Here is a 115,343-nt window from a genome sequence, read left to right as displayed (position 1 = left end):
TGGCGGGCAACTCGGATGAGTTGGCTCGGCACGGTGCCCGCCTGCACGAGCACCTGGAGAGCTTCGGGCTGCTCTTCGGAGCCGACGGCGCCCCGATCCACTTCGGCCGCTCCCTGACCTACCGCTTCGCCGCGGGCGCGTCCGTGGCCCTCGGCGCGCTCACCGGCCACACGCCCCTGAGCCCCGGCGCCTCGCGCCGCCTGATCAGCGGCTCGCTGCGCTATTTCCTCGACCGCGGCTCCGTGAGCGCCGACGGACTGCTCACCCTCGGCTGGCACGGCCCGCACGACGCCAGCCTCCAGCCCTACTCAGGTCCCGCGTCGCCGTACTGGGCGTCCAAGGCCTTCGTCGGCCTCCTGGCACCTGCGAGCCACCCCCTGTGGACCGCCACGGAGGAACCCGCGCCCAGCGAGAGCCACGACACGGTCCTCGCGCTGCGCGCGCCCGGCCTCCTCGTGCAGAGCACCCGCGCCGACGGGATCGTACGGCTGCACAACCACGGCAGTGACCACGCGCGCCCGCACGAGGCCGAGTCGGCGGCCCACGAGGACCCGCTCTACGCCCGCCAGGCCTACTCCACGCGGACCGGCCCCACGGCACGCGACAACACTTCGGACAACCACATCGCGGTGGAGGTGGCGGGGATCCGCAGCGCCCGCACCCGCATCCATCCGCTGGGCGCCGGTCAGGGCGAGGGCTGGGGCTGGGCGGCGTCCCGGCACACCCCCGCCTTCGTGAGCGGCCCGCCCATGGTGCCGGGCCTGCGCGTGGAGAGCGTGACAGTGGCCAAGGGCCGCCACGAGTTGCGCGTGCACCGCGTCGTCGGCGCACCGCGCGGAGCCCGCGTCACCCACACGGGCTGGGCAACAGGCCCGGAGGAGCCCTTGCTCTCCGCGCTCCACGCCTTGCACGGCTGGACCGGCCGGGACGAACAGCGCGCACCCCAGGGCACGGCCTTCACCCGGTGGGCCCGCTTGCCGCGCCTCACGGCCGAGGCGGAGGGCACGGCCGTGTACGCGGCTCTGGCCACGCTCACCGCGGAACCGGACCCCGCGCCTTTGGCGGACGCGGCCACCGTGGTGGGCGTGACGGAGGACGCCGTGGAGGTGCGGTGGACGGATGACGGGTCCGTGACCCGGATCGCCTTCGAGCCGCTGGGGGTGGAGCACGGCTGAACAGCGCCTGGGCTACTCCACCGTCACCACCCCGCCCACCACCACGACATCGGCCCTCGTTCCCGGGATGTCCTCGGGACGCGCCCGCAGGATGTCCCGCGACAGCACGACGAAGTCGGCCAGCTTGCCCACGGTCAGCGAACCCCGGTCGTCCTCAAGGAAGTTGGCGTACGCGGAGCCCATCGTGTAGCCGTGGACGGCCGTCTCCACGTCGAGCGTCTCGTCGGGCTGCCAGGCTTCGCCGCCGCCGAGGGGGCGGCGGGTGAGGGCGGTGTAGATGCCCGCCATCGGGTCCATCTCGGCGACGTTCCAGTCGCTGGAGAGCGCGAGGACCGCCCCCGCCTCGTGCAGGCTCCGCATCGGCCAGGCCTTGTGCCACCGGTCGGCGCCGATGTTCTCGGCCCAGTCCTGGCCGGGGCCCGCGATCTCGGGGGCGCAGTGGCGCGGCTGCATGCAGGCCACGACACCGAGTTCGGCGAAGCGCGGGGTGTCGGCGGGGTCCAGGCACTCGACGTGCACGACCTGGTGGCGGGCGTCGCGCGGACCATTGAGGGCGCGGGCGTGCTCGACGGCGTCAAGGACCGTGCGGATGCCCCGGTCACCGGTGGCGTGCACGAAGCACTGGAAGCCGCGGGCGTCCAGCTTCGCGAGCAGTTCCGCGAACTCGTGCGCGGGGTAGAACGTGTCGCCCCGGTGCCGCCTGCATCCCGAGTAGGGCTCCAGGAGCGCGGCCGTGCGGGGCTCGACGACGTCGTCGATGTAGAGCTTGAGCGGCCCGACCCGCAGCCGGTCGTCCGCGAACCGCCGTGCGGCGTCCGCGAAGTCGTCCAGGTCCGCGTCGGACGTGCCGCGCGGATGGAAGAGCGCGGCGACGATGCGCGAACGCAGCCGTCCCTCCGCGCGGGCGCGGGTGAAAAGCTCCAGGTCGTCCAGGGAGTTCTGCGGCTCGACGACCGTGGTGATGCCGAAGCCGATCGCGTCGTCGAGGCTCTTGGCGAGGCGCCCGTACTGCCGGTCGGGTGAGGCCCATGGCAGGCCGAGCTCGCGCAGGGCGCGGTGCCCGTCGCGGGAGAGCCCCTTGACCGCGAAGTCCTTGATGAAGCCGGTGGGTTCGCCCGTCGCCGGGTCGGTCTCGGCGCGGCCGAACGGCAGCGACGTACGGTCGCGGTCGACGCCGAGTCGGCGCAGGGCTGCCGTGTTGAGCCAGGCGGTGTGGACGTCGTAGCTCAGGACGAAGGCCGGGGTGTCGCCGGTGACGGGATCGAGGTCGGCGGCGTTCGGCATACGGCCGCCGGGGATCGCGGAGTAGTCGAACGCCTCTGCCTCGATCCAGTCGGCGCCGGGATTCTCGGCGCGCCAGGCGCGGATGCGGTCGTGGATCTCGTCGAGGGTGCGCGCACCGGCGAGCTGTACGCAGGCGTCGTCGGAGCCGAGGCGCACGTGGTTGTGGGCGTCGATGAAGCCGGGCAGGACCAGGCGCCCGCCGCCGTCGACGACCCGTGTGCCCTCGCCGGTCCAGGAGTCCGCTTCCGTGTCGGGCCCGAGCCATGCGATGCGCCCGTCCAGGACGGCGAGCGCCTCGGCGCAGGGGAGGTCCGGGTCGACGGTGTGGATGCGGGCGTTGCGCAGGACGAGATCCGCGGGCCTGGGGGTGGTGCTGGTCATGAGAGGTGAACTCCTGGGGCGGTACGGGTAGTACGGGTGATCCGAGGGGTGAGGCGTGCCTCAAGCGGAGGCGGACGGAGAAGCGCGAACACTGCGGCGGGCCAGCGCCCAGTACGTGAGTCCGGCGACGACCGAGCCGAGGAGGGTGAGATCACCGCCGCCGAGCGGCGCGACCAGCGGCCCTGTCCACAGCTCCGAGTCGCAGGTCAGCGCGGCGAAGGCCATCCCGGTGACCAGGGCGGCCATCCCGGCGGGGTGGACCCCGGCCCGGTACCAGTAGGCCCCGTCGCGGCCGGTGGTGTGCAGGGCCTCGGTGTCGTACCGGCAGCGCCGCAGGAGCATGTCGGCGAGGAACACGCCGCCCCACGGCGCGAACACGATGATCAGGAGGGAGAGGAAGCTGAGCAGCGACTCGGTGAAGTCGGTCAGGAACAGCGCGCCGAGCGAGCCGAGTGCCGTCACGACGATGCTGATGACGATGGCCCTCGCCCGGCTCCAAGGGATGCCGAGCACCTGGAGGTTGAGGCTTGAGGAGTAGAGCGTGAGGATCGAGTTGGTGACCGAGCCGCCGAGCACCAGCAGCAGGAACACCGGCTGGAACCACCCCGGAAGCAGCTTCTCCACTCCCGCGACCGTATCCGTCATGTCGGCCTGCGTGGCGGCCGCGACGCCCGCGACACCGAGCGCCACGGAGGAGACGAGACCGCCCAGCGCGCCGCTGACGGTGATCGAGCGCAGCGAGGTGTCCCGCGGCAGATAGCGGGTGTAGTCGGCGGGCATCGGCAGATACGAGAACGGCCCCGCGAGCATCACCACGAACGCGAGGGTCCAGCCGGAGAAGCCCGCCCCACCGCCCCCGGCCGCACCGAACTCGGCGTCGGGCAGCACGAAGACGAGCAGCACCCCGAAGCCGGCGGCCAGCACGTACGCCATCCAGCGCTCGGCGAGCTGCACGGTGGCATGTCCCCACATGGCCACGGCGAAGGTCATGGCGAGGGTCACCGCGAGCGCGAGGGCGCGCGCGGCGTCCCCGCCCGACCAGCCGAGGTCGGTGAAGAGGGCTTCGAGGGCGAGCGTGCCGACCACCGTGTTGACGATGGTGTAGCCGATGGACACCACCCAGTTGAGCAGCCCGGCGGGGAAGTTCCCGAGAACCCCGAAGGCGGCGCGCGAGATGACGAGGGTCGCGGTGCCGGTGCGGATGCCGCTGAGGCCGGCCGCGCTGATGACGAAGAAGGAGAGCCCGCCGATCACGACCACGGCGGTGGCCTGCCAGAAGCTGAGGCCGAAGCTGACGGCGAGTGCGCCGTTGATGACGTAGGTGAAGGTCAGGTTGGAGCCGAACCAGAGCCAGAACAGATCCCTGGCGCTGCCGTGCCGGTCCTCGTCCGGGATCGGATCGATGCCGTGGGTCTCGACCCGGAACACCTCGTCGCTGGTGACGCCCGTGCCGATCCCGGCGGAGGTCGTTCCGGTGGTCTTCGTTCCGGCCGTCTTCGTTCCGGTGGTCTTCGTTCCGGCGGAACCCGGGGCCTCTTGCGTCATGCGGGCACCTCACTCTCCGGCACCCAGACTTTGAATGCCGTTCTATGACCTAGAACGGCATTCAAAATGCGCCACGGGCCGGGGAGCCGTCAAGACCCCGCGGGAAATCAGCCGCGGGCAGCGGGGATAAGGTCGGCGGGTGGAGCAGGACGCGGGGACCGGAACGGGAGCAGGCGTGGCACGACGGCGGGACGGGCAGGTCGCGCGGGACCGGATGCTGGAGGAGGCGATGACGGCGATCGCCGAGAACGGCCTCGCCGCCCTCACCATGTCCGCGCTCGCCGAGCGCCTCGGCACCAGCGGCGGCCACATCCTGTACTACTTCGGCAGCAAGGACCGCCTGCTCCTTGAGGCGCTGAGCTGGAGCGAGGCCGCGCTCACCGAGGAGCGGCGCGCGCTGCTCGCGGGCCGGGCGGCACCCGCACGCAAGCTCGACCGTTTCCTGCGGATGTATCTGCCCAAGGGGCCGCGCGACCCCCGCTGGATGCTCTGGATCGAGCTGTGGGCGCGCGCCGGTGCCAACGCGCCGCTCCGCACGGCCCAGGACGATCTCGACCTCGGCTGGCAGGCGGATCTGGAGACCCTGCTCACCCAGGGCGCGGCTCAGGAGGCCTTCGCGGTGGACGACGCCGCGGCCCGCGCCGGTGAACTCCTCGCACTCCTCGACGGCCTGAGCACCCGTGTCGTCCTCGGGCAGCGCGGCGCGGACCGCAAGGGGGCGCTCGCCTCCGCGCGCTCGGCGGCCGAGCGGCTCGTCGGGCGCCCCGAGGCGACCGGTACGTAGCCCGAGCGGCCGAACGGGCAGGTCGTGATGGTCATGACGGGGCCGGAGCGTGGAAGCCTCCAGACATGACCGAAAGCGCGTACCTCTATATGGCGAACCCTCGGATCACGGTCCTTGGCGTCAACCCCGGCCGGCCGCCCTTCCGCATCGTGGAGCTCGACGGCGAGGTGGTGGGCGAGGCCAGGGAGCTTGTCGACGTCCTGGAGGTGGCCGCTCAGGCGGGCGTCGTCGTGCACGACGTGGACGACCCGGATCTGGTGCGCTGGGTGGGCGGCGACAAGTTCACCTGGAAGCCGAAGGAACCGGCGGGGCCCGAGGAGCCTATGGAATCGATCGAGCCGAACTAGCCGAAGCGGGGCACGCCCGGGGATCGGGGCGGTCGGGTTCGAGGTCGTAGATCCTGTTCAGGAGCTCGGCCTCGTTGCCCGTCAGGCCCGCGCGGCGCAGCGCTTCGTCCGCCTCCGCCATGGGCCCCGCGAGCAGCGGGGCCGCCGCGGCCGGTGAGGGGCCGGACAGCGCGGCACGTGCGGTGTGCAGCAGCCGCAAGCAGGCCTGGGCGGCGGCCAGTTCCGGGGTCGGCGTGCTGGTCATGTCGAAAGCTCCTCTGCGCGTGGTCGGACGGACCGATGGCTCGCACCGGTGGACCCTCCACTCTTGCGCACGGGTCTGACAATCGAGCTCTACGCGGCGCTGGCGCGGCGGGTGAGCCGCAGCGTGAGGCCGTCCGGCATGAGCGTGAGACGCTCGACGACCCGCAGGCGGTAGCCGGGGTCGGCGTGCAGGTCGTAGCGGCGCAGGAGCAGTCCGAGCACCAAGGTCGCCTCGTGCAGCGCGAACTGACGGCCGATGCAGGCCCGCGCGCCCGTACCGAACGGCTTGAAGACGTGGGCCGGCCGCGCGCGTACCGCCGAAGGGGCGAACCGGTCGGGGTCGAACTCGTCGGGCCGCTCGCCCCACGCCGCCGGATCGCGGTGCAGCAGCGTGGCGAGGACGAGCGCCCAGGCCCCCTCGCGCATCGGGTGCACACCGCCGATCGTCGTGTCGTGCCGGGCCTGGCGCGAGAAGGCGGGCGCGGTCGGCCACAGCCGCAGCGACTCGTCCAGGACCCGCCGCAGATAGCGGAGCTTGGCGACCTGCTCGTACGCGGGCTCTTGTGCGTCGCCCCAGATCTCGTCGATCTCGGCCTGGGCGCGGGCAAGGACTTCGGGGGAGCGCGAGAGATAGTGCAGCGCGAACGACAGGGCGCCCGAGGTCGTCTCGTGCCCGGCGACCAGGAAGGTGATGACCTGACGGCGGATGTTCTCCGCGGAGAGCCGCTCGCCGGTGTCGGGGTGGGCGACCTCCAGCATCCGGTCGAGCAGATCGCCGTCGCCGGGGCCCGGTGCGGCGCGGCGGGCCGCGACCACGTCGTCGACGGTGCGGTTGAGATACGCCATGTCGGCGGCGTTGCGCCGGGTGGCGCCGCGCAGTAGCAGCGGGGCCAGGGCGGGCGGCACGACGTTGCGGCGCTGGGCGTAGGAGAGCGTGCCGACCATGGCCGACACGAAGGGGTGCGGCCGTGACCGCTCGAAGGAGCCGAAGTCGTGCCCGAATCCGGTGCGGGCGATCGTCTCCAGGGTCAGCTTCGTCATGTCGCCGGGCACGTCAACGGCCCTGCCCGTCTGCTCGCTCGCGTCCCAGCGGGCGGTCAGCTGCCGGGCGACGTCCAGCATCAGCGGGTGGTAGCCGGCCATCGCGTCCCGGCTGAAGCCCGGGGCGAGTATGTCGTGCGCCAGCTGCCAGTTGGGCTCGTGGTTGTACGCGGTGAACAGGCCGTCGCCCGCCACCGGCCGCAGGTTGGCGACACCCAGACCCACGTGCTTGGCGAAGCGCGACTCGTCGGCCAGTTCCGCGGCGAGCTCGGCGCCCCAGACGAAGACGATCTCCTTGCCGAACGCCTTGCGGCGGAAGATGGGCCCGAGCCCGCTGCCGATGCGCATCGAATCCTGCACCGGCGTACGGACGTTGGCGCCCAGGACGTCGCCGACCAGGGGCAGGCGGCGCGGGGGATGCGGGATGAGATCGAGGCGCGGCCACCCGAGCTCGGCGCTGCGAAACCCTTTGGGAGGAGCCTCCGCACCCTCCGCCACCTGCGATGTCTGTGATATCTGCGATGCCTGCGAGACCTGCGCCATGTGTGCCATCTCCCTTGTGCCGCAGACCCGTTGAGCCTGTTGTACACGAATTCAATAAGGACTTCAGTCTGGTCCCGCTGTTGAATCCACGTCAAGTAAGGTGCTCCCATGGTCGCGAACCCGCAGGAGCGCACGCGCCGCAGACTCAGCACCGAGGAGCGCAAGGAACAGCTGCTCTCGGCAGGGGCGCGGCTCTTCGCCCAGAATCCGTACGACGACGTGTGGGTCGAGCGGGTGGCGGAGATCGCAGGCGTCTCACGCGGCCTGCTGTACCACTATTTCCCGACCAAGAGCGACTTCTTCGCCGCCGTGGTGCAGCGTGAGAGCACACGCATGCTGCGCCTGACGGCGGCCGTGCCCGGAGTCCCGGTCCGCGACCAGATCGGCACGGGCCTCGACACGTTCCTCACGTACGTCGAGTCGCACGCCGAAGGTTTTCGCGCGTTCCACCGGGCGGCGGAGACGGGCGACGCCACGGTCCGCAGGATCTACCGCGAAGGCCTCGCGGCCCACGAGGACCAGATCCTCCAAGCCCTGGCCGCGGACCCCGAAACGGCGTCCACTCCCCACGACCTTCCGACCCTGCGCCTGGCCGTGCGCGGCTGGCTCGCCTTCATGGTGACCGTCTGCCTGGAGTGGCTTGAGGAGCCGGAGCTGCTGCCGCGTGCACAGGTGCGGGACCTGTGCGCGAGGGCGTTGCTGGGCGCGATCGCGCCGTGAGCTGATCACTCAGTCCCTATTGCGGCACCGCTCGGTCTCCAACTAACCTACATACATGTCTGTATGTGAGACGGGGCGGCGATGACGGCACGGCGCGAAGGTGTCCGCGAGAAGCAGGCGGACCGGCGTGCCCGCACTCGGAACGCCCTGCTGGAGTCGGCGGCCCGCGGTCTTTCCACGTACGGATACGGCAACTTGGCGCTCGAACGGGTGGCGGCCGACGCGGGCTACACACGTGGCGCCCTCTACCACCTGTTCGCCAACAAGGAAGACCTCGCACTGGCCGTGGTGAAGTGGGTCGAGGAGACCTGGGCCGCCGAAGTGGGCGGTCCTGCCGCCGAAGAGGCCGATCCCGTCGACGCGCTGCTCGTGATGGCCCGGGGCCACGCCGTGTACTGCCGCCGTGACGTGGCCGACGTAATGAGGGCTCTGTCGGTGGAGTTCTCCGGGCAGGACCACGCGGTCGGCCGCGCGCTCACCGAGGTGATCGACCGGCTCACCGCGGAATGCACCGAACGGATCGCCGCCGCCCGGGAGAGCGGCGCGATCCCTCCCGGGCCGCCTCCCCATGAGGTCGCGTCCGCCTATCTCGGCACCCTCGAAGGCCTGGTGAGCAGCGTCGCCGGGCACGCACCGCACGACGTCGAACTGATCGAAAGGGCGGTGCGGGGCCTGCTGGGCCTGCCGCCCAAGGCTTGCACGGCCGAGGCGTAGAGCGTCGGCGTGACCACGCCGACGGCGCACACCGACACGGAGGTTCAGGAATGAAACTGCCGAAGACCGCGCACACGTCACGTCCCTGGCGCATCCACGAGCTCACCCGCGACTTCCAGGTGGAGGACGTGTGGGCGCTGCCCACGCCGGGCGGCCCCGACGACCTTCCCAGGCTGGTGGAGCAGACCGTCCGTGGCGACGACTTCCCCAAGAACGCCCCGCTCGTCGTCCGTGTGGTGTGGGCGGCCCGCTGGAAGATCGGTGCGGTGCTCGGCTGGGACCGCCCGAAGACGGGCCTGGGCTCCCGGGTGGTCTCGCTGCGGGACCGGATGCCGGACGACCTGCGCGAGGCACCGAAGGGCCCGGAGTCCGACACGTTCCCGCTCACCCCGATGTACCTGCTCAAGGACGAGTGGGCCGCGGAGATGGCCAACGGCACCGTGCACACGGTCATGCACATCGGCTGGGTACCGGACGGATCCGGCGGCTACCGAGGCCAGATGGCCGTCCTGGTGAAGCCGAACGGGCGGTTCGGCGCGGCCTACATGGCGGCGATCAAGCCGTTCCGGCTCTGGATCGTGTACCCCGCGCTGATGCGGGAGATCGGACGCTCGTGGCGAGCGGGCGCCGAGGGGCAGCCGCCCGTGCGTACGTAAGGAACCGGGGCGGACCCTGCGCACGACCGTGCGCTCAGGCCGCCATCGCCATCGCCAGCGGCCTCGCTGCGGCCACCACCCTTCCGTCCGGCAGCAGTTCGCCGGTGTCGTCGAAGACGATCGTGCCGTTGCACAGCAGGCTCCAGCCCTGTTCGGGGTGGGCGGACAGGACGCGGGCCGCGAGGTGGCCGGGGCTGTCGGCGGGCGGGCACGGGGGCTGGTGGGCGCACATGGTGTACCTCCGGATGGGGGTCGCGAACCTTGCGCGCGGCCCGGTCGTTCTCGGTTTCTCCTTGCATGAGTCAAGACCTCTCGGGAGGCGTCAACTCATCGTTCGGAGAGGCTACTTGTGACCTCAGGTGGGCAGGAAACCGGCCCGGAAGTGCGCCAGGAGTGTGGTACGCGACGCCGCGTCCGCATCCGCCAGGCGTCCCGCCGCCCAGAGGAAGAAGTCGTCCGCCTCCGCGTCGATCCAGTCGTACGTCGGGTCGAAGGGGCCGGGGTCCGGTGCTGGGTAGGGGAGTTCGAGGAGGGTCGTGCCTCGCGCGTCCTCGACCGTGAAGCGGCGTGTGCCGGCTGCCGGTCCTGTGGATTGATGGACCGTCACCGCGCCGCAGTCCCAGCGGCGTCCGCCGAACTGAAGCCAGAGGGTCGGTTCCTCGTCGGCAGGGTCGGCGTACAGCGCCGCTGCCGCCTCCCCGCCCGTGTGGACGAAACCGTGGCAGCGGCCGGACGCGGGGGAGAGGAGCCCCGTGCGGGGGTCGAGGGCCCACGTCCGGCCGTGGTGGTCGTAGTCCTTGAGCAGCATGGAAGTCAGGCGCGCGGTGGGATGCCGAGTTCCTGGTCGACGGCGGCGCTGGTGCGGGTCGACGCCTCGATGACCTTGGCCCAGCTGCCGTACTTGGCGAACTGCTGGTCCGCGGTCGGGCCGAGGGGGTTGCCGTACTTCTTCATGTTCCGCTGCTCCAGGGCCTGAATCGCCTCGGGCGTCATCCCGGCGCGGGTGATGTCCTTGGCCTCGTTGCGCATGTCGACGAGGACGCGGGCGATCTCCTCGTCGGAGCGGCCCTCCTCGTGCATACGGTCCGCCACGCGCTCCATGGTGTCCAGGAGCCGGTGGTAGCGCAGCCGCACCTCACGTGCCCGCTCCCGCTCCTCCGGAGTCATCTGCCGGATCAGGCAGACCGCGGGGTCCTTGCTGGTGCATGGCTCTTCGGTCGCGGGCGGCGGGGCCTGCAGGCTGACGGCGGACGGTGTGTGCTGCGCGGGCGCGTCGGTGTGGGCGTGTGCCGGTGCGAGCAGGGTGCCGCTGAGAGTGGTGAGCAGGGGGAGGAGGAAGAGGACGACGAGGCGGGGGAGGATCCGTGGGGGGATTCGGAGGGCCGGGTGGGTGCGCACGTAAGAACTGCCCTTCGCCTGGGAGTTGGGACGAAGGGGACATTACGGCCGGACAGTGGGCGAGAGTGGCCACCCTCGCGGCGCGTCCGGGTGATGTGTCCGGCTAACCGATGGCGTGTCGCCTCACCGCGCCGCGCTCCCCTCACCCGCGGCCGGCCGCAGGCTCAGCGCGTGCAGCGCCAGCTGCATCTCGAACTGCGCCGCCGGATCGTGCAGCCGGTCGCCGAACACCTCGTCCAGCTGCCGCAGGCGGTAGCGGACCGTCTGCGGATGCACCGCGAGACGCGTGGCGACCTCGCTCGCGTTGTGCCCGCACCGCAGCCAGCACAGCAAGGTCTCGGCGAGGCGCTCCCGCTGCGGTGAGCGCACCTCCTCCAGGGGGAGCAGATGCCGTTGCGCGAGCGCGTCGACCAGGGCCTCGTCGTGGAAGAGCAGCAGCGTCGCCAAGTGGTCGGCGCAGTGCAGCAGGCCCGCGCGGGGCAGGATGCCGCGCCGGGACAGGTCCAGGGCGTCCAGCGCCCAGCGCAGCGAGCGCGCGCCCTCGTGCAGCGCGACCGTGGGCCCGATCACCGCACGCAGCCCCTGGAGCGCCGCGGCGATGGAGCGGGCCCGCCCCGGGCCCTGCGGGTCGGGCACCACGATGCAGCCGGGCTGCTCGGAGAAGCGGGCGAGGAACTCCGGCGGCACGATGGGCCTGATGGTCTCCGGGGTGAGGACGTGGTCGATGACGACGACGGCCACCTCGCGCGGGATGGGCCACTGGGCGGTCTGCGCGAGATCGGCGATGGCCTCCGCCGACGCCGGGGGATCGGCGGTCAGCAGATCGATGAGGCGCGCGCGGCGCTGCTGCAGCTCGCCCGCCGCGTGCAGCCTGGCCTCGGTGTAGCCCGCGGTCGTCGCCGCGGCCATCTCGTCCAGATGCACGAACAGCGCCTCGCCGAAGGCCGCGAGGACGGTGTGCGGCAGCAGGTCGGCGTCGACAAGGGCGTTGACCCGGCGCCACGTCACGCGCGCGCCGAGGCGCAGCGCCGACTGGAAGGAGTCGAGACTGCGGCCCTCGTCCGCCTCGCCCCTGCCGATGTTCTGGTACGTGGCCTTCACCGACTCCCAGTCGGTGTCCGGGTGGGCCATCCGGGCCAGGAACCCCTCAAGGGCCTGCTCCACGCCCCGGTTCACGACATGCATGTACGTGTCGTCGGTGGGGCGGGCGTACTCCGGTATCTCCGTGCGGATCGCCCGCACCACCTCCGCTGTGATGTCGTCGAGGAACGGCCTCACGTGATCGTGGAGGCCCGAGGGGAAGGCCTTGAACGCGGCGTACGACTCCTCCGCCGGGGTGCCCGCGGGCGCGGGGGTCGGGGGTATGCCGCCGGGCAGCGTCGAACGGTTCACCATGAGGTGCTCCCTCTGCGCGCGGGGGACAAAGGTTTGGTGAAGATACCGCCACGGGTGCGCGGCGGCCCGTCGAGTACGGACAGCCATGATGCTGCCTCCTGTCGCCCGGGTGACAAGAGGCAGCGGGTGCGAACTAGCTCACGGCAGAAGGCAGTTGCCGAACTCCGGTCTGCCTTCGAACCGGTCCCCGAGCCACTTGACCGTGTCGTCCTTCGCCAGCTGATCGGTCGTCAGGTGCTCACCCGGGTAGACCTTCCACCGGGTTGTGATGTCCGCCTCGCAGTACGCCTGGCGCGTCGCGTCCTCGGTCTCGGCGGGGATGACCTCCTCCAGCGCGCCGCGGTACTGCAGCACAGGGAAGTCGATCTCGTACGTGGCCCCTGAGTCCTTGCGGCCGATGCCGACGCCGAGCTTCTGCGCGTCGACGACCTCGCCCCACGTCCTGCCGTCCGAGCCCTTGAGCGCGTAGAGCTGGTCGAGGCTGAGACCGTCCTTGGTGTTGTCCTCGATCTTCTGGCCCGCGAGGGTCGAGATGGTGCCCACCAGGCAGTGTGACCTGGCCTTCTTGAGGGTTTCCCTGCCCTGGTCGTTCATGAGCTCCTCGAACGGCATCTGGGGGTGCGCCGAGGACAGGCCGAGCACGGCGTCGACCATGAAGCCCGCGAACGGGCCGCCGTTCAGCGCCTTGGCGACCACCTTCAGATCGCCAGGCACACCGCCGGACGCGTCGCCGACGATGTCGAGTTCAGGGGCGTACGAAGCCGAGAGCTGCGCCGCCCACAGGCTGGCCGCACCGCCTTCGGAGTAGCCCCACAGGCCGACCTTCGTCCTCGGGTCGATGCCGCTGCCGGGTATCGCGGGGGCCGTGCGCGCGATGTCGAGGAGCGCGTGCCCGGCGTCGGCCCCGGAGACGTACGGGTGGGTCTGACCGTCCAGGTAGCCCGCGCCGTCCGTCGCGGCGACGGCGTAACCGGCCTTCAGAAGTGCCGCGATTCTCGCCCTCGTACTCGTCCTGGTAGGCGCCCGCCAGCTGTTTGGAGAACGCGCACTGCGAACCGAGCCCCAGCGTCCCGGGGTTGAAGGCCACGACGGGACGGCTGCCCCGCCCTTTCCACTCTGCGTCCGGCACGGCGACGGTCCCCGAGACCGCGACCGGTCGTCCCGTGTTGTCCTTCGAGCTGTACTGGACCTTCCAGGCGCGCATCGCGATGTTGCCCGGCACGTGGGGGAGTTCGGTCGTCCGGCAGGCGATGACGCTGCCGGGGGCGCTCGGGACGGATCCCGGCACCTGGTAGATCCGCTCGTCCGGGGCGTCGCACGCTGCCGACGCGTCAGGGGCCGCGGCGGCGCCCGCCGTCAGGGTCGGTACGCCGAGACCCAGGCCCGCGAGGGCGACGGCCGCGGTCAGCGCGAGCAGTCTCTTCTTCCGTTCCGCTCTTGGCCTGCGCACGGGGTGCTCCTTCGTTTCGAGGGGGGGACAGCTGTGCACGCCGTGAAGCTACGGAGCGGTAATCGGCCGTCGATAGTCAGCGGAACCACAGCCCACCGGGCCGGAACTGTGCGTGCGGCACAAGTGGCGACAGCTATGTGACCGACCGTCCTCGGAGCTAGCGGGGCCTCGCGTCACACCCCGTCCAGGAACGCCCCCGTCCCTGACCCGCTCGCCCGCGCGATCTCCTTCGGGGTGCCCTCGGCCACGATCTCGCCGCCCGCCGCGCCGCCTTCGGGGCCCAGGTCGACGACCCAGTCCGCGGCGCGGATGACGTCCAGGTTGTGCTCGATGGTGATCACGGTGTTGCCGGCGTCGACCAGGCGTTGCAGGACGCCGAGCAGGCGCGCCGTGTCGGCGGCGTGCAGGCCGGTCGTGGGCTCGTCCAGGAGGTAGAGGGTGCGGCCAGTGGCGCGGCGCCCCAACTCCTTGGCCAGCTTGACGCGTTGGGCCTCGCCTCCGGAGAGCGTGGTCGCGGGCTGGCCGAGCTGGAGGTAGCCGAGGCCGACGTCCGACATGCGCTGGAGCCGGGTCGCCGCCCCCGGCACGGCGGCGAACACCGTCAGCGCTTCGTCGACGGTCATGTCGAGGACCTGCGCGATGTCGTGTCCGCCGTACCGTGCGGCGAGCACATCGGGCTTGAAGCGGCGGCCACGGCAGGCGGGGCAGCGCACCTCCACGTCGGGCAGGAAGTGCATCTGCACGGTCAGCACCCCCGCCCCCGTGCACCGCTCGCAGCGGCCCCCCGCCACATTGAAGGAGAAATGCCCCGCGGTGAGCCCCCGTCGACGTGCGTCGGCGCTCGCCGCGAACGCCTCACGGATCGGCGTGAACGCGTCCGAGTACGTCGCCGCGTTCGACCGGGGCACCCGGCTGATCGCCTGCTGGTCGATGGTCACGACCTTGTCGACGTGCTCCCAGCCCTCGATCCCGTCGTGGGCGCCCGGCGCGTCGCCCGCACCGTGGAAACGCTGCCGCGCGGCACGCCCCAGGATGTCGAGGACCAGCGACGACTTGCCCGAGCCCGATGGCCCGCTCACCGCGACGAGCCGCCCGAGCGGCAGCCGCGCGGTGACGTTCCTGAGGTTGTGCGCCCGCGCCCCGCGGATGACCAGCTCGGCACCCGACGCGGGCGTACGGAGCGAGGGAAGAGGCATCGCGAGGCGCCCGGAGAGATAGGCACCGGTGACCGAACCGGCGGTCGCCGCCACCTCGTCCGGCGAACCTTCGGCCACGATGTGCCCGCCGGCGCGGCCCGCGCCGGGCCCCACGTCGACGACATGGTCGGCCGCGCGCAGCACATCGAGGTCGTGCTCGATGACCAGGACCGTGTTCCCGAGGTCGCGCAGCCGGCGCAGGACGTCGACCAGGCGGGCTGTGTCCGCAGGGTGCAGCCCGATGGTCGGTTCGTCCAGGACGTACAGCACGCCGGTGAGGCCCGAGCCGAGCAGTGCGGAAAGGCGCAGGCGCTGGGTCTCGCCCGCCGAGAGGCTGGGTGTGGCCCGCTCCAGGGTCAGATAGCCGACACCGACGTCGACGAGGCGGCGCACGCGCTCCCGCAGATCGTCCACGATCGGCTCGGTGACCTGCCACGCCTCGCTGTCGGTGACGTACTCCCGCAGGCCCTCGATCCACCCGGCGAGCTTGTCGAGCGGCAGGCGCGCCGCGTCGACGATGGTCAGCCCGGCGACGGTGACCCGGCGGCTCTCCGGGCGAAGGCGGGTGCCGTCGCAGTCCGGGCAGACGTCGTTGACGAGGAGCTTCTCCGCCTTCTCGCGGTAGGCGGCGTCGTCGATGCGCTCGGCGTACCGGCGCAGCATGTTCGTGACCACGCCCTCGAAGCGGCCCCGGCTGACCGTCGCCGGTGGTGCGGCGTCCGGGAAGTGGCGGTGGAACCGCTCGCTCTCCACGCCGTGGAGCAGCAAGTCCCGCTGTTCCTCGCCGAGTTCACGTACGGGAGTCTCCGCGTCGAAGGTGAAGCCGTAGTGCTCGCCCGCGGCGCGCAGGATCGGGATGTTGCGCGCGGTCAGGGCGGGGAGCCAGCCGAGCACGGCGCCCCCGGCCACGCTCAGGCCGTCGTCGACCAGGCGGTGCACGTCGGCCCGGAAGACGGTGCCGATGCCGGTGCAGGTGACGCAGGCACCGGCGGGCTTGTTGAAGGAGAACGTGCCCATCACCATGCCCGGCACCGGCGCCTCACAGTGCGGGCAGGGCAGTGCGGGCTGGTCGTCCGGCGAACCGTCGGCGGCGGGTTCGGTCCCCGACGGTTCGTCGTCCCAGAGTTCGTCGCCGCTCACGTGGTAGGCGGGTGGGACGTCCTGCCCGCACGACGGGCACGGCCGATGGCCGATGCGCGCCCACAGCAGACGCAGATATGTGAAGACCTCGGTGACCGTGCCGACCGTCGACCGGGGACTGCGGTTGGTCAGATGCTGGTCGACGCTGATCGACGGCGAAAGGCCGGTGATCGAGTCGACCGATGGCTTGCTCGCGAAGGTGGTGACCAGGCCGAGCGACTCCAGATACTGCCGCTGGCCCTCCCGGTGCAGGGTGTCGAAGGCGATCGTGGACTTGCCGGAGCCGGAGAGGCCGGTCAGGACGACGAGCTGGTTCTTGGGGATGGTGAGCGAGACGTTCTTGAGGTTGTGAAGGCGCGCGCCCTTGATGCGGATCGCATCGGCATTGTCAGTGCTTGCGTCCATGGCAGTGCTTGCATCCATGCCTTCAAGTGTTTCATTGAAGTGCTTGTTGAGACTTTTGAGCGAGAGCGGCGGTACCTGGCAGGGTCCTGCTCGGATAACCTTCAACTCCGTGCTTCGACGCCAGTCAGGGGAGGTCCCTTCATGAGCCGAGCCGAGACGGCCCTGCGCCCGGTGGATCTGGCGCGGGCGGCCGGAGTCTCGACCCAGCAGATCCGCAACTACGCCGACGCGGGCATCCTGCCGCCGACCCCGCGCACGCCCGCCGGATACCGCAGGTTCGGCACACGCCACCGCGACGCCCTGCTCACCTATCGCGCGCTCGTCCCGGGCTACGGCATCGAAACCGCCCAGGCGATCATGCGGGCCGTCCACGGGGGAGACCTTCCGCAGGCCCTCACCCTCGTCGACGCCGGGCACGCCGACCTGCACCAGCAGCGGCTCTCGCTCCGGGCCGCGGGCGAGGCCCTGGAAGCCGTCGCGAAGGAGACCCCGGACGACACCCCCGCGCCCGCCACGCCACCACACCTGCGCATCGGCGAGGTGGCCGCCCGCCTCGGTGTGCGCACCTCCGCGCTGCGGGTGTGGGAGTCGGCGGGCCTGCTGAAGCCGCGGCGTGAACCGGGCACGCACTACCGCTGGTTCGGCCCCGCCGACGTACGCGACGCCCGCATCGTCAGCATCCTCCGGCAGGGCCACTACCCCCTGCCGCAGATCCACGCCGTGCTCGACGGTCTGCGCGAGACGGGCAGCCCCGACGCGCTCCGTGCGGCCATCGAGCAGCGCCTCGCGGGCGTCGCCGCGCGCTCGACCGCCATGCTGGCCGCCTCCGGACGGCTGCATCAGTACGTCTCAGACGATCAGTAGTGACGATCAAAGCGTCACCGACGCGCCGGGCGACTGATCAGCCTGACCCGTCGTAGCCATGTGCGGAGGCTTGTCAGTGAAGTGACAGAGGTTGTCAGACGATCTGTCAGCAACCCGTCTTACTCACGGATCACATCCGGGCGGAACCTGGTGCACCGCTCGTCCCGGCCCCGCGACGCCCGCCCCCGGTCATCGCGCCGTCCAGTTGGAGCCGCCATGCCAAGACCTCAGACCCTCAAGCCGCCCGAAGGCCCCCTGCTGACCGACCACTTGGCGCACTGGGCAGCCGACCGGCCGCACCAACGGGCCTTCACCTACGTGGAGTTCCCCGAACCGTCATCGCCCGGCCTGCACCACACCCTCGGCTGGCAGGGTCTCGACGCCCGCGCCCGCGCGGTCGCCGGACAGGTCGCGGCGATCGCGGGCCCCGGCGAGCGAGCCGCCCTGCTGCTCCCGCAGGGACTTGACTACGCGGCGGCTTTCCTGGGATGTCTCTACGCGGGGGTGATCGCGGTACCGCTGTTCAGCCCCGAACTCCCGGGGCATGAGGGGCGGTTGGCGGCCGTCCTGGCCGATTGTGAACCGGCTTGTGTGCTGGCCGACACGGGAACGGCGGTTGGGGTCGAGCGGTTCATGGCCGGGCAAGGTCTGCCGCCGGTGCCTGTGGTCCTGGTGGACCGGCCGGGCGAGACGTCCGCGGTCGCCCTTCCCGAGCGGCTCGAAGCGGACGACATCGCCTACCTCCAGTACACCTCCGGCTCCACGCGCAGCCCGGCGGGCGTCGTGATCAGCCATGCCAACGTGGTGGCCAACGCCCGCCAGGCCATCGAGGCCTTCGCGGCCGACGCGGCGAGCAACACGACGGTCGGCTGGCTGCCGCTCTTCCACGACATGGGCCTCGTCCTGAGCGTGGCCGCCCCCGTCGTCGGCGGCTTCCCTTCGGTCCTCATGGACCCCGTCGCCTTCCTGGAGCACCCGGTGCGCTGGCTGCGGCTGCTCGCCGCGTATCCCGGGACGATCAGCGCCGCCCCCAACTTCGCCTACGACTACTGCGCGAGCAGGATCGACAGGGACGAGGCCGCCGAGCTGCGCCTCGACCGGGTCAAGGTCCTCATCAACGGCAGCGAACCCGTGCGCCCCGGCACGGTCGGCCGTTTCCGTGACGCGTTCGCCGACGCGGGACTCGCGCCCGCGGCGCACTGCCCGGCGTACGGCCTCGCCGAGGCCACCGTGTTCGTGACGACCGACACGTTCGACGCACCGCCAACGGTTCTGGCGTGTGATCCGCTCGCCCTGTCCGAAGGGCGCCTCGACGTAGGGGAGTTGACTGACCAAGGTGTGACGCTCCTCGTGGCCTGCGGCACCCCGGCCGGGCAGGAGCTGCGCATCGCCGACCCGGCGACCGGGGCCGCACTGGGGACGGGCGAGGTCGGTGAGATCCTGCTGCGCGGACCCAACGTCGGCCTCTGTTACTGGAAGCGAAGTGGCCTCTCGGATGAGGTGTTCGGCTTCTGCCCGCCCGACGCCACCGGCGCGGACAACGAGGCGGGATGGCTGCGCACGGGGGATCTCGGCGCACTCCACGAGGGCCGGCTCTACGTCACGGGGCGGCTCAAGGACCTGATCATCGTGGACGGCCGGAACCACTACCCCCAGGACGTCGAGGAGACCGTGCAGTCCGCCGTCGACCTCGTGCGCCGTGACCGGCTCGCCGCGTTCTGCGTGCCCTGGACCGGCACGGAGACCGACGTCCTGGTCGTCGTCGCCGAGCACCGACGCGGCGCGGAACCCACGGAACAGGACCTGCTCGCCGCCCTGCGCACGGCCACGGCAGCCGTCTCGGCCCGGCACGGGCTGCGCATCGCGGAGCTCCTCCTCATCCCGCCGGGCTCGCTGCCAAGGACGAGCAGCGGCAAGGTCGCCAGAGCCGCGAGCCGGGCACGCTATCTGCTCGGCGCCTTCGACACCTTCGGAGAGGGTGGCAGGAGCGGCGCGGAGGGCGCGCGATGACGGAGGCGGGCCACGCGGAGATCCGGGCCGTGATCGTCGAGAGCCTGAGCGCCTGGTACGGCCTCGCCGCCGAGGAGATCACCGACGACCGACCGCTGGTGGAGCTGGGCCTCACCTCGCGCGACGCGGTCGTCCTGACGGCACGCCTCAGCGACCTCGCGGGCACCCGGCTGCCCGCGACGCTGCTGTGGGAGGCGTCGACGATCGGTGCGCTCACGGAGCGGGTGGCGCGCGGCGAACCGGAGCACGGCGGTTCGCCGTCCGAGCAGGACGGCCCCAACAGGCCTGGCGCGGAGGGTGATTCACCGGTCGCGGTCATCGGCGTCGGCTGCCGGCTGCCCGGCGCGGTCACCTCGCCCGCCGCCTTCTGGCGGCTCCTGAGCGAGGGCCGCGACACCGTGGGCACGGTCGGCGACGACCGCTGGGCGCCCTTCGTACGGGCGGGGCGGAGCCTGCCGGACGACCTCAGCAGACACGGCGGCTTCCTCGGGGACGGGGGCATCGACGCCGTGGCGGGCTTCGACGCCGAGTTCTTCGGCATCGGCGCCGACGAGGCCACCGCCATGGACCCGCAGCAGCGCATGCTCCTGGAGGTCGCCCGCGAGGCCGTCGACCACGCGGCACTGCCCGCGCCGTCCCTAGCGGGCACCCGTACCGGCGTCTTCGTGGGCATCAGCGGCAACGAATACGCCCATCTCACCACCGCGGACCCGGACTCGGTCGGGGCCTGGACCCCACCGGGCGCGGCCCTGAGCATCGCCGCGAACCGCCTCTCCTACCTCCTCGATCTACGCGGCCCGAGCATGGCGGTCGACACGGCGTGCTCCTCCTCGCTCGTCGCCGTGCACCACGCGGTACGCAGCGTCGGTGCGGGGGAGAGCGACATGGCGCTCGCCGCCGGGGTGAACCTGCTCCTTTCCCCCGCCGTGACGCTCGGCTTCCAGCGCGCGGGGGCGCTGGCCGCCGACGGGCGGTGCAAGGCGTTCGACGCGTCGGCCGACGGCATGGTGCGCGGCGAGGGGTGCGGCGTCGTCGTCCTCAAGCGCCTCGCGGACGCCGAACGTGACGGCGACCGGGTCCTCGCGGTCATCGAGTCCACGGCGGTCAACTCGGACGGCCGTTCCAACGGACTCACGGCACCGAGTGCGGGGGCCCAGCGCACGCTGCTAGAGCGGTGCCATCCCGCCGCGCCCGCCTTTGTCGACTACGTCGAGGCGCACGGCACGGGCACGGCCCTGGGCGACCCGATCGAGGCGTCCGCGCTCTCGGCCGCGCTCGGCGCGGGGCGTGGGCGGGCCGCCGACCAGCCGCTGCTCATCGGCTCGGTGAAGACGAACATCGGTCACTTGGAGGCCGCGGCGGGCATCGCCGGGTTCATCAAGACGGTCCTCGCGCTGCACCACGACGAGATCCCACCCCATCTGCACTTCATCGCTCCGGGCCCGCACGCGGACCTCGACGCCCTTGGGCTGCGCGTCGTCACGGGACCCGAGCCGTGGCCCCGCTACTCGGGCACGGCTCGGGCGGGAGTCTCGGCGTTCGGTTTCGGGGGCACGAACGCGCACGTGGTCCTCACGGAACACCGCGTGCCGCGCGGTCCACGCGCGGCCACCGGCGCGGTCGTAGCCCTGCTCGACGGCGTCACCGAGGACCGCGTACGCGCGTACGCGGGGGAGTTGGCCCAATGGCTGACAGAACCGGACAGCCGCTCCGTCCGCCCGGCGGACCTGGCCCGCACCCTGTCCGGCCGCGTGGGGCGTGGCCGCCACAGGGCGGCGGTCGTCGCCCGCGACCGGCAGGAGCTGACCACGGGGCTTGCCCGTCTGGGCGGACGGGAACCCGATGGGCGGGTCGTGGTCGGGACACCCGCGGCCGAGGGCAGCCCGGGGGCGGTGTGGGTGTTCTCCGGGTACGGGTCGCAGTGGCCCGGCATGGGAGGTGAACTCCTCGCCACGGAGCCGGAGTTCGCCGCCGCTGTCGACCGCATCGAGCCGCTGCTGCGCGAGCACGCAGGCATCTCCCTGCGGGACTGCATGGATCCCGGCGCCGATCTGACCTCGCCCGCCGTCGTCATGCCCGCCCTCTACGGCATCCAGGTCGCCCTCGCCGAGCTGTGGAGAGCCTACGGCTTCGAGCCCGAGGCCGTGCTCGGCCACTCCATGGGGGAGATCGCCGCGGCCGTCGTCTGCGGCGCCATCGACGAGGCCACCGGCGCGCGCGTCGTGGCGATCCGTTCGCGGCTCCTCGCCGGGCTCACGGGCGGCGCGATGGCCGTCGTGGACCGCCCCGGCGAGCACATCGAGGCCCTGGCCGCCGACTTCCGCACGCTCCAGGTCGCCGTGCACGCGTCCCCCGCGCAGAGCGTGGTCACCGGCTCCGCGGACGAGGTGCGCCGACTCATCGAACACGTCACCGGGGAGGGCGGTTTCGCCCGCTCCCTGCGCGTCGCCGGCGCCGGGCATTCGCCCGATGTCGACCCGCTGCTCGCCGATTTCGCCCGGGAGCTCGGCACCGTGCGCCACGCGCGGCCCGGCTGCCGTCGCTACTCCACCGTCCTGTCCGACCCGCGCGACCCGGCACCCTGCGACGCCGACTACTGGGTGGCCAATCTGCGGCGCCCCGTCCGCTTCACGCAGGCGGTACGCGCCGCCGCCGATGACGGCCACCGGCTGTTCGTCGAAGTCGCCCCGCATCCCACGCAGTTGAATCCACTGACCGAGACGCTGCGAGAGGCGGGCGCCGAAGGCTCGCTGGTCCTTCCGACCCTGCGCCGCGGCACCGACGACGCGCTCACCTTCCGTACCTCGCTGGCTTCTCTGCTCGTACGAGGCCTCGGCGCGCCCACGTCCGCCCAGGGCCCGCATCCGGGCGCGCGCGTCGTCGACGTCCCCACGCCCCGCTGGCGGCACCGCCGGTTCTGGGCGGGGCAGGCTCCGGGCCCGCACGAGCGGCCACGTCACGCGTCGGAGCCCACCGACGGCACGGGTCCGCTCGACCGTCTCCGCGGCTGCGTGGCCGACGTCATGGGCTACACCCCGGACCGCATCGAAGCGGACACGCCCCTCACCGACCTGGGGCTCGACTCGCTCACCGCGGCGCGCATCCGGACCGCGGTGGAGCGGGAGTTCGGGGTGGAGGTGGAGCCGGGGGTGCTGTTGCGGCAGGCGACGCTGAGGGGGGTCGCGGAACTGCTGCCGGAGGCCCCGCGGGGTGGGGCTCCCCGCGGGGCGAGGGAGGAACCGAAGGCAAGGCGCAGGGAGGGCCCCCTCCGCGTGCTGGCCGACTCAGGTCGCGGCACCCCCCTCTTCCTGGCCCACGCGGCGGGCGGCTCCTCCGAGGTGTACGCACGCCTCGCTGAACGCCTCTCCGGCTCCCGGCCCGTGTACGGCTTCGACCGACTGACGACCCCGGAGGACGTACGGCCCCGCGCGGCGAAGTTCGCGGAAGGCATCCGCGCGGTGGCCCCCAACGGCCCCTGGCTGATCGGTGGTTGGTCCTACGGCGGGCTTCTTGCCCAGGAGGCCGCGAGGCTCCTCGCACGACACGGCACCGTCGGGGCTCTGGTGCTCCTCGACTCCGTACTGCCCCTGCCCGTGCCTCCGGGGCTGACGCCGGTGGAGGAAGCCCGCCGCCGCTATGCCGACTTCGCCACGTACACAGCCCGCACCTACGGCGCCCAACTCGCCCTGCGGTACGAGGAACTGGCACGCCGGGACGACTACGAGCAGATCGCCCTCGTCATGAAGCTCCTTGAACAGGCCGTCGACCTCCCCCAGGCGGTCCTCGACCATCAGCGCACCTCGGCCCTCGACCTCCGCAGCGGCGAACGCCACCGGCCGGGCCCGTACGCAGGCCGGACCCTCCTCTACCGGGCGACCGAACCGGCCCCGCACACCGTGCGCGACGCCCGTTACGAACGGGACGACGAAGGCCTCGGCTGGGACGCCCACTGCACGGACCTCACGGTGACCCCGCTGCCGGGCCACCACCTCTCCCTGCTCGATCCCCCGGTCGTGGACGCCCTGGCGGAACTCCTGACCCGCGACTTGCCCGACGCCTGACCCGCGTGCCCGCCTACCCGCTTGAGAACTTGAGAACTTGAGAAGTTGAGAACTTGAGAAGGGGACCACTCCCATGCCGCACAAGCACCGCAGACCACGCAAGAAGCTGGCCGCTCTCGCCGCGGTCACCGCGCTCCTCGCCACCGGTGGGGCCCTGGGCACATCCACCGCCCTGGGGACACCCACCGCGTCGCGGACGGCAGCCCGCGCCGCCGAAGGCCCGCGCGTCGTCGGTGAGAAGTGGCTCGACTCCCGGACCGTCGACCTCACCGTGGACTCACCCGCCGTCGGCAAGCAGCTCCCCGTACGGGTCATCCTGCCGGCTCGCTTCAAGGAGCTGCCGGACCGTACGTGGCCCGTGCTCTACCTCCTCCAGGGCGCTCACGACGACTACACCTCCTGGACCCGTGAGACGGACGTCGAGGAGTTCCTGGCCGACAAGGACGTCATCACGGTGATCCCGGCCTCGGGCCCCACCGGCATCCCCACCGACTGGTGGAACCACGGCAGTCCCAACGCCCCCGATTACGAGGCCTTCCAGGTCGAGGAGTTGACGGGGCTTCTGCGTGACACCTACCGCGCGAACGGCACCCGCGCCGTCGCCGGAGTCTCCACCGGCGGCTACGGCGCCATGGCGTTCGCCGCCCGGCACCCCGGCACCTTCGGCGCCGCGGCCTCGTACAGCGGCGTCCTGGACACCACGGCCCCCGGCATGCCGACGGTGATGAACGCCATCGTCGCCCGGGAGCTTCAGCTTCCCTCCGCCCTCTGGGGAAGCCCGTTCCTGCACCGCGAGAACTGGAACCGGCACAACCCCGCCGCCCTGGCGAAGCAGTTGGCCGGGACGCGGCTGTACGTCTCCCAGGGCAGCGGCATCCCCAGCAGCGACTTCGGCAACCTGGAAGGGGCGGTTCTGGAGGGCACGTTGTGGGGCCAGGCCCACGGATTCGTCCGGCAGTTGGACCGCGCGGGCGTTCCGGCGACGGTCAGCTTCTACCGGGGCGGCTCGCACGCCTGGCCGTCCTGGCAGCGGGAGTTCAAGGCTTCCTGGCCGACGCTGGCGGCGGGCCTTGGGCTTCCCGCGCAGGTGTCCTGACGTCGGCGGCGAGGCGGGCAAGGCGTCGCTCGTCCGGCCACCGCACCGCGCCGGCCCACGAGGCCAGCTCGAAGAGGCGGATCAGGCGTGCGCTGGAGTCGAGCTGGCCGCGCAGCACCCCGTGCCGGGCGGACGTGGGGTCGGCGTGATGGAGGTTGTGCCAGGACTCGCCGCCGGAGAGCGGCGCCAGCCACCACACGTTTCCCGAGCGGTCCCGCACCCGGAAGGGCCGGGCCCCGCTGATGTGGCAGATCGAGTTGATCGACCAGGTGACGTGATGGAGCAGACCGATGCGGACGAGACCCGCCCAGAAGAACGCGGACCACGCCGCGCCGGAGTCCCAGCCGCCCTCGCCCCAGAGCCCTCCCACCACGGCGGGCGCACCGAACGAGAACAGCACGATCAGTGGCTGCCAGCGCGCCACCAGGATCAGATCGCGGTCGGCGAGGAGGTCGGGGACGTACTTGTGCCGGTCGGTCTTGTCGTTGTTGAAGGTCCAGCCGACGTGCGCCCACACCATGCCCTTCAGGAGCGCCCGGACGGAGGTGCCGAAACGCCAGGGGGAGTGCGGGTCTCCAGGCCGGTCGGCGAACTGGTGGTGGCGGCGGTGATCCGCGCACCAGGTGATCGCGTCACCCTCGACGGCCATCGTCCCGGCCACCGCAAGGGCGATCTTGAGGGGGCGTGCGGCCTTGAACGCCTTGTGCGTGAACAGGCGGTGGTAGCCGATGGTGATGCCGTGCACGGCGACGGCGTACATCACCGCGCCGATGACCAGGTCGTGCCAGGTGACTCCCCACCCCCACAGCACGACGACGGACGCGATCACCGCGACAAAGGGAATTCCGACGAACACCCCCACGACGACCCGGTCGGCTGTGCCCATGCGTTCGCCCCAGGCGGCGTTCGCGCTCTCTTCTGCCATGGATTCTCTCACCTTCCAGTACGGGTGAGCCGGACATTAGCGACGGAAATAGAGAGGCTCTACTCGAAAAGTGATGACAGGGCTACGGGTCGATTAGCGATCCTGGTGAATTGCGGCCGACCGGCTTGTGGATGGCGGAGGTTCCGCCGCACTGTGATGGGACAACCGCGCCGAAGGAGGAACCTCATGGATGTGCTCGCAGAGGCAGTCGTCGCGGGAGCCGAGGCGGACGAGCTGCGCCGGCTTCCCGTACCTGCCCAATTCACCGCCGCGCATCTGCGGAGGGAGGATGTGGAGAGTTTCATGGGAGTGGCGGACAAAGACGTCCGAAAAACACTCCATGTCGGCTCCGTGCCGATGCCGGAACTCGCTCCCGACGAAGTCCTGGTGGCCGTTATGGCGAGCGGGATCAATTACAACACCGTGTGGTCCGCGATGTTCGAGCCGTTATCCACGTTCTCCTTTCTGCGGCATTTCGGCGCGAAAGGAGGCTGGGCCGCGCGGCACGACCAGCCGTATCACGTGGTGGGTTCGGACGCGGCCGGAGTCATCGTCCGTACGGGAGCCGGGGTGCGCCGCTGGAACATCGGTGACGAGGTCGTGGTCACCCCCGCCTACGTCGACGATGAGGAACCGGCGACCCACGCCGACGGCATGCTCGGCGACTCCCAGCTGGCCTGGGGCTTCGAGACCAACTTCGGCGGCCTCGCCCACTACTGCGTGGCTCGCGCCAGCCAGCTCCTGCCCAAGTCGGACCGGTTGACGTGGGAGGAGGCGGCAGGCAATCCGCTGTGCGCGGGCACCGCCTACCGCATGCTGGTGAGCGACCGCGGCGCGCGCATGACCCAGGGCGACATCGTGCTGATCTGGGGCGCGGCGGGCGGCCTTGGCGCGTACGCCGCGCAGCTCGTCCGGGGCGGCGGCGGCATCGCCGTGGGCGTGGTCGGCAGCGAGGAGAAGGCGGAGCGCGCCCGCGCCTTCGGCTGCCACGCGGTGATCAACCGTGCCGAGATCGGTCTGACCGGCACCGCTCCCGCCGATCCGACGGCGGTCGGCAAGAGGCTCGGCAAGCGGATCCGCGCCGCGGTGGGCGAGGATCCGCACATCGTGTTCGAGCACGTCGGCCGGGCGACCTTCGGGGTCTCCGTCTTCGTGGTCCGCCGCGGCGGCACCGTCGTCACCTGCGGATCGAGCACCGGCTATCTCCACGAGTTCGACAACCGCTACCTCTGGATGCGCCTCAAGCGCGTCATCGGCAGCCACGGGGCCAACCTCCAGGAGCAGGCCGCCGTGGCCCGCCTCCTGGACCTCGGCCACATCCGGCCCGCCCTGTCGGTGACGTACGACCTCCAGGACACCGCCGAAGCCGCCCGACTCGTCCAGGCCAACCGCCACACGGGAAAGGTCGGCGTGCTCGCGCTCGCGCCGAGGACCGGGCTCGGGAAGAGGGGCGCGTGGGCTCAGCGCACCGTCACATAGACCGTCGGCGAGATGGCGCGGCCGCCGGCGATGCGCAGGGAGTTGCGGCCCTTGAGACCGAGCTTGACCCGCATCTTGTACGCGCCGTTGCGCGCGGTGTACACCGACGCGGGCAGCGACACCCAGCGCTTGCCCTGCTTCTGCTGCAGCGTGACGCGGGTGCCGGGCCGCATGTTGCGGCCGACTCCGTAGATGTAGAAGTCGCGCCAGGCGCGCACGCTGGCCACGGTCGACTTCGCCGTCAGTGTCGGACGCGGGGCCGCGGTCGCGGCGGCCCCGGGTGCGTGTGAGGCATGCGGGCTCACGGCGCCCGCGCCGGGCGCCGCGGGGCCCGCCAGGACGGCGAGGGCCGCGATTCCCGCCACCGACGTGTACTTCACCGACGCGTACTTCAGCTTCAACCGATTCACACGCTCGCTCCGTTCGCTCACTTCCGGGTCGGACCATGTGTAGACCGCAAGAAGATGAACGAATCAGATGGCTGGTCATCTTTTGCCCATATTGACCCGAGTGCCTCAAGTGCCCGGTGGATTCCACCCGCACGGAGGGGCCCACTCGACTCCGTCGAGCGCGGGGCCGTGTTCGATCGCGGTGATCAGCTGATGGACCGAGGCGGCACCCAGCGGCCCTGCCACGGAGACGACCCCGGCGAGGGCCTTGTGCGCGCGGCGCCAGGCCCGGCTGCGCCGACCGCGCAGATGCTCGACGAGGGCGTGCGCGTACTGCGTCATGGAGCGCGTCCATATGTCGTGCCGCGTCTGCGTCCCGGCCGACGCTCGGCGGACACTGCGCAGGGCGTCGGCCGGCCGGATGCGCGCCTGCGCCACGGCGAGCTGGGCCCAGCTGACCGCGGCGGGCGGGCCGTGGCCGGCGTGGGCGGGGACCGTGTGAGCGGCTTCCCGCAGATGCTCGATGGCGCGTTCCGTCTCGCCCTCGCGCAGCGCGATGACGCCTTGTACGTGGGCGACCCGGCCGATGGTCGCGTCGTCACCGGAGAGAACGGCCACGCGCCAGGCCTGGCCGAGAAGTTCCTCCGCATCCGGTGCGCCGGTGCACGCCGCGAGCCAGCCCGCCAGCCACAGGGCCTGCCCGCACCCCGGGGTGTCCGTGCGGCCGAGCGGCAGCAGCCGCCGCAGATGCTCACGCCCCTCGGCGGCGTGCCCGCACACCGCCCACCAGAACCACAGGTCCACGACCATGTCCAGGGCGGTCGCACCCTGGTCGGCGGTGTGCGGGGCCCGCTCAAGCGCGGCCCGCAGGTCGGGCTCCTCGTCGCGCAGCAGCAGGGTCGCCTGCTCGTGCCGTCCGGTGCTCCACAACTGGTGGGCGGTCGAGGCGACGGTGCGGTACCAGGCGAGGTGGCGGGTGGCCGCCGCCGCGGACTCGCCCACGGATTCCAGGCGTTCGCCGCCGAACCCGCGGGCCGCCGCCGGCAGCCGATAGCGGGGCTGCAGCACGCCGCCGGGGTCACGCACCGGTTCGAGCACCGAAGCCAGGACGAGCCGCGCGAGGCAGGACGCCACCAGCTCCCGGTCCAGGCCGCCGCCCGCGCACACGTGGACGGCGGCGTCCTCGTCGAACTCTCCCGCGAAGACGCTGAGCCGCGCCCAGACGCTGCGCTCGGCCTGCCCGCACAGCGCGTAACTCGCGCCCACGGCGGCCCGTAAGGACCGGTGCCGCCGCAAGGGCGCCTCCGGCTTCCCGAGCCACCCCTGGGCGGGCCGCAGCAGCCGCGCGAGCTGCGCGGGCGGATGCAGGGCGGTCTGCGCCGCGGCGAGCTCCACCGCGAGCGGTACGCCTTCCAGCCGAGCGCAGATGTCACTCACGGCGCGCAGTTCGGCTTCGTCGGGTGCTGGGGGAGAGGGGGCGGTCTGCGCGACGCCCCGGCGCTGCCGTGCACCGCGCGCCCGCTCCATGAACAGCTCCACCGCGGGCCCCGGCTCCTCCTCCGACCCCGGTGCGCCGACGGGGAGCGGCCTCAGGCGCAGCACCAACTCCTGCCCAAGACCGAGCGGTTGACGCCCGGTGGCGAGAACACGGACGCCGGGCGCGAGCAGCAGCAGCGACTGCACCAGACGTACGCACTCGTCGCGTACGGGATCGAAGTCATCGAGAACGACGAGCACCCGGCGCCCCCGAAGCCGAGAAACAAGCTCCCACTCCCCAGCCCCGCCCCCGGCCCCGCCGCCCGGCTCACCGCCGCCTGCGGGCGGCCGCGTACTCCTGTCCGCGGGCGGCTCCTCGGCCCCGTCCATCTCACCGTCCATGGCCTCGACCACCGCCCGCGCCACCGACTGGCCCCGCGCTGGGCCGCCGTCCCACCACCGCGCCATGATCACGCCGTCCGGCAGCTGGCTGCCCACCGCTGCCGCCGCGTGCGCCGCGAGGGTGCTTTTGCCGACGCCCGCGCCGCCCGCCACCGTCACCAGCCTGCTCTGGGCCAGCAGGCGGCGGAGGCTCGACAGTTCCTCGGTCCGGCCCATCAGGCCACCCCCGCGCACACGCATCAGCCCTGTCATCCCCTTCACGCTCGGGCCCGCCCCACGCCACACTCGCCGTGCAGAATCGTCACTGCAACGAATTCGACAGATCCTCTAACTCCGTGGCCCGATCTGGGTTACGGGGCGAAGGGCCGGGCCGCCGGTCAGGTAGATCAGCCTTCCCGGCGTCCTTTCCGGCGTGACCAAGAACGAGCCGGAGCAGCCGGCCCACAAGAGACCGGCACCTGAGAGTCCGGCGCAGGAGCGGCTCTCCGCCGGCGAGACCTGGCGGGCGCTCTACCGCTACTTCCGCCCGCACCGCTGGGTCGTCGCGCTCGGCGCCCTCTGCACGCTGATCGGCGCGGCGACCGGCCTCGCCCAGCCGCTCGCCGCCAAAGCCCTCGTGGACCGGCTCGGCAGCGACGACTCGATCGCCGGGATCATCCTCGTGCTCACCGCCCTCGTGGTGCTCGGCACCGTCGTCGAGTCCATCGGCGCGTACGTCCTTGAACGCACCGCCGAATCCGTGGTGCTCGCGGCCCGGCGCACCCTGATCGGGAGGCTGCTGCGGCTGCGCCTGCCGGAGGTGGAGCGCACCCAGCCCGGCGACCTGATGTCCCGGATCACCTCGGACACGACGCTGCTGCGCGCGGTCACCACGCAGTCCGTGGTGTCCGCCGTAGCGGGCGGGCTCACCTTCATCGCGACGATCGTGATGATGGCCCTCATGGACGTCGTCCTGCTCGGCGTCACCCTCGGCGTGATCGTGCTCATCGGCGGCGCGGTGGCCCTGGTGATGCCGAAGATCGCCCGCGCGACGGAACGGGCCCAGGAAGCGGTCGGCACGATCTCGACCGCGCTGGAGCGGGCGTTCGGCGCGTTCCGCACGCTCAAGGCCTCGGGCGCCGAGGAGCGCGAGACCGCCGCCGTGCAAGCCGCCGCACAGGAGGCCTGGCGGCACGGGGTGCGTTCCGCCAAGTGGCAGGCGGTGGCCTGGAGTTCGGTCGGCTTCGCCGTGCAGGTCTCGTTCCTCGCCGTCCTGGGCATCGGCGGCGCACGCGTCGCGTCCGGCGCCATCTCCGTCTCGACGCTCGTGGCCTTCCTGCTCTTCCTCTTCTATCTGATCGACCCGGTTTCCCGTCTCGTCGAGGGCGTCTCGCAGTACCAGGTCGGCTCCGCGGCCATCGCGCGGATCGTACGGGCCGAACGTCTGGAGACGGAGGACGTCACCGAGACCGCGGAGCACACGGGACACGACGGCCCCGCCGCCGTCGCCTTCGAGGACGTGACCTTCCGCTACCGCGACGCCCTTCCGTACGTCCACCACGGCGTGAGCTTCGACATCCCGGGCCCCGGCATGACGGCCTTCGTCGGCCCTTCGGGCGCGGGCAAGACCACTGTCTTCGGCCTCATCGAGCGCTTCTACGACGCGACCGGCGGACGCGTCCTGGTCGACGGCCGCGACGTGCGGGAGTGGCCGCTCGCCGAACTGCGCTCCGTCATCGGCTACGTGGAACAGGACGCGCCCGTCCTCGCCGGCACCGTGCGCGAGAACCTCCTCTTCGGGGCGCCCGGCGCGACCGACGACGAGATCCAGGACGTACTCGTACGCGCCCGGCTCGACACCCTCGTCGACCGGCTGCCGGACGGTCTTCAGACGCTGGTCGGACACCGCGGCTCCCAGCTGTCCGGCGGCGAACGCCAACGCGTGGCGATAGCGAGGGCGCTCCTGCGCAAGCCGCGCCTCCTGCTCCTCGACGAGGCGACGTCGCAACTCGACGCGGTGAACGAACTGGCCCTGCGCGACGTCGTCGCCGAGGTCTCACGGGAGGTGACGGTCCTCGTGGTGGCGCACCGCCTCTCGACGGTGACGCTGGCCGACCGGATCGTGGTGATGGACGGCGGGCGGGTCCGTGCGTCCGGCACCCATGAGGAGTTGGTGGCGGCCGATCCCCTGTACGGGGAGCTGGCGGCGACGCAGTTCCTCGCGACGTCGGCATGATCGCCGAGCCGCTGGCAAGGGCTGGTCCCGGACATGACACTCAGGGTTGGATGGCGGGCATGACCAGTGGACGCAGGCGAGCCGAGCTGTTCGTCGACGAGGAGCGGGACGGGCGGCTCGCCGCGCGCACCACCGGCGACGAGCGGGCCATGCTCGTCGACTTCCTCGCGGCCCAGCGCACGACGCTCGAGCTGAAGTGCGCAGGCCTGGACGCCGAGTTGGCCAGGCGGTCCGTGAAACCCTCCACGCTCTCGCTGCTCGGCCTCGTCCGGCACCTCGCCGATGTGGAGCGCCGCTGGTTCCGGCGCGTCCTCGCCGGTCAGGGCGCGCCGCCCCTCTTCGGCTCGGACACGGACCCCGACCAGGACTTCGACGGCGCCTTGCCCGAACCGGCCGTCATCGCCGCCGCGTGGGAGGCCTGGCGTTCCGAAGTGGCGTTCGCCGACCGCCTCGTCGCCGAAGCGCCGGACCTCGACATCGAGGGCGACGACGGCTGGCGCGGAACGGTGTCGCTGCGCTGGGTGCTCATCCACATGATCGAGGAGTACGCCCGGCACAACGGCCACGCCGACCTGCTCCGTGAGCGGATCGACGGCGCGATAGGCGTATAGACGGTGACGGCCTCCGCCCGCCCGCAGATGACTACGGCGTCGAGGGCGCCGTGGTCAGCATCGACGCCTCTGATCAACTCCCCGACCAAGTGGCGGCATTGGCCGTACGGCGACCGCTACTGGGCCCTGGCGACGGGCGCGCCGCACGCTCTCCACGGGGCGGCTGAATCAGCGCGGTGAGCGCCGCGGTGAGAGCGGTCGCGGCGAAGGCGGCCGGGAGACCGCGGTGTTCGGCGAGGGCCCCGAGAAGCGCGGGGCCGGCCACGGTGCCCAGGCCGAGGAAGAGGACGGTGGCGGTGAAGCCCGGGGTGGGCCGGTCCGGGAAGACGCGGTAGCTCCACACCGCGAGGAGACCTGAACCGGCCATGAAGCACGGCCCGTAGACGAGCGCGGAGAGCAGCGCGCCCGGCAGTGCCATGCCGGGCAGCCCGGCAACGGCCACCAGGCCCGCGGCGCCGCCGAGCCCGATGAAGATTCCCCGGTGCACGCGGCGCAGCCCGTACCGGGAGATGGCGTGCCCCGTCAGGACACCCGCGGTGCCCGAAAGCCCCATCAGCGTCCAGAACAGCGGCGCGACGACATCGGAACCCGCCTCCGCGTGCTCGGAGACGGCCTCGACGGCGAAGGCCCAGTAGACGGCGCCGACAAGGCCGTAGGACAGGGCGGTCGCGTAGAGGGGGATGGCCGCGGCGCGGGCGAAACGCCTGAGGCCGGGCCGGCGCGCGGGGAGAGGCCCAGCGGTGGGGGCGTCCCGCCCGGCTCCGCGGGCTCGCCGGGCTCCGCCGGGCAGGACCCGGGCGTTGTACAGCGTGGCAAGGAGCGCGGCGGCCGTGAAGGCCAGCCAGGCGTGGCGCCAGCGCGGCCCCTGGGCGACCAGGGCCAGTGGGCCCGCGACGGTGACCGCGAAGGCGGTGCCCGTGGCGATGGCGCCCATGGCCCGCTCCCGCAGGTGCGGCGCGAGCATGCGGTCCACCGCGTCGGAGTAGGGCGCCCACACCCACCCCGGGCTCGTGCCGGCCAGGACCAGGCCTGCGGTCAGCGTGACCGGCCCACGGGCACAGGCCACCAGGCCCATGCCGCCCGCCGCGGAGAGGCCGCCGATCACGACCAAGGGGCGTGGTCCGAGCCGGGTGACGAGCATGCCGACCGACAGCAGGGCGACGATGTATCCCACGTAGCTCGCGCTCGCGATCAGGCCCACCAGCGCGACCGGTAGGTCGAACGCGCGCCGGAACTCGGGCAGGAACAGTCCGTAGCCGTAGCGCGCGAAGCCGAAAGTGACGCCGACCGCCGCCATCCCCGCGACGCTGACCTGCCACTGCACGGGCACGCCGCGGAGGGCGCCCCGCTGTCCTCGTCCCACGCCAGCCACCTTCCGTCGTGTGTAGCGCCAGTCGCTGTGTGCACCGGCAGTACCGAGCCTGTGGCCTGCGGCGACACAGGACCAGTGACGTAAACGCCAGGTTCCACTAGATTTACGTCATGCCTTCCCCGCGTCCCGCCCGCCCCGCCGCTTCGGCGTCCCCGTTGCGCGTGGCCATCACCCTGCTCTCGCCGTCCTCGCTCTTCGAACTCGCCGTGCCGTGCGCGGTGTTCGGCCAGGACCGAGGTGAGATCCCCTCCCCGGGTTATGAGTTGGTGCTGTGCCAGACCGTGCCGGGCGCGCACCACGCGGTGGGCGGGCTGCTGCTGGAGAGTCCGCACGGCCTGGAGGCCCTCGGCTCGGCGGACTTGGTGATCGTCCCCGCCTGCGTGATGGACGGATACGAACCGCCTCCCGCGCTTCTCGACGCGCTGCGCGAGGCCCACGACCGCGGGGCCAAGATCGCTTCCCTCTGCTCGGGCGCGTTCGTGCTGGCGGCGGCCGGGCTCCTCGAGGGCCGTGAGGTGGCGACGCACTGGATGTACGCCGACGAACTGCGCCGCCGCCACCCGGGGGTCAGGGTCAACGACCACGCCCTCTACATCGACGACGGATCGATCCTGACCAGCGCGGGCACGGCCGCCGCGCTCGACCTGTGCCTGCACATCGTGCGCGGCGACCACGGCGCGGCCGCCGCCGCGGAGGTGGGCCGCCGGATGGTCGTGGCCCCGCACCGGGAAGGTGATCAGGCGCAGTACGCCCGGCCCAAGGTGCCGGCGGGGCAGGCCGCCGCGGCCTCCGCCGGTCTTGCCCCGGTGCTCGACTGGGCCCTGACGCGGCTGCATCGGCCGCTGCCCCTCGCCGAACTCGCCGCCCGCGCGGGCATGAGCGTACGCACCTTCGAACGGCACTTCGCCCGCGAGGTGGGCACCACCCCTTTGAAGTGGCTCAACCAGCAGAGGGTCACCCACGCACGCGCGCTCCTGGAGACCACCGACCTGCCCGTCGACACCGTCGCCGAACGTGCCGGTCTGGGCACGGGCGACGGCCTGCGCCAGCACTTCCACCGCCTGCTCGGCACGACTCCGGCCGCCTACCGGCGTACCTATCGCGGCATGCCCGGCTGACGTCGCGCCGAGGCTAGGACGCGGGCACCAGCCGGGTGACGAGGTCGTGCCACCCGGCGTCCACGCGGGCGAGCGGCATGCCGAGCTCGACAGTCAGGTGGTGCACGAGGACGCTGTCGATGGAGCCGAGCAGGGTGTGGGCGAGCAGCTCGGCATCGCCCGCGACGCCCGCCTGGCGCAGCAGCATCGTGACGTGCGTGAGCCGCAGCCGGTTCGCCGGGACGGCGTAGGTGCGCAGCGGATCGGTCCGTGAGGACAGGATCAGTTCGTGGTGGTCGCGTTCGTGGCGGATCAGGGCGGGCCCGAACGCGTGCAGGCGCTCCCGGGGCGGGGCGTCGGGGCCCAGCGGGGCCGGGCCGGAGAGGAAGGCGGCCTGGAGCTGCTGCTCGCGGTGGTCGAGCAGGGCGACGAGGAGTCCGGTGCGGTCGCCGAAGCGCCGGAAGACGGTCCCCTTGCCGACTCCGGCCGCCGCGGCCACCGCGTCCATGGTCAGCTGGGCGGCTCCACACCCCGCCATCAGCTCTGAGGCGGCTTCAAGGAGCCGCGTGCGGTTGCGCGCCGCGTCGGCCCTGAGCGACGGCGGTTCGCCGGCCGGCGTGAGGGTGAGCTCAGCCGCCCCGCCCGGTGTGCCGGGCGAGGGGAGTGGCGGGGGAACGGAGCCGGTCATGGGTCCAGCGTAGCGCTCCGAACAGCTAAGTGGACCGCGGTCCGGATAGGTGGTACAACTTTAAACGGACCCCGGTCCGCTTGATTCGTTTCCCGTATGTGAGTTCCGTTCCGTCCGCACTTCTCAGGAGTTCCGCCATGTCTGTACGCATCCTCGCCCTCGTCGGCAGCCTCCGCGCCGGCTCGCACAACCGCCAGCTCGCCGAGGCCGCCGCGAAGCACGCGCCCGCCGATGTGGACATCGAGCTGTTCGAGGGCCTCGCGGACGTGCCCTTCTACAACGAGGACATCGACGCCGAGGACAGCGTCCCGGCCGCAGCGGCCCGCCTGCGCGAGGCAGCGGGCAGCACCGACGCCTTCCTGCTCTTCTCGCCCGAGTACAACGGCACCATGCCGGCGGTCCTCAAGAACGCGATCGACTGGCTGTCCCGGCCGTTCGGCGCCGGTGCGATCTCCGGCAAGCCGGTCGCCGTCGTCGGCACCGCGTTCGGTCAGTACGGCGGCGTGTGGGCGCAGGACGAGGCCCGCAAGGCCGCGGGCATCGCAGGCGGCGCGGTCATCGAGGACGTCAAGCTGTCCATCCCCGCCTCCCTGACGCGTTTCGCCGAGACCCACCCGGCCGACGACGTGGAGGTGGCCACGGCCCTCACCGAGGTCGTCACCCGCCTCACCGAGCAGGCCGCGCCCGCCGCTGCCTGACGCTCCGGCGAAAAGCACTTACGTGGCAGCGTGACCGGAAGATAGTTTGCCAACACCACGTGTCCCGCGAGGAGTTGAGTGAGATGCCCGGTCGCTGAAGCGCGCGTTGACGTCGTAGGCCGCCATCGGCCTGTCATCGCGTGCTGCCCATGAGCTGCGGCACGGCGAACCTTTCGCTGCCTCAAGGGGTCCCTGTGCCGTCCGCTTCTCCTGCCGTTCCCGCCCGCCCTCCGTCGGGCCTGTGGCGGGACGCCGACTTCCGCAGACTCTGGCTGGGGCAGACCGCCTCGCAGCTCGGGGCGCAGGCAAGCCAAGTCACCCTGCCGCTCATCGCCGTGGTGGCACTCGACGTCGGCGCCGGCCAACTCGGCGCCCTGCGCGCGGTGGAGCAGGCGCCGATCCTGCTCTTCTCGCTCTTCGTGGGCGCGTGGGTGGACCGTCGGCGCTCCCGCGACGTGATGGTGGTCGCGGACCTCGGGCGCGCTCTCGCACTGGGCGCGATCCCTCTCGCGTACGTGCTCGGAGTGCTCGGGATTCCGGCGCTGCTCGTGGTCGCCTTCCTCATCGGTGTCCTCAGTGTGTTCTTCGACGTCGCCTACCAGGCCTCGCTGGTACGGCTGTTGGACCGCGACCGTTTGCCGGCGGGCAACAGCGCGCTCGAAGGCAGCAGATCCGCGGCACAGATCGGCGGGCCCGCGCTCGGTGGCGCGATGGTGTCGCTGTTCTCCGCTCCGGCCGCCGCTGTCGTCGGCGCGTTCTTCTTCGCGCTGTCCTTCCTCTCCATCCGGCGCATCCGCCGCCGCGAGTCGCTGCCCGAGCGGGCTGCGCGGGCCGAGCGGCTTCCGGGCATCTGGCGACAGGTACAGCAAGGCCTTCGCTTCGTCGCCGGCAATGCGTCGTTGCGGGCCGTCGGTCTTGCCTCGGCCCTCTTCCAGTTCTCGTTCGCGGCGGTGATGACCGTCTACCTGCTCTTCCTGCCGCGCGAACTGCACCTGTCCGGCATGGCGGTCGGTCTGGCGCTCGCCGCCATGGGTCCGGGCGCGGTGGTGGGTTCCCTGCTCGCGGCGAGGCTGCCGGAGAGGTTCGGCTACGGCAGGGTGGTGGTGGCCTCGGCGGTCATCGCCGACGGCGTGATGCTCTGCGTGCCCGCCCTGCACGGGTCCGCGGCCGTCACCATCGGCGCGCTCATGGCGGTCAACTTCGTCTTCGGCGTCTTCGGCCAGTTGGTCAACGTCACGCTCATGGCCGTCCGCCAGGCCATCACACCCGTGCCGATGCAGGGACGGGTCGTCGCGACCGTCAACTTCGCCGGCATGGGCCTCACGCCCGTCGGATCGCTGCTCGGTGGCGTGCTGGCCGGCGCGTGGGGCCTGCGCACGAGCCTGCTGCTGACCGCCGCCTGTCTGGCACTGTCCCCGCTGTTCATGGCCCGTTCCCCGCTGGCGCGCCTGGGCGACCGGCTTCCGGAAGAGGACGACGTCCCGCGCGAGCGGCCGGCGTCCTAGATTGGTTCTCATGTACTCGACCCAGGTGTCCGGACATGTGAACGCCCCGCGTTCGGCCGTCTACCAGGCGCTTCTGGACGCGGACGCGATCGCGCGCTGGCGCGTGCCGGACGGCATGAGCAGCCATGTGCACACCTTCGACGCCCGCGAAGGCGGTCGGTTCCGCGTCTCGCTGACCTACGACGCAGCGTCCGGCGCCGGCAAGTCGGCCTCGCACACCGACACGTACCACGGCCACTTCGCGAAGCTCGTACCGGACGAGCAGGTGGTCGAAGTGCTCGCGTTCGAGACCGCGGATCCCGCCCTGCGCGGCACCATGACCATGACGACCACGCTCACCGACGCGGACGGCGGAACCGACGTCCTGGTCCTGCACGAAGGGATCCCCGACAGCGTGCCCGCCGCCGACAACGAGACGGGGACGCGCATGGCGCTGGCGAATCTTGCCCGGCTCGTCGAGGAGACGCGGTAGGCGCCGCGCAGCGGTAAGGCGCCTCAGCTCGCGCGGGCCTCGGACCTGCCGCGCAGGGCCGCCGCCAGCGTGACGGCGGCGAGCAGCAGAAGCGCGGGCGCGAGCGCGGCGGCCGTGCCGTGGTTGAGCTGGAGCAGCCCGCCCGCGAGGGCGCCGGTGAACATCGCGGCGACGGACACGGACCTGCGCACGGACGCCGGGCCGAGCCGGTCGGAGGCGAGGCCCGTCAGGGTGCGCGTGAGGACGGTGGTGGTCAGATCGGGTACGGCGAGCTTGCCGACCACGGCGTTCTGCACGCCCATGCCGAGCGCGAGCAGCACGATCAGAACGTGTTTGGCGTCGGCGGCGAGGTCGAGCAGCAGGGCCGCCGCCACCAGCACGGCATGCGCCCCGACGAGGAGCGCGAAGAGCCACAGCGGCCGCGCGACCCGCGGCGCGATCCGCCCGCCCGCCCACGCGCCCGCCACGAACGCGCCGACCGCGAGGAGCGAGGCCGTCGCGGACAGCTGCACGTCGCCCGCGAGCGCGAACCCCAGGAAGACCACGTTGCCGGTCATGTTGGCGACGAATACACGGTCGAGGCCGAGATAACTGACGGCGTCGACAAGGCCGGTGACGAAGGTCAGCACGACGAGGAGCGGAGGCAGTACGCCGTGATGGCCCTCGGTGCCGGGGAAGAGGCGGACGGCCGCCCGGTCGAGCAATGAGTTCATACCGTTTCTTCGGCAGGCACGGCCCGTCGCCCGACCCGCCCGTGCCTGCCGTTCACCTCACCGCCTCCAGGCCCGGCGCACGTCGCCGCGGAGATCCTCACGCACCGCCCAGCGGCGGCCGATGACCATCGCGGCCCGGCGATGAGTGTCGTACGGAGCCCAGCCGGGATCGCCGGCGCGCGCGAAGCGGATCCACGCGGCGTGCATGCGGGGAGCCAGGTCGGCAGGAGGGCTGCCGGGACCGAACAGCGCGGCGGGACCGCGCAGTCGGGCCGGGTCGAGGCCGAAGACGAAGGGGAGTTCCATCGTGTGGGTGGCGCCGAGCAGCCCGTCGAAGGCGCCGGAGCGCCAGTCGAACAGATAGCTGTACGTGGCGCCGGAGGACCGCTCGGCGTGAGCATCGGCCAGGGCCCAGCTGCCCTTGCCGAACAGCGCGTCGCCCATGACGGCGGAGCGCAGCTGTCCGGGGGCGGCCCCGGGGTGCGCCGCGCGGTAGGTGTCGACGAGCAAGTCCGGTTCGGAGTGGGAGCGTTCGGCCGCGGCCCGGACGTCGGCCATCGTCGAGGTGGCGTAGGCACCGGAGGGGACGAGATAGAGGTTGCCTTCCTCGGCATTGGTACCGATGAGGAGATCGATGCCGGTGCTGCCGAGCCCGGCCGCGACGGCGTCGGCGGGCTGGCGGTCCGCGACCACGCTGAAGGGACTGAGCCCGATCAGCGGGTCGTACGCGGTCGTGGTCCGCAGGTCGATCCCGCCGAGCCGGGCCGTGGCCTCGACCAGGCGCACGTCGGGGACGGCCTCGAAGGCGTCGGCGCGTGGCGCGATGCCCAGGGCGGCCGCTGCCGCCTTCGTCACCCGGGCTGCCTGTTCGGGCGAGAAGACGCCCAGGCCGCTGCCGCTCTGCACGATGGCGCGGCGCACGAGGCCCCTGCTCTGCGGCACGGCGATGACGGCACCGGTGAGGGTGGCGCCGGCGGACTGACCGAACAGCGTGACCTGGCCGGGGTCGCCTCCGAACGCCGCGATGTTCTCCCGTACCCAGTGCAGGGCGGCGATGACGTCGAGGAGACCGCGGTTGCGCGGCGCTCCGGGCAGGTCGAGGAAACCGGCCATGCCGAGGCGGTAGTTGACCGTCACCAGTACGACGCCGCTTCGCGCGAAGGCGGTGCCGTCGTACAGGCTCGCCCTGGTCGAACCCGCCACGAATCCTCCGCCGTGCACGAAGGCCATGACGGGCAGGGCCTCCTTTGGATCTTGGTGCTCGGGGTGGTCGGGGGCCCAGATGTCGAGGGTGAGGTAGTCCTCCCCGGGGACCCAACCGGGGCCGAAGTAGGGCGACATGTCGATGCCGCCCAGGTTCCGCTCGGCCTGCGGTGCGGTCGGCCCCGCCGCGGTCGCGTCCCGGACGCCGTGCCACGGGGCGTGCGGCTGAGGCGCGGCGAAGCGTCCGGTGAGGGCCGGGGGCGCGGCGTACGGGATGCCGCGGAAGACGGTGACGCCCGCGTGCCGGGCGCCGGCGACCATGCCCTGCGCCGTGGTCACGGTGCGGTTCTCGGCGGTCATGCCTTCGCCACCAGCCCGTCGCGCACGTACGGAGTGAAGGGAGCCCACCCCTTGATGGCGAACGCACTGCCCGAGCGCTCGACCTCGGCGGCGCCGTGGCCTCCCAGGTGCGCGGGAACGACGAGCGCGTTGTGGTCCGCGGCCCAGCCCAGGATGCGACGGCGCGTGGCGCGGGCGCCGACGGGGTCCTCGCAGAAGCAGCTGTTGTGGTCCGGATCGACGAGCTGGACGGGACTATGCAGCATGTCGCCGACGAAGACCGCCCGGTCGGTCCCGCCGGCGAGGGTGAGCACGCTGGATCCGGGGGTGTGTCCGGGGGCCGCTTCGAGGCGCAGGTTGGCGTCGATCCGGTGGTCTCCATGCCACAGGTGCACCTGTCCCGCCTGATGCACGGGGGCGACGCTGTCCTCGAAGACGTTCTGGTTGCCGCGGCCGAGCAGCGGCTTGTGACCGTTCTCGGGGTTCCAGAAGTCGTAGTCGTCCTTGGGCAGCAGATAGGTGGCGTTCGGGAAGGTGGGGACCCAGTCCCTGCCCTCCAGGCGGGTGTTCCAGCCGACGTGGTCGACGTGCAGATGCGTGTTGATCACGATGTCGACGTCCTCAGGGGCGACACCGGCACGCCCCAAGTCGGCCAGGAAACCGGTGCGCAAGTGGCTCCACACCGGGGAGTACGGGCGCTCCTTGTGGTTGCCGACGCCGGTGTCGACGAGGATGGTCTTCCCTTCGCTGCGCAGGATCCAGCTCTGGACCGCGGAGTTGACGATGTTCGTCCGCGGGTCGAGGAAGTGGGGCGCGTGCCAGGCGTCGTTGTCGCGCCAGGCGCCCTCCGGGGCGGTGGGGAGGAATTGGCCGGGCGTCATGCCGACGGGGCCGTAGTACTCCTTGACGCGGGTGACGGTAACGTCGCCGAGTTCGATCTGTTCCAGCGGTTCGATCTGTTCCATCGGGGTGCTCCATGGCCGGGGGACGGGCTTCGGATCACCACCGTCGTCGTGTCCGCGCAGGTCAGCCAGACCCGCCGCTGCCTACCCCGGACAGGGTCAGGCTGCCGCGCGCGGGCCGATGCAGACTGGGGGACATGAGCGAACGAGGCAGGCTCGGCGACTTCCTGTACGCGCGACGTTCCCAGCTGCGTCCCGCGGACGTCGGCCTGAAGGACTACGGCGACCGGCGGCGCGTGGCAGGGCTGCGCAGGGAAGAACTCGCACTGCTCGCCGGCGTCAGCGCCTCGTACTACACGAGACTGGAGCAGGGCCAGTCGGTCGGGGCCTCCCCGGAGATCCTGGATGCCGTCGCGCGGGCCCTCTGCCTCGACGAGGCGGAGCGCAGGCATCTGCACGACCTCGCCGACGCGGGCAGGAGGCGGACCTCGGCCCGCCGACCGCGGGCCGAGCAGGCGGGGGCCACCACGCTCCATCTGCTGAGCACCCTGGAGAGTGTTCCGGCGCTGGTCAGCGGCCGTCGCACCGACGTGCTCGCCTGGAACCGTCTGGGCCACGCGCTGTTCGCGGCGCACCTGAGCCCCGAAAGCCCCCAGCGGGCCGCCGAGCGACCCAACCTCGCCAGGATGCTCTTCCTCGACCCCCACACCCGTGCGCTGTACGCCGACTGGACGGCGAAGGCCAAGGCCGTCGTCGAGAATCTGCGGATGGTCGCAGGACGCCACCCCGACGACACGCTGCTGACCTCGCTCATCGGTGAACTCACCGTCAAGAGCCCCGAGTTCGCCGCCATGTGGACCGGCCACCGGGTGCACCCCTGCGACTTCGCCCGTTACGAGATGCGCCACCCCCTCGTCGGCACCCTCACCGTCACCCAGCAGAGCCTCCACCTTCCGCAGGCGGAGGACCAGCACCTGGTCCTCGCCGTCACGGAGCCCGGCTCACCGTCGAGGGAAGCGGTGACCCTCCTCGGGCAGGCCGCAACCGCCGACGACCACCCGCGTGCCGAGGCCGAGCGGGTCGACGCCGAACGGCCCGAAGGCCGCACCCACCTCCACGCGGACCGGCCCTAGGACGGCAGCGGTCCGCGCCGCCTGACGCGTTCGCACGACTGACGGCGGCTCCCGGCTCTCCGCCGATCCGGGGGCCGCCGCGCTTGTGTGGCTCCGCCTTCCCGTGTCAGGTCGTGTTCACCCTGCGGCCCTCCTTCGCCGCCGCGCCGATGCATACGAGGCCCAACAGGAGGGTGAGGCCGCCGATGATGATGTTGGTGAGGATGACGCCCGCGTCAGGGTTCGTGCCGACGACCCACGGCGACACGATCATCCATACGCCCATGGCGCACATGGCCCAGCTCAGGCCGTACATCCTGGCAGGCGCGACGGTGAATCCGAGGCCCAGCAGGCCGATCGCGATGCCCATGATGAGGTTGTGCGTCGTGAGGACTGGCTGGCTGGTGGTGAAGTGGACCACCCACGGGGAGATGGCACAGAAGAGACCCGTGAGGAACACAGGTCCATCCACGAGCGCCACATCTTTACCACCGAGTACGCGGGCGTATCGATCCCGCATTTCGGATACGTCAGGGTGAGCGGCTATGTCTCCCCTGTGTGAGACGTCGGCCATGAGACTCGTCTCCTCTGCTTGGTGCAGGCCTGATGACCTCGCGCGGCGGAATGTCGCACATATCCATTCTGCTCTTATTTTTTCTTTATGCGTACTCGTGGCCGATCAGCGGCTCTCAGGCCGCCGCCCGTACGGGGGACCAGAACGCGCCGTCCCACGCCCCGGCCGCTGGAATGAACACGTGACCGCGCCCCCGGACGACTGCCTAGCGCGCAACGAGTGGATCTGCGGTGAGTATCTGAGCACCCGCCGCCAGATCATCGTCGACGCGGTCCTCCAGCATCTGGAGCTGACCGCCGTCTCCATCCTCATCGCGCTCGTCATCGCCGTACCGCTGGCCGTCGTCGCCCGCCGATGGGCCCTGGCGGCAGGGCCCGTCCTGGCGCTGACCACGATCCTCTACACGATCCCCTCGCTCGCGATGTTCTCGCTGCTGCTTCCCGTGTACGGCCTCTCCGCGTCCCTCGTCGTCGCGGGACTCGTCCTGTACTCCCTGACGCTGCTCGTCCGCAACATCCTGGCCGGACTGCGCGCCGTCCCCGAGGACACCCGGCAGGCCGCCCGCGGCATGGGCTACGGACCGATCCGGCTCCTCCTTACCGTCGAACTGCCGCTCGCGCTGCCCGCCGCCATGGCCGGCCTGCGCATCGCCACCGTCTCCGCGGTCTCCCTCGTCACGGTCGGCGCGATCGTCGGCTTCGGCGGGCTCGGCAACCTGATCTACACGGGCATGAACACCTACTTCAAGGCGCAGGTCCTGACCGCCTCCGTGCTGTGCGTCGTCATCGCCGTACTGGCCGATCTGCTGCTCCTCGGCGTGCAGCGGATCCTCACTCCGTGGACGAGGGCGGCCCGCTCATGAACACCATCAGCGACGCCTGGCAGTGGCTCACCGACTCCGCGCACTGGGCGGGCGACGACGGCATCTGGCACCGGCTCACCCAGCACCTCGTCCTCACCGTGGTCTGCCTGATCCTGAGCTGTCTGATCGCGCTGCCGGTCGCGCTCGTCCTCGGCCATCTCGGCAAGGGCGGTGCCCTCGCGGTCAACATCTCCAACGTCGGCCGCGCGGTACCGACCTTCGCGGTTCTCGTCCTGCTGCTCCTCACCCCCATTGGACGGTGGAGCGAGGGCCCGACCGTCGTCGCGCTCGTCCTGTTCGCCGTGCCGCCGCTGCTCACCAACGCGTACGTCGGGATGCGCGGCGTCGACCGCAGCGTCGTACAGGCCGCGCGCGGCATGGGAATGACGGGGCGGCAGATGCTGTGGCGGGTCGAACTGCCGCTCGCGATGCCGCTGGTCCTCAGCGGGGTGCGGATCGCGGCCGTGCAGCTCGTGGCCACCGCCACGATCGCGGCACTCGCCGGCGGCGGAGGTCTCGGCCGGATCATCACGGCCGGCTTCAACCTCGCGAGCACCCCGCAGGTGGTGGCGGGCGCCGTGCTGGTCGCCGTGTTCGCCCTGATCGTCGAGGGGCTCTTCGAGATCGGCGAACGGCTCGCTCCCGGCGGGGCGCGGGGGAGAGGGCGGACGGGATGAGGCGGCGCGGGGTACGGGTCGCCGCGGCGGGGACGGCGCTGCTCCTGTCCGGCTGCTCCTCGGGCCCGTCCCTGGAGACCCAGGGCGAGGTGACCGCCCCGCCCGGCGACAGTCATCACCTGGTCGTCGGTTCCGCGGGATTCACCGAGAGCGACCTGCTCGCCCAGATGTACTCGCTGCTCCTGCAGAAGGCCGGATACGGGGCGGAGGTCCTCTCCGTGGCCAACCGCGAGCTGTACGAACCCGCCCTGGAGTCCGGGCAGATCGACGTCGTCCCCGAGTACGCGGCGACGTTCGCGGACTGGCTGAACGCCAAGAAGAACGGCGCTGACGCGAAGCCGGTCGGCTCGCCCGACCTGGACGCCACCATGAAGGCCCTGCGCGGCCTCGCAACGCCGCGCGGCCTCACCGTCCTCGACCCGGGCAAGGCCGTGGACCAGAACGCCTTCGCGGTCACGGCGTCCTTCGCCGAGCAGCACCGCCTGAAAACACTGAGCGACCTCGGCAAGTCCGGCCTGAAGGTACGCCTCGCCGCGGGCGACGAATGCGTGCAACGCCCGTACTGCGAACCCGGCCTGAAGAAGGTCTACGGCATCGACATCACCTCCGTCGACCCCAAGGGCGTGGGCACGACACAGGCCAAGAAGGCCGTGCAGAGCGGGCAGGACCAGATGGTCCTGACCACGTCGACGGACGCCACGCTCGACAACTTCGGCCTCGTCCTGCTGAAGGACGACAAGAAACTCCAGAACGCCGACTACATCGTCCCGGTCGTCAACCGCTCCCGCGCGGGCAGCGAGGGCGTCTCGAAAGCACTCGGCCGCCTCAACTCCGTACTGACGACGGCGGACCTGGCGTCCATGAACGAACAGGTGGACAGCTGGCGACGGCTGCCGCAGGACGTGGCACGGACCTACCTGGAGGAGAAGGGGCTGCTGTAGGCGGTGCGGTCTGAGGGGCAGAGGCCTACGCGTCGGCCACCGAGTCGAACTCCACCTCGTCCCGAGCCACGCCCTGCGCGTCCGCGTCCACCGAGCGGCGCAGCGCCTCGTGCAGCTTGGCCGGGGTCAGCACGCCGAGGAAGCGAGCACCGTCGAGGACCGCGACCCAGCCCGCGTCGTGCTGCAGCATCACACCGAACGCCTGCTTGAGCGGGGCGCCCACAGGGACCCACGCCTTCATACGGTGGGCCAGATCGCCGACCCTGCCGCCCTCGCCGGCGAGGGCCACCTCGTCGATGCCGACCCAGCCGTGCAGATCTCCGTCCGTGTCCAGGACGACGGCCCAGCGGGCGTCCTCCTCGCGCAGCCGGGCCGCGGCGTGCGCGGCGGGCTCGTCGAACCTCACCACCGTCGGCTGCTCCAGGTCGTCCGGCTGGATGTCGGTGACCGAGAGCCGCTTCAGGCCACGGTCGGAGCCCACGAACCCGGCGACGTACGGCGTCGCCGGAGTGCCGAGCACGGCACCGGGCGTGTCGTACTGCTCGATGCGCCCCTGCCCGTACACCGCGATCCGGTCACCGAGCCTGACCGCCTCCTCGATGTCGTGCGTGACCAGGAGAACCGTCTTGCGGACCGTCGCCTGCATCCGCAGGAACTCGTCCTGCAACTGCTCGCGCACCACCGGGTCGACCGCCCCGAAAGGCTCGTCCATGAGGAGCACGGGCGGATCGGCGGCCAGCGCACGTGCCACGCCGACGCGCTGGCGCTGCCCGCCCGACAGCTGCTCGGGATAGCGGGAGCCGTACGTCTTCGGGTCGAGGCCCACCAGGTCGAGCAGCTCGGCCGCCCGAGCCCGCGCCTTCGCCTTCTTCCAGCCGATCAGCGCGGGGACGGTCGCCGTGTTGTCGAGGATCGTCCGGTGCGGGAAGAGCCCCACCTGCTGGATGACATAGCCGATACGGCGGCGCAGGCGGACCGGGTCGACGTCCGCGATGTTCTCGTCGTTCACGAAGATGCGGCCCGCGGTCGGTTCGATGAGGCGGTTCACCATCATCATCGTGGTCGTCTTGCCGCACCCGGAAGGCCCGACGAGCGTGACCAGTTCCCCCTGAGCGACCTCGAAGGACAGGTCGTCCACGGCCATCGTGCCGTCCGGGTAGCGCTTGCTCACCTGCTCGAACCGGATCATGCACTCACGCTAACCGCGGCCCTCGGACTCCGCTCACCAGCACCACCTCCAGGGTGCGGGGGCCGTGCACGCCCTCCACCCGGTCCAGTTCGATGTCGCTGGTGGCGGACGGTCCCGAGATCCAGGTCAGCGGGCATGCCGGGTCGAGCCGTTCGAGTGCCTGCGGCACGGAGGAGACCACCTGGTCCGGGACCCGTACGACACAGATGTGGTGATCGGGGACGAGCGTGATCCGCCGCCGGCCCTGGTCGGGGCCGCCGTCCAGGACGATCGTGCCGGTCTCGGCTACGGCGACCGCGCAGCCGGTGACGACGCTGTCGACCGCGTCGAGCTCACGCGGAGTGCTCGTGGCACGGTCATCGACACGGGTCGCGTCGGAGGCCTTGAGCCAGTACGGCGGGAGACCGGGCGGCACGAGCACGGTGCGCGCGCCGCGTTCCGCGAGCAGACGCATGAGCACATCCGCCAGCTCCGTGTCCGCGCAGCGGTGCACGAGCGCGCGATAGTCGGCGAGGTTCTCCGCGAGCAGGTCGACGGTCTGGTCGGTGGTGCGGGTGCCGTGCTCGCGCAGGTAATCGCGGGGGACGGCTGACGCGTAGGTGTCGTGGGCGTCGTGGGTGTCGCCCTTCTGGCCATCGGGATCCTCGCCGTCGCGTACGTCGGCAAGCGCTCGCCGGACGCGGCCCAGGATCTGGTCCCTGCTGCTCACTTCTTGCCGCCCTTCCGCGGGTTCTCCGACCGGCCGCCATTCGTCCGCTGCCACCAGTCACGGAACGGCTCCGCGGGCACCTTCGGCAGATCCCGCGTCCCGCTCCACGCCCGCCCCGGTCCGGGAAGCGTGCGCGGATGGATGCGCCGAGTGCCGGACGCCAGCTTCTGTCCGGCCCGGAGCGCTGCCGGGCGGCCGAACGCCCAGCCCGCCGCGCGCATCGCGGCCCGCTCCGCGGCGTGCCCCTTCGCCGGCCGCAGGGTCACCTTCGAGCCGTGCCGCGTCACTTCGCCGCCCTGGACCACCCGCTCCCGCAGGTGGACGAGGACTTCGGGGATGTCGATGGCCACCGGGCACACCTCGTAGCAGGCGCCGCAGAGTGAGGACGCGTAGGGGAGTGAGGCGTCGATCTCGCTCTGGGTGCCGCGGAGTTGGGGGCTGAGGATCGCTCCGATGGGGCCGGGGTAGACCGAGCCGTACGCGTGGCCGCCGGCCCGTTCGTACACGGGGCAGACATTGAGGCAGGCCGAGCAGCGGATGCAGCGCAGTGCCTGGCGGCCCACCTCGTCGGCGAGCGTGTCGCTGCGGCCGTTGTCGAGGAGCACGAGGTGGAAGTCGCGCGGCCCGTCCTCGTCGGTGGTGCCGGTCCACATCGACGTGTACGGGTTCATCCGCTCGGCCGTCGAGGAGCGGGGGAGCGTCTGGAGGAAGACCTCGAGGTCCCGCCAGGTGGGCACGATCTTCTCGATCCCGACGACCGAGATCAGCGTCTCGGGGAGCGTCAGGCACATGCGGCCGTTGCCCTCCGACTCGACGACGACCAGGGTGCCCGTCTCTGCGACCATGAAGTTCGCTCCGGAGACGCCGACCTTGGCGCGCAGGAACTTCTCACGGAGGTGGAGACGGGCGGCCTCGGCGAGTTCGGCGGGGGTGTCGGTGAGGTTGTCCGGGGCGGGGCGGCCCCACTCGCTCATCTCGCGCGCGAAGATCTCGCGGATTTCGCCGCGGTTGCGGTGGATGGCGGGAACGAGGATGTGCGAGGGGCGGTCCTTGCCCAGCTGGACGATGAGTTCGGCGAGGTCGGTCTCGTAGGCGTGGATGCCCGCCTCTTCGAGGGCTTCGTTGAGGCCGATCTCCTGCGTGGCCATCGACTTGACCTTGACGACCTCCGACTCTCCGGTCTCCTGGACGAGGCGGGTCACGATGCGGTTGGCCTCGTCGGCGTCGGCCGCCCAGTGCACGGTGCCGCCCGCTGCCGTGACCGACTCCTCCAACTGGACCAGATAGTGGTCGAGTCGGGAGAGGGTGTGGTCCTTGATCCGCTTTCCGGCCTCGCGCAGCTGTGCCCAGTCGTCCAGTTCGGCGACGGCGCGGGCCCGTTTGTCGCGGATGGTGTGCGTGGCGTGGCGGAGATTGGCGCGCAGGGTTTTGTTGCCCACGGCCTCGCGGGCCGCGGTGGGGAAGGCGGGAAAGGCGGGCATGCCCACGAACGTGCCGCTCGTGCCGTTCACGCTGCTCGTGCCGCTCATGACAGGGGCTCCTCTTCCGTGCTCGCCAGGATCTCCGCGATGTGGACCGGGCGCAGGCCGCTCCTGAGGCGGGACATCGTGCCCCCGATGTGCATCAGACAGGAGTTGTCCGCCGCGCACAGGGCGTCGGCGCCGGTCGACTCGGCGTTGCGCACCTTGTCCGTGCCCATCGCCGACGAGACATCGGAGTTCTTCATCGCGAAGGTGCCGCCGAAGCCGCAGCACTCGTCCGCGCCGGGGAGCGCCCGCAGTTCAAGGCCCTTGACCGCCTGGAGCAGTCGCGTGGGCCGGTCGCCCAGACCGAGACTGCGCAGGCCGTGGCAGGTCGGGTGGTACGTCACCGTGTGCGGGTAGTACGCCCCGACGTCGGTCACACCAAGAACGTCCACCAGGAACTCGGTGAGTTCGTACGTCTTGGGAACGACGGGCGCCAGCGTCGCCGCCAGGCCGTCACCGCGGCCCTCCGAACGGGCTCGTTCTCCCATGCGGGGGTAGAGCTCGCGGACCATCGCGCCGCACGATCCGGACGGTGTCACGATCGCGTCGTACTCGTCCGAGCTGAATACATCGGAGAAATGACGGGCGAGGGGCTCTGCCTGGTGGCGGTAACCCGTGTTGTAGTGCGCCTGCCCGCAGCAGGTCTGCGCCATCGGGAAGTCGACGTCAACTCCCAGTCTGGTCAGCAGTTTCACCACTGCTCGGCCTGTGTCGGGATACAACGTGTCGTTGACACAGGTCAGGAACAGAGCGACACGCATCGCGGGTTCCTCCTCGTCGGTCATCGGATGGGTGCAGCGTATGCGCTGCGCGCGCTTCGCGGGAGTCATGGTGCGGGCACGTCATGCGGGGAAGCGTCATGGAAGGACGCGTTGGGACGCCTCCTTCCATGCTGCCCGGCTTGCCGGGTCGCGGGTCGGCTCGTAGCGAGTCAGCCGCTGGGTGCGGGCCAGCAAGGCCCGCATTTCGTGGCGGCCTTCGCTTATCAGGCCGTGCGCCCTGGCCTGCACGAGTACGTTGCCCAGCGCCGCCGCCTCCGCGGGCCCCGCGACGACGGGCAGCCCGCAGGCGTCAGCGGTCAGTTGGCACAGGAGCGCGTTGCGGGCACCGCCGCCGACTATGTGCACCACGTCCACGGCTCGGTCCGCGAGGCGTTGAGCGTCCTCGATGGCCCGGCGGTGGGCCAGGGCCAGGGAGTCGAGGATGCAGCGTGTCGTCTCGGCGGGGGTGCCGGGGGCCGGCTGCCCCGTGGCCTCGCAGGCTTGGGCGATGCGGTGGGGCATGTTGCCGGGGGGAAGGAAAGCGGGGTCCGCGGCGTCGACGAGGGAGCGGAGGGCGGGGGCGGCGGCGGCTTCGATCAGCAGTGCTTCCAGGGTGGGGGCGCTGACGCCGGTGTTCCAGGTGCGTAGGCACTCCTGGAGCAGCCAGAGGCCCATGATGTTGCGCAGGTAGCGGACCGTGCCGTCTATGCCCAGCTCATTGGTGAAATTGGCTTTGCGGCTCTCCTCCGTGCGGATGGGGGTGGTCAGCTCCAGCCCCGCCAGCGACCAGGTGCCGGTGCAGATGTAGGCGAAGTCGTCGGTGGTGGCGGGGACGGCGGCGACGGCTGACGCGGTGTCGTGCGAGGCGACCGTCGTCACGGGGGTGGGCGAGGTCAGGCCGGTGTCGTCGAGGACCTGGGGGAGCAGTTGGCCCGCTGGATCGCCGGGGTGCCGCAAGGGCGGGAACAGACCTGGGTCGATGCCGAGGCGCGTCGCTACCTCGTGCGACCAGTCGCCTGTTCCGGGATCCATGAGCTGCGTGGTGGAGGCGTTGGTCAGCTCCGTGCCGAGTTCGCCTGTCAGCCAGTAGGTCAGCAGGTCCGGGATGAGCAACAGGCGTTCGGCGGTGGCGAGTTGGGCGGATCCTTGGGCGGCCAGTAGTTGGTACAGGGTGTTGAAGGGGGCGTACTGGATGCCTGTCGCGGCGTAAAGGTCGGTGGGAGGGACGGTCGTCCATGCCTTGGCCGCGATGCCTTCGGTGCGGGTGTCGCGGTAGTGAACCGGGTTGCCGAGGAGGGCGCCGTCAGTGTCAAGCAGGCCGTAGTCGACTGCCCAGCCGTCGATCCCGATGGAGGTGAGGGGGCCGGCAGAACCTGCGGCGCGGAGGCCGTCCAGGATTCCGTTGTAGAGGGAGAGGATGTCCCAGTGCAGGGTGCCGGAGGTGCGGACGGGGTGGTTGGGGAAGCGGTGCGCCTCGTGGAGGGTGAGGGTGTCGCGGCCGGCCTTCGCCACCATGACGCGGCCGCTGGAGGCGCCGAGGTCGATGGCGGCGAAGCGGTGGGGTGAGCGGGGGTTGGGCATGGTGGCTCGCAGGGGTCGGGTGCGGGTTCAGGTGCGCGGGCGAGTGCGGGTAGTGGGTGGTCGCGTCGTGGCTCATGGGGGCGGGGCCGCGCCGGTATGTCCGTCCTCGCCATCTCGGTTTGCACGCGCGGCTACTTCGGCACCGGAGCGCCGCGTGCCGTGCTCCGGGCAGACATACCGGCACGTCCCCTCCGGCCGGATGCGCGGCTGCGGGCCGGTGGACCCGTCTGTCGTCCGACATGCGCCCTCGGTGCGTGCCTCTCCGGCCCGATGCGCGGGCAGGAGAGGGGCTGGTGGCTACCTGAGGAACGCCGCTGCGACGCCCGCGTCCACCGGTATGTGCAGGCCCGTCGTGTGGGTCAGGTCGCCTGCTGTCAGGGCGAAGACCGCGTTGGCCACGTGCTCGGGGAGCACCTCGCGCTTGAGGAGGGTCCGCTGGGCGTAGAACGCGCCCAGGTTCTCCTCCTCGATCCCGTACGTCGCCGCGCGCTGCGCGCCCCAGCCGCCCGCGAAGATCCCCGATCCGCGGACCACGCCGTCCGGGTTGATGCCGTTCACCCGAATGCCGTGCTCGCCCAATTCCGCTGCCAGTAGGCGGACTTGGTGGGCCTGGTCCGCCTTCGTCGCGGAGTACGCGATGTTGTTCGGGCCCGCGAACACCGCGTTCTTGGACGTGATGTAGATGATGTCGCCGCCCAGCGCCTGGTCTCGCATGATGCGGGCAGCCTCGCGGGAGACGAGGAACGAGCCGCGGGCCATGATGTCGTGCTGGAGGTCCCAGTCGCGGGCCGTGGTGTCGAGCAGGGGCTTGGAGATGGAGATGCCCGCGTTGTTCACCACCAGGTCGACTCCGCCGAAGGCCAGCGCAGCAGTGGCGAACGCCGCCGTGATCTGCTCCTCTGATGTGACGTCCATGGGGATGGCGACCGCCTTGTCGGGGCCGCCCAGCTCCTGCGCCACGGCCGTGGCGTTCTCCGCGTTGAGGTCCGCCACCGCGACGCACGCGCCCTCCGCCACCAGGCGGTGCGCTATCGCCTTGCCGATGCCGCTGCCCGCGCCGGTCACGAGGGCGACGCGGGTGGCCAGGGGTTTGGGCTTGGGCATGCGCTGGAGCTTGGCCTCCTCCAGCGGCCAGTACTCGATGCGGAACTTCTCCGACTCGTCGATGGGCGCGTAGGTGGAGACCGCTTCGGCGCCTCGCATGACGTTGATGGCGTTCACGTAGAACTCGCCTGCCACGCGTGCGGTCTGTTTGTCCTTGCCGAAGGAGAACATCCCTACGCCCGGAACGAGGACGATGGCCGGGTCCGCGCCGCGCATCGCCGGGGAGGCCGGGTCGGCGTGGCGGGTGTAGTAGGCCGCGTACTCCTCTCGGTAGGCCGCGTGCAGCTCCTTGAGGCGGGTGATGGCCTCCTGGAGTGGTGCGGTGGGCGGCAGGTCGAGGACCAGGGGCCTGATCTTCGTGCGGAGGAAGTGGTCGGGGCAGGAGGTGCCCAGGGCCGCCAGGCGCGGGTGTTCCGTGCCGGTCAGGAAGTCGAGGACAGTGTCCGTGTCGGTGAAGTGGCCGATCTGGGGGCGGTCCTGCGAGGCCAGCGAGCGGATGTGCGGGGCCAGTTCGGCCGCACGGTGGTGGCGTTCGGCGGTGGGGAGGGGGCCGTACCCGTCCAGGGCCGGGCCGAAGGGGGCTGGCTTTCCGTGTCCGGAGAGGAACGCCTCCGCCGTGCGGATGATGTGCAGCGAGTTGCGCTCGCACTCGTCCGCCGTGGCGCCCCAGGCCGTGATGCCGTGACCGCCCAGGACGCAGCCGATGGCGTCGGGGTTGGCGGACTTCACCGCGGCGATATCCAGGCCCAGTTGGAATCCGGGGCGGCGCCAGGGCACCCAGGCCACCGTGGAGCCGAAGCACTGTGCCGTCAGCTTCTCGCCGTCCGCGGCACAGGCCAGGGCGATGCCCGAGTCCGGGTGGAGGTGGTCCACGTGGGGCGCGTCCACCAGGGCGTGCATGGCCGTGTCGATGGAAGGTGCCGCGCCGCCCTTGCCGTGCAGGCAGTAATCGAAGGCGGCGACCATCTCGTCCTCGCGGTCCGCGCCCCCGTACACCTCCTTGAGTGCGTGGAGGCGGTCCAGGCGAAGGACCGCCAGGCCGTCCTCGGTGAGGGTGCCCAGGTCGCCGCCCGAGCCCTTGACCCACATCAGGTCGGTGTCCGCGCCCGTGACCGGGTCGGCGGCCGTGCCCTTCGCCGACGCGTTGCCGCCCGCGTAGTTGGTGTTGCACGGGTCCGCGCCCAAGCGGTGGGCGCGGTCGAGAAGTTCCTTGATCCGTGCGTGCTGTGTGGTCTGTGCGGTCTGTGCGTGCTGTGTCATGTCGCTCATGCCCCCCATCCGGCCTGCTCGCCGCCCACGCGGTCCTTGACGATCTGCTCCTGCCAGCCTGACTCCTGATAGGCCCTCATGGGATCAGGGTCGAGCCCCGAGTCCTCCCTGACTTCTGCCAGTAGGGGGCGGACGTCGGTGTTGAAGGCGTCCATCAGGGCGGCATTGGCGGCCAGCACGTCGCCGGTCCGCTGAGCCCCGGCCAGTGCTTCCGCGTCGACGAGGAGCGCCTTCGCCGTGGCCTCCTGCACGTTCATCACCGAGCGGATGATCGCGGGGATCTTCGCCTCGATGTTGTGGCACTGGTCGAGCATGAACGCGATGTCCGAGTCCAGGCCGTCGCCCCGGACGACCTCGTACATGATCCGGAAGAGCTGGAAGGGGTCCGCGGCGCCCGCCATCAGGTCGTCGTCGGCGTAGAAGCGCGAGTTGAAGTCGAAGCCGCCCAGGCGCCCCTCGCGCAGGAGCGTCGCGACGATGAACTCGATGTTGGTGCCGGGCGCGTGGTGGCCGGTGTCGACGACGACCTGCGCCTTCGGCCCGAGCTTCAGGCAGTGCGCGTAGGCCGTGCCCCAGTCCGGGATGTCCGTCGCGTAGAAGGCGGGCTCGAAGAGCTTGTACTCGATGAGCATGCGCTGGTCGTCGCCGAGGCGGTCGTAGGTGGTCCGCAAGGCCTCCGACAGGCGGTCCTGGCGGCTGCGGATGTCGTCCTGGCCGGGGTAGTTGGTGCCGTCGGAGAACCACAGCTTCAGGTCGCGTGAACCCGTCGCGTCCATGATGTCCACGCACTCCAGGAGGTGGTCGAGCGCCTTGCGCCGGACCGTCGGGTCCGGGTTGGTGACCGAACCGAGTTTGTAGTCGTCGTCCTGGAAGACGTTCGCGTTGATCGCGCCGAGCGTCACGCCGCGCTCGGTGGCGTACTCCGCGAGCGCCGCGTAGTCGTCGACCTTGTCCCAGGGGATGTGCAGGGCCACCTTGGGCGCCACGCCCGTGTGGGCGTGCACCCGGGCGGCGTCGTCGAGCTTTTCGCGGGTCGTGCGTGGGACACCTGGCTGCGCGAAGACCTTGAAGCGCGTACCGGAGTTGCCGTACGCCCAGGACGGGGTCTCCAGGGCCTGGGTACTGAGTGCCGCTTTCACGGCGTCCTTGCTGGTTCCGGCGGTCATCGCGCAGCCTTCCGAAAGTGCGGTCGAGGTGGGTCAGTTGGAGAATCGGTGCGTGCCGGAGGCGGCGGCGAAGACGGCGCAGCCGTCCTCCACGCGCAGGAACTCCGCCGAACCATGCGCTACTTGAGAGCGCTTGTCGGCGGGGATCCACACCTCGGCAGTGGTGTTCGCGGGCAGGGTCAGGGTCAGACGGAATCCGTCCGAGTCCGTCTTCCAGTGGGTGCTGACCGGGCCGTAGAGCGCGTCGAAGCTGCTCTCCGCCTCGGTCACGCCGCCGCCCGGGCGGGGGCGGACGAGGATCTTGCGGAAGCCCGGGTCGGCCGGGGCGATGCCCGCGATGTTGGCGTACATCCACTCGCCCACCGATCCGTAGGCGTAGTGGTTGAAGGAGTTCATGCCGGCGTCCTGGAAGCTGCCGTCCGGCTTGATGGAGTCCCAGCGCTCCCACATCGTCGTGGCGCCCTTGTCGATCTGGTAGCCCCAGCTGGGGAAGGACCGCTGGACGAGGAGGCGGTAGGCGACGTCCGTGTGGCCGGTGGACGTCAGGACGGGGAGCAGTCGCGGGGTGCCCAGGAAGCCTGTCGACAGGTGCCATTCCTTGGACTTGATGAGCTCCACCAGGCGGGCTGCCGCCGGTGCGCGGTCGCTGTCGGCGAGCAGGTCCATGGACAGGGCCAGCACGTACGCGGTCTGCGTGTCGCCCTTCACACGCCCGGCGCCGGTCACGTACGCCGTGCGGAAGGCGTCACGGACGCTCCCGAAGAGCTTCTTGTACGGGGCCGGGTCCTTGCCCAGTGCTTCGGCGGTCCGCGCCACGAGGTCGGCGCTGTGCGCGAAGTAGGCGGTTCCGATGACGTCCTTGGGAGTCTCGTCCTGGATGTTGAGCCAGTCTCCGTAGCCTTCGGCGGGGCGCAGATACCCGGTGCTGTGCTTCTCCAGGTAGTCGAGCCACTTCAGCATCGAGGACCAGGACTGCTCCAGGACGCGCTTGTCCCCGTACGCCTGGTACAGCGCCCAGGGGACGGTCACTCCGGCGTCGCCCCAGCCGGCCACGCCCTTGCCGAGCGACCCGATGGACGGGGCGACATCCGGGAAGGCGCCGTCGCCGGACTGGCCGTCGCGCAGGTCGTCGAGCCACTTGGTGAGGAAGCGCGCCGACTCCATCGTGTAGGCGGCGGTCGGCGCGAAGACGTTGATGTCGCCGGTCCAGCCGAGCCGTTCGTCACGTGCGGGGGTGTCCGTGGGGATGGAGAGGAAGTTGCCGCGCTGGCCCCATGTGATGTTGCTGTGCAGCTGGTTGAGCATGGGCACGTTCGTCTTGAAGTCCATCGTGAACGGCGCCGCCGTGTGGATCACGCGGCCCACCACGGCGTCGAGCGGTGGCTTGCCCGGGTAGCCCGTCACCTCCACGTAGCGGAAGCCGTGGAAGGTGAACCGCGGCTCGTACGTCTCCTTGCCGCCGCCCTTGAGCGTGTAGGTGTCGGTGGCACGCGCGGACCGCAGATTGGTGGTGTAGATCGTGCCGTCGGGGTTGAGGACCTCCGCGTGGCGCAACCGGACCTTCGTACCGGCCTTCCCGGAGACGGTGAGGCGGACCGCGCCGACCATGTTCTGACCGAGGTCGAAGACGAAGACGCCGGGCTTCGGCTCGCTCATCTTCAGGGCGGAGATCTCGCTCTCCACGCGCGCGTGCCCGTCGATCTGGGCCACGACGGCGGCCTCGGCCTTGTCGACGGCGTCCGCCGCGATCCACTTCGAGTCGTCGAAACCGGGGCGCGTCCAACCCGCGGTCTCCAGGCGCGCGTCGTAGTCCTCGCCCGACAGGAGGTCGGCGGCGGTGACCGGACCTGTGGCGGCGCGCCAGTCGGTGCCGGACAGCACACGGTCGGAGGAGCCGTCGGTGTACGTGACCTCCAACTGGGCCAGGAACGCCGGCCGTTCGCCGTACTGATGCGGACCGAACATGCCGACGTTGCCCGCGTACCAGCCGACCGCGACCGTCACGCCGAGCGCGTTGGCGCCGGACCTGAGCTGCTTCGTCACGTCGTACGTCTGGTACTGGACGCGCTTGTCGTAGTCGGTCCAGCCGGGTGCCAGGCGGTCGTCGCCGACGCGCTCGCCGTTCAGCCAGGCGTCGTAGAGACCGAGGGCCGTGGAGTAAAGCCGGGCCCGCGCGACCTTCTTCCCCGGACGGAGGCGGAACTCGTGGCGCAACTGGGCGGCGGGGCAGTGGTTGGGTGCGACCTTCCCCCAGGGGCCCGAACCCCAGGGTGCGAGGACTTTGGCCGCCGTCCAGGAGCCGTCGTCGTACCCCGTCGACTGCCAGTCGCCCGCGGGCTCCTTGTCGATGGTTTTCCACGTGCCGTCGGTGCTGAGGGTGCGTACGCCCTCGGAGGTCGTCACTTCGAGCAGGCCGAGCAGGCCGGCGGGCCCGGTCGTGGCGTTGGTGGCCGAGACGGCGATGACCCCGGCGCCGGCGCGGAGCTGGCCGGTCACGTCGACGACCGCGGGGCGGCGCCAGTTGTCCGCGGTGCTGTCCGCTTCGGCGTGCGACACTCGCGTGCCGTTCACGTACGCGGTGTAGCCGTCGTCGGCCGTCATGACCAGTCGCGCGCGGGTGACCCCTCCGGGGACGTCGACGCGGCCCCGGAACCAGCGGGTGGCGGCCGGAGCGCTGTTCGCGGGGTCGCCCTCGGGGAACCAGATCCACGAGGCGCCTGCCAGGGAGGGCGCTCCGACGAGGGAGGCGGGTGCGCCGATCCACCGCGCCGTCCAGTCCTTCGCCGAGGAGAGCCCGGTCTCCCACCAGGAGGCCTCACTCCAGTCGGAGGCCGTGCCCGCGGTGTCCCAGACCCGGACCGACCAGTAGTAGCGCGTACGGGACTTGAGGCCGGGGCCCGCGTACGGGACCAGGACGGAGTCGCTGGAGGCGACCTTGCCGCTGTCCCAGACGTCCGGCTTGGTGAGGCGGCCGGGGGCGGTGGCCACGCGCACCTGGTAGGCGGTCTGCGCCTGCCCCTCCTTGGCTGACGTCAGGGGCCAACTCAGCCTCGGGCGCGGCACGTCGAGACCGAGCGGGTGCCTCACGTACTCGACGGTCGGTCTGGTGACGCGCAGGGCCCTGCCCCCTGCGGAGGGGGCGGCGTGGGCCGTCGGAACGGCCCCGGTGGCCACCGCCGTTCCCAGGGCGGCCGTGGCGGTGGTGCTGAGCAGTCGTCTTCTACTGATCACAACTCGACTCCGTAACGACTCGACGATGAATCGTTTCACGAGAGGCGAAGCTAGGGAGAGCGCCGCCCGCTGTCAAGAGCCTTGGAGTGCTTGCCCCTTGGTGCATCAAGTGGCGACAGGATTTTCAAGTCCTGCCCATTGACGCCGTAGTTGGCGCGGGTTTAGCTTCCCTGAAAATTGATTGAAACCTTTCATGAATGCCGGAAGCCGCATGCCCTTCGTGACCGATCGGTGCTGCCTATGAGAGAGCCCCCCGTCCTTGCCGTGCAGGGCCTGAGCAAGTCCTTCGGGGCCGTGCGCGCCCTGCGCGACGTCTCCCTGGACCTGTACGCCGGTGAGGCGCACGCCCTCGCGGGCGAGAACGGCGCAGGGAAATCCACCCTCATCAAGACCCTCGCCGGGGTCCACAGGCCGGACGCGGGGGAGCTGTCGCTCGACGGGTCCCCGGTCGTCTTCCACGGCCCGGGAGACGCCAGGGACGCGGGCGTCGCCGTCATCTACCAGGAGCCGACGCTCTTCCCCGACCTCTCCGTCGCGGAGAACATCTTCATGGGGCGCCAGCCGCGCCGCTCCCTCGGCCGCGTCGACCACAAGGCCGTGCATGCCGCGGCCGACGCGCTCTTCAAGCGCCTGGCCGTGGACCTCGACCCCGAACAGCCCGCGCGCGGGCTCTCCATCGCGGACCAGCAGATCGTCGAGATCGCCAAGGCGCTCTCCTTCGACGCCCGGGTCCTGATCATGGACGAGCCGACCGCGGCGCTCACCGGCAGCGAAGTGGCCCGCCTCTTCGGAGTCGTGCGCGCCCTGCGCGAACAGGGCGCCGCGGTGCTGTTCATCTCGCACCGCCTGGAGGAGATCTTCGAGCTGTGCCAGCGCGTCACCACGCTGCGCGACGGCGGTCTGATCGCGAGCGAGCCGCTCGAAGGCCTGACCGAGGACGATCTCGTACGCCGCATGGTGGGCCGCGACCTCGACGAGCTCTACCCGAAGCAGGACACGCGGGTCGGCGAAGTCGCGCTCAGCGTCCGTCGGCTGACCCGGGAGGGTGTCTTCACCGATGTGTCGTTCGACGTGCGGCGCGGGGAGATCGTCGGGCTCGCGGGGCTCGTAGGGGCCGGGCGCAGCGAAGTCGCGCGGGCCGTGTTCGGCGTCGACCGGTGGGACGCCGGAACCGTCGAGGTACAAGGGAAGGCCCTGGTCAACGGAGCCCCCAGCACCGCCATGGCGGCCGGGCTCGCGCTCGTCCCCGAGGACCGGCGCGCCCAGGGCCTCGTGATGGACATGTCGATCGAGCGCAACATCGGGCTCACGGGGCTGCGTACGACGGTGCGCGCGGGCCTCATGGACCGCGGTGCCGAGCGCAGCCGCTCGCTCGACTGGGCGGTGCGGCTCCAGGTGAAGTACGCGCGCATAGCCGACGCCGTCGGCACCCTGTCCGGCGGCAACCAGCAGAAGGTCGTCCTCGCCAAGTGGCTCGCCACCCGGCCCCAAGTGCTGATCGTGGACGAACCGACCCGGGGCATCGACGTCGGCACCAAGGCCGAAGTGCACCGTTTGCTTTCCCAACTCGCCGCCGACGGGGTCGCGGTCCTGATGATCTCCTCCGACCTGCCCGAGATCCTCGGCATGGCCGACCGGGTCCTCGTCATGCACGAAGGACGGCTCACCGCCGAGATCCCGCGCGCGCAGGCGACCGAGGAGTCCGTGATGGCGGCAGCCACAGGGAGGACGGCATGAGCGTGACCACCCAGAGCCCGGCCCCCGCCGTGGACCCGGAGAAGGCCGGGGCCACCCGCCTCGTCGACCGCGTCTTCAAGATGCGCGAACTGGCCATCCTGCTGGTCTTCCTGGTGATGATCGGCATCACGCAGGCGGGCAACAGCGAGTTCCTGTCCGAGCAGGGCATCAAGGACCTGCTCTTGAACGCGACCATCCTCGTCCTCGTCGCGACCGGACAGGCCCTCGTCGTCATCACCCGCAACGTCGACCTGTCGGTCGGCTCGACGCTCGGGATCAGTGCCTTCGCCGCCGGCAACTACCTCCAGGGCGGCGGCAACTCGACGGTCGCGATCCTCCTTGCGGTCGCGCTCGGCGTGGGGTGTGGTCTGCTCAACGGGGCGCTCGTCAGCCTCGGCCAGGTGCCCGCGCTCGTCGTGACGCTCGGCACCCTGTACGTCATCCGGGGCGTCGACTCCATCTGGGTCGGCTCCCGGCAGATCACCGCGTCCGACCTGCCGGACGGCTTCGTCGACTTCGGCTCCGGCGGGATCTCGGCGGTGCCCTACCTGGGTCTTATCGCGCTCGCCGTCCTGGTCGCGGTCGCGTACTACCTGCGGCACTTCGGCGGCGGACGCGAGCTCTACGCCCTCGGCTCCAACCCCGAAGCCGCGCGCCTCGCAGGCATCCCGGTACGCAAACGCATCCTCGCCGCCTACACCGCCTGTGGGGCGCTCGCCGGGCTCGCCGGTGCGCTCTACCTGGCCCGCTTCGGCAACGTCGACTCCGCCACCGGCAACGGCTACGAACTCACCGTCGTCAGCGCCGTCGTGGTCGGCGGCGTCGTCTTCACCGGCGGCTCCGGCAGCGTCTACGGCGCGGCACTCGGCGCGCTGCTCCTGACCTCCATCAACAGCGTGCTTCCCGCGCTCGGCGTCAGCTCCGTGTGGGTGCTCGCCATCAACGGCGTGCTGCTCGTCCTGGCCATCGCCGTCGACCGGATCGTCGCCCTGCGCGTCGCCAAGGCCCTGACGAAGAGGGCCGCATCGAACAGAAGGGCTGCCCGCCATGGCTGACTCCAACCGGCTCACGCTCACGCGCGCCGTGCGCTGGGACACCGTTGTCGGCGCTCTCCTTGTCGTCCTCCTGCTGATGTCGTTCTCCTTTGTCGACGGTTTCGGGAACGCCCTCAACCTGTCGTTCCTCATCGGCAACACGCTGCCCATCGCGCTGATCGCCCTCCCGATGACGCTTCTCGTCGTCTCCGGAGAGATCGATCTGTCGGTCGCCTCGACGGCGGGGCTCTCCGGAGCCGTGATGGGCGCGCTCTGGAACGCCGGTATGGCCATCGAGACGATCATTCCGCTGGTGCTCCTCATCGGAGTCCTCTGCGGCCTCGTCAACGGCCTCCTGGTGACCCGCCTCGGCCTTCCCTCGCTCGCCGTGACCATCGGCACCATGGCCGCCTACCGCGGCATCGCGCAGATCGTCCTCGGTTCCGACGCCGTGACCGACTTCCCCTCGCAGTACCTGGACTTCGCCGCCGGACGCATCGGCGACACCTTCCTGCCGTACGCGTTCCTGCCCTTCCTCGCGCTGCTCGCGATCGCCGTCGTCGTCCTGCACGCCACGCCCTTCGGACGCTCGCTGTTCGCGATCGGCGCCAACGGGGAGGCGGCGCGCTTCGCCGGTGTCCGCGTCAAGCGGCACAAGCTGTGGCTGTTCGTCTTCACGGGGCTCATGGCCTCCCTCACAGGCGTCTTCTGGGCCCTGCACTACGCGAGCGCCCGCTACGACAACGCCACCGGCCTCGAACTGTCCGTCGTCGCGGCCGTCCTGCTCGGCGGCATCGACTTCGACGGCGGCAAGGGCACCCTCGGCGGCGCGATCGCCGGAGTCTTCCTGCTCGGCGCCCTGCAGAACGCGATGAGCCTGCTCAACGTCTCCGCGCAGTCGCAGATCGTCGTCACCGGCGTGCTGCTCGTGGTGTCCGTGCTCGGCCCGCGCGTGGCCCGCCAGATCGCCGTCGCCAGAGCGGGCCGTCGCGCCGCCGCCCCTGCCCGCTGACCCCTCGTACCCTCCGCACGTCCGAAAGGGACCAACGATGCTCTCTCCCCGCCGATCTCCCCGCCGCTCCGTCCGCCGCCCGGCCCTCACCCGCGCCTGCGTGACCCTCATGGCCGTCACCTCGCTCGTACTGACCGCCACCGCCTGCGGCGGCACCACCAAGGAGTCCTCGAAGAACGACGACGCCGCCAAGGCCTCGAACGCCAAGGCCGACCCGGACGCGCCGACCAAGAAGGGGCTCACGGTCGCCTTCCTGCCCAAGCAGGTCAACAACCCGTACTTCACCGTCGCCGACAAGGGCGGCGAGAAGGCGCTCAAGGAGCTCGGATCGACGTACAAGGAGACGGGCCCCAACAGCGCCACCGACACCAGCGGGCAGGTCTCTTACGTCAACACGCTCACCCAGCAGCAGGTCGACGCCATGGCCGTCTCCGCGCAGGATCCGGGCGCCCTGTGCACCGCACTCAAGCAGGCCATGAAGAACGACATCAAGGTCGTGACGTACGACTCGGACACCAACCCGGGATGCCGTGACGTCTTCGTCTCGCAGTCCAGCGCCGAGGCGCTCGGCCGCACCCAGGTGGAACTGCTCGGCAAGCAGCTCGGCTACAAGGGCGACATCGCGATCCTCTCCGCCGCCCAGACAGCGACGAACCAGAACACCTGGATCCGCTACATGAAGGACGAGTTGAAGAAGCCCAAGTACAAGAACATGAAGCTGGTCAAGACCGCCTACGGCAACGACGACGCCCAGCAGTCCTTCCAGCAGACCCAGGGACTCCTCCAGGAGCACCCGAAGCTGGCCGGGATCATCTCGCCGACGACCGTCGGCATCAAGGCGGCCGCCCAGTACCTTTCGGGATCGAAGTACAAGGGCAAGGTGAAGCTCACCGGCCTCGGCACGCCCAACGACATGCGCCAGTACGTGAAGAACGGCACCGTCGAGGGCTTCGAGCTGTGGGACCCGGCCAAGCTCGGCGCGCTCGCCGCGCACACCGCCGTGGCCCTGAAGTCCGGCCAGATCACCGGCAAGAAGGGCGAGAAGTTCGAGGCGGGCGACCTCGGCAGCTTCACCATCGGCGACAAGGGCGTGGTCGATCTCGGCGAGCCGACCGTCTTCGACAAGAAGAACATCGACCAGTACAAATTCTGAGGGGATCGCACGCGGCGGCGCACAAGGCACCGCACGCGCAACGGAACAAGGGGACGCATGGTCGGCATCAAAGACGTGGCGAAGCACGCCGGCGTGTCGGTGGGCACCGTGTCGAACGTGATCAACCGCCCGGACGTCGTCTCCGAAGAGACACGCCACCGGGTGCAGTCCGTGATCGACCGGCTCGGCTACGTCCGCAGCGAGTCCGCACGGCAGCTGCGCGCCGGGCAGAGCCGCATCATGGCGCTGCTCGTGCTGGACATGGGCAACCCCTTCTTCGTAGACGTCGCGCGCGGTGCCGAGCGGGCCGCGCGCGACGCCGGGCTCCGCGTCATGATGTGCAACAGCGGACAGAGCCCCTCCGAAGAGGCCGAATATCTGGCGCTCTTCGCCGAACAGCGGGTACGCGGCGTCCTGCTGACGCCGGCGGACGCCACGGGACGGAACATCGAGGCGTTCCGCAGACACGCCATCCCGTTCGTCCTGGTCGACCGGGTCGCCGAGGGCGCCACCGAGTGCTCCGTCTCCGTGGACGACGTCCTCGGCGGGGCGCTCGCGGTGCGCCATCTCGTCGACACGGGGCACCGCAGCATCGCGTACGTGAGCGGCCCGCCCGGGCTCAACCAGGTCAAGGACCGCAGGGAGGGGGCGCTGCAGGCGCTCGCCGAGGCCGGTCTGCCCGCGTCGGCGCTGCGGGAGCTGCCCACCGAACGCCTCGACGTGGCCGCCGGACGCGACGCGGGCGCCCGCGTCCTCGGCCTCGCCGAGCGGCCGACCGCCGTCTTCTGCGCCAACGACCTGCTCGCGCTCGGCGTGCTCCAGGCGATGTACGCGGCCGGGGTGAGCGTGCCCGAGGAGATCTCCATCGTCGGCTACGACGACATCGAGTTCGCAGCGGCGGCCGTCGTCCCCCTCACCTCGGTGCGCCAGCCCGCCATCAAGATGGGTGCGATGGCCGCGGAACTTCTCCTGGAGGAGACCGAGTCGGACACGGACGAACACGATCACCGGCGTGTGGTGCTCCAGCCGGAACTCGTGGTTCGCCGCTCCAGCCTGGCGCCCCGCTGACCGCCCCCGAGGCGGGTGTGCTGGACTGGGGCGAAGTGTCCCGTTCCGTAGTCGCCCAGGAGCCCCCTTGACCGCCACTGCCTCCTACCGCCAGCCCGGAGTCGTCCTCACCGACCACCGCTTCTCCGTGCCCCTCGACCACGACGACCCGGCGGGGGAGCGGATCGAGGTCTTCGCCCGCGAGGCCGTGGCGAAGGCGCACGGGGGCCACGGGGGCGCCGACCTGCCGTGGCTGGTGTATCTCCAGGGCGGCCCAGGCTTCGGGGCCAACCGGTTCGTAGGCAAGGAGGCGTGGCTCGGCAGGGCCTTGCAGGACTACCGGGTGCTGCTCATCGACCAGCGCGGAACAGGCAGCTCCACTCCGGCCACGCGCCAGACGCTCCCGCTGCGCGGCGGCCCCCGCGAACAGGCCGACTACCTCACGCACTTCCGCGCCGACTCCATCGTCCGCGACTGCGAGCTGATCCGGCGCGAGCTGACCGGCGGCGCCCCCTGGACCGTCCTCGGCCAGAGCTTCGGCGGCTTCTGCGCGACCCACTACCTGTCGGCGGCCCCCGAGGGGCTGCACACCGCCATCATCACCGGCGGCCTGCCCATGCTCGACGGCCACGCGGACGACGTCTACCGCGCCGCCTACCCGCGCATGGAGCGCAAGACCCGCGCCCACTACGCCCGCTACCCCCAGGACGTCGAGCGCGCCCGCCGCATCGCCGCGCACCTCGCCGAGCACGAGCCGGTCCTCAACGGCGGCTACCGCCTCACCGTCGAGGCGTTCCAGTCCCTCGGCATGCTGCTCGGCACCGGCGACGGCAGCCACCGCCTCCACTACCTCCTCGAAGACGCCTTCGTGCGGACCCCGGCGGGGCACCAGCTCTCCGACGCCTTCCAGGAAGGCGTACAGGCCGCCCTCTCGCACTGGAGCCACCCGCTCTTCGCGCTCCTGCACGAGTCCATCTACGGCCAGGGCGAGCGGCCCACCGACTGGTCGGCGCAGCGGCTGCGCGGCGAGTTCCCGCAGTTCGACCCGGGCAAGGCGCTCGCCGGGGACGCGCCGCTCCTCTTCACCGGGGAAGCCGTCCAGCGCTGGCAGTTCGACTGCGACCCCGCCCTGCGGCCGCTGCGCGAGACCGCCGACCACCTCGCCGCACGCACCGGCTGGGCAGCCCTGTACGACACGGCGCGCCTCGCCGCGAACGAGGTGCCGGCCGCCGCCGCGATCTACCACGACGACATGTACGTCGACACCGAGCACTCGTTGCGCACCGCCCGCTCCATCCGCGGCCTGCGCACCTGGGTCACCGACGAGTACGAGCACGACGGTCTTCGGGTGGGTTCGCCGCGCGTCCTCGACCGGCTCCTCGCCCTCGCCAGGGGAGAGGCCTGACGGCCATCCTTGAGAGGGGCCCGCGAAGCTAGGCTGCGGACATGACAGAGCCGTTGAACGAGAACGACCAGCTCACCCCCATGCCCGAGGACTGGCAGCGGGCCCTCGCCGTCGTCGCCCACCCCGACGACCTGGAGTACGGCTGCTCGGCCGCGATCGCCGGATGGACGGACGGCGGGCGTGAGGTCGCCTACCTCCTTGCCAGCCGCGGTGAGGCGGGCATCGACACCCTCGACCCCGCCACGTGCGGCCCGCTGCGCGAGCGCGAGCAGCGGGCGAGCGCGGCCGTCGTCGGTGTGTCGGCCGTGGAGTTCCTCGACCACAAGGACGGTGTGATCGAGTACGGGACGGCGCTGCGCCGCGACATCGCCGCAGCGGTCCGCAGGCACCGGCCCGAGCTCGTGATCACCCTCAACCACCGTGACACCTGGGGCGGCGTCGCCTGGAACACCCCGGACCACGTCGCCGTCGGCCGCGCCACCCTGGACGCCGTCGCGGACGCGGGCAACCGCTGGATCTTCCCCGAGCTGATCGAGGAGGACGCGCTGGAGCCGTGGGACGGCGTGCGCTGGGTGGCCGTCGCCGGTTCGTCCTCGCCCACCCACGCGGTGGACGCGACGGCCGGGCTCGAGCGTTCCGTGGCCTCACTTCTCGAACACCGCACATACATCGAGGCGTTGACGACGCAGGACCCCGAGAAGTACTGCCGTGAGTTCCTGATCGGCTACGCCCAGCAGCTGGCACCGCGCTTCGGCGGGAAGCCCGCAGTGGCCTTCGAGGTCTTCAGCCGCTGAGCCACCGCCACTACGCTGACGTCACGTCAAATACCTGACGCGACGTCAGAAACGTAGGCAGGAGCTGGTGCTTGATGATCGACACCATCGGCACGGACATCCCGGAGGGTGAGGAGCGGCTGCGCCTCGACATCGAGGACGGCCTCGGCATCCTCACCCTCTGCCACCCGCGCAAGCTCAACGCGTGGAGCTGGGAGTCCACGCGCCAGCTCGGCATCTTCGCCGACCGGATCCGGTTCGACGACTCGATCAGGGCGGTGCTGCTGCGTGCGGAGGGGCGGGCGTTCTGTGCCGGCATCGACATCACGGACCTCAACGGCGGTGCGATCGAAGGCCGTTCGGTCTCCGAGCGCACCCGCAACTACTACGAGGGCATGCGCTGGGTCCATGAACGCTTCCGCACGTTCGCGCGCCTCCCGCAGCCGGTCGTCGCCGCCGCGCAGGGGTACTGCCTCGGTTTCGGCTTCGAGCTCGCCCTGATGGCGGACGTGCGGATCGTGGCGGACGACGCGGTGTTCGCGCTGCCCGAGGCGCAGATCGGCGTCGCGGTGGACGCGGGCGGTGATCTGCGCATCGCACGTGAGGCGGGCGCCGGCTGGGCGAAGCTGCTCTCGCTCACCGGGCGACGCATCGACGCGGCCACGGCCGAGCGCCTGCGTCTTGTCCAACTCGTCACGCCGGTGGACGAGTTGACGAAAACGGCTCGTGAGGTCGCCGCGGAGATCGCGGCGAACGCCCCGCTGGCCGTCCAGGGCATCAAGCGGGGCATCGACGCGTACGCGGACGCGGGGATGGACGCGGCCCTGGACCGGGTCGCGCTGAACGCGGCGATCACACTGACGTCGGAGGACTCACGTGCCGGGTACGCGGCGAAGGGGGAGCGGAGGGCGGCCACCTTCGAGGGGAAGTAGCCCTGCTCCGGGAGCGGCTACCCCTCGAACCGCCCTCGCCCCATCTGCTCGCGCACCGTCACCACCTCCGGGCTCACCAGGCCTCGCCGCTGCCAGTTCGCGCCGTCGACCACGAGCGTGTGCCCGGTGATGTAGCGGGCGTAGGGCGAGGCGAGGAAGGTTGCCGCCCAGCCCAGTTCGCGCGGGGCGCCGACGCGCAGGGCGGGCTGGCGAGCGCCCAACTGCCCGCTCTGCGAGGCTTGTGAGGGAGCCGCCCGGTCGAGGTTGCCGCGGATGTCGGCGGTCATGTCCTCGTGCGGCATCAGACCCGGCACCAGACCGTTGACCTGGATCCCGTACGGGCCCCACTCCACCGCCAGGCTCTCGACGAGGCTCTTCACGCCTGCCTTGGCCGCCGCGCTGTGCGCGAAACCAGGGCCGCCCGTCCACGCGTAGGACGCCCCGATGTTGATGACGGAGCCGGGCGTGCCCGCCGCGAGATGGCGGCGGGCGAACTCCCGCGTCATGAAGAACGTGCCGTTCAGCGTGATGTCCACGACGGAGCGCCACGCGTTCGGGGACATGTCCTCGGCGGGCACGGGGAAGTTCGCCGCCGCGTTGTTGACCAGGACGTCCGGCAGGCCGTACGCCTCCTGCGCCGCGTCGAAGACCTCGGCGACACGGTCCGGGTCCCGGATGTCGCACGGGGTGGCCGCCACCCGCCCGCCGAGGCCCGCGAGTTCGTCCCGCGCCGCCTTCAGCCGTTCCTCCTTGCGGGCGGCGATCACCAGATCCGCCCCGAGCCGCGCGAATTCCGCGGCGATCGCCTTGCCGAGGCCACTGCCGCCGCCGGTCACGAGGACGACCGCTCCCTCGTACGTCCCCTCGGGCAGGGCGCTCGTGCCGGGCGGGGCGGGGGCAGGGAGCCCCGGCGGCGCACCTTCGCTCAGGTCGTCCGTCATGGCCGCATCGATACCGCGTAACGCACCAAAGCTCCATGCCCGTGCGGAACTCCGTCCGGCCCGAAGGTGCTCTATTGACAAATGGCATTGCCGATATTGCAATTGACGCATGGCGGAGAACAGGACAGAGAACAGGGCAGCGAGCAAGGCGGCCGACGCGGCGGAGGGCGACGACGACGGCGCGAATCTGGACGGAGTCCTTGCCGAGGTCGGCCCCCGCCTGCGCAGGATCCGCAAGGAGCGCGGTGCGACGCTCGCGGGCCTCGCCGCCGCCACCGGCATCTCCGTGAGCACCCTCTCCCGCCTGGAGTCCGGCAACCGCAAGCCCAGCCTCGAACTCCTGCTCCCCATCGCCCGTGCCCACCAGGTCCCCCTGGACGAACTGGTCGGCGCCCCGCCCGTCGGCGACCCGAGGGTGCGGGCCAAGCCGATCGTCCGGCACGGCCGCACGATGGTCCCGCTGACCCGCCAGCCCGGCGGCCTCCAGGCGTACAAGGTGTTCGAGCCCTCCCGGTCCGTCCAGCCCGACCCGCAGACCCACGAGGGGTACGAGTGGCTGTACGTCCTGTCCGGGCGGCTGCGGCTCGTGCTCGCCGATCACGACGTGGTCCTCACGGCCGGCGAGGCCGCGGAGTTCGACACGCGCCTCCCGCACTGGTTCGGGTCCACCGGGGAGGGGCCCGCGGAATTCCTCAGCCTGTTCGGGCCGCAGGGTGAGCGGATGCACGTACGGGCGCGGCCGTCTCAGCGGAAGCCCAGAGGGGAGTAGCGCAAAACGGACTGACGAGACGGTTCCCCTGGCTGCAAGCGACCGCTTAGTATGCGACGGAGCTTGGTCTACGAAAGCCCCGTGGAGGCCCCGCATGCAGGCATGGCAAGTGCACCAGAACGGCGAGCCGAGCGCGGTGATGCGCCTCGAAGACGTGGACCGGCCGGTGCCCGGCGACGGACAGCTGCTCCTCAAGGTCCGCGCAGCCAACATCAACTTCCCCGACGCCCTGCTCTGCCGCGGGCAGTACCAGGTCACACCCCCGCTGCCGTTCACTCCCGGCGTGGAGATCTGCGGCGAGACCGAGGACGGGCGGCGCGTGATCGCCAACCCCGCTCTTCCGTACGGGGGTTTCGCCGAGTACGCGATCGCGGACGCGGCGGCCGTGCTGCCCGCGCCCGAGGCCCTGGACGACGCAGAGGCCGCCGCGCTGCACATCGGCTACCAGACGGGCTGGTTCGGCCTGCACCGCCGCGCGCACCTCCAGGAGGGCGAGACCCTTCTGGTGCACGCGGCCGCCGGGGGAGTCGGCAGCGCGGCCGTCCAGCTCGGCAAGGCGGCGGGCGCCAAGGTCATCGGCGTCGTCGGCGGCGCCGCGAAGGCCGAGGTCGCGCGTGAGCTCGGCTGCGATGTCGTCATCGACCGGCGTACGGAGAACGTGATCGGCGCGGTCAAGGAAGCCACCGGCGGCCGTGGCGCCGATGTCGTCTACGACCCCGTGGGCGGCGACGCGTACACGCAGTCCACGAAGTGCGTCGCCTTCGAGGGGCGGATCATCGTCGTCGGCTTCGCGAGCGGTGTCATCCCGACGCCCGCGCTCAACCACGCCCTGGTGAAGAACTACGCGGTCCTCGGCCTGCACTGGGGCCTCTACAACACCAAGGACCCGCAGGCGGTCCTGCGCTGCCACGAGGAGCTCACCCAGCTCGCGGCCAAGGGCGCGATCAAGCCGCTCATCAGCGAGCGCGTCCCGCTGAGCGAGGCGCCCGCCGCCGTCCAGCGCGTCGCCGACGGCGTCACCACGGGGCGGGTCGCCGTGGTCCCCGAGGGAGTCGACGTATGACGGACGCCGCCGAACTGCGCCGCCGCACCCAGGAGTTCCTCGCCGCGCACCCACCGGCGGCGACGGAACGCGCGGCCTTCCTCAAGGCCCGCTTCGACGCCGGACTCGCCTGGGTGCACTACCCGGAGGGGCTCGGCGGGCTCGGCGCTCCGCGGTCCCTGCAGGCCGTCGTGGACGCCGAGTTGGAGGCCGCGGGCGCGCCCGACAACGAACCGCGCCGCATCGGCATCGGCCTCGGCATGGCCGCGCCGACCATCCTGCGCTTCGGCACCGAGGAGCAGAAGCGGAGCTTCCTGCGGCCGCTGTGGGTCGGCGACGAGGTGTGGTGCCAGCTCTTCAGCGAGCCGGGTGCCGGCTCCGACCTCGCCGCCCTGGGCACGCGCGCGGTCCGTGACGGCGACACCTGGGTGGTCAACGGGCAGAAGGTGTGGACCTCCGGAGCGCACGCCGCCCGCTGGGCCATCCTCATCGCCCGCACCGACCCGGAGGTGCCCAAGCACCGCGGCATCACGTACTTCGTCTGCGACATGACCGATCCGGGCGTCGAGGTACGGCCGTTGCGGCAGATCACCGGCGAGGCCGAGTTCAACGAGGTCTTCCTCACCGACGTACGTATCCCGGACGCGCACCGCCTCGGTGAGATCGGCGACGGCTGGAAGGTCGCGCAGACCACCCTCATGAACGAGCGCGTGTCCATCGGCGGTGCCCGCATCCCGCGCGAGGGAGGCATGATCGGCCTGGTCGCCGAGGCGTGGCGGGATCGCCCCGAGCTGCGCACGCACGATCTGCATCAGCGGCTGCTCAAGCTGTGGGTCGAGGCCGAGATCGCCCGGCTCACCGGGGAGCGCCTGCGCCAGCAGCTCGTCGCGGGACAGCCGGGGCCCGAGGGCTCGGGCATGAAGCTCGGGTTCGCCCGCCTCAACCAGGAGATCAGCGGCCTGGAGGTGGAACTCCTGGGCGGGGAAGGTCTGTTGTACGAGGACTGGACGATGCGGCGGCCCGCGACCGTCGACTTCGTCGGCCGTGACGCGGGCTACCGCTATCTGCGCGCCAAGGGCAACAGCATCGAGGGCGGCACGAACGAAGTGCTGCTCAACATCGTCGCCGAGCGCGTACTCGGACTGCCCTCCGAGCCGCGCACCGACAAGGACGTCGCCTGGAAGGACCTCGCCCGATGAGTACGCAGACCACCCAGATCCCGCAGCCCCCGCCGCGCGACCTGCTGTACTCCGAAGAGGAAGAGGCGCTGCGCTCGGTCGTGCGCGGCCTCCTCGCCGACCACTGCGACGCCACCGCCGTGCTCGCCCGCACCGAGTCCGCCGAGCCGCACGACCGCGACCTGTGGAAGGCGCTCACGGACGGCATGGGCCTCGCGGGCCTGCTCGTGCCCGAGGAACTCGGCGGCCAGGGTGCCACGCACCGCGAAGCCGCCGTCGTCCTTGAGGAGCTGGGCCGAGCGGTGGCGCCCGTGCCCTATCTGACCAGTGCCGTCATCGCGACCGAGACGCTGCTGGCCTGCGACAGTGACGCGGCCAGGGAACTCATCGGCGCGCTCGCCTCGGGACGCAAGGTCGGCGTGCTCGCCGTGCCGCACGTCACCGCTCCGGGCGGCGTGCTGCCCGACGTACGCGCGGAGGACGGTGCCCTGCACGGCAGCGTCACCGGTGTCGCCGACGCGGTCGCCGCCGATGTGTTCCTCGTCCCGACGGGTGCGGGGCTGTACGCGGTGGACGCGGAAGACACCGGCGTGACCGCCGTGCCGCAGACCTCGCTCGACCAGACGCGGCCGCTCGCCACGGTCAGCTTCGAGGGGGCACGCGCGCGTGCGGTCGGTCCAGAATCCGGACCCGCTGTACGGCGTGGTCTGCGGGCGGGGGCGGGGCTCCTGGCGTCCGAGCAACTGGGCCTCGCCGACTGGTGTTTGACGGAGACTGTCCGGTACACGAAGGAACGGCACCAGTTCAACCGGCCCGTCGGCTCCTTCCAGGCGCTCAAGCACCGCCTCGCCCAGCTCTGGCTGGAGGTCGTGAACATCCGCGCCGCCGCCCGCAACGCCGCGGACACCCTCGCCGCCGGTAGCGAGGACGCCGATGTCGCGGCGGCTCTCGCGCAGGCCTACGCGTCACCCGCCACGGTGCACATCGCCGAGGAGGCGCTCCAGCTGCACGGCGGCATCGGCATGACGTGGGAGCACCCCGTCCATCTCTACCTGAAGCGGGCCAAGGCCGACTCGATCGCGCTCGGCACGGTGGGGCGGCACCGGGAGGAGCTGGCCGCACGCGTGAATCTGCCGGCTCCCTGACCCCGGCCGTCGGCCCCGGACACTGTGATCCACTTGGTACGGCCCGCACGATTTACCCACCCATTACATGAGGCATAATTGCGACCCGTTCGCAATAACGTTTGATCTTCAGTAGGGGTGTGGAGCATGAGGGCCCGATCGATACGGGGTACGGGCGCGGTAGCGGCGGCCGCCTCACTGGCGGTCGCCGCATCGGCCTGTTCGGCGCCGGGCGACGGCAAGAACGCGGGCGGCGCCAAGGACTCCGCGGTCGTCGGCATCGCCTACGAACCGGACACCCTGAGCCCGCTCCTCGGCTACGGCAAGGACGGCAACTCCAAGATCTTCGACGGTCTGCTCACGCACGACGCCGAGATGAAGCTCAAGCCCGCACTCGCGGCCGAGCTGCCCAAGGTCGGCGACGACGGCAAGACGTACACGTTCAAACTGCGCAAGGGCGTCAAGTTCAGCGACGGCAAGCCCTTCACGTCCAAGGACGTCGTCTTCACGTACGAGACGATCCTCGACAAGAAGACCAACAACGCCGCCAAGACCGAGCTCGACGCCGTCAGAGACGTCGAGGCGAAGGGCGACGACACCGTCGTCTTCCACCTCAAGTACCCCTACGCGCCGTTCGCCGAGCGCACCGTCCTGCCGATCGCGCCCGAGCACATAGCCGGCAAGCAGGACGTGAACACCGGCCAGTTCACCACCAAGCCGGTCGGCACGGGCCCGTACAAGCTCGTGAAGTGGTCCAAGGGCGAGAAGCTCACCTTCAAGGCCAACCCCGGGTACTGGGGCGGCGCACCGAAGGTCAAGAACTTCACCATGGCGATCATCAAGGACGACGACATCCGCGCCACCCGGCTCGACGCCGGTGAGCTCGACGGCGCGATCCTGCCTCCCAACCTCGCGAAGAAGTACGAGAGTGACGGCAACAAGAAGTCGTACGCCGCCAAGACCTTCGACTACCGCGTGGTGACCCTGCCCACCGGCAACAAGGTCACGGGCGACACCGGCATCCGGCGCGCTCTCGACACCGGCGTGGACCGCAAGGCCATGGTCGACTCGATCCTGGACGGCGCGGGCAAGGAGGCCTACGGGCCCGTCCCGACCGACAGCCCCTGGTTCACGAAGGGGACTGAGCGCAAGCACGACCTTGCTGCCGCCAAGAAGATCCTCGACAAGGCGGGCTGGAAGCCGGGCAAGGACGGCATCCGCGAGAAGGACGGCGTCCAGGCGACGTTCCCGCTCTGGTACCTCTCCGGCGACAAGCTCCGCCAGGACCACGCCCTCGCCTACGCATCCGACGCCAAGAAGCTCGGCATCAAGGTGGAGGTGCAGGCAGGTACGTGGGAGGTCATCGAGCCGCGCATGCCCAAGGACGCGGTCCTGGCGGGCGGCGGCTCCCCGGCCGACCCGGACTTCGACCAGTACACGCTCCTGAAGTCCTCCCTCGCCGGTGACGGCTTCAACAACATGGCCCACTACGACAACCCCAAGGTCGACAAGGCGCTCGACGAGGCCCGCGAGAGCGGCGACCACGCCAAGCGGCAGGCCGCGTACGACACCATCCAGCGCGAGCTGGTGAAGAACCCGGGCTACACCTTCCTCACCCACATCGACCACCTCTACGTCGTCGACAAGCGCTTCGGTGACCTGACCACCCAGACCGAGCCGCACGACCACGGCCTCGCGTCGGGCCCGTGGTGGAACGTCGAGGACTGGCAGCCGAAGCAGTGAAGTCCGCGCTCCAAAAGCTCCCCTGGGGGCCGATGGCGCGCATGACGGGACGGCGGGCCCTGTTCGCCGTCCCGGTCCTGCTCGCCGTGACCTTCGGCGTCTTCGCGATCGCCGCCGCGTCCCCCTTCGACCCCGTCAAGGCGTACGCGGGCACGGCGGGCCTCACCGCGTCGCAGGAGAACCTCGACCAGCTGCGTCGCAACCTCGGCGTCGACCAGCCGCTCGTGCAGCGCTGGTGGGACTGGCTGACGTCGGCCGTGCACGGCGACCTCGGGGATTCGAGCACCCTGCGCCAGCCCGTCTCGGACGTCATCGGTGAGCGCATCGGCTGGTCCGTGCTGCTCGCCGCCACCGCGTTCCTGCTCGCGATCCTCGTCGGCACCGCGCTCGGCGTCCTCGCCGCGCGCCGCCCCGGCGGCTGGCTCGACCGTGCCGTGACCTCGCTCGCGTACACGCTCGAAGCCGCCCCGCCGTTCTGGATCGGCCTCCTCGCTGTCTGGCTGTTCGCCCTGAAGCTCGGGGTGCTGCCATCGGGCGGGCTCACGGACACCGCGAGCTCGGCCGTGACCGCCGGGCAGGTCGCGAGCCACCTCGTGCTGCCCGCCGCCGTCCTGGCGATCTCGCAGCTTCCGTGGTTCGTGCTCTACGTACGCCAAGGGGTCGGCGACGCACTGGGCGACGACCCCGTCCGTGGCGCACGCGCGCGTGGCCTCGCCGAACGCACCGTCCTGCTCGGGCACGCCCTGCGCTCGGGCATGCTGCCGGTGCTCACGCTGATCGGCTCCCGCGTGCCCGAACTGATCACCGGGGCGCTCATGGTGGAGACCGTCTTCAGCTGGCCCGGCATCGCGGCGGCCACCGTGTCGGCGGCGACCGCCGTGGACTTCCCGCTGCTGGCCGCGCTCACCGTCCTCGCCACGGCCGCGGTGCTCCTGGGCAACCTCCTGGCCGACCTGCTGTACGGCCTCGCCGACCCGAGGGTGGGATTCGATGGCTGAGACGACGACTTGGCGTGCCTCCCTCGGGAGCGCCTCCAAAAGCCGCTCCACGCGCGTGTGGCGGGTCCGTTCCTCGGCGGTGATCGTCGCGGCGGTCGTTCTCGCCGTCCTCGTCGTACCGCCGCTCGTGAACCTCGACGAACAGGCCGTGGACCTCGCCGCCAAGCTCCAGCCGCCGTCCTGGGACCACCCCTTCGGCACCGACGACGTAGGACGCGATCTGCTCCTGCGGTGCGTGTACGGGCTGCGGGTCTCACTCCTCGTGGGTGTGGTGGCGGCCGTCGTCGCCACCGTCATCGGCACGGCGGTGGGTGCGCTCGCCGCCGCGTCGGGCGGCTGGGTCGACCGGGTCGTGATGCGGCTCGTGGACGTCTTCTCGTCCGTCCCGCACCTGCTGCTCGGCATCTTCATCGTGGCGATGTTCCGGCCTGGCGTATGGCCCGTCGTCGTCTCGGTCGCGCTCACGCACTGGCTGTCCACGGCCCGCATCGTGCGCGCCGAGGTGCTTTCACTGAGGTCACGTCCGTACGTCGACGCGGCCATCTCCGGGGGTGCCTCGCGGATGCGCGTGACAGTGCGCCATCTGCTGCCCGGAGTGCTTCCGCAGGCTGGACTCGCCGCCGTCCTGATGGTGCCGCACGCCATCTGGCACGAGTCCGCGCTGTCCTTCCTCGGCCTCGGACTCCCCACACACCAGGCGAGCCTCGGCACCCTCGTGCAGAGCGCGCGCGGCTCGCTCCTCGCCGGGGACTGGTGGCCGACGCTCTTCCCCGGCCTGTTCATCATCGTGCCCACCCTGGCGATCGCGGGCCTCGCGGGTGCCTGGCGGGAACGGATCAATCCCCGGCGCCGATCGGAGCTGATGCTGTGACCCCCGTGCTGTCCGTGCAGGGCCTTTCTGTACGTTTCCGCATGCGCGGCGACACCTTCGTCTCCGCCGTCACCGACGCCCACTTCGACCTGGCGGCGGGGGAGTGTCTGGCCCTCGTAGGCGAGAGCGGCTGCGGCAAGTCCGTGCTCGCCTCCGCGCTGCTCGGGCTGCTTCCGCAGAACGCGGAGACGGCCGGGTCCGCGCTCATCGGCGACGTGGACCTCCTGTCCGCCGACGAGCGCACCCTGGCCCGCACGGTCCGCGGGCGTCGCGTCGGACTCGTACCGCAGAGCCCGGCCGCGCACCTGACGCCGGTACGCACGGTCCGCGCCCAGCTGGAGGAGACCCTGCGGGAGCTTGCGGACGTGCGCCGCCCGCAGCTGCGCAAGGCCGCCGAGGCCGCCGCCGAGCGCGCCGCGTTCCCCTCAGGGCACCTCGACCGCTACCCGCACGAGCTCTCCGGCGGCCTTGCCCAACGTGCCGCCACCGCGCTCGCGCTCATCGGCGACGCGCCCCTGCTGCTCGCCGACGAGCCGACGACAGGCCTCGACCGCGACCTCGTCGACCGCACCGTGGACGAGCTGCGCAAGCACGTCGGCGACGACAGGGCGCTGCTCCTGATCACCCACGACCTGGCGGCCGCCGAGCGCATCGCGGACCGCGTCGCCGTGATGTACGCGAGCCGCATCGTCGAACTCGCCGACGCCGAGGACTTCTTCGGCGCCCCCGGCCCCCGCCACCCCTACGCGCGCGGCCTCCTGAACGCCCTCCCGGAGCGGGAGTTCACACCCATCCCCGGCATGCCGCCCGAACTCTCCGCGCTGCCGAGCGGATGCGCGTTCGCGGCACGCTGTGGCGCAGCGGACGAGGCCTGCGGGATCGTGCCGCAGGCCGTGGCCGGGGTCGCCTGCCACCACCCTCATACGGCGGCCGTGCTGGAGGCACCCCGTGCTTGAACTCCGTTCCATCACCGCCGGATACGACCGCCGCGCCCCCGTCATGCGCGGCGTGGACCTCACGCTCGCGCCCGGCGCCTCCGTCGGCCTTCTCGGCCCCAGCGGCTGCGGCAAGTCGACCCTGGCCCGGGTCGCGGCCCTGCTTCACAAGCCCGACGCGGGCCGCGTCGTCATCGACGGCACGCCCGCCCGCGGCTGGCGGCACCGCGCCCCCCGCACCCAGCGCACCGCCTTCGGCGTCGTCTTCCAGCAGCCGCGCCTCTCCGCCGACCCGCGCCTCACCCTCACGGACCTGATCGCCGAGCCGCTCCGTGCGACCGGACGCGGCAGCGAAGCCGCCGAGCGCGTACGGAAGCTGGCGGCCACGGTCGGCCTCGGCGAGGACCTCCTGGGCCGCAGGCCGCACGAGGTCAGTGACGGCCAGCTCCAGCGCGCCTGCCTGGCCCGCGCCCTGGTGCTCCGCCCGCGCTGGCTGATCTGCGACGAGATGACGGCGATGCTCGACGCCTCGACGACGGCGGCACTCGTGCACGCCGTGGAGGAGTACCGGCGCGAGAGCGGCGCAGGACTGCTCGCGGTCGGGCACGACCGGGTGCTCCTGGAGCGGTGGTGCGAGCGGACCGTCCACTGGGCCGAGCTAAGCGCTCCGCTGGAGGTGCGGTGACGGAACCGCGGGCCGGTGGGGGCTGGTCGCGCAGCTCCCCGCGCCCCTTACGGGGCGCCGACGGCAAGCGGCGGCGCAGCGGGAGGAGACGCCGTGACGTGGTGTGAGGCGGCCATGCGTCGCCCCGCGGCTCCGGGAATGAACGAAGGGCGTCGATAGCGCCAACTCCCGGAGCGAAGGGGTTTCTTGACGCGAGCATGGCCTCATACTCACTGAGGCCCGCCCGTCGTCATCGCCCCTTCCCGGGAGTCTTTGTGGCACTCATCACCCGTCGTAGAGCCCTGACCATCGGCGCCGCACTCGCCGGCACCGCCGCCGTCCCCGCGTACGCCCAGGCCACCGAGCGAGGGCACCATCCCCGTCCCCTCATCCGCGCCCACGCGCACAACGACTACGAGCACCCCCGGCCCCTGTTCGACGCGCTCGACCACCGCTTCGGCAGCGTCGAGGCCGACATCTACCTCGTCGACGGGCAGCTCCTGGTCGCGCACGACCCGATCGACCTCGATCCCGCCCGCACTCTCGAATCCCTCTACCTGGACCCCCTGGCGGCCCGCGTGCGCGCCAACCACGGCTCCGTGTACCGGGGTTACCACCGCACCCCCTTCCAGCTCCTGATCGACATCAAGACCGAGGGCGCGGCGACGTACCTGGAACTCGACCGGCATCTGCGGCGCTACCGGCACCTGTTCACCACGTACTCCCACGGCAAGGTGCGCCGCGGACCCGTGACCGCGGTGATCTCCGGCGACCGGGCCGCCCGCGCGCCGATGGAGGCCCAGCGCGTGCGCCGCGCCTTCTACGACGGCCGTCTCGCCGATCTGGGCGGCCCGGCGCCCGCCTCGTTCATCCCGCTGATCAGCGACAACTGGACGCTCAACTTCAGCTGGCGGGGCGTCGGCGCGATCCCCGCGGCCGAGCGCGACAAGCTGCGCTCCATCGTCGGAGCCGCCCACAAACGCGGGCAGCGCGTCCGCTTCTGGGCGACGCCCGATCTGGCGGGCCCGGCACGTGACGCGGTATGGGGTGAGCTCCTCGCCGCCGGCGTCGACCACTTGAACACGGATGACCTTGCGGGGCTCGAGGCGTTCCTCGACGCCCACGGGCAGTAGGGCCCGGCGCGGCTGAAGCAACGCCCCGGCACATAACACCCGTTCGGAGGACATGCCGGTCGCCCGGACGGTCCCTCCGCTACGCCACACTCGGCCGAAAGCCGCGGTGTTGACGTGGCGGAGGAGGTTGTCCCCATGGCCATTTCGGTCTCTGTGGTGCTGCTGCTCGTGATCCTGGCAGTGGTCTTTCTGCGCAACGGCGCGCTGAAGTTCTCGCACGCCCTGGTCTGTGCGCTGCTCGGCTTCTATCTGGCGAGTTCGAGCATGGCGCCGACCATCCACAACGGGGTCACGGCCGCCGCGGACATCGTCAGCGGCCTGCAGCCGTGATCAGCCCCCGGAGAACACGCCGATCCCGTTCGGTACCGCGCGTTCCACGCCGCCGCTCGGGTTGTTGCGTACGGTGACTGATTCCGCGCCCGGGGCCCTCGCGACCAGGGTGGTGGACGAGGCCAGGGTGGAGGAGCCGCCGCCGTCCAGGCTGAAGCCGTCCCGCGCGCCCAACCCCCGCAGGGTGTCCGCGACTTCGGCGATGGTCAGCCCCGTACGGAACTCGGGGGAGCCGTCCAGGGAGAGCAGCAGGAGGCGTCGGCCGTCGTCGGAGATGCCCGCGGCCGTCCGCACGGCCGATGTGACGGAGTCGAGGCCCGGCAGCGGGGCGCCGTCGCGCAGGACGGGGAAGCCGCCGAGCGCGAAGCGGAACGCGACGCGCGACTCGGCCGCCACCAGGCGGTGCCTGACCAGCACCCGGTCACCGATCGCGAGCTTGCGCAACTCCTGAGCGCCCGCCTCGCGTCCCACGAGGACCGTCGTGCCGCGGGCGACCGGACCGCTGCCGGGTGTGCCGGCGGAGTCCACGACACGGCCGCCGCGCACCGCCACCTCGTGGGTGTCCGTGCTGCAGGGAGCGCCGCGGTTGGTGTCGGTGCCGCAGGTGGAGCGCACCCGCGATGTGCTGCCCCAGTCGCTGGTGAACGCGCCGACGGAACCCACCGGGAGGGCGTACTGATTGAGCCCGCCGAGCGGCAACCGTGTCTGCGGGGTCCGTACTTCACCGTCGAGGCGGAGGTTGTCCATGCGGGCCCGGCGGTCGAAGCCCACGCCGAGCACGGCTTGGGTCGTCACGCCCGGAGGCATCGCGGGCCCGAAGCGCTGACCGTTCGGCACCGCCGCCTTGAGGGCCCGGCCGCGTGCGACCGCGGGGCCGACGGGCGCGCCGGTGGGCTCGACGCCCGGATGCTGGGTCTCGGAGATGTTGAAGAAGTCGCCGTTGATCCCGCCGACCGCCCCCGCACCGTCCGCGAGCGCGGAGACGACGGAGCGGGCGCCCACCGCACCCGGATAGAGCAGGTCGACGCCCGTGCGCGGATCACTCAGGTCGACGTCGAGCAGATGCGCGCGGGCCATGCCGTGAGAGGCCGGGATGTCGAAGTGCCGGTACTGCACGCCCGGTGCGATCCGCGACGCGGCCGTCTTCCCGTCCGCCTCCACGCCGCCGGCCGGTGCCGCTCCCATCAGAGCCGCACCGGCCAGCGTGCCGAATGCCGTCACTATCGAGAGCGCCGCTCTCGCCGTTCTGAACCGTCCCAAGATGTGCTTGCGCCGTGATGTCACGCATGCCCCCTGAAGTCTTCCTGGCCAGCCGACCGCCTCAGTCTGAGGGTCGGTCAGAAAGTGCACCAGAGGGGAGCGCCGGACGGGTGCAGGACCGGTGGCTAGGTACCGACCAACCGGGAACGGATGAGGAAACGTACGCCTTCCGGGGCTTCGAGGGAGAAGCCGCTGCCACGGCCCGGCACCACGTCCACGATCAGCCGGGTGTGGCTCCACACGTCGTACTGGCTCTTCGACATCCAGAAGGCGACCGGTTCCGCCACCCCCTCCACGGTCAGCGACGCCAGGCGCACATCGGAGCCGCCGGTGCGGAACTCACCCTCCGGATAGCACATGGGCGCGCTGCCGTCGCAGCATCCGCCGGACTGATGGAACATCAGCGGGCCGTGGGCCTCGCGCAGCCGCCGCAGCAGATCGGCGGCGGCAGGGGTCAGCTCCACGCATGGAGTATCGGTCATGGGCCCATCCAACTCCGGGCAAGGTTGCGAGGAGGTTGCAGCCGAGGCCGCGACGCTCAGGGCCGTCGGGCGCACCCCCCCCGAATGGCCTCAGGCGAGCACCGCCCGAACGGCCTTGCCGCGTCGCCCGCTGCCGACGACCTCCAGGCGCGCGGAGAGGTGACGCACCATCGCCAGGCCCCGTCCGCTGTCCCGCTCGGTGCTCGGCTTGAGCACGCGCGGGCCGACGGGACTCGCGTCGTGGACCTCGACCGTCACCTTGTCGTCGGACACCTCAAGGCGCAGACGGCAGGGACTCTGGCCGTGCTGGGTGGCATTGGCGACGAGTTCCGACACGATCAGCGTGGCGTCGTCCACCCGCTCCGAGTCCACTTCTGTCAGATGCCGACGTGGCCGGGTGAGGAACGCGGAGGTCAACTTCCGCGCCCGGCCGGCCGATGCGGCTTCCTGTGGCAGTACGTACTCAACGCGGGCGACGTGCCGATGGGCGCGCTTGTGCGCACGCATGGCGACTCACTTCCCTCCCCTGGGACAACCGGCGTGCTCGCGACGACATTCCGCTCACCGGGGCCGCGGCATGTCTTGCGCGGCCGATCCTGCCCCACCGTGATGCCCGCCCTCGCTGATCGTCAATCAAGCTCCTGGCAGTGGGGACGCCGCCTCTGGTCGTATGACACCCGCGGTGGAGATCGTGCGCGCCGAGGGCCTGGGCAGCGTGACCATGCGTCGGCTCGCGCGGGAGCTGGACACCGGGGCGGGACCTGGGGCGTCGACTGCCGGTCAGGGGATGCGCGCCACCGCCGCGTAGATGCCGGAGGGCAGGGCGTCCAGGAGCGTGCTCACGATGCCGTACGGGTCCTAGTTGTCGGGCAGGAAGTGCATGAGAGCGATGAGGGAGAGGGCGATCGGGCAGTCGAAGTCGAGGAGACCGCGGGCGTGTCCGAGGATCTCCAGCGGCTCACGGACATCCGCCTGGATGTAGTCGGTCATCCCCTCGGGGCTGCTGACCAGTCGGCGGGTGCGCCAGTCCATGAAGGTGGGTGTGCCAGTCCATGAAGGCGGGTGCGCGAGGGCGATGAATCAGTCACACCCCGTGCGACCGGGCCGTGCCGATCGCGCCAATCGTCCCCTCGGTTCAGCCGTCACGGGTGTTCTCCGCCGCCTCTGCTGTCCCTTCGCGCGGACCCGGGTGAGCCTTCCGAAATTCCATTGGTTTCCGCATCATCGGCAATACCGCAGGAGTTTCCCGTCGATATGGAACAGGGAAGTCCGGTCATCGGCCAAGTGGCGCGTTCGCGACGGTTATTCGACATCATTGAGTCAAATGACGCTGGTGGTTGATTTTCAGATATGGCAGAGTCTTCAAGCAAGTGGCCGGGCAAGTCGAAAGGTGGGATCCGGCTGACCGTCCGGCCGCTCTAGGATCAGCCGTCAGGCGCGGGGGAGAAGTCGGCTCATGAACTTGGTGGACCGTGAGGAAGAGTTCTCGATCATGGACGGCATGCTCAACGCCTGTATGGCGGGGCATGGCGGAGTGCTATTGGTAAGCGGCGCGGTGGCCAGCGGGAAAACCGCGTTGCTGCGGGCTTTCGGTGAACGCGCAACCGCTGCCGGGGCGTTGTTTCTGCAGGCCACAGCGTCGGAGGCGGAGAGCGACCTGCCTCTTGGCGTGATGGGGCAGTTGCTGCTCGGCGCGGATCTGCCGGGGGCCGACGCCAAGCGGGCGGCTCGCCTTGTGGACCTGATGGCGGTGGCCGCGCAGATTCGGCGGGCCGAGGGGGTGGTGCCGGCCGTCGTGATGAATGAGGTTCCCAAGCTCTGCGGGATTGTCCTTGAACAGTCCAGGGAAAGGCCGGTGGTGCTCAGCATCGACGACGTGCACCATGCCGACGGCCACTCCCTGGAATGCGTCCTGTACCTGGCCCGCAGGCTCGACGCCAGCCGCATTCTGGTGGTCCTGGGAGAGAACAGCGGATTTCTGGCCGGAAATACGCGATTACACGTCGACTTGCTGCGTCTGCCGGGCTGCCGCAATATCAGGCTCGGACCACTGGAGCGGCAGGGAGTGGCCGAAATGATCTCCGGATTCGGGGACGAGGGGTGGGGGACGCGCCAGCTCGTCTCGGACCTTCACCGGACGGGCGGCGGGAACCCGCTCCTCACCCGGGCGTTGATCGAGGACCGCCGTGCGGCGGGAGGCGGCGGATGCGGCTCCGCGGCTCTGGTGCCGGGCGAAGCCTTCGCACAGGCCGTCGCCACGGGCCTGTACCGCAGTGACGTGTCGACGCGGCGCACGGCGTGGGCCCTTGCGGTGGTCGGCCAGGACGTGCCGCTCGCCGAGCTGGTGGAAGTCCTGGGAACCAGCCGGGAGTCGGTCCACCGCAGCCTGCGCGCCCTGAACGACGCGGGACTGCTCGACTCCGGCTGGTTCCGCCACGAAGCGGGCAGGGCCGCGGTCCTGCGGAGCATGGAGCCCGCACATCGCGCCCGCCTCGAGGCCCGCGTCGCCCAAGTGCTGCACGAGCACGGCGAGGCGGCGACCGTGGTGGTGCAGCATCTGATCGCGGCCGAGCCCATCGACGCCGCGTGGGCGCTCGGCACGCTCTTCGAAGCCGCCGAGCGCGCGCTCGCCGACGACGAGGTCGAACTGGCCCTCACCTGCCTGCGCGCCGCCCGCGACACCTGCACCGACGCCCGGCAGTCCGTGGCCATCAGGGAGGCACTGATCAGGGCCGGCTGGCGGCTCAACCCGGCCACCGCGGCCCGGCACCTGCCCGAGCTCACCGCGGACGCGCTCGACGGCGGACTCGGCGACCGGCAGGCCGGTGAACTCGTCGGCCACCTGCTGTGGTTCGGGCAGGCCGGCCCGGCCCTGGAGATACTGGATGCCGTCGAGCGGGGCGGCACCGAGCCCTGCGAGCACCCCGGCGCGGAAGCCTCGCACCGGCTCGACTGCGTGCGCTCCTGGATGGCGTACGAATATCCCGGGCTCCCCGGCTCCGCGCGAACCCGCGCCCGCCACTCCGACGCCGCACGGCGTGTGCGCCCGCCCGCCCGCAGCCCCCAACAGCGCGCGGCCACCCTGATGAAGGCCGTACTGGAGGGGGCGGGCGATGACGTGGTGGTCCGGGCGGAGCAGATCCTGCAGAGCACCCGCCTCGACGACGGCACGCTGACCGCGCTCGTCGTGGCCCTGAACTCCCTTGTCCTGGCCGACCGCCTGGACACCGCGGCCTTCTGGTGCGAGACCCTCCGCAAGGAAGCCGCCGAGCGCCACGCACCCATGTGGCAGGCCCTGCTCGCCGCGACCAACGCACGCATCGAACTCAGGCTCGGCTCTCTCGCCGCGGCGGAGGAGGCGGCGCACCTGGCGATCACGCTCGTCCCGCCCGAGGGCTGGGGTGTGGCCGTCGCATCGCCGGTCGCCACCTCGGTCCTCACCAAGACCGCCATGGGCCGTCTGGAGGAGGCCGCGGCCCAACTGAGCGTCCCCATACCGGAGACGGCGTTCCACACCCCCGACGGGCTGCTCTACCTCCGGGCGCGCGGTCACTACTACCTCGCCGCCGGGCGCCCCTATGCCGCGCTCGACGACTTCCACACGTGCGGCGACCTCATGACCCGCTGGGAGTTCGACCTGCCCGCGCTGGTTCCGTGGCGGACGGACGCGGCCGAGGCCCATCTGCTGCTCGGCGAGGCAGCCCGGGCCAGGACTCTCGCGCAGGAGCAACTGGCCCTGGCCGACGGGGGAGGCGCCGGGCACGCCTGGACGCGTGGCGTCTCGCTGCGGGTCCTCGCGAGCGCTCTCCACCCCGGACGCAGGCCCGTGCTCCTGGGCGAAGCCATCGAGATCCTGCGGGAGCGCGGTCACCGCGTGGAACTGGCCCGCGCGACGGACGAGCTGGCCCGCGCCCACCGCGAGCTGGGCAACGGCGGTCAGGCACGGGCTCTGGCCCGCAAGGCGCAGCAGCTGGGGCGGGAGTGCGGGGTTCCCGTCCCCAGGGCGTTGCCGGTCGCCGACACCGGCAACGCCCTTCCTGCCGAGCAGCCGTGGCCGTCCGGAGCCCGCCGCAAGGCCGACGACCTCAGCGGCGCGGAGCTGCGCGTGGCGACGCTCGCGGCACGCGGCCACACCAACCGGCAGATCGCCGACAAGCTGTTCATCACGATCAGCACCGTCGAGCAGCACCTCACGCGCGCCTACCGCAAGCTCGCCGTCCAGCGCCGGGCGGACCTGGCGGCGAAACTCAGCCCCGTTCCCGTACCCGTCGCGGGCCCCGGCAGGCGGGAGGGGCACCGCGAAGGGCGCCGCGACGGGCGGAAGGACGGCGAGGCCCGCGACCGTCTGCGCGTGGTCTAGACGGTGCGGGAGGTGCAGGTCGCCGCGCGGGTTGGTGACCACGGCCTGCATCTCCTCTCCCGGACCGAGTGGGCTCGTTCCGCATGCGTCTGCGTTTCTCCGCGATGCGTTTTCCGTTTCTACGCGGCGGCCGGTCACACTGCGGTCCGCGAATCTGTGACCGGAGGAGCCGCCACCGCGGCGGTACGCTTTCGGCAGCAGCAGGTCGGACACGAGAGCGCGTTGACGGGGGGCCGTCGCCGGAGCTGTGACCGGTGTGTGACGTGGGATCGGGCAACGTGGTGCCGCATGAGCAGCCACTGTCGCCGCCTTCCCCGTGAACCCTCCCCTCCGTTCGTGACGTGCCGTGCGAGGAGTGGGCGATGAGGGTATTGGTGGTCGAGGACCACGCCGAGCTCGCGCATTCGGTGGCGCGGGTGCTCCGCCGCGAGGGGATGGCGGTCGACGTCGTCTATGACGGCTCGGACGCGCTGGAACGCACGACGGTCGTCGACTACGACGTGGTCGTGCTCGACCGCGACCTCCCCGGCGTCCACGGGGACCAGGTCTGCGTCGCACTGGCCGCCCAGCCGATGCACGCCCGGGTGCTCATGCTCACCGCGTCCGGCACGATCGCCCACCGGGTTGAGGGGTTCAGCCTCGGCGCGGACGACTACCTCCCCAAGCCCTTCGCGTACGCCGAACTCGTCGCCCGCATCCGCGCGCTCGCCCGGCGCTCGCAGCCGGCGCTGCCGCCGATCCTCGTCCAGGGCGACCTGCGGCTCGATCCCGCGCAGCGCATCGCCTCCCGTGCCGGGGTACGGCTCGCGCTGACGCCCAAGGAATTCGCCGTACTCGAGTACCTGCTCGCCGCCCAGGGCCGGGTGGTGTCGGCGGAGGAACTCCTGGAGCGGGTGTGGGACGAGGCGGCCGATCCGTTCACCACGACGGTCAAGGCGACCATCAACCGGCTGCGCCCCAAGCTGGGCGACCCGCCCGTGATCGAGACCGTTCCCCGTGGCGGCTACCGGATTTGAGATGCCCATGCGCCTGCCCACGCTCATCGCCCTGGCACCGGGACTCGCCCGCCGACTGCTGCCACGGCGCGTCCGTGTCCGCCTGACACTCCTGTACGGAGTGCTGTTCGTCGCCTCGGGCGTGGTCCTGCTCGCCATCACCAATCTGCTCGTCGCCCGCTCCCCTGCGAACCTCGTCCTCGTCAAGAACCGGGGCGGCGAACCCGTGCTCGCGCCGGGCGCCGACGGTCGCCTCTACCTCGGCTATCCCGAGGCCAACTCCTCCGTCCAGCTCAACGACATCACCCAGCAGCTGCGCGACCAGGCGATCCGCCAGCACGAGATCGAGATGGACCACTTGCAGGTCCAGTCGGGCATCGCCCTCGCGATCATGGCCGTGATCGCGATCGGGCTCGGGTGGCTGGTCGCCGGGCGCGTCCTGCGCCCGCTGCGCACGATGACGGGCACCATCCAGCGCATCTCGGCCCGCAACATGCACGAGCGTCTCGCCGTCGTCGGCCCGGCCGACGAGCTGAAGGACCTGGCCGACACCGTCGACGGACTCCTGGGCCGCCTGGAGACGGCCCTCGACTCCCACAAACGCTTCGTCGCCAACGCCGCGCACGAGCTGCGGACGCCGCTCACCCTGGAGCACGCGCTCCTGGAGGAGTCCCTCATCGACCGCGACGCCACCCGCGAATCGTTCCGGTCGAACTTCGAACGGCTCCTGGAGATCAGCAAGCAGCAGGCCCGCCTCCTGGAGTCGCTGCTCACCCTGTCCAGCAGCGAGCGCGGCCTCGACCACCGCGAGCCGCTCGACCTCGCGGTCATCGCCGAGGAGGTCGTGGACGCCTCGCGCGCGGAGACCGGGCGGCGGGGGCTGCGCGTCGAGACCATGATCGGGCCCGCCGAAGCGTCGGGCGACTCGGCGCTCGTCCAACGCCTGGTGGCCAACCTCGTCGACAACGCGACCGGCTACAACACCCCAGGCGGGCACGTGGAGGTCACCACCCGCACCGACGCCGGGCGGGCCGTGGTCGCCGTGGCCAACTCCGGCCCCGAGGTGCCGCCGGAGCAGGTGGAGCGGCTCTTCGAACCCTTCCAGCGGCTCGGCCGCACCGCGGGCGACGGACATCACGGGCTCGGCCTCTCCATCGTCCGCGCCATCGCCACCGCCCACGACGCCGGGATCAGCGCTCATGCCCGCCCCGGAGGAGGACTCGTGGTGGAGGTCTCCTTCCCGCCCCGGACGGGCCGTGCCCAACCCGCCCTGGAAATTGAGCAGTTGGACGATGCGCCGGGCATCCGTTGAGAGGTGGACCGTGAACTCCTACCGTTGGTGCGGCGCTTGATGGATCCCCCCGTCCGCAGGTGCCGCCGGACATGGCGAAGCCGTCCCAAGCAACGGGAGGAACCCCAATGGTCGTCGTGATGGCCCCCGAGGCCACGCAGCAGGACGTGGACGCGGTCGTGGAACTGGTCAGGGCGGCGGGCGGTGACGCGTTCGTCAGCCGCGGCGTGACCCGCACCATCGTCGGCCTCGTGGGGGACGTGGAGGCGTTCGACGCCCTCAATCTGTCCAACCGCAGCGGCGTCCTGGACGTCGTACGGATCTCGGTGCCGTACAAACTGGTCAGCCGGGAGCATCACCCCGACCGGTCGGTGATCAGGGTGGGAGGCGTCCCCATCGGCCCCGACACCCTGACCGTGATCGCGGGACCGTGCGCGGTGGAGAGCCCCGAACAGACCCTGGCCGCCGCGCACATGGCCAAGGCGGCGGGGGCCGCGCTGCTGCGCGGCGGGGCGTTCAAACCCCGCACCTCCCCGTACGCCTACCAGGGGCTCGGCGAGACCGGGCTGCGGATACTCGCCGACGTCAGGGACGAGACGGGGCTCCCGGTGGTCACCGAGGTCATCGACCCGGCCAGCGTCGAACTGGTCGCCCCCTACGCGGACATGCTGCAGATCGGCACCCGCAACATGCACAACTTCGCGCTCCTACAGGCGGTCGGCGCCGCCGGACGGCCCGTTCTGCTCAAGCGCGGCTTCGGCGCCACGATCGAGGAGTGGCTGATGGCAGCGGAGTACATCGCGCAGCGGGGCAACCTCGACATCGTGCTCTGCGAGCGCGGCATCCGTACCTTCGAGACCGCCACCCGCAACACCCTGGACATCAGCGCCGTGCCGGTCGTCCAGCGCCTCTCCCACCTGCCGGTGATCGTGGACCCCTCGCACTCGGGCGGCCGCCGCGACCTCGTCGCCCCCCTCACCCGCGCCGCCCTCGCCGTAGGGGCCGACGGCGTCATGATCGACGTACATCCCGACCCCAGTACGGCACTGTGCGACGGCAATCAGGCCGTGACGCGGGCGGAGATCGGTGAGCTCGCGAACATCGCCGCGGTCCTGTCACCGCTGATGGGCCGCACCCTCACACGGCCGCCGGCACGAGCCGGGGCCGGTCCCGGCACCCGATAGGGGTGAATAGGGGTTTCCGGCGCTAGATCAATTCTGCTAGTGAGGGGTACCAGGCAGATAAGCGCGTTGTTAGGGTGAGCGTGGTTCGGCCAGCGGGATTCCGCTCCATTTCAGGAACGGATCGGAATCCCGACGGAGGGAAGTGGCGCCGAGTGCGGGTGTAGTTCTGCGATTCGACGAGAGATGTGCGGCTCGGGCTCATCACCGCAGTGGCGGTGATTTATTTCCGCGCACCTCGTTCTTCGCCCGGACACCGGGCGAACCATTCTTCTGAGCGCGCCTCAGCTTTCACTTCATGGTCGATCTCTCCCGGGTACCGCGCCGATCCTGACCGGCGGGTGGTCAATCGCGCACGGGAGACATCAGATCACTAGGGGGATTTCAGTTGGCAATACCTGGGCATGCGCAGATCGACCAACTCATGGTCGTCGAAGTGGAGATCAGTTCACTGTCGACGGCCGACTCACCGCGAATCTCCGGAACAGACCAGGAACACGTGCAGGCGCTCGCAGTGGTGCAGAGTCCGCTGCCGCCGATCACCGTGCACCGCTCGACCATGCGCGTCATCGACGGACTGCACCGTTTGCGGGCCGCCGAACTGCGGGGACAGCGCAAGATCGCGGTGAAGTACTTCGAAGGGGACGCGGCCGACGCCTTCGTGCTCGCCGTCGAGTCCAACGTCACGCACGGTCTGCCGCTGACCACGGCGGACAGGAAACGCGCCGCCGGGCGCATCATCGCCTCGCACCCGCAGTGGTCCGACCGGATGATCGCCTCCGTCAGCGGCATCGCCCCGGGAACCGTCGCGGAGATCCGCAGACGGGCCCCGGCCGAGCAGGCCGGCGAAGCGAGCAGGATCGGCCACGACGGCCGGGTGCGCCCCGTCAACGGGACCGAGGGACGCAGGTTGGCGAGCGAACTCATCGCCGAGAACCCGCAGTTGTCCCTACGTCAGGTCGCGCGCGTCGCTTCGATCTCCCCGGAGACGGTCCGCGACGTACGCAACCGGATGATGCGCGGCGAGGACCCGCTGCCGCAGCGCGGGAAACGGGGCGGCGGCGAGGGCATGGCGAGCGCCCCGAGGAGCGGTGGCGGACCCACCGCGGTGCCCGACCGTGACGCGGGCCAGGACCGTGCCGCGGTCCTCAAGCGCCTGAACGCGGACCCGGCGCTGCGCTTCAGCGAGACCGGCCGCACCCTGCTGCGGCTGCTCAACATCCATACGATCAGCGCGGAGGAATGGGACGAGATCATCGACAAGGCCCCGCCGCACTGCGGCCGGATCGTGGCCTACCTGGCCAACGAGTGCGCGGAGATGTGGGCGGAGGTCGCGGTGCGCGTCCAGCGCAAGGTCGCCGAGACGGCGTAGGACGCCCTGGGCGTCCAACTGGGCGTCCAACTGAGCGGATCGCCCGGTTGGACGCCGACTGCATGAAGCACGAAGCGCGAAGCGCGAACGTTTCGATGAACCATGGGCATTTCCTGGTGGGCGCCACTCTGCCCGATCGCTGGTATTCCCGTGCCCGATTCAGGGCTTTGATGGCGGGAAAGCAGAAAGGTATCGTCCTGCCGGTGAGTAAATTGCACGACATATCAGCGAGTCCCATTCCGTAATGCCGAGGCAGGAGGATTCCGTCGCGTGTTGATCACCCAAGGACCTGGTGGACCTACCGTCGGAGGGCCGCAATCCGGGGCCCAGAAACAATCGCTCCGGCCGGGATCAGTGCGCCGGGCGATGTCCTACATGAAGCCGCACAAGCTCGCGTTCGTCTTTCTGCTGCTCACCACCGTGGTGGATTCCCTCATCATCGTGTCGACGCCCCTGCTGCTCAAGACGATCATCGATGACGGAATTCTCAAGGACGACTCGGGTGTCATCGTGACCGTCGCGCTCGTCGTGGCGGGACTCGCCCTCGTCGACGCGGTGGCACAGCTCGTGCAGAGCTATTTCTCCGGGCGCATCGGACAGGGCGTGAGCCACGATCTGCGGGTCGAGGCCTTCAAGCACGTGCAGCGGCAGCCGATGGCGTTCTTCACCCGGACCCAGACGGGGCTGCTCGCAAGCCGCCTCAACGGCGACGTCATGCTCGCCCAGCAGGCCCTCACCACCATGCTGGTCTCCGTGACCAGCGTGCTGACCGTGCTCCTGGTCCTCGCCGAGATGTTCTATCTGTCCTGGCTCATCAGCCTGGTCGCCATCGCCATGCTGCCCCTGTTCATCGCCCCCGGCATCTATGTGGGGCGGCGCCTGCAGCACTACTCCAGGGCGCAGATGCAGGCCAACGGCGAGCTGGGCGGCATCATCAACGAGCGCTTCAACGTGGGCGGTGCGATGCTCGCCAAGCTCTTCGGGCGCCCGCGCGAGGAGGCGGCGGCGTTCGAGGCCCGAGCGGGCGAGGTGCGCCAGGTCGGCGTCATCTGGACGGTGTACAGCAGGCTCTCCTTCATCTTCATGGCGCTCATCGCGTCACTGGCGACCGCCCTCGTCTACGGCGTCGGCGGCCGTCTGGTGCTCGACGACGTGTTCCGCATCGGCACGCTGGTGGCCCTTGCCGCGCTGCTCGGCCGGCTCTACGGGCCCATCACACAGCTGTCCGCCCTGCAGTCCAACGCGCTGACCGCGATGGTCAGCTTCGACCGGATCTTCGAGGTCCTCGACCTCAAGCCCCTCATCGAGGAGAAGCCGGACCCCGTCGCCCTCACCGCCCCGGGCAACGGCCCCGCGCCGGAGATCGAGTTCGACCAGGTGTCCTTCCGGTACCCGCGCGCCAGCGACGTGTCCCTGGCCTCGCTGGAGTCCAACGCGCTGTCGGCGGTCGAGCGGGCCAAGGAGACGGCGGAAGTGCTCCACGGGATGACGTTCCGGGTGCCCGCGGGCAAACTCACGGCCCTCGTCGGCCCGTCGGGCGGCGGCAAGACCACCACCACCCATCTGGTGTCCCGCCTCTACGACCCGACGTCGGGAAGCGTCCGCATCGACGGCCACGACCTGCGCGACGTCAGCCTCGACTCGCTGCGTGACGTCGTCGGCGTGGTCAGCCAGGACGCGCACTTCTACCACGACACGATCCGCGTGAACCTCTCCTACGCACGCCCCGATGCCACGCAGCGCGATCTGCTCCGAGCCTGCGACGCGGCCCAGATCGGGGACCTGATCCGCTCACTGCCCAGCGGCCTCGACACCGTGGTCGGCGACCGCGGCTACCGGCTCTCCGGCGGCGAGAAGCAACGCCTCGCCCTCGCAAGGCTGCTCCTGAAGGCACCCTCGGTCGTCGTGCTCGACGAGGCCACCGCACACCTGGACTCCGAGTCCGAGGCGGCCATCCAGCAGGCGCTGACCACCGCGTTACGGGACCGGACATCCCTGGTGATCGCCCACCGGCTCTCCACCATCCGCGAGGCGGACCAGATCCTCGTCATCGATGAGGGCGAGGTCCGCGAGAGCGGCACGCACGACGAACTCCTCGCGGCAGGAGGGCTCTACGCCGAGCTCTACCACACGCAGTTCAACCGCCCCAGCACCAACGGAGCGGGTCCGGACGCCCACAAGGAGCGGGTGCTGCACGGCCCGGTCCTCGGCGGCGGCCCCGTCCTGGGCGGCAGCGGACCGGTGCTCGGCGGCAGCGGACCCCCGCCGGCGGTCGGCGGCGAGCACATCCTGCGCCTCGGTGCCGATCCGGACGAGCGCTGAGCGCCGGCCTGAAGGGGGAAGTGGTGGAGTCGTCGATGGTGGCGGAGCTGATCGCCGCACAGGTGGAGTCGTCGCCCGGCGCGGTGGCGGTCGAGGGTGAACGGACGCTGTCGTACGGGGAGTTGTGGGCGGAGTCCGGGCAGTGGGCGGCCTATCTCACCGCGCTGGGTGTCGGCCGCGGCGACCGGGTCGCGGTGGTGATGGAGCGGTCCCCCGACCTGGTGGCGCTGCTTCTGGGCGTGTGGCGGGCGGGCGCCGCCTACGTCCCCGTCGACCCGGGTTCCCCGGCGGCACGCATCGCCTTCGTCATCGAGGACGCGGCTCCCGCTGTGGTGCTGTGCACGGAGGAGAGCCGGGACGTGCTCCCGGAGAGCATCGCCGTGCGGGTGGTGGACGACCCGCGGGTGCGGGCGGCGGTGGCCGCCCGCGACGGCCGGGACGTCCGCACGCCGGTGGACGGGCGGGACGTGGCGTACGTGATGTACACCTCGGGTTCGACCGGGGCACCGAAAGGCGTCGCTGTACCGCACGGAAGCGTGGCGGCACTGGTGGGCGAGGACGGCTGGGCGGTCGGCCCGGACGACGCGGTCCTCATGCACGCCCCGCACGCCTTCGACGTCACGCTGTTCGAGGTGTGGGTGCCGCTCGCCGCCGGTGGCCGCGTGGTGCTCGCCGAGCCGGGCGCGGTGGACGGCCGGAAGGTGCGCGAGCACGTGAAGAGCGGCGTGAGCGCCGTGCACGTGACCGCGGGTTCGTTCCGCGTCATGGCCGAGGAGTCCCCGGAGTGCTTCACCGGACTGCGCGAGGTGCTCACCGGTGGGGACGTGGTGCCGCCGGGATCGGTGGCCCGTGTGCGCGAGGCCTGCCCGGACGTGACGGTCCGCCACCTGTACGGGCCGACCGAGACGACCCTGTGCGCGACCTGGCATGTGCTGAGGCCCGGCGACGAGGCGGATTCCGTACTCCCGATCGGGCGCCCGCTGCCCCACCGGCAGGCCTTCGTCCTGGACGCGGATCTCCGGCCGGTGCCGGCGGGCACGGTCGGGGAGCTGTACGTGGCGGGATCGAGCCTGGCGCAGGGCTACTTGAACCGGCCGGGACCGACCGCGGAGCGCTTCGTGGCCTGCCCGTACACAACGGGCCCGTACGCAACGGGCCCGCACGCACCGGGGGAGCGGATGTACCGCACCGGCGACCTGGTGCGCGAGACCGACGCCGGTGAGCTGCTCTTCGTCGGCCGCGCGGACACCCAGGTCAAAGTGCGGGGATTCCGCGTGGAGTTGGCTGAGGTGGAGGCGGCCATCGCCGCTCACCCCGCCGTGGCCCAGGCGGTCGTCGTCGCCCGCGAGGACCGGCAGGGCGAGCGCCGCCTGGTCGGCTACGCCGTCCCCGGGGGCCCGGAAGGCCTCGACCCCCGCCACGTACGCGACAGCGTCGCCAAGACCCTGCCCGAGTACATGGTCCCCGCCGCCGTGCTCACCCTGGACAGCCTCCCCGTGACCCGCAACGGCAAGGTCGACCTCGACGCCCTGCCCGCACCCGACTTCGCGGCGAAGGTCACCGGGCGCGCGCCGCGCACCGAAGCCGAAGCGCTCCTGTGCGACCTGATGGCGGAACTGCTCGGCCTGGAGCGCGTCGGCGCCGAGGACAGCTTCTTCGAGCTGGGCGGCGACTCGATCATGTCGATGCAACTGACCGCACGGGCCCGCCGCGCCCACCTGTTCTTCAGGGCGGAGGACGTCTTCGAGCACGCGACACCGGCGTCCCTGGCCGCGATCGCCCGATGCGGAGAACCGGCGGAGGCAACCGTCCGTGAACGTTCCGCCGGTTCGCTCATGGGTGTGCTCCGGGAAGGCGAGAGCGACCGGCTGCGGGCCGCGGTGCCCGGCATGGTGGACGTATGGCCGCTGTCGCCGTTGCAGGAGGGGATTCTCTTCCACGCGACCTTCGCCGACGGCGGGCAGGACGTGTACGCGAGCCAGCGGACGCTGGCCCTGGACGGTCCCCTCGACGTGGACCGGCTGCGCGCGTCGTGGCAGACACTGCTCGCCCGGCACGCGGTACTGCGCGCGAGCTTCCACCAGCGTGACTCGGGCCAGGCGGTGCAAGTCGTCGCAGCCACGGCCGAGTTGCCCTGGCGTCAGGTCGATCTGTCGGAGCTGCCGGAGGACGACGTGCCCGCCGAGGTGGCATGCCTCGCCCAGGCCGAACGGGAGGAGAACTTCGACCTCCGGGCAGCGCCGTTGCTGCGGCTGCTCCTCGTACGTCTGGGCGCCGACCGGCACCGCCAGATCGTCACCGTCCACCACTCGCTCGTGGACGGCTGGTCCACCGACGTCGTCTTCGCGGAGCTCTCCGAGGTGTACGCGGCGGGCGGCGACGGCCGGGCGCTGCCCACCACGGCGTCGTACCAGGAGTACCTGGCCTGGCTCGACCGGCAGGACAAGGAAGCGGCCCGTGAGGCCTGGCGCGCGGCGTTCGCCGGGGCGGACCAGCCGACGCTGGTGGCGCCCGAGGATGCTGCCGGGGAACAGGTCGTGCCGGAACCGGTGCCGTTCGAGCTCAGCGAGGAACTCACCTCCGGTATCGCGGAGTTGGCCCGCTCCCGGGGCGTCACCGTCAACACGGTCGTGCAGGGTGCGTGGGCCCAGATCCTCGCCCGGCTCGTGGGGCGCACGGACGTGGTCTTCGGCACCCCGGTGGCGGGGCGGCCCGCGGAGTTGCCCGGGGTCGAGTCGGCGGTCGGCTTGTTCATCAACACCGTGCCGGTACGCGTGAGCCTCGCGGCGGACCAGTCGGTCGCCGGGATGCTCGCGGAGCTGCGGAAGCGGCAGGTCGGGCTGATGGCCGGGCAGCACCTGGGCCTGCGTGAGATCCGTCAACTGGTCGGCCCCGGCGCGGTGTTCGACACGCTCGTGGTGTTCGAGAACCTTCCACGGACACCGGACGGGACCGGCACCGGCACTGGCGCCGACCTGGCCATCCGTACGGTCGGGGAGCCTGAGGACAGGGGCCACTACCCGATGGCGCTCATCGTGGTCCCTGACACCCGGCTGCGTGGGCTCCTCGTGCACCGCCCGGATATGGTGGGACGAGACCGCGCCGAGGCCGTGATCTCCTCGCTGAACCGCGTCCTTGAGCAGATGGTGGCTGACCCGTCGACGCCGGTGGGACGGCTCGACGTCCTCCCCGAAGCCCTCCTCGCAGCCGAACCTGAACTCGAACCCCAACCCCAACCCCAACCCCAACCCGGGCTCGCGCCCGACGTGACAGCCCCGGAACTCTTCGCCGCGCAGGCGGCGGCCACCCCCGCCGCGGTGGCGGTGGTGGACGGCGAGCGTTCGCTGACCTACCGCGAACTGGCCGACCGAGCCATGGGTCTGGCGCGGTACTTGAGGGACAGGGGAGTGGCGCCGGAGACGAGGGTGGCCGTTCTGGCGGACCGCTCGGCGGAACTGGTGACCGCGCTCCTCGCGGTGTCGACCGCGGGCGGTGTCTACGTCCCCGTGGATCCGGGGCTTCCCGCCACACGGCTGCGTACGCTGCTCGACGACGTGGCCCCGCCGGTCCTGGTCTGCGTGGGGGAGACCCGCGACGCGGTGCCGGCGGAGTACAGCGGCCAACTGGTGGTCCTGGACGATCCGTTGACATCCCGGTGCGTGGCGAGCCACACGGGTGGCCAGTTGAGGGACGGAGAGCCGCTCACACCGCTGACCGCGTCCAACGCGGCGTACGTCATCTACACATCCGGATCGACCGGCACCCCGAAGGGCGCGGTCGTCCCCCACGGGGGCCTGCGCAACCTCGTCGCCGACCGCATCGAGCGCTACCGGATCGGCGCGGACAGTGCGGTGCTCCAACTCGTCTCGCCGAGCTTCGACGTCTCCATGTCGGACATCTGGCCGGTCCTGTGCGCGGGCGGCCGGCTGGTCCTCGCACCGCCCGCGCGGCGCCGCGCGAGCGGCGAGGAGTTGGTCGACCTGATGCGCAAGGAGCGGGTGACGCACGTCGCGATGACTCCGACGCTCCTGGCGCAGCTGCCGCCTGAGGAGCTGCCCGCGCTGCGCGTCCTGGTCATCGGCGGCGAACCCGTCTCCGACGAACTGCGCGCTCAGTGGTCGGTGAACCGCGAGATCTACAGCGAGTACGGGGTCACCGAGGCGACGGTCGCCTCGACGGTCAGCCGTGCTCTCGGCGCACATGAGGAGCCTTCGATCGGCCGCCCGGTCGCCAACACCTCCGCCCACGTCCTCGACGGGTTCCTGCGGCCGGTGCCCTCGGGCACGGTGGGCGAGCTGTATGTGGCGGGCGCGGGTCTGGCGCGCGGCTACCTGCGGCGGACGGAGCTGACGGCGCGGCGCTTCGTGGCCAGTCCGTTCGCGCACGGCGAGCGCATGTACCGGACAGGGGACCTGGTGCGCAGGACGGGCGCCGGCGACCTCGTCTACGCCGGGAGGGCCGACGCACAGGTGAAGGTGCGCGGGTTCCGGGTGGAACTGGGCGAGATCGAGGCGGTACTCGCCGGGCACCCCGCCGTCGACCGGGCCGTGGTGATCCTCAAGCAGGACGGGCGCGGGGATCGCCGCCTTGTCGGCTATGTGGTGGGCACCGACACCCGGGACGGCACCGAAGCCGGCATGCGGACGGTGGACGGGCCATCAGTACGCGAGTACGCGGCAAAGGCGCTGCCGGACTACATGGTGCCCGCGGCCGTGCTCGCCCTCGACGCCCTGCCGGTCACCCCGAACGGCAAGCTCGACGTCCCCGCGCTGCCCGCCCCCGACTTCGCCGACCGCGTGTCCGGCCGGGCGCCGCGCAGCGAGGCGGAGAAGATCCTCTGCGCCCTGTTCGCGGAGGTACTCGGCCTGGAGCGGATCGGCGCCGACGACAACTTCTTCCGGCTCGGCGGGGATTCGATCAGCTCGATGCAGCTCGTGAGCCGCGCCCGCCGGGCGGGCGTCTTCTTCAGCGCCCAGGACGTGTTCGAGCACGGGTCACCGGAAGGCCTCGCCCGGGTGGTCAGGCTCGGCGCCGGAGGGGTGTCGGAGCCGGATGTGGGCGAGGGCGAGCTGGCCTGGACGCCCGTGATGCGGGCCCTGGGCGAGCGGGCCCTCGGCGGCGGCTTCACCCAGTGGGTGGTGATGGGGACTCCCGCGGGTCTCGGCGGCGAAGCCCTCGCGGCGGGGATGGGCGCCGTACTCGACACGCACGACATGCTGCGGGCCCGTGCCGTGGCGGGCGGCGACGACCGGCCACGCCTGGGCGACGGGCCGCGCCTGGTGGTGGGCGAGCGCGGATCCGTTGACGCGACCCACCTGATCACCCGCATCGACGCGACGGAGGTCGCGCCGGACGACCTGGACGAGCTCGCGGGGCGCGCCGCGCGGGAGGCGGTCCTGCGCCTCGACCCCTTCGCCGGAGTGATGGTCCAGGCCGTGTGGCTGGACGCGGGCCCGCAGCATGTCGGCCGACTGGCCCTGGTGGTGCACCACTTGGCGGTCGACGGCGTCTCGTGGCGGATCCTGGCCCCGGACCTGCGCGCCGCGTGCGAGGCGGTGGCCACCGGGCAAAAGCCGGAGCTCGACCCTGTGGGAACGTCCTTCAGGCGCTGGTCCAGGCTTCTCGTCGAGGAAGCGACCGGCAGCAACCGTGTCGCGGAGCTCGACGAGTGGACCGCCCTCCTCGGCGGCCGGGCGGAACGACCGCTCGGCGACCGGGTACTCGACCCGGCACGGGACACGGCGGCAGACATGCGCCACCGGACCTGGACGGTGCCGCCCCAGCAGACGGCCACGCTCGCGGGACCGACACCGGCGCTCTTCCACTGCGGCGTGCACGAGGTGCTCCTCGCCACGCTGGCCGGAGCGGTCGTCCAAAGCCGTCGGGGCAGTGACGGCACGGTCCTGGTCGACGTCGAGGGACATGGGCGCAAGCCGGTGGGCGACGCGGATCTGCTCCGCACCGTCGGGTGGTTCACCAGCGTGCATCCCATCCGCCTGGACCTGTCCGGCATCGATCTGTCCGGCATCGACACGATCAGGGCGGCAGACGGCGGCCCCGCCGTCGGCTCGCTCCTGAAGGCGGTCAAGGAGCAGGCGCGGGCGGTGCCCGGCGACGGCCTCGGATACGGCTTGCTGCGCCACCTGAACCCGGAGACGGGTCCGGTGCTCGCCGCACTGCCGCACCCGCAGATCGGCTTCAACTACATGGGCCGTTTCCCCGCGGCCGACGGGGCAGACACCGTCGGACCCTGGCAGATGGCGGGCGAAGAGGCGATAGGAAGCTCCACCGACGATGCCATGCCCGCCACCCACACCCTGGAGGCGGGTGCGACCATCCGCGACGCCGCCGAAGGGCCCGAGCTCACCCTCTCGCTGAGCTGGCACGGCGCGCTCCTCGACGAGGCGGTGGCGGAACGCGTCGCCCACCGGTGGCTCGCCCTGCTCGCGGGCCTGGCCGCGCACACCACGGACCCCACGGCGGGCGGCCACACCCCGTCCGACTTCCCCCTCGTCGAGCTCGCCCAGGACGAGGTCGAGCAGTTCGAAGCGATGGCAGCAGAGCTCGAAGGAGGGCGTTCGCTGTGAAGACTCCCACTCCCGCCACGGGGCACGCGCCCGCCGCCCATCAGCCGGCGCCTCAGGCCAAGGGCTCCGCGCTCGCGGAGGTCTGGCCGCTGTCTCCCCTCCAGGAAGGGCTCCTGTTCCACGCCGACTTCAACGGCCAGGGGCCCGACATCTACACCGTGCAGAACATCCTGGCGGTCGAAGGACCCCTGGACGCGGGCCGCTTCCGTGCCTCCTGGGAGGCGCTGCTGACCCGGCACGCGGCGCTGCGGGCGAGTTTCCAGCGGCGCAAGACGGGCGAGGCCGTGCAGATCATCACCCGCGAGGTCGTCCTGCCGTGGGGCGAGGCCGACGTCTCCGACCTTCCCGAGACCGCGGCGAAGGCCGAGACGCGACGCCTGGCCGAACGCGAACGCGCGCACCGGATCGATCCGGCTTCCGCGCCACTGATGCGCCTGCTCCTGATCCGCGTCGGCGAGCGCAGGCACCGCCTGGTGATGACGAGCCACCACATCCTGATGGACGGCTGGTCGGCCCCGATCCTGCTCGACGAACTCGCCGAAATCTACGCGGCGGGCGGCGACGCCTCGCGCCTCGCACCCGCCACGTCCTACCGGGAGTACCTGGCCTGGCTCTCCCGCCAGGACAAGGAAGCCGCGCGAGCCGCCTGGAAGGCGGAGCTTGCCGGAGCCGACGAGCCGACGCACGTCGTGGGCCCCACGAACCCGGCACGCGCGGCTCGCATCGCGGGCGGCGAGGGCGAGGGCGGTAGGGGCGGTGAGGGCGACACACCTCCGCAGAAACGCTCCGCCCACCTCACCGAGGAGACGACCGAGGCACTCGCCGCCCTGGCCCGCACGCACGGCCTGACGATGAACACCCTCGTGCAGGGCGCGTGGGCGCTGGTGCTCGCACGCCTCGCCGGGCGTACGGACGTGGTGTTCGGCGCGACGGTGGCGGGACGCCCCCCGGAGCTGCCGGGCGCCGATTCGATGATCGGCCTCTTCATCAACACGCTGCCGGTACGGGTCAGGCTCGACGGTTCGCGGCCGCTGCTCGACATGCTGCATGAGCTGCAGGACCGCCAGTCCGCGCTCATGGCCCACCAGCACCTGGGCCTCCCGGAGATCCAGCAACTCGCCGGTCCGGGCGCGGGGTTCGACACACTTCTCGTGTACGAGAACTACCCTCGGCCGCCCGAAGCAGCCCCCGCACCGGACGCGCTCTCCCTCACCACGGTGGAGTCGCGCCAGGCGACCCACTACCCGCTGTCGATCGGCATCGCCCCCGGCGAGCGCCTCCGGGTGGACGTGACGTACCAACCCGAGCTGGTCGACGAAGCGTTGGGTGACGCGCTGGGCGGGCTGTTGATACGGGTGCTGCGACGCATAGTGGCGGAACCGTCGGCGGCGGTGGGGCACATCGGTGTCGCGAACCCGCTGCCCGCGCGAGGGACGTCGGCCCCTTCGGCGGGTGAGTCGGTGCCCCAGCTGATCGCGAGCCGAGTGGCGAAGTCGCCGGGTGCGGTGGCCGTCCAAGGCGAACAGGGCTTGTCGTACGGGGAGTTGTGGGGCCGCGCGGGGCGCTGGGCGGCGCGCCTTGCCTCCCTGGGGGTTCAGCGGGGTGACCGGGTCGCGGTGGTGATGGAACGGACGCCGGACCTGGTGGCCGTGCTACTGGGCGTGTGGCGGGCGGGCGCCGCTTACGTGCCGGTGGAGGTGAGCTCGCCGAGGGAGCGGGTGGCCTTCGTGCTGGCGGATGCGGCTCCTGCCGTGGTGGTGTGCACGTCGGAGAGCCGCAGCGTGCTGCCGGAGGACGCTCTCCCGCGTGTGCTGGTGGCGGATGACCCGCAGCTCACAGAGGCCCCGGCCACAGCCGAGTTCCCCCCGCCCGTGACCGCGCAGGACGTGGCGTACGTGATGTACACGTCGGGCTCGACCGGCACGCCCAAGGGCGTGGCGGTGCCGCACGGGAGCGTCACATCACTGGTGGGGGAGCGGAGTTGGGGCGTGGGCCCGGCGGACGCGGTCCTGATGCACGCCCCGCACGCCTTCGACGTGTCGCTCTACGAGATGTGGGTCCCCCTGTCCGTGGGCGCCCGCGTGGTGATGGCCGAGCCCGGTGTGGTCGATGCCCAGCAGGTGCGCAAGCACGTGAAGCGTGGCGTGACGGCGGTGCATCTGACCGCAGGTTCGTTCCGGGTGCTCGCGGAGGAGTCCCCGGGCAGCTTCGAGGGGCTGCGAGAGGTGCTGACCGGAGGGGACGTCGTCCCGGCCGCGTCGGTGGCGCGGGTCCGGGAGTCGTGCCCCGAGGTCACGGTCCGGCACATGTACGGTCCGACGGAGACGACCCTGTGCGCCACCTGGCACGTTCTGAAGCCGGGCGACGCGATGGATTCCGTACTCCCGATCGGAAGCCCGCTGCCCCGCCGCCGGACACTGGTCCTTGACGCGTTCCTCCAGCCACTGCCGCCGGGCGTGACCGGTGAACTGTACGTGGCGGGAGACGGGTTGGCGCAGAGCTACTGGGGCAGTCCGGGTGCGACCGCTGACCGCTTCGTGGCCTGCCCGTACACGCCCGGCGAGCGGATGTACCGTACCGGCGACCTGGTGCGCGCGACCGAAACCGGCGAGCTCCTGTTCGTGGGACGCGCGGACCAGCAGGTCAAAGTACGCGGGTTCCGCGTGGAGTTGGGGGAAGTGGAGGCGGCCCTGGCCGCCCACCCCGCCGTGGCGCAGGCCGTCGTCGTCGCCCGTGAGGACGGCCCCGGCGAGCGTCGGCTGATCGGCTATGCCGTCCCGGACGACCGGACGCTGGACCCCCGGCTCGTCCGCGAGGACGTCGCCCGTGCGCTGCCCGACTACATGGTGCCCGCCGTCGTGCTCGTCCTGGACGCCCTGCCGGTGACCCGCAACGGCAAGGTCGACCGCGCGGCTCTGCCCGCCCCCGACTTCGCCGAGCGTGTCTCGGGCCGCGAGCCGCGGAGTGAGGCCGAGGAGACGTTGTGCGGCCTGTTCGCCGAGGTGCTCGGTCTTGAACGGGTCGGCGTCGAGGACAGCTTCTTCGAGCTGGGCGGCGACTCGATCATGTCGATGCAGCTGGCCGCGCGGGCCCGCCGCGCGGACCTGCTCTTCAAGGCACAGGACGTCTTCGAGCATGAAACACCTGCCGGACTCGCGGCCGCCTGCCGGACCGCGGGCGAGGTGGCGGCGCCGCCGGACGTGGGCGTGGGAGATGCGCCCTGGACGCCCGTGATGCGGGACCTGGGCGAGTCGGCCGTCCGCCCGAAGTTCGCCCAGTGGGCGATCGTCGGCGCTCCGTCCGGCCTCGAACGGCACGTCCTGGTGGCCGCGTTGAGCGCGGTCATGGACACCCATGACGTACTCCGCTCCCAGGTGGTCGCTGACGACGCGGGTCCGAGGCTCCTCGTCCGCGAGCAGGGCTCCCTGGCTGCCGATGCGCTGATCACCCGCGTGAACGCGACCTACGCGGTGGCCGGCACCCTCGACGACATCGCCGACGAGGCGGCACAGGAGGCCGCGGAGCGTCTCGACCCGGCGGCGGGCGTGATGCTTCAGGTGGCGTGGGTGGACGCCGGGCCGGGGCGCGTCGGCCGACTGGCCTTTGTGGTGCACCACTTGGCGGTCGACGGGGTCTCCTGGCGGATTCTGGTACCGGACCTGAAGACCGCGTGCGAAGCGGTGGCGGCAGGGCGGGAGCCTCAGCTCGACCCGGTGGGCACATCCTTCAGGCACTGGTCGAGGCTGCTGGTCGAGCAGGCCGCGGAGGAGACACGAGTGGCCGAACTAGCGGAGTGGTCGGCTCTGTTGGGGTCGGCGGAACCCCCGATCAGGAAGCGGGGGCGGGAGCTGGACCCGGACCGTGACACCGCGGCGACCGTGCGCCGTCGCACGTGGACCGTGCCGTCCCGCCAAGCCGAAACGCTGACGAGCAGGACGCCGACGGTCTTCCACTGCGGTGTGCACGAGGTGCTCCTGTCGGCCCTTGCGGGAGCGGTCGCCCACTGGCGGCAGGAGGCGGCGCCCGGGGTCCTGGTGGACGTGGAGGGGCACGGACGGGTGTCGGCCGAAGGTGTGGATCTGTCGCGCACGGTGGGTTGGTTCACCAGCGTGCATCCGGTCAGGCTGGATGTCGGCGCCGTCGACGTGGGTCAGGTGGTGGCCGGTGGTCCGGCGGCCGGGGCGCTGCTGAAGTCGGTCAAGGAGCAGGTGCGGGCGATACCGGGTGACGGGCTCGGCTTCGGACTCCTTCGTCACCTCAACCCCGCGACCGCGCCGGTCCTCGCGGCCTTGCCGCGCCCGCAGATCGGCTTCAACTACCTGGGCCGCTTCACCGCCGACGCCTCCGGCACCTCGATCGGCGGTTCGCTCGACCCCGCCATGCCCGCCACCCACGCGATCGAGGCGGGCGCGGTCGTCGTCGACACGGCCGCGGGACCCAGGCTGACGCTCACGCTGAGCTGGGCCGCCGCGCTCCTCGACGAGGCGGCGACGGAACGCCTCGGCCTGCTCTGGCTCGACCTGCTCGGCGGTCTGGCCGCCCACACGGCCGATCCCACCGCGGGCGGACACACGTCCTCCGACTTCCCCCTCCTCGACCTCGCGCAGGACGAGGTCGACGAGCTCGAAGCCGGCTTCACCGACGGCATCTCGTAGGCCTGAACCCGTCCTGAATCCGCTCGAAGCAAGCAACCCGCCCTGAGGAGAGAAGCGATGACCCGATCCCTTGTCGAGGACGTGTGGCCGCTTTCGCCACTGCAGGAAGGGCTGCTCTTCCACGCCGCCTTCGACAGCGAGGGTCCCGACGTCTACCAAGGGCAGCGGCTGCTCGAACTGACCGGCCCCCTGGACGCGGACCGGCTGCGGGCGTCATGGCAGGCGCTCATCGCCCGGCACGCCGCCCTGCGGGCGAGCTTCCGCCGGCGCAAGACGGGCGAGGCAGTGCAAGTGATCGCCCGTGACGCGGAGTTGCCGTGGCGTGCGGCCGACCTCTCCGGGCTCGCGGAAGCGGACGCGCTGGCCGAGGCGGACCTGCTCGCGGGCCGCGAACGTGCCGAGCGCTTCGACCTGACGACGGCGCCGCTGCTTCGGCTCCTGCTGATCCGGATCGGCGCGGAGCGGCACCGCCTGGTGGTCACGAGCCACCACGTCCTGATGGACGGCTGGTCCATGCCGGTGCTGCTCGACGAACTCTCGGCGGCCTACAAGGCGGGCGGCGACACCTCGGGGCTCCCACCGGTGACGTCCTACCGCGAGTACCTGGCCTGGATCGGCCGCCAGGACAAGGAGGCGGCGCGGGCAGCCTGGCAGGCGGAACTGGCGGGGGCGGACGAGCCGACACTGGTCGCGCCCGCGGATCCGGGCCGGACGCCGCTGCCCCCGGAGAGCCTGATCGACGAACTCCCCGCGCAACTGACCGAGGGCCTGGTGCGGTTCGCCCGTGGCCATGGTCTGACGGTCAACACCGTCGTGCAGGGCGCGTGGGCGCTCGTTCTCGCGCGGCTCGCAGGGCGCACGGACGTGGTGTTCGGCGCCACCGTGGCGGGACGGCCGATGGAACTGCCGGGCGTGGAGTCGATGGTCGGCCTGTTCATCAACACACTGCCGGTACGCGTCCGGCTCGACGCCGAACAGCCGGCGGCCCGGATGCTGGCCGAACTACAGGAACGGCAATCGTCCCTGATGGCACATCAGCACCTGGGGCTGCCCGAGGTGCAGGGGCTCGCCGATTCCGGAGGCGCGGTCTTCGACACCCTCGTGGTGTACGAGAACTATCCGAACCCGCCCGCCGAGCCCCCGTCGCCGGACACCTTCACCGTGCGTCTCGCCGCAGGCCAGGAGACCGCGCACTATCCGTTCACGCTGGTGGTGGCGCCCGACGGCGCACGGATGCTCTGCAAGCTCGACTACCGTCCTGACCTGTTCGACCGCGAGACCGCGGAGTCGGTGTTCGCGTGGCTGGTGCGGGTGCTCGAACAGCTGGTGACGGACCCGTCGGTCCTCGTGGGCCGGATCGGGGTGCTCGCGGCGCCCGAGCACGGCCTGGTCGTGGAGGGATGGGGTGGCACGGCCGGTGAGGCCACGGCCGGCCCGGTCCCTGAGCTGATCGCCGGGCGCGTGGAAGCGGCGCCGGGCACGCGAGCCGTTGAGGGCGAACGGACGCTCTCGTACGGGGAGTTGTGGGCGGAGTCCGGCAGCTGGGCCCGGTACCTGGCGGACACGGGGGTGCGGCGCGGCGACCGCGTCGCGGTCGTGATGGAGCGGTCTGCTGATCTGCTGCCGCTGCTGCTCGGAGTGTGGCGGGCGGGCGCCGCCTATGTGCCGGTCGACGCGGGTTCGCCTCTGGAGCGCGTGGGCTTCGTCCTTGAGGACTCGGCCCCGGTCGTCGTCCTGTGCACGGAGAAGACCCGGGCCGTCGTGCCGGACGGTGCCGAGCTGCTCGTGGTCGACGACCCACGTGTGCGGGGGGCCGTGCAAGCCGAAGCTACAGCAGCCGCAGCCGACGATTCGCCTGTGCTCGTAGGCGCGGACGACGGGGCGTACGTGATGTACACCTCGGGTTCCACGGGCGTGCCGAAGGGCGTGGCCGTGTCGCACGGCAGCGTCGCGGCGCTGGTGGGGGAGCGCGGCTGGTCCGTCGGTCCGGATGACACGGTCCTGATGCACGCCCCGCACGCCTTCGACGTATCGCTCTTCGAGGTGTGGGTCCCGCTGGCCGCAGGTGGCCGCGTGGTCGTCGCCGGGCCGGGCGCGGTCGATGCCGAGCAGGTGCGGGAGCACGTGTCCCGCGGGGTCACATCGGTGCATCTGACCGCCGGTTCGTTCCGCGTCCTGGCAGCGGAGACGCCCGAGTGCTTCACCGGTCTGCGCGAGGTCCTGACAGGCGGGGACGTGGTCCCTGTCGGGGCGGTGGAGCGGGTGCGCGAGGCCTGCCCCGATGTGGTCGTACGGCATCTGTACGGGCCGACCGAGGTGACCCTGTGCGCGACCTGGCGGCTCTGGGGGCCGCATGACGCCGTGGGCTCGGTACTGCCCATCGGCCGCCCCTTGGGCAACCGGCGGGTGTTCGTCCTCGACGCGTTCCTCCAGCCGGTGCCGTCGGGCGTGACCGGCGAGCTGTACGTGGCGGGCGAGGGCCTCGCGCGGGGGTACTGGCGCCGCGCCGAGCTGACGGCGGAACGCTTCGTGGCCTGCCCGTTCGTCCCGGGCGGGCGGATGTACCGCACCGGGGACCTGGTGCGCTGGTCCGACACCGGTGAACTCCTCTTCGTCGGCCGTGCGGACGCGCAGGTCAAGGTGCGCGGCTTCCGGGTGGAGCTCGGCGAGGTGGAGGCGGCACTCGCCGCGCATCCGGAGGTGGCGCAGGCGGTGGTGGTCGCCCGTGAGGACGGTCCGGGCGAACGCCGTCTGGTCGGGTACGTCGTTCCCGAGGGCCCGGAGGGTGTGGACCCCGCCCTCGTCCGCGCGCACGTGGCCAGGACGCTGCCCGACTACATGGTCCCGGCCGCCGTGCTTCCCCTGAGCGCGCTCCCCGTCACCCGCAACGGCAAGGTCGATCACAAGGCCCTGCCCGCCCCCGACTTCGCGGCACGGGCCACAGGGCGCGCGCCGCGTACGGAGACCGAGGCGGCCCTCTGCGGTCTGTTCGCCGAGGTGCTCGGCCTGGAGCGGGTCGGCGTCGAGGACAGCTTCTTCGAGCTCGGCGGCGACTCGATCATGTCGATGCAACTGGTCGCGCGAGCCCGCCGCGCCCGCCTGGTGGTGACGCCCCGGCAGGTCTTCGACGAGAAGACTCCGGAGCGGCTGGCGATGGTGGCGGAGGCGGCCGAGGGTCCGCGTGGCGCGGGGACGCATCAGGACGCGGGTGTGGGAGATGTGCCCTGGACGCCGGTCATGCGGGAGCTTGGCGAGCGGGGCCTGCGCGGCAGGTTCGCGCAGTGGATGATCGTCGGCGCTCCTGCTGGTGTCGGCCGGGATGTGCTGGTGGGTGGTGTGCGTGCCGTCCTCGATGCGCACGCCATGCTGCGGGCGCGGGTTACGGCAGATGAGGGTGGGCCCAAGCTGACCGTGGGGCAGAGGGGCTCGGTTTCTGCCGAGGGCCTTGTCGTGCGTGTCGGTGCGGAGGAAACGCCGGGGGACTCGCTGGATGAGGTCGCGGTACGGGCGGCGCGCGAGGCGGTGGAGAGGCTCGACCCGGCAGCGGGTGTGATGGTGCAGGCCGTGTGGGTGGATGCGGGGCCGGGGCGTACCGGGCGACTGGTCCTCGTGGTGCATCACTTGGTGGTGGACGGCGTTTCGTGGCGGATTCTGCTGCCGGATCTACGAGCCGCGTGCGAGGCGGTCGCCGAAGGCCGGGAGCCGCAACTCGGCCCGGAAGGTACTCCGTTCAAACGCTGGGCCGATCAGCTGGCGGAGGACGCGAGCGGCGAGGCCAGGGCGGCGGAGCTCACTGAGTGGACCGACCTGCTCGGCAGTGTGAAGGAACAACCGCTGGGCGCAGGGGAGTTGGTGCCGGAGCGCGACACTGCCGGGACCATGCGCCGCCGGTCGTGGACAGTGGCGGCGGAGCGCGCAGCCACTTTGGTGGGCCGGACGCCGATGGTCTTCCACTGCGGTGTGCACGAGGTGCTCCTGTCGGCCCTGGCGGGGGCCGTGGTCCATTGGCGGCGGGAGGCAGCTCCCGGAGTGCTGGTGGACGTGGAGGGGCACGGACGCCGGTCGGCCGGAGACCTGGATCTGTCGCGCACGGTGGGTTGGTTCACGAGCGTGCATCCGGTCAGGCTGGATGTGGGCAACGTCGATGTGAGTCAGGTGGTGGCCGGTGGTCCGGCGGCCGGGGCGTTGCTGAAGTCGGTCAAGGAGCAGGTGCGGGCTGTTCCGGGTGACGGGCTCGGCTTCGGACTGCTGCGTCACCTCAACCCCGCGACCGCACAGGTCCTGGCGGCCTTGCCGCGCCCGCAGATCGGCTTCAACTACCTGGGCCGCTTCACCCACGACGCCTCAGGCACGGACACAGTGGCTCCCTGGCAACTGGCCGGAAGCGATGCGATCGGCGGCTCGATCGACCCCGGCACACCGGCCCAGCACACCCTGGAAGCGAGCGCCGTCGTACAGGACACCCCTGAAGGGCCGGAGCTGACCGTCACGTTGAGCTGGCCGAGCGGGCTCCTCGACGATGCGGATGCGGCAGAGCTCGGGCTTGCGTGGGAGCGGGTCCTGGGCGGTCTGGCCGCCCACACCGACGATCCGGCCGCAGGCGGACACACCCCGTCCGACTTCCCCCTCCTCGACCTCACGCAGCGGAACGTGACGGAACTGGAGGCAGCGGCCGCGCAGTTAGTGGACGTATGGCCGTTGTCACCGTTGCAGGAGGGGATGCTGTTCCACGCCACGTTCGACGAGGAGGGGCCGGACGTCTACCAGAGCCAGCGGCTCATGGCGCTGGACGGACCGTTGGACGTGGACAGGCTGCGCGCCTCGTGGGAGGCGCTCCTCGCCCGGCACGCGGCACTGCGGGCGAGCTTCCACCGGCCCGAGTCGGGAGAAGCGGTACAGGTCGTCGCGCGGCGAGTGGAGCTCCCCTGGCGCGAGGCCGATGTGTCGGGGCTGGCGGAGGCCGACGCGCAGGCAGAGGCCGAGCGCCTGGCCGAGCGCGAGATGGCGGAGCGCTTCGACCTGACGCGAGCGCCGCTGCTGCGTCTGCTGCTCATCCGCTTCGGTGAGAACCGGTACCGCCTCGCCGTCACCAGCCACCACATCCTGGTGGACGGCTGGTCCATGCCGGTCATCCTCAACGAGGTGTCCGCGCTGTACGCGGCGGGCGGCGGCGCTGGGGGCGACGTGGCGAGCGGCGGCCCCGCGCGTCTGAAGCCGACCGCCTCCTACCGCGACTATCTGGCCTGGCTGGAACAGCAGGACAAGGAGGCAGCACGTGCGGCCTGGCGGACGGAGCTTGCCGGGATTGACGAACCGACGCTGGTGGCGCCCGCGGATCCGGGCCGCCCGCCGGTGATGCCCGAAGTCAGCACGGCCGAGCTCCCCGAGGAGAAGACCCAGGCCGTTGCCGAACTGGCCCGCGCCCACGGCCTGACGCTGAACACCGTGGTGCAGGGCGCGTGGGCGCTGGTCCTCGCACGCCTCGCCGGGCGCACGGACGTCGTGTTCGGCGGGACCGTGGCCGGGCGGCCCCCGGAGCTGCCCGACGCCGAGTCGATGATCGGCCTCTTCATCAACACCCTGCCCGTACGTGTGCGGCTCGACGCCGACAGGCCCGTCCTGAAGATGCTCGCCGAGCTCCAGGAGCACCAGTCCGCGCTCATCGCCCACCAGCACCTCGGCCTGTCGGAGATCCAGCAACTCGCCGGTTCCGGCGCGGCCTTCGACACCATGCTGATGTTCGAGAACTACCCGCGGAACTCGGCCACCCTGTCCGGCCCGGCCGACGGCGCCGCGGCCGACGAGGTCACGATCACGCAGCTGCACACCCTGGCCGGGACGCACTACCCGCTGGCGGTCGGGGCCGTCCCCGCCGACCGGCTCCGTGTCCTGGTGACCTACAGGCCCGACCTGATCAGCCAGGAGACCTCTCTCCGGACGGCACGTCAGGTCGTACGGGTCCTGGAGCAACTGGTCTCCGACCCCGCGCTGTTGGTGGCACGGGTGGACGCGCTGGACACCGCGGATCGCGCGTCGGTCGTGGAGGCGTGGAACACCACGGGGACGCAGGCCCTTCAGGGCACCGTGCCCGAACTGATCGCCGGGCGCGTGGCGTCGTCGCCGGACGCCGTGGCCGTCGAGGGCGAACAGGCGCTGTCGTACGCGGAGTTGTGGGCGGAGTCGGGACGGTGGGCCGGTTGTCTGGCCGGTCTCGGCGTGGCCCGGGGCGACCGTGTGGCGGTGGTGATGGAGCGGTCGCCCGACTTGCCGTCACTGCTTCTGGGGATCTGGCGGGCGGGCGCCGCCTACGTGCCGGTGGACGTCGGGTGGCCGCTGGAACGGGTCGCCTTCGTCGTGGGCGACGCGGCTCCGGCGGCGGTGGTGTGCACGTCGGAGAGCCGAGGTGCGGTGCCGGACGGAACTGCCGCCCCCGTCGTGGTCCTTGACGACCCTCGGGTGCGGGCGGCGCGGGCCGAGCGCGATGCCGAACGGCCGATCGTGCCGGTGGCGACGCAGGACGTGGCGTACGTGATGTACACGTCGGGCTCGACGGGCGTACCGAAGGGCGTGGCTGTGCCGCACGGCAGTGTTGCGGCCCTGGTGGGCGACCGTGGCTGGTGCGTCGGCTCGGACGACGCGGTTCTGATGCACGCCCCGCACGCCTTCGACGTGTCGCTCTACGAGATGTGGGTCCCCCTGTCCGCCGGTGGCCGTGTGGTGATGGCCGAGCGCGGTGTGGTGGACGCCCAGCGGATGCGTGAGCACGTGAAGCGCGGGGTGACGTCCGTCCATGCCACGGCCGGTCAGTTCCGGGCGCTGACGGAGGAGACACCCGACTGCTTCGCCGGGCTGCGTGAGGTGCTGACCGGCGGTGACGTCGTCCCCGCCGGGTCGGTGGCCCGGCTGCGGGAGGTCTGCCCGGACGTCACCGTCCGCCACATGTACGGGCCGACCGAGGTGACCCTCTGCGCGACCTGGCACGTGCTGAGGCCGGGCGACGCGATGGGCTCGCTGCTGCCGATCGGGCGCCCTATGAGCAGTCGGCGGACCTACGTCCTGGACGCGTTCCTGCGGCCGGTGTCGCCGGGTGTGACCGGCGAACTGTACATAGCTGGCGCCGGGTTGGCGCAGGGCTACTGGAGCCGCCAGGGTCTGACCGCGGAGCGGTTCGTGGCATGCCCGTACGTCCCCGGTGAGCGGATGTACCGCACAGGCGACCTGGTGCGATGGACCGAGGGTGGGGAGCTGCTCTTCGTCGGGCGCGCCGACGCGCAGGTGAAGATCCGTGGCTTCCGCGTCGAGCTGGGCGAGGTGGAGGCGGCCCTTGCCGACCACCCCGCCGTGGCCCAGGCGGTCGTCGTCGCCCGCGAGGACCGGCAGGCGGAGCGCCGCCTGGTCGGCTACGTCGTACCCGAGGGGACGGAGACCATCGACCCCCGACTCGTCCGCGCCCACGCCGCCAGGACGCTGCCCGACTACATGGTCCCCACGGCCGTACTCACCCTGGAAACCCTCCCGGTGACCCGCAACGGCAAGGTCGACCGCGACGCCCTGCCCGCCCCCGACTTCGCGGGGAAGGCCGGCGGGCGCGCGCCGCGCACGGAGGCCGAGGCGGTTCTGTGCGCGCTGACAGCCGAGTTGCTCGGCCTGGAGCGGGTCGGGCCCGACGACAGCTTCTTCGAGCTGGGCGGCGACTCGATCATGTCGATGCAACTGGTCGCGCGTGCCCGCCGCGCGAACCTGCTCCTCAAGGCGCAGGACGTCTTCGAGCACGAGACGCCCGCGCGCCTCGCCGCCGTGGCCCGGCATGTGGTCGCGGAGACGGCCACCGCGGAATCCGGCATCGGCAACGTGCCCTTGACGCCCGTGATGCGGGCGCTCGGCGAGCGCGGCCTGCGCGGCAGGTTCGCGCAGTGGACGATCGTCGGCGCCCCGGCGGGTCTCGGCCGGGATGTGCTGGTGGGCGGTGTGGGGGCCGTACTCGATACGCACGACATGCTGCGGGCCCATGCGGTGGCAGGCGGCGACGGGCCCAAGCTGTCCGTGAGGCCGCGCGGCTCGGTCGATGCCGCGGCGCTTGTCACGCGCGTCGACGCGACCGACACCCTGGCCGACTCAGTGGATGATCTCGCTGACGAGGCGGCCCGCGAGGCCACCGAGCGCCTCGACCCCACGGCGGGTGTGCTGTTCCAGGCCGTCTGGGTGGACGCCGGTCCGGAACGGACCGGTCGACTGGCCCTCGTCGTACACCACTTGGTGGTCGACGGGTTGTCGTGGCGCATCCTCGTACCCGATCTGCGCGCCGCGTGCGAGGCGCTGGCAGCCGGACAGCGGCCGGAGCTCGACGCGGTGGGCACGTCGTTCAAGCAGTGGACGGACGTCCTGGCCGAGCAGGCCACCAGCGAGAGCCGGACCGCCGAGCTCACGGACTGGGCCGCTCTCGTCAGCGCCTCGGCCGAACCCCCGCTCGGCAAGCGGGAACTGGACCCGGCGCTGGACACCGCGGCCACCATGCGCCGTCGCTCCTGGGCCGTGCCGACGCACCTCGCGGCCACGCTGGCGGGCCGGACCCCGTCGCTGTTCCACTGCGGGGTGCACGAGGTGCTCCTGTCGACGCTCGCGGGCGCGGTCACGCACTGGCGGCGCGGCGAGCACGGGCACGTACTCCTCGACGTGGAGGGCCACGGCAGGGAACCCCTCGACGGCGCCGAACTGTCGCGCACGATCGGCTGGTTCACCACCACACACCCTGTCCGCCTGGACGCGACCGGGATCGACCTCGACGAAGCGCGGAACGGCGGCCCGGCGGCCGGAGCACTCCTGAAGGCGGTCAAGGAGCAGGCGAGGGCGGTACCCGGCGACGGGCTCGGCTTCGGACTCCTGCGCCACATCAACCCCGACACCGCACCCACTCTGGCGGCTCTGCCGACCCCGCGGATCGGCTTCAACTACCTGGGTCGATTCACGGCGGACACGAACGCGGGCCCGGTCGCCCCCTGGCAGCTGGCCGGCGGCGAGGCGATCGGCGGCTCGGTCGACCCGGACATGCCCGCCCTGCACACCTTGGAGGCGGGGGCGGCGGTGCAGGACACCCCTGAAGGGCCGGAGCTGACGGTCACGCTGACGTGGCCCACCGGCGTGATGGAGGAGAAGGAGGCAGAACACCTCGCGCGGATCTGGCTCGACCTGCTCGCCGGTCTCGCCGCCCACACCGCCGACCCCGACCCCGCCACGGGCTTCACCGCGGGCGGACACACCCCTTCCGACTTCGCTCTTCTCGACCTCGCGCAGCACGAGGTGGACGAGCTCGAAGCAGCCGTGCCCGAGTTGGTGGACGTATGGCCGCTCTCGCCGTTGCAGGAAGGGCTGCTGTTCCACGCGGGGTTCGACGAGCAGGGGCCGGACCTCTACGAAGGGCTGCGCGTACTCGACCTGGACGGCCCGCTGGACGTGGACCGGCTGCGGGCCTCATGGAAGGCGATCATCGCCCGGCACCCGATTCTGCGGGCGAGTTTCCATCGGCGTGCGTCGGGCCAGGCGGTGCAGGTCATCGCGAGGGAAGTGGAACTCCCTTGGGACGAGGTCGACTTGTCGGCACTTTCGGCCGCTGACGCGCGCGCCGAACTCGACCGCGTCGTCGAGGAGGAGCGCGCCCGCCGACTTGACGTGACCGTGGCTCCGCTGCTGCGCCTGCTGCTGATCCGTCTCGGCGAGAACCGTCATGCCCAGGTGGTCATCAACCACCACATCGTCACCGACGGCTGGTCGTTGCCGGTCCTCATCGCCGAGATGTCCGCGATCTACGCGGCGGGCGGTGACGGGCGCGCCCTGCCCGCCGCGACCTCGTACCGGGAGTATCTGGCATGGCTGGAACGCCAGGACAAGGACGCGGCACGCGAGGCCTGGCGCGCGGAGTTCGCGGGAGCGGACGAACCGACGCTGACGGTGCCGGAGGATCCGTCCGCCGCGCCCGCCGTGCCGGAACGCGTGCCCTTCGAGTTCGGCGAGGAACTCACCCGCAGCGTCGTCGAGTTGGCGCGCGGCCACGGCCTGACGGTGAACACGGTCGTGCAGGGCGCGTGGGCGCTGCTCCTCGCCCGGATCGTCGGACGTACGGACGTGGTGTTCGGCGCGACGGCGGCGGGACGCCCCGCCGAGCTGCCCCGCGTGGAGTCGATGGTCGGCCTGTTCATCAACACGCTTCCCGTACGGGCCGATCTGCCGGCGGAGCAGCCGGTCGCCGCGATGCTGACCGGCCTCCAGGAGCGGCAGGTCGCGCTCATGTCCCACCAGCACATCGGCCTCTCCGAGATCCGCAGGATCGCAGGCCCTGGCGCCGCCTTCGACACGCTCGTCGTGTACGAGAACTATCCGCGCCCGCTCCTCCAGGAGCCCGCGCCCGACACCCTTTCCATTCGCCCCGGCGGCACTCCGGAGGACACGGGCCACTACCCGCTGACGCTGATCGCGGTGCCCGGCGAGCGCCTGCACGGTGAGTTCATCTACCGGCCCGGCGTGTTCCACCGTGCCTGGGCCGAGGAGATGGTGGCGTCACTGGGCTGCGTGCTCGAAGGGATGGCCGCCGATCCTTCGGCGCCCGTGGCACGGGTGGGCGTCCTGGGCGGGGCGCGCCGCGAGCGCGTCGTGGGCGAGTGGAACCGCACGCAGGTCCCGGTGGCCGCGGAGACGCTGCCCGAGCTGTTCCGGCGACAGGTGGAGCGGTCGCGGGACGCCGCCGCCCTGGTGTCGGGCGAGCGGACACTGTCGTACGGAGAGCTGGAGGCGGAGGCAGGACGCTGGGCCCGCCGGCTGATCGAGGCGGGCGTGGGGCCGGAGTGCCGGGTGGCCGTCCTCGCGCCGGGCTCGGCGGCGACGGTGGTGTCCGTCCTCGCGGTGTCCATGGCGGGCGGGGCCTTCGTTCCGGTGGACCCGGGACACCCGCCGGAGCGGGTGGCGTTCGTCCTCGCGGACACCGACCCGGCGGTGGTGCTGTGCACGCGGGAGACAAGGGCCTTGGTGCCGGAGGGATTCGCGGGCCGCCTGATCGTCCTCGACGATCCGGAGGTCACAGCGGCCGTCGCCGCGCAGGCTGCCGGACCCGTCGGCCACGGGGAGCGGACCGGTCCGCTCGGCGCGGACAACGCGGCCTACGTGATCTACACCTCGGGGTCCACCGGCACACCGAAGGGCGTGGTCGTGCCGCATGCGGGGCTCGCCAACCTGGCGCGGGCGCAGATCGAGCGGTTCGCGGTGGGTCCGGACGCGCGGGTGCTCCAGTTCGCCTCGCCGAGCTTCGACGCGTCGGTCTCCGAACTGTGCATGGCGCTCCTCTCGGGAGGCGCGCTCGTGGTGGCGGGCGCGGACGCCCTGCCGCCGCACGTACCGCTGGGGCAAACGGTCCGCGACTGGGGGGCGACACACGTGACGGTGCCTCCGAGCGTGCTCGCCGTGGAGGAGGAACTGCCCTTGGCGTTAAGGACGTTGGTGGTCGCCGGAGAGGCGTGCCCCCCGGCGCTCGTGGACCGGTGGTCCGCCGGCCGGCGCATGGTGAACGCGTACGGACCCACCGAGCTGACCGTGTGCGCGGCCATGAGCGCACCCTTGACCGCGGCCGAGGAGACAGGCCGGGAAGCGGTGCCGATCGGCCGCCCGATGGCCAACGTCAAGGTGTTCGTCCTGGACCGCTTCCTCCAGCCCGTCCCGCCGGGAACGCCGGGCGAGCTGTACGTCGCGGGCGCGGGAGTGGCCCGCGGCTACTGGGCGCGGCCCGGTCTGACCGCCGAGCGGTTCGTGGCATGCCCGTACGAGCCCGGAGAGCGGATGTACCGCACCGGGGACGTGGTGCGCTGGACCGACGACGGCGAACTCGTCTTCATCGGGCGCGCGGACGCGCAGGTGAAGGTGCGGGGCCACCGGATCGAACCGGGCGAGGTCGAAGCGGTCATCGCCGCGCATCCCGGGGTCGCCCAGGCCGTGGTCGTGGCACGCGACGACCGGCGGGCGGGCGAGCATCAGCTGGTGGCGTACGTCGTCGCCGACCCGACGGAGGCAGGGCGCACCGGACAACTCCTCGCCGCCTTGCGCGATACCGCGGCCGCGCGGCTCCCCGCCTCCATGATCCCGTCGGCGTACGTCCCCCTGGAGCGCCTGCCCCTCACCGCGAACGGGAAGGTGGACCGGCGTGCTCTGCCCGCCCCCGACTTCGCGGGGAAGGTCTCGGGACAGGAGCCGCGCACGGAGACCGAGGCGCTGCTGTGCGCGCTGTTCGCCGAGGTGCTCAACCTGGAACGGGTCGGTGTCACGGACAGCTTCTTCGAGCTGGGCGGCGACTCGATCTCCTCGATGCAACTGGCCTCCCGCGCCCGCCGCTCCGGCATCGTG

The 115,343-nt window shown here is 71.5% G+C and carries 81 protein-coding genes and 1 pseudogene (2 of these 82 only partly in view); 50 read left to right on the top strand and 32 right to left on the bottom strand.

Going from position 1 to position 115,343, the window contains the following annotated elements; translation table 11 throughout:
- Positions 1 to 1,175, top strand: partial view of a DUF2264 domain-containing protein gene (locus tag E5671_RS07745; protein WP_160503099.1) — the 3' portion only. The gene continues 718 nt to the left of window position 1, outside the view; only the last 1,175 of its 1,893 coding nucleotides appear in the window; its start codon lies beyond the left edge, outside the window; its stop codon occupies positions 1,173 to 1,175.
- 12 nt (positions 1,176 to 1,187) lie between these two features.
- Here the strand turns inward: E5671_RS07745 and E5671_RS07740 are convergent, their stop codons facing one another.
- Both E5671_RS07740 and E5671_RS07735 read right to left on the bottom strand, forming a co-directional pair.
- Positions 1,188 to 2,840: an amidohydrolase gene (locus E5671_RS07740; protein WP_160503098.1), complete on the bottom strand. Its 1,653-nt coding sequence runs from the start codon at positions 2,838 to 2,840 to the stop codon at positions 1,188 to 1,190.
- A 60-nt stretch (positions 2,841 to 2,900) separates the two neighbouring features.
- Positions 2,901 to 4,385 carry a purine-cytosine permease family protein gene (locus E5671_RS07735; RefSeq protein WP_160503097.1) on the bottom strand — a complete coding sequence of 495 codons (1,485 nt, stop codon included), beginning with the start codon at positions 4,383 to 4,385 and terminating at the stop codon, positions 2,901 to 2,903.
- Between the two features lie 214 nt (positions 4,386 to 4,599).
- Here E5671_RS07735 and E5671_RS07730 point away from each other — a divergent pair, with 214 nt between their 5' ends.
- Together E5671_RS07730 and E5671_RS07725 are read left to right on the top strand one after the other, a co-directional pair.
- Positions 4,600 to 5,169 (top strand): TetR/AcrR family transcriptional regulator, encoded by a 570-nt coding sequence (locus E5671_RS07730; RefSeq protein ID WP_160510045.1) that lies wholly within the window; start codon positions 4,600 to 4,602, stop codon positions 5,167 to 5,169.
- A 65-nt stretch (positions 5,170 to 5,234) separates the two neighbouring features.
- Complete coding sequence (locus E5671_RS07725; RefSeq protein WP_160503096.1) at positions 5,235 to 5,516, top strand: hypothetical protein; 282 nt, start codon at positions 5,235 to 5,237, stop codon at positions 5,514 to 5,516.
- Here the strand turns inward: E5671_RS07725 and E5671_RS07720 are convergent.
- Positions 5,491 to 5,760 (bottom strand): hypothetical protein, encoded by a 270-nt coding sequence (locus E5671_RS07720; protein ID WP_160503095.1) that lies wholly within the window; start codon positions 5,758 to 5,760, stop codon positions 5,491 to 5,493. The genes E5671_RS07725 and E5671_RS07720 overlap by 26 nt on opposite strands.
- Positions 5,761 to 5,849: 89 nt before the next feature.
- Entirely contained in the window at positions 5,850 to 7,343 is a 1,494-nt protein-coding gene (locus E5671_RS07715) for a cytochrome P450 (protein ID WP_160503094.1), read from the bottom strand.
- 108 nt (positions 7,344 to 7,451) lie between these two features.
- Between E5671_RS07715 and E5671_RS07710 the strand changes: the two genes are divergently transcribed.
- The 3 genes from E5671_RS07710 to E5671_RS07700 all read left to right on the top strand — a co-directional run bounded on the left by E5671_RS07710 (position 7,452) and on the right by E5671_RS07700 (position 9,433).
- Positions 7,452 to 8,063, top strand: coding sequence for a TetR/AcrR family transcriptional regulator (locus E5671_RS07710; protein WP_160503093.1), 612 nt, complete (start codon positions 7,452 to 7,454; stop codon positions 8,061 to 8,063).
- Between the two features lie 81 nt (positions 8,064 to 8,144).
- Positions 8,145 to 8,777, top strand: coding sequence for a TetR/AcrR family transcriptional regulator (locus tag E5671_RS07705; protein WP_160503092.1), 633 nt, complete (start codon positions 8,145 to 8,147; stop codon positions 8,775 to 8,777).
- 50 nt (positions 8,778 to 8,827) lie between these two features.
- Entirely contained in the window at positions 8,828 to 9,433 is a 606-nt protein-coding gene (locus tag E5671_RS07700) for a DUF2867 domain-containing protein (protein ID WP_160503091.1), read from the top strand.
- Positions 9,434 to 9,467: 34 nt separating this feature from the next.
- Here the strand turns inward: E5671_RS07700 and E5671_RS07695 are convergent, their stop codons facing one another.
- The 6 genes from E5671_RS07695 to uvrA all read right to left on the bottom strand — a co-directional run bounded on the left by E5671_RS07695 (position 9,468) and on the right by uvrA (position 16,435).
- The gene (locus E5671_RS07695) at positions 9,468 to 9,665 is read right to left on the bottom strand and encodes a DUF5999 family protein (protein ID WP_160503090.1); all 198 of its coding nucleotides are present in this window, start codon (positions 9,663 to 9,665) and stop codon (positions 9,468 to 9,470) included.
- A 123-nt stretch (positions 9,666 to 9,788) separates the two neighbouring features.
- The gene (locus tag E5671_RS07690) at positions 9,789 to 10,241 is read right to left on the bottom strand and encodes a hypothetical protein (RefSeq protein WP_160503089.1); all 453 of its coding nucleotides are present in this window, start codon (positions 10,239 to 10,241) and stop codon (positions 9,789 to 9,791) included.
- 5 nt (positions 10,242 to 10,246) lie between these two features.
- Positions 10,247 to 10,831 (bottom strand): hypothetical protein, encoded by a 585-nt coding sequence (locus E5671_RS07685; RefSeq protein ID WP_336605694.1) that lies wholly within the window; start codon positions 10,829 to 10,831, stop codon positions 10,247 to 10,249.
- A gap of 123 nt (positions 10,832 to 10,954) precedes the next feature.
- Positions 10,955 to 12,226, bottom strand: a complete 1,272-nt coding sequence (locus tag E5671_RS07680; RefSeq protein WP_160503088.1) for a helix-turn-helix domain-containing protein — start codon at positions 12,224 to 12,226, stop codon at positions 10,955 to 10,957.
- A gap of 138 nt (positions 12,227 to 12,364) precedes the next feature.
- Positions 12,365 to 13,162, bottom strand: a complete 798-nt coding sequence (locus E5671_RS46130) for a lipase family protein (RefSeq protein ID WP_237330487.1) — start codon at positions 13,160 to 13,162, stop codon at positions 12,365 to 12,367.
- 687 nt (positions 13,163 to 13,849) lie between these two features.
- Entirely contained in the window at positions 13,850 to 16,435 is a 2,586-nt protein-coding gene (uvrA, locus tag E5671_RS07670; RefSeq protein WP_237330126.1) for an excinuclease ABC subunit UvrA, read from the bottom strand.
- Positions 16,436 to 16,558: 123 nt separating this feature from the next.
- Between uvrA and E5671_RS07665 the strand changes: the two genes are divergently transcribed.
- The 4 genes from E5671_RS07665 (at position 16,559) to E5671_RS07650 (ending at position 24,448) form a co-directional block, all read left to right on the top strand.
- On the top strand, positions 16,559 to 17,281 hold the full coding sequence (locus E5671_RS07665; protein ID WP_160503087.1) for a MerR family transcriptional regulator: 723 nt from the start codon (positions 16,559 to 16,561) through the stop codon (positions 17,279 to 17,281).
- 216 nt (positions 17,282 to 17,497) lie between these two features.
- Positions 17,498 to 19,291 carry a fatty acyl-AMP ligase gene (locus E5671_RS07660; RefSeq protein ID WP_160503086.1) on the top strand — a complete coding sequence of 598 codons (1,794 nt, stop codon included), beginning with the start codon at positions 17,498 to 17,500 and terminating at the stop codon, positions 19,289 to 19,291.
- On the top strand, positions 19,288 to 23,352 hold the full coding sequence (locus tag E5671_RS07655; protein ID WP_160503085.1) for a type I polyketide synthase: 4,065 nt from the start codon (positions 19,288 to 19,290) through the stop codon (positions 23,350 to 23,352). The genes E5671_RS07660 and E5671_RS07655 overlap by 4 nt, the downstream gene beginning before the upstream one ends.
- A 73-nt stretch (positions 23,353 to 23,425) precedes the next feature.
- On the top strand, positions 23,426 to 24,448 hold the full coding sequence (locus tag E5671_RS07650; RefSeq protein WP_160503084.1) for an alpha/beta hydrolase: 1,023 nt from the start codon (positions 23,426 to 23,428) through the stop codon (positions 24,446 to 24,448).
- Here E5671_RS07650 and E5671_RS07645 read toward each other — a convergent pair.
- Positions 24,390 to 25,373 carry an acyl-CoA desaturase gene (locus tag E5671_RS07645; protein ID WP_160503083.1) on the bottom strand — a complete coding sequence of 328 codons (984 nt, stop codon included), beginning with the start codon at positions 25,371 to 25,373 and terminating at the stop codon, positions 24,390 to 24,392. The two genes, E5671_RS07650 and E5671_RS07645, sit on opposite strands and share 59 nt — an antisense overlap.
- A 186-nt stretch (positions 25,374 to 25,559) precedes the next feature.
- On the opposite strand from E5671_RS07645, the gene ccrA reads away from it, so the two are divergent.
- Positions 25,560 to 26,852 (top strand): crotonyl-CoA carboxylase/reductase, encoded by a 1,293-nt coding sequence (ccrA, locus tag E5671_RS07640; RefSeq protein WP_160503082.1) that lies wholly within the window; start codon positions 25,560 to 25,562, stop codon positions 26,850 to 26,852.
- Here the strand turns inward: ccrA and E5671_RS07635 are convergent.
- Complete coding sequence (locus E5671_RS07635; protein ID WP_160503081.1) at positions 26,834 to 27,262, bottom strand: hypothetical protein; 429 nt, start codon at positions 27,260 to 27,262, stop codon at positions 26,834 to 26,836. The two genes, ccrA and E5671_RS07635, sit on opposite strands and share 19 nt — an antisense overlap.
- Before the next feature lie 105 nt (positions 27,263 to 27,367).
- Positions 27,368 to 29,371: an ATP-binding protein gene (locus tag E5671_RS07630; RefSeq protein WP_160503080.1), complete on the bottom strand. Its 2,004-nt coding sequence runs from the start codon at positions 29,369 to 29,371 to the stop codon at positions 27,368 to 27,370.
- Between the two features lie 160 nt (positions 29,372 to 29,531).
- Between E5671_RS07630 and E5671_RS07625 the strand changes: the two genes are divergently transcribed.
- Positions 29,532 to 31,334 carry an ABC transporter transmembrane domain-containing protein gene (locus tag E5671_RS07625; RefSeq protein WP_160503079.1) on the top strand — a complete coding sequence of 601 codons (1,803 nt, stop codon included), beginning with the start codon at positions 29,532 to 29,534 and terminating at the stop codon, positions 31,332 to 31,334.
- A gap of 59 nt (positions 31,335 to 31,393) precedes the next feature.
- Complete coding sequence (locus tag E5671_RS07620; RefSeq protein WP_160503078.1) at positions 31,394 to 31,945, top strand: DinB family protein; 552 nt, start codon at positions 31,394 to 31,396, stop codon at positions 31,943 to 31,945.
- A 73-nt stretch (positions 31,946 to 32,018) separates the two neighbouring features.
- Here the strand turns inward: E5671_RS07620 and E5671_RS07615 are convergent, their stop codons facing one another.
- The gene (locus E5671_RS07615; protein WP_336605693.1) at positions 32,019 to 33,308 is read right to left on the bottom strand and encodes an MFS transporter; all 1,290 of its coding nucleotides are present in this window, start codon (positions 33,306 to 33,308) and stop codon (positions 32,019 to 32,021) included.
- Between the two features lie 170 nt (positions 33,309 to 33,478).
- Here E5671_RS07615 and E5671_RS07610 point away from each other — a divergent pair, with 170 nt between their 5' ends.
- A complete protein-coding gene (locus E5671_RS07610) occupies positions 33,479 to 34,435 on the top strand; it encodes a GlxA family transcriptional regulator (protein WP_443032779.1) in 957 nt (318 codons plus the stop codon).
- Positions 34,436 to 34,448: 13 nt separating this feature from the next.
- Here E5671_RS07610 and E5671_RS07605 read toward each other — a convergent pair whose 3' ends face one another.
- Positions 34,449 to 35,102, bottom strand: a complete 654-nt coding sequence (locus E5671_RS07605) for a TetR/AcrR family transcriptional regulator (RefSeq protein WP_160503076.1) — start codon at positions 35,100 to 35,102, stop codon at positions 34,449 to 34,451.
- Positions 35,103 to 35,239: 137 nt separating this feature from the next.
- On the opposite strand from E5671_RS07605, the gene E5671_RS07600 reads away from it, so the two are divergent.
- The 3 genes from E5671_RS07600 to E5671_RS07590 all read left to right on the top strand — a co-directional run bounded on the left by E5671_RS07600 (position 35,240) and on the right by E5671_RS07590 (position 37,777).
- Positions 35,240 to 35,800, top strand: a complete 561-nt coding sequence (locus E5671_RS07600) for an NAD(P)H-dependent oxidoreductase (protein WP_160503075.1) — start codon at positions 35,240 to 35,242, stop codon at positions 35,798 to 35,800.
- A gap of 149 nt (positions 35,801 to 35,949) precedes the next feature.
- On the top strand, positions 35,950 to 37,305 hold the full coding sequence (locus tag E5671_RS07595; protein WP_160503074.1) for an MFS transporter: 1,356 nt from the start codon (positions 35,950 to 35,952) through the stop codon (positions 37,303 to 37,305).
- 10 nt (positions 37,306 to 37,315) lie between these two features.
- Positions 37,316 to 37,777: an SRPBCC domain-containing protein gene (locus E5671_RS07590; RefSeq protein WP_160503073.1), complete on the top strand. Its 462-nt coding sequence runs from the start codon at positions 37,316 to 37,318 to the stop codon at positions 37,775 to 37,777.
- Positions 37,778 to 37,800: 23 nt separating this feature from the next.
- Here E5671_RS07590 and E5671_RS07585 read toward each other — a convergent pair whose 3' ends face one another.
- From E5671_RS07585 to E5671_RS07575, 3 genes are read right to left on the bottom strand one after another with little or no spacing between them, the layout of a single operon-like run.
- Entirely contained in the window at positions 37,801 to 38,490 is a 690-nt protein-coding gene (locus E5671_RS07585; protein WP_160503072.1) for a YoaK family protein, read from the bottom strand.
- A 57-nt stretch (positions 38,491 to 38,547) separates the two neighbouring features.
- Positions 38,548 to 40,053, bottom strand: a complete 1,506-nt coding sequence (locus E5671_RS07580; RefSeq protein ID WP_160503071.1) for a carboxylesterase/lipase family protein — start codon at positions 40,051 to 40,053, stop codon at positions 38,548 to 38,550.
- Positions 40,050 to 40,979 carry an MBL fold metallo-hydrolase gene (locus E5671_RS07575; RefSeq protein WP_160510041.1) on the bottom strand — a complete coding sequence of 310 codons (930 nt, stop codon included), beginning with the start codon at positions 40,977 to 40,979 and terminating at the stop codon, positions 40,050 to 40,052. Before E5671_RS07575 ends, E5671_RS07580 begins: the two co-directional genes overlap by 4 nt.
- Before the next feature lie 152 nt (positions 40,980 to 41,131).
- Between E5671_RS07575 and E5671_RS07570 the strand changes: the two genes are divergently transcribed.
- The gene (locus tag E5671_RS07570; RefSeq protein ID WP_160503070.1) at positions 41,132 to 42,067 is read left to right on the top strand and encodes a helix-turn-helix transcriptional regulator; all 936 of its coding nucleotides are present in this window, start codon (positions 41,132 to 41,134) and stop codon (positions 42,065 to 42,067) included.
- 106 nt (positions 42,068 to 42,173) lie between these two features.
- Here E5671_RS07570 and E5671_RS07565 read toward each other — a convergent pair whose 3' ends face one another.
- Positions 42,174 to 42,620 (bottom strand): SPW repeat protein, encoded by a 447-nt coding sequence (locus E5671_RS07565; protein WP_160503069.1) that lies wholly within the window; start codon positions 42,618 to 42,620, stop codon positions 42,174 to 42,176.
- 181 nt (positions 42,621 to 42,801) lie between these two features.
- Here E5671_RS07565 and E5671_RS07560 point away from each other — a divergent pair, with 181 nt between their 5' ends.
- From E5671_RS07560 to E5671_RS07550, 3 genes are read left to right on the top strand one after another with little or no spacing between them, the layout of a single operon-like run.
- Positions 42,802 to 43,482, top strand: a complete 681-nt coding sequence (locus E5671_RS07560) for an ABC transporter permease subunit (RefSeq protein ID WP_160503068.1) — start codon at positions 42,802 to 42,804, stop codon at positions 43,480 to 43,482.
- Positions 43,479 to 44,159: an ABC transporter permease gene (locus E5671_RS07555; protein WP_160503067.1), complete on the top strand. Its 681-nt coding sequence runs from the start codon at positions 43,479 to 43,481 to the stop codon at positions 44,157 to 44,159. The genes E5671_RS07560 and E5671_RS07555 overlap by 4 nt, the downstream gene beginning before the upstream one ends.
- Positions 44,156 to 45,100, top strand: a complete 945-nt coding sequence (locus E5671_RS07550; protein WP_160503066.1) for an ABC transporter substrate-binding protein — start codon at positions 44,156 to 44,158, stop codon at positions 45,098 to 45,100. The genes E5671_RS07555 and E5671_RS07550 overlap by 4 nt, the downstream gene beginning before the upstream one ends.
- Before the next feature lie 25 nt (positions 45,101 to 45,125).
- Here the strand turns inward: E5671_RS07550 and E5671_RS07545 are convergent, their stop codons facing one another.
- The 8 genes from E5671_RS07545 to E5671_RS07510 form a co-directional block, all read right to left on the bottom strand.
- The gene (locus E5671_RS07545; RefSeq protein WP_160503065.1) at positions 45,126 to 46,289 is read right to left on the bottom strand and encodes an ABC transporter ATP-binding protein; all 1,164 of its coding nucleotides are present in this window, start codon (positions 46,287 to 46,289) and stop codon (positions 45,126 to 45,128) included.
- A 4-nt stretch (positions 46,290 to 46,293) separates the two neighbouring features.
- Entirely contained in the window at positions 46,294 to 46,998 is a 705-nt protein-coding gene (locus E5671_RS07540) for an LUD domain-containing protein (RefSeq protein WP_160503064.1), read from the bottom strand.
- On the bottom strand, positions 46,995 to 48,527 hold the full coding sequence (locus E5671_RS07535) for a LutB/LldF family L-lactate oxidation iron-sulfur protein (protein WP_160503063.1): 1,533 nt from the start codon (positions 48,525 to 48,527) through the stop codon (positions 46,995 to 46,997). Before E5671_RS07535 ends, E5671_RS07540 begins: the two co-directional genes overlap by 4 nt.
- Positions 48,524 to 49,285: a (Fe-S)-binding protein gene (locus E5671_RS07530; RefSeq protein WP_160503062.1), complete on the bottom strand. Its 762-nt coding sequence runs from the start codon at positions 49,283 to 49,285 to the stop codon at positions 48,524 to 48,526. The genes E5671_RS07535 and E5671_RS07530 overlap by 4 nt, the downstream gene beginning before the upstream one ends.
- Positions 49,286 to 49,381: 96 nt before the next feature.
- The gene (locus tag E5671_RS07525) at positions 49,382 to 50,866 is read right to left on the bottom strand and encodes a rhamnulokinase (RefSeq protein WP_160503061.1); all 1,485 of its coding nucleotides are present in this window, start codon (positions 50,864 to 50,866) and stop codon (positions 49,382 to 49,384) included.
- A 297-nt stretch (positions 50,867 to 51,163) separates the two neighbouring features.
- Complete coding sequence (locus tag E5671_RS07520; protein ID WP_160510040.1) at positions 51,164 to 53,230, bottom strand: bifunctional aldolase/short-chain dehydrogenase; 2,067 nt, start codon at positions 53,228 to 53,230, stop codon at positions 51,164 to 51,166.
- A gap of 5 nt (positions 53,231 to 53,235) precedes the next feature.
- A complete protein-coding gene (gene rhaI / locus E5671_RS07515) occupies positions 53,236 to 54,405 on the bottom strand; it encodes an L-rhamnose isomerase (protein ID WP_160503060.1) in 1,170 nt (389 codons plus the stop codon).
- Between the two features lie 33 nt (positions 54,406 to 54,438).
- Entirely contained in the window at positions 54,439 to 57,636 is a 3,198-nt protein-coding gene (locus E5671_RS07510; protein ID WP_160503059.1) for an alpha-L-rhamnosidase, read from the bottom strand.
- 240 nt (positions 57,637 to 57,876) lie between these two features.
- Between E5671_RS07510 and E5671_RS07505 the strand changes: the two genes are divergently transcribed.
- The 8 genes from E5671_RS07505 to E5671_RS07470 all read left to right on the top strand — a co-directional run bounded on the left by E5671_RS07505 (position 57,877) and on the right by E5671_RS07470 (position 66,729).
- Positions 57,877 to 59,373, top strand: coding sequence for a sugar ABC transporter ATP-binding protein (locus E5671_RS07505; RefSeq protein WP_160503058.1), 1,497 nt, complete (start codon positions 57,877 to 57,879; stop codon positions 59,371 to 59,373).
- Positions 59,370 to 60,428: an ABC transporter permease gene (locus E5671_RS07500; protein ID WP_160503057.1), complete on the top strand. Its 1,059-nt coding sequence runs from the start codon at positions 59,370 to 59,372 to the stop codon at positions 60,426 to 60,428. Before E5671_RS07505 ends, E5671_RS07500 begins: the two co-directional genes overlap by 4 nt.
- Entirely contained in the window at positions 60,421 to 61,419 is a 999-nt protein-coding gene (locus E5671_RS07495) for an ABC transporter permease (RefSeq protein ID WP_160503056.1), read from the top strand. Before E5671_RS07500 ends, E5671_RS07495 begins: the two co-directional genes overlap by 8 nt.
- 109 nt (positions 61,420 to 61,528) lie before the next feature.
- On the top strand, positions 61,529 to 62,572 hold the full coding sequence (gene rhaS / locus E5671_RS07490) for a rhamnose ABC transporter substrate-binding protein (RefSeq protein WP_443032778.1): 1,044 nt from the start codon (positions 61,529 to 61,531) through the stop codon (positions 62,570 to 62,572).
- A 57-nt stretch (positions 62,573 to 62,629) separates the two neighbouring features.
- Positions 62,630 to 63,640, top strand: a complete 1,011-nt coding sequence (locus E5671_RS07485) for a LacI family DNA-binding transcriptional regulator (RefSeq protein WP_160503054.1) — start codon at positions 62,630 to 62,632, stop codon at positions 63,638 to 63,640.
- Positions 63,641 to 63,707: 67 nt separating this feature from the next.
- Positions 63,708 to 65,024: an alpha/beta fold hydrolase gene (locus E5671_RS07480; protein ID WP_160503053.1), complete on the top strand. Its 1,317-nt coding sequence runs from the start codon at positions 63,708 to 63,710 to the stop codon at positions 65,022 to 65,024.
- A 41-nt stretch (positions 65,025 to 65,065) separates the two neighbouring features.
- Positions 65,066 to 65,818 (top strand): PIG-L deacetylase family protein, encoded by a 753-nt coding sequence (locus tag E5671_RS07475; protein ID WP_160503052.1) that lies wholly within the window; start codon positions 65,066 to 65,068, stop codon positions 65,816 to 65,818.
- Positions 65,819 to 65,892: 74 nt separating this feature from the next.
- Entirely contained in the window at positions 65,893 to 66,729 is an 837-nt protein-coding gene (locus E5671_RS07470; RefSeq protein WP_160503051.1) for an enoyl-CoA hydratase/isomerase family protein, read from the top strand.
- Positions 66,730 to 66,746: 17 nt separating this feature from the next.
- Here E5671_RS07470 and E5671_RS07465 read toward each other — a convergent pair whose 3' ends face one another.
- On the bottom strand, positions 66,747 to 67,670 hold the full coding sequence (locus E5671_RS07465; protein ID WP_160503050.1) for an SDR family oxidoreductase: 924 nt from the start codon (positions 67,668 to 67,670) through the stop codon (positions 66,747 to 66,749).
- A gap of 109 nt (positions 67,671 to 67,779) precedes the next feature.
- On the opposite strand from E5671_RS07465, the gene E5671_RS07460 reads away from it, so the two are divergent.
- The 11 genes from E5671_RS07460 (at position 67,780) to E5671_RS07410 (ending at position 78,457) form a co-directional block, all read left to right on the top strand.
- Positions 67,780 to 68,439, top strand: coding sequence for a helix-turn-helix domain-containing protein (locus E5671_RS07460; protein ID WP_160503049.1), 660 nt, complete (start codon positions 67,780 to 67,782; stop codon positions 68,437 to 68,439).
- Positions 68,440 to 68,533: 94 nt separating this feature from the next.
- Positions 68,534 to 69,502: an NADPH:quinone oxidoreductase family protein gene (locus E5671_RS07455; protein WP_160503048.1), complete on the top strand. Its 969-nt coding sequence runs from the start codon at positions 68,534 to 68,536 to the stop codon at positions 69,500 to 69,502.
- Positions 69,499 to 70,680 carry an acyl-CoA dehydrogenase family protein gene (locus E5671_RS07450; RefSeq protein ID WP_160503047.1) on the top strand — a complete coding sequence of 394 codons (1,182 nt, stop codon included), beginning with the start codon at positions 69,499 to 69,501 and terminating at the stop codon, positions 70,678 to 70,680. Before E5671_RS07455 ends, E5671_RS07450 begins: the two co-directional genes overlap by 4 nt.
- Complete coding sequence (locus E5671_RS07445; protein WP_160503046.1) at positions 70,677 to 71,804, top strand: acyl-CoA dehydrogenase family protein; 1,128 nt, start codon at positions 70,677 to 70,679, stop codon at positions 71,802 to 71,804. Before E5671_RS07450 ends, E5671_RS07445 begins: the two co-directional genes overlap by 4 nt.
- Before the next feature lie 126 nt (positions 71,805 to 71,930).
- On the top strand, positions 71,931 to 73,526 hold the full coding sequence (locus E5671_RS07440; RefSeq protein WP_160503045.1) for an ABC transporter substrate-binding protein: 1,596 nt from the start codon (positions 71,931 to 71,933) through the stop codon (positions 73,524 to 73,526).
- A gap of 32 nt (positions 73,527 to 73,558) precedes the next feature.
- Positions 73,559 to 74,524 (top strand): ABC transporter permease, encoded by a 966-nt coding sequence (locus E5671_RS07435; RefSeq protein WP_160503044.1) that lies wholly within the window; start codon positions 73,559 to 73,561, stop codon positions 74,522 to 74,524.
- Positions 74,517 to 75,395 (top strand): ABC transporter permease, encoded by an 879-nt coding sequence (locus tag E5671_RS07430; protein WP_160503043.1) that lies wholly within the window; start codon positions 74,517 to 74,519, stop codon positions 75,393 to 75,395. Before E5671_RS07435 ends, E5671_RS07430 begins: the two co-directional genes overlap by 8 nt.
- 41 nt (positions 75,396 to 75,436) lie before the next feature.
- Entirely contained in the window at positions 75,437 to 76,351 is a 915-nt protein-coding gene (locus E5671_RS07425; RefSeq protein ID WP_160510039.1) for an ABC transporter ATP-binding protein, read from the top strand.
- Positions 76,344 to 77,015 carry an ATP-binding cassette domain-containing protein gene (locus tag E5671_RS07420; RefSeq protein ID WP_160503042.1) on the top strand — a complete coding sequence of 224 codons (672 nt, stop codon included), beginning with the start codon at positions 76,344 to 76,346 and terminating at the stop codon, positions 77,013 to 77,015. The genes E5671_RS07425 and E5671_RS07420 overlap by 8 nt, the downstream gene beginning before the upstream one ends.
- Before the next feature lie 254 nt (positions 77,016 to 77,269).
- On the top strand, positions 77,270 to 78,127 hold the full coding sequence (locus E5671_RS07415; RefSeq protein ID WP_160503041.1) for a phosphatidylinositol-specific phospholipase C/glycerophosphodiester phosphodiesterase family protein: 858 nt from the start codon (positions 77,270 to 77,272) through the stop codon (positions 78,125 to 78,127).
- Positions 78,128 to 78,262: 135 nt separating this feature from the next.
- Positions 78,263 to 78,457, top strand: coding sequence for a hypothetical protein (locus E5671_RS07410; RefSeq protein ID WP_160503040.1), 195 nt, complete (start codon positions 78,263 to 78,265; stop codon positions 78,455 to 78,457).
- Here the strand turns inward: E5671_RS07410 and E5671_RS07405 are convergent, their stop codons facing one another.
- The 3 genes from E5671_RS07405 to E5671_RS07395 form a co-directional block, all read right to left on the bottom strand.
- Positions 78,458 to 79,642 carry a phosphodiester glycosidase family protein gene (locus tag E5671_RS07405; RefSeq protein WP_160510038.1) on the bottom strand — a complete coding sequence of 395 codons (1,185 nt, stop codon included), beginning with the start codon at positions 79,640 to 79,642 and terminating at the stop codon, positions 78,458 to 78,460.
- 200 nt (positions 79,643 to 79,842) lie between these two features.
- Complete coding sequence (locus E5671_RS07400; RefSeq protein WP_160503039.1) at positions 79,843 to 80,199, bottom strand: DUF779 domain-containing protein; 357 nt, start codon at positions 80,197 to 80,199, stop codon at positions 79,843 to 79,845.
- Between the two features lie 90 nt (positions 80,200 to 80,289).
- Complete coding sequence (locus E5671_RS07395; RefSeq protein WP_160503038.1) at positions 80,290 to 80,706, bottom strand: ATP-binding protein; 417 nt, start codon at positions 80,704 to 80,706, stop codon at positions 80,290 to 80,292.
- Between the two features lie 163 nt (positions 80,707 to 80,869).
- Between E5671_RS07395 and E5671_RS46120 the strand changes: the two genes are divergently transcribed.
- Positions 80,870 to 81,007, top strand: coding sequence for a hypothetical protein (locus tag E5671_RS46120; RefSeq protein ID WP_237330125.1), 138 nt, complete (start codon positions 80,870 to 80,872; stop codon positions 81,005 to 81,007).
- On the opposite strand, the pseudogene E5671_RS07385 reads toward E5671_RS46120, so the two are convergent.
- Positions 80,992 to 81,210, bottom strand: a pseudogene (locus tag E5671_RS07385) (SAM-dependent methyltransferase); the annotation flags it as partial. The gene E5671_RS46120 and the pseudogene E5671_RS07385 sit on opposite strands and share 16 nt — an antisense overlap.
- 445 nt (positions 81,211 to 81,655) lie before the next feature.
- On the opposite strand from E5671_RS07385, the gene E5671_RS07380 reads away from it, so the two are divergent.
- From E5671_RS07380 to E5671_RS07340, 9 genes are all read left to right on the top strand, one after another.
- Positions 81,656 to 84,559: a helix-turn-helix transcriptional regulator gene (locus E5671_RS07380; RefSeq protein WP_160503037.1), complete on the top strand. Its 2,904-nt coding sequence runs from the start codon at positions 81,656 to 81,658 to the stop codon at positions 84,557 to 84,559.
- A 362-nt stretch (positions 84,560 to 84,921) separates the two neighbouring features.
- The gene (locus tag E5671_RS07375; RefSeq protein ID WP_160503036.1) at positions 84,922 to 85,575 is read left to right on the top strand and encodes a response regulator transcription factor; all 654 of its coding nucleotides are present in this window, start codon (positions 84,922 to 84,924) and stop codon (positions 85,573 to 85,575) included.
- A gap of 1 nt (position 85,576) precedes the next feature.
- Positions 85,577 to 86,866 carry a sensor histidine kinase gene (locus E5671_RS07370; RefSeq protein ID WP_160503035.1) on the top strand — a complete coding sequence of 430 codons (1,290 nt, stop codon included), beginning with the start codon at positions 85,577 to 85,579 and terminating at the stop codon, positions 86,864 to 86,866.
- A 107-nt stretch (positions 86,867 to 86,973) separates the two neighbouring features.
- Positions 86,974 to 88,029, top strand: coding sequence for a 3-deoxy-7-phosphoheptulonate synthase (gene aroF, locus E5671_RS07365; protein WP_160503034.1), 1,056 nt, complete (start codon positions 86,974 to 86,976; stop codon positions 88,027 to 88,029).
- Between the two features lie 385 nt (positions 88,030 to 88,414).
- Positions 88,415 to 89,398 (top strand): ParB/RepB/Spo0J family partition protein, encoded by a 984-nt coding sequence (locus E5671_RS07360; RefSeq protein ID WP_237330124.1) that lies wholly within the window; start codon positions 88,415 to 88,417, stop codon positions 89,396 to 89,398.
- A gap of 375 nt (positions 89,399 to 89,773) precedes the next feature.
- Positions 89,774 to 91,720, top strand: coding sequence for an ABC transporter ATP-binding protein (locus E5671_RS07355; protein ID WP_237330123.1), 1,947 nt, complete (start codon positions 89,774 to 89,776; stop codon positions 91,718 to 91,720).
- A gap of 23 nt (positions 91,721 to 91,743) precedes the next feature.
- Entirely contained in the window at positions 91,744 to 98,307 is a 6,564-nt protein-coding gene (locus E5671_RS07350; protein ID WP_160503032.1) for a non-ribosomal peptide synthetase, read from the top strand.
- A complete protein-coding gene (locus tag E5671_RS07345) occupies positions 98,304 to 102,962 on the top strand; it encodes a non-ribosomal peptide synthetase (RefSeq protein ID WP_160503031.1) in 4,659 nt (1,552 codons plus the stop codon). The genes E5671_RS07350 and E5671_RS07345 overlap by 4 nt, the downstream gene beginning before the upstream one ends.
- A 57-nt stretch (positions 102,963 to 103,019) precedes the next feature.
- On the top strand, positions 103,020 to 115,343 hold the 5' portion of the coding sequence (locus E5671_RS07340; protein WP_160503030.1) for a non-ribosomal peptide synthetase. The gene runs 1,599 nt beyond the window's last position; 12,324 of the gene's 13,923 nt are visible here — the first part of the coding sequence; the start codon lies at positions 103,020 to 103,022; the stop codon falls past the right edge of the window.

Origin of the sequence: Streptomyces sp. BA2 (assembly GCF_009769735.1) — a bacterium.
Taxonomy (GTDB): Bacteria; Actinomycetota; Actinomycetes; order Streptomycetales; family Streptomycetaceae; genus Streptomyces.
Note: the sequence above shows the minus strand (reverse complement) of the source record. Positions and strands in the feature narration are given on the sequence as shown.

Bases quoted from the DNA above. Each gene is read 5' to 3' on its own strand.
- E5671_RS07475 (WP_160503052.1), top strand. From the start codon at position 65,066: ATGACAGAGCCGTTGAACGAGAACGACCAGCTCACCCCCATGCCCGAG.
- E5671_RS07395 (WP_160503038.1), bottom strand. From the start codon at position 80,706: ATGCGTGCGCACAAGCGCGCCCATCGGCACGTCGCCCGCGTTGAGTAC.
- E5671_RS07700 (WP_160503091.1), top strand. From the start codon at position 8,828: ATGAAACTGCCGAAGACCGCGCACACGTCACGTCCCTGGCGCATCCAC.
- E5671_RS07570 (WP_160503070.1), top strand. From the start codon at position 41,132: ATGAGCGAACGAGGCAGGCTCGGCGACTTCCTGTACGCGCGACGTTCC.
- E5671_RS07545 (WP_160503065.1), bottom strand. From the start codon at position 46,289: ATGATCCGGTTCGAGCAGGTGAGCAAGCGCTACCCGGACGGCACGATG.
- E5671_RS07455 (WP_160503048.1), top strand. From the start codon at position 68,534: ATGCAGGCATGGCAAGTGCACCAGAACGGCGAGCCGAGCGCGGTGATG.
- E5671_RS07445 (WP_160503046.1), top strand. From the start codon at position 70,677: ATGAGTACGCAGACCACCCAGATCCCGCAGCCCCCGCCGCGCGACCTG.
- E5671_RS07375 (WP_160503036.1), top strand. From the start codon at position 84,922: ATGAGGGTATTGGTGGTCGAGGACCACGCCGAGCTCGCGCATTCGGTG.
- E5671_RS07355 (WP_237330123.1), top strand. From the start codon at position 89,774: ATGAAGCCGCACAAGCTCGCGTTCGTCTTTCTGCTGCTCACCACCGTG.
- E5671_RS07400 (WP_160503039.1), bottom strand. From the start codon at position 80,199: ATGACCGATACTCCATGCGTGGAGCTGACCCCTGCCGCCGCCGATCTG.
- E5671_RS07580 (WP_160503071.1), bottom strand. From the start codon at position 40,053: ATGACCGCCGAGAACCGCACCGTGACCACGGCGCAGGGCATGGTCGCC.
- E5671_RS07555 (WP_160503067.1), top strand. From the start codon at position 43,479: ATGAACACCATCAGCGACGCCTGGCAGTGGCTCACCGACTCCGCGCAC.
- E5671_RS07585 (WP_160503072.1), bottom strand. From the start codon at position 38,490: ATGAACTCATTGCTCGACCGGGCGGCCGTCCGCCTCTTCCCCGGCACC.
- E5671_RS07530 (WP_160503062.1), bottom strand. From the start codon at position 49,285: ATGCGTGTCGCTCTGTTCCTGACCTGTGTCAACGACACGTTGTATCCC.
- E5671_RS07735 (WP_160503097.1), bottom strand. From the start codon at position 4,385: ATGACGCAAGAGGCCCCGGGTTCCGCCGGAACGAAGACCACCGGAACG.
- E5671_RS07440 (WP_160503045.1), top strand. From the start codon at position 71,931: ATGAGGGCCCGATCGATACGGGGTACGGGCGCGGTAGCGGCGGCCGCC.
- E5671_RS07695 (WP_160503090.1), bottom strand. From the start codon at position 9,665: ATGTGCGCCCACCAGCCCCCGTGCCCGCCCGCCGACAGCCCCGGCCAC.
- E5671_RS46120 (WP_237330125.1), top strand. From the start codon at position 80,870: ATGACACCCGCGGTGGAGATCGTGCGCGCCGAGGGCCTGGGCAGCGTG.
- E5671_RS07505 (WP_160503058.1), top strand. From the start codon at position 57,877: ATGAGAGAGCCCCCCGTCCTTGCCGTGCAGGGCCTGAGCAAGTCCTTC.
- E5671_RS07550 (WP_160503066.1), top strand. From the start codon at position 44,156: ATGAGGCGGCGCGGGGTACGGGTCGCCGCGGCGGGGACGGCGCTGCTC.
- E5671_RS07465 (WP_160503050.1), bottom strand. From the start codon at position 67,670: ATGACGGACGACCTGAGCGAAGGTGCGCCGCCGGGGCTCCCTGCCCCC.
- E5671_RS07665 (WP_160503087.1), top strand. From the start codon at position 16,559: ATGAGCCGAGCCGAGACGGCCCTGCGCCCGGTGGATCTGGCGCGGGCG.
- E5671_RS07435 (WP_160503044.1), top strand. From the start codon at position 73,559: ATGGCGCGCATGACGGGACGGCGGGCCCTGTTCGCCGTCCCGGTCCTG.
- E5671_RS07710 (WP_160503093.1), top strand. From the start codon at position 7,452: ATGGTCGCGAACCCGCAGGAGCGCACGCGCCGCAGACTCAGCACCGAG.
- uvrA (WP_237330126.1), bottom strand. From the start codon at position 16,435: ATGGATGCAAGCACTGCCATGGACGCAAGCACTGACAATGCCGATGCG.
- E5671_RS07715 (WP_160503094.1), bottom strand. From the start codon at position 7,343: ATGGCGCAGGTCTCGCAGGCATCGCAGATATCACAGACATCGCAGGTG.
- E5671_RS07495 (WP_160503056.1), top strand. From the start codon at position 60,421: ATGGCTGACTCCAACCGGCTCACGCTCACGCGCGCCGTGCGCTGGGAC.
- E5671_RS07655 (WP_160503085.1), top strand. From the start codon at position 19,288: ATGACGGAGGCGGGCCACGCGGAGATCCGGGCCGTGATCGTCGAGAGC.
- E5671_RS07680 (WP_160503088.1), bottom strand. From the start codon at position 12,226: ATGGTGAACCGTTCGACGCTGCCCGGCGGCATACCCCCGACCCCCGCG.
- aroF (WP_160503034.1), top strand. From the start codon at position 86,974: ATGGTCGTCGTGATGGCCCCCGAGGCCACGCAGCAGGACGTGGACGCG.
- E5671_RS07535 (WP_160503063.1), bottom strand. From the start codon at position 48,527: ATGAGCGGCACGAGCAGCGTGAACGGCACGAGCGGCACGTTCGTGGGC.
- E5671_RS07605 (WP_160503076.1), bottom strand. From the start codon at position 35,102: ATGACCGGCTCCGTTCCCCCGCCACTCCCCTCGCCCGGCACACCGGGC.
- E5671_RS07380 (WP_160503037.1), top strand. From the start codon at position 81,656: ATGAACTTGGTGGACCGTGAGGAAGAGTTCTCGATCATGGACGGCATG.
- E5671_RS07410 (WP_160503040.1), top strand. From the start codon at position 78,263: ATGGCCATTTCGGTCTCTGTGGTGCTGCTGCTCGTGATCCTGGCAGTG.
- E5671_RS07705 (WP_160503092.1), top strand. From the start codon at position 8,145: ATGACGGCACGGCGCGAAGGTGTCCGCGAGAAGCAGGCGGACCGGCGT.
- E5671_RS07650 (WP_160503084.1), top strand. From the start codon at position 23,426: ATGCCGCACAAGCACCGCAGACCACGCAAGAAGCTGGCCGCTCTCGCC.
- E5671_RS07430 (WP_160503043.1), top strand. From the start codon at position 74,517: ATGGCTGAGACGACGACTTGGCGTGCCTCCCTCGGGAGCGCCTCCAAA.
- E5671_RS07485 (WP_160503054.1), top strand. From the start codon at position 62,630: ATGGTCGGCATCAAAGACGTGGCGAAGCACGCCGGCGTGTCGGTGGGC.
- E5671_RS07525 (WP_160503061.1), bottom strand. From the start codon at position 50,866: ATGCCCAACCCCCGCTCACCCCACCGCTTCGCCGCCATCGACCTCGGC.
- E5671_RS07690 (WP_160503089.1), bottom strand. From the start codon at position 10,241: ATGCTGCTCAAGGACTACGACCACCACGGCCGGACGTGGGCCCTCGAC.
- E5671_RS07730 (WP_160510045.1), top strand. From the start codon at position 4,600: ATGCTGGAGGAGGCGATGACGGCGATCGCCGAGAACGGCCTCGCCGCC.
- E5671_RS07565 (WP_160503069.1), bottom strand. From the start codon at position 42,620: ATGGCCGACGTCTCACACAGGGGAGACATAGCCGCTCACCCTGACGTA.
- E5671_RS07645 (WP_160503083.1), bottom strand. From the start codon at position 25,373: ATGGCAGAAGAGAGCGCGAACGCCGCCTGGGGCGAACGCATGGGCACA.
- E5671_RS07620 (WP_160503078.1), top strand. From the start codon at position 31,394: ATGACCAGTGGACGCAGGCGAGCCGAGCTGTTCGTCGACGAGGAGCGG.
- rhaI (WP_160503060.1), bottom strand. From the start codon at position 54,405: ATGACCGCCGGAACCAGCAAGGACGCCGTGAAAGCGGCACTCAGTACC.
- E5671_RS07520 (WP_160510040.1), bottom strand. From the start codon at position 53,230: ATGACACAGCACGCACAGACCGCACAGACCACACAGCACGCACGGATC.
- E5671_RS07370 (WP_160503035.1), top strand. From the start codon at position 85,577: ATGCCCATGCGCCTGCCCACGCTCATCGCCCTGGCACCGGGACTCGCC.
- E5671_RS07500 (WP_160503057.1), top strand. From the start codon at position 59,370: ATGAGCGTGACCACCCAGAGCCCGGCCCCCGCCGTGGACCCGGAGAAG.
- E5671_RS07660 (WP_160503086.1), top strand. From the start codon at position 17,498: ATGCCAAGACCTCAGACCCTCAAGCCGCCCGAAGGCCCCCTGCTGACC.
- E5671_RS07740 (WP_160503098.1), bottom strand. From the start codon at position 2,840: ATGACCAGCACCACCCCCAGGCCCGCGGATCTCGTCCTGCGCAACGCC.
- E5671_RS07595 (WP_160503074.1), top strand. From the start codon at position 35,950: ATGAGCTGCGGCACGGCGAACCTTTCGCTGCCTCAAGGGGTCCCTGTG.
- ccrA (WP_160503082.1), top strand. From the start codon at position 25,560: ATGGATGTGCTCGCAGAGGCAGTCGTCGCGGGAGCCGAGGCGGACGAG.
- rhaS (WP_443032778.1), top strand. From the start codon at position 61,529: ATGGCCGTCACCTCGCTCGTACTGACCGCCACCGCCTGCGGCGGCACC.
- E5671_RS07630 (WP_160503080.1), bottom strand. From the start codon at position 29,371: ATGACAGGGCTGATGCGTGTGCGCGGGGGTGGCCTGATGGGCCGGACC.
- E5671_RS07470 (WP_160503051.1), top strand. From the start codon at position 65,893: ATGATCGACACCATCGGCACGGACATCCCGGAGGGTGAGGAGCGGCTG.
- E5671_RS07725 (WP_160503096.1), top strand. From the start codon at position 5,235: ATGACCGAAAGCGCGTACCTCTATATGGCGAACCCTCGGATCACGGTC.
- E5671_RS07405 (WP_160510038.1), bottom strand. From the start codon at position 79,642: ATGGGAGCGGCACCGGCCGGCGGCGTGGAGGCGGACGGGAAGACGGCC.
- E5671_RS07600 (WP_160503075.1), top strand. From the start codon at position 35,240: ATGTCTGTACGCATCCTCGCCCTCGTCGGCAGCCTCCGCGCCGGCTCG.
- E5671_RS07590 (WP_160503073.1), top strand. From the start codon at position 37,316: ATGTACTCGACCCAGGTGTCCGGACATGTGAACGCCCCGCGTTCGGCC.
- E5671_RS07720 (WP_160503095.1), bottom strand. From the start codon at position 5,760: ATGACCAGCACGCCGACCCCGGAACTGGCCGCCGCCCAGGCCTGCTTG.
- E5671_RS07450 (WP_160503047.1), top strand. From the start codon at position 69,499: ATGACGGACGCCGCCGAACTGCGCCGCCGCACCCAGGAGTTCCTCGCC.
- E5671_RS07460 (WP_160503049.1), top strand. From the start codon at position 67,780: ATGGCGGAGAACAGGACAGAGAACAGGGCAGCGAGCAAGGCGGCCGAC.
- E5671_RS07425 (WP_160510039.1), top strand. From the start codon at position 75,437: ATGCGCGGCGACACCTTCGTCTCCGCCGTCACCGACGCCCACTTCGAC.